This window comes from Niveispirillum sp. (assembly GCF_052437035.1).
Taxonomy (GTDB): Bacteria; Pseudomonadota; Alphaproteobacteria; order Azospirillales; family Azospirillaceae; genus Niveispirillum.
In genome coordinates this window covers 561165-675834 of the sequence record NZ_JBQVOH010000001.1, presented here as the reverse complement: position 1 = coordinate 675834, position 114670 = coordinate 561165, and the positions used below count along the sequence as shown (strand labels likewise).

The 114670-nt window shown below is 63.8% G+C and carries 109 protein-coding genes (2 of these 109 only partly in view); 45 read left to right on the top strand and 64 right to left on the bottom strand.

The window, feature by feature from the left end; all coding sequences use genetic code 11:
* From ACT6Q8_RS03265 to dnaE, 6 genes are all read right to left on the bottom strand, one after another.
* Window positions 1-1079, bottom strand: the 5' portion of a protein-coding gene (locus ACT6Q8_RS03265) for a hypothetical protein (protein ID WP_444732622.1). It extends 616 nt beyond the left edge of the window; only the first 1079 of its 1695 coding nucleotides appear in the window; its start codon is at window positions 1077-1079; the stop codon falls past the left edge of the window.
* Between the two features lie 267 nt (window positions 1080-1346).
* Window positions 1347-1970, bottom strand: a complete 624-nt coding sequence (locus tag ACT6Q8_RS03260) for a hypothetical protein (protein ID WP_444732621.1) — start codon at window positions 1968-1970, stop codon at window positions 1347-1349.
* Window positions 1971-2000: 30 nt separating this feature from the next.
* Window positions 2001-3590 carry a calcium-binding protein gene (locus tag ACT6Q8_RS03255; RefSeq protein WP_444732620.1) on the bottom strand — a complete coding sequence of 530 codons (1590 nt, stop codon included), beginning with the start codon at window positions 3588-3590 and terminating at the stop codon, window positions 2001-2003.
* A gap of 93 nt (window positions 3591-3683) precedes the next feature.
* Window positions 3684-5783, bottom strand: coding sequence for a calcium-binding protein (locus ACT6Q8_RS03250; RefSeq protein ID WP_444732619.1), 2100 nt, complete (start codon window positions 5781-5783; stop codon window positions 3684-3686).
* A gap of 134 nt (window positions 5784-5917) precedes the next feature.
* On the bottom strand, window positions 5918-7378 hold the full coding sequence (locus tag ACT6Q8_RS03245) for a calcium-binding protein (RefSeq protein WP_444732618.1): 1461 nt from the start codon (window positions 7376-7378) through the stop codon (window positions 5918-5920).
* A 2-nt stretch (window positions 7379-7380) separates the two neighbouring features.
* Entirely contained in the window at window positions 7381-10872 is a 3492-nt protein-coding gene (gene dnaE / locus ACT6Q8_RS03240) for a DNA polymerase III subunit alpha (RefSeq protein ID WP_054167186.1), read from the bottom strand.
* A 153-nt stretch (window positions 10873-11025) separates the two neighbouring features.
* Between dnaE and ACT6Q8_RS03235 the strand changes: the two genes are divergently transcribed.
* The 11 genes from ACT6Q8_RS03235 to ACT6Q8_RS03185 all read left to right on the top strand — a co-directional run bounded on the left by ACT6Q8_RS03235 (window position 11026) and on the right by ACT6Q8_RS03185 (window position 25962).
* Entirely contained in the window at window positions 11026-11859 is an 834-nt protein-coding gene (locus ACT6Q8_RS03235) for an MmyB family transcriptional regulator (protein WP_444732617.1), read from the top strand.
* A gap of 270 nt (window positions 11860-12129) precedes the next feature.
* Entirely contained in the window at window positions 12130-13785 is a 1656-nt protein-coding gene (gene fliF / locus ACT6Q8_RS03230; protein WP_054167529.1) for a flagellar basal-body MS-ring/collar protein FliF, read from the top strand.
* 12 nt (window positions 13786-13797) lie between these two features.
* The gene (locus ACT6Q8_RS03225) at window positions 13798-14541 is read left to right on the top strand and encodes a hypothetical protein (RefSeq protein WP_444732616.1); all 744 of its coding nucleotides are present in this window, start codon (window positions 13798-13800) and stop codon (window positions 14539-14541) included.
* A 39-nt stretch (window positions 14542-14580) separates the two neighbouring features.
* Window positions 14581-14910, top strand: coding sequence for a flagellar motor switch protein FliN (fliN, locus tag ACT6Q8_RS03220; RefSeq protein ID WP_444732615.1), 330 nt, complete (start codon window positions 14581-14583; stop codon window positions 14908-14910).
* 3 nt (window positions 14911-14913) lie between these two features.
* Entirely contained in the window at window positions 14914-15819 is a 906-nt protein-coding gene (locus ACT6Q8_RS03215; protein WP_444732614.1) for a motility protein A, read from the top strand.
* A 43-nt stretch (window positions 15820-15862) separates the two neighbouring features.
* Window positions 15863-17392: a sigma-54-dependent transcriptional regulator gene (locus ACT6Q8_RS03210; RefSeq protein ID WP_054167182.1), complete on the top strand. Its 1530-nt coding sequence runs from the start codon at window positions 15863-15865 to the stop codon at window positions 17390-17392.
* 54 nt (window positions 17393-17446) lie between these two features.
* Window positions 17447-19564, top strand: a complete 2118-nt coding sequence (gene flhA / locus ACT6Q8_RS03205; RefSeq protein WP_054167181.1) for a flagellar biosynthesis protein FlhA — start codon at window positions 17447-17449, stop codon at window positions 19562-19564.
* A 112-nt stretch (window positions 19565-19676) separates the two neighbouring features.
* Window positions 19677-20684: a GTPase gene (locus ACT6Q8_RS03200; RefSeq protein ID WP_444732613.1), complete on the top strand. Its 1008-nt coding sequence runs from the start codon at window positions 19677-19679 to the stop codon at window positions 20682-20684.
* Window positions 20681-21475 (top strand): MinD/ParA family protein, encoded by a 795-nt coding sequence (locus tag ACT6Q8_RS03195; protein ID WP_054167179.1) that lies wholly within the window; start codon window positions 20681-20683, stop codon window positions 21473-21475. The genes ACT6Q8_RS03200 and ACT6Q8_RS03195 overlap by 4 nt, the downstream gene beginning before the upstream one ends.
* Window positions 21476-21497: 22 nt before the next feature.
* Window positions 21498-24581: a hypothetical protein gene (locus ACT6Q8_RS03190; protein ID WP_444732612.1), complete on the top strand. Its 3084-nt coding sequence runs from the start codon at window positions 21498-21500 to the stop codon at window positions 24579-24581.
* An 88-nt stretch (window positions 24582-24669) separates the two neighbouring features.
* Complete coding sequence (locus ACT6Q8_RS03185; RefSeq protein ID WP_444732611.1) at window positions 24670-25962, top strand: DUF3422 family protein; 1293 nt, start codon at window positions 24670-24672, stop codon at window positions 25960-25962.
* Here the strand turns inward: ACT6Q8_RS03185 and ACT6Q8_RS03180 are convergent.
* On the bottom strand, window positions 25925-27163 hold the full coding sequence (locus tag ACT6Q8_RS03180) for a TIGR03862 family flavoprotein (protein ID WP_444732610.1): 1239 nt from the start codon (window positions 27161-27163) through the stop codon (window positions 25925-25927). The two genes, ACT6Q8_RS03185 and ACT6Q8_RS03180, sit on opposite strands and share 38 nt — an antisense overlap.
* A gap of 94 nt (window positions 27164-27257) precedes the next feature.
* The gene (locus tag ACT6Q8_RS03175; protein WP_054167173.1) at window positions 27258-27620 is read right to left on the bottom strand and encodes a methyl-accepting chemotaxis protein; all 363 of its coding nucleotides are present in this window, start codon (window positions 27618-27620) and stop codon (window positions 27258-27260) included.
* Window positions 27621-27837: 217 nt separating this feature from the next.
* Between ACT6Q8_RS03175 and ACT6Q8_RS03170 the strand changes: the two genes are divergently transcribed.
* Window positions 27838-28401 carry a DUF1993 domain-containing protein gene (locus ACT6Q8_RS03170; protein ID WP_444732609.1) on the top strand — a complete coding sequence of 188 codons (564 nt, stop codon included), beginning with the start codon at window positions 27838-27840 and terminating at the stop codon, window positions 28399-28401.
* A gap of 67 nt (window positions 28402-28468) precedes the next feature.
* On the opposite strand, the gene serA is transcribed toward ACT6Q8_RS03170, so the two are convergent.
* From serA to ACT6Q8_RS03125, 9 genes are all read right to left on the bottom strand, one after another.
* Window positions 28469-30049, bottom strand: a complete 1581-nt coding sequence (gene serA, locus ACT6Q8_RS03165; RefSeq protein WP_054167171.1) for a phosphoglycerate dehydrogenase — start codon at window positions 30047-30049, stop codon at window positions 28469-28471.
* 204 nt (window positions 30050-30253) lie between these two features.
* A complete protein-coding gene (locus ACT6Q8_RS03160; protein ID WP_444732608.1) occupies window positions 30254-31411 on the bottom strand; it encodes a phosphoserine transaminase in 1158 nt (385 codons plus the stop codon).
* A 258-nt stretch (window positions 31412-31669) separates the two neighbouring features.
* On the bottom strand, window positions 31670-33376 hold the full coding sequence (locus ACT6Q8_RS03155) for a hypothetical protein (protein WP_444732607.1): 1707 nt from the start codon (window positions 33374-33376) through the stop codon (window positions 31670-31672).
* Window positions 33377-33562: 186 nt separating this feature from the next.
* Window positions 33563-34000, bottom strand: coding sequence for a GNAT family N-acetyltransferase (locus tag ACT6Q8_RS03150; RefSeq protein ID WP_444732606.1), 438 nt, complete (start codon window positions 33998-34000; stop codon window positions 33563-33565).
* Window positions 34001-34012: 12 nt separating this feature from the next.
* Entirely contained in the window at window positions 34013-34657 is a 645-nt protein-coding gene (locus tag ACT6Q8_RS03145; protein WP_444732605.1) for a LysE family translocator, read from the bottom strand.
* Window positions 34657-35250, bottom strand: a complete 594-nt coding sequence (locus ACT6Q8_RS03140; RefSeq protein ID WP_444732604.1) for a DJ-1/PfpI family protein — start codon at window positions 35248-35250, stop codon at window positions 34657-34659. Before ACT6Q8_RS03140 ends, ACT6Q8_RS03145 begins: the two co-directional genes overlap by 1 nt.
* Window positions 35251-35279: 29 nt before the next feature.
* Window positions 35280-36068: a PhzF family phenazine biosynthesis protein gene (locus tag ACT6Q8_RS03135; protein WP_054167167.1), complete on the bottom strand. Its 789-nt coding sequence runs from the start codon at window positions 36066-36068 to the stop codon at window positions 35280-35282.
* A 23-nt stretch (window positions 36069-36091) separates the two neighbouring features.
* Entirely contained in the window at window positions 36092-37453 is a 1362-nt protein-coding gene (locus ACT6Q8_RS03130) for a pyridoxal phosphate-dependent decarboxylase family protein (RefSeq protein ID WP_444732603.1), read from the bottom strand.
* A 105-nt stretch (window positions 37454-37558) separates the two neighbouring features.
* On the bottom strand, window positions 37559-38161 hold the full coding sequence (locus tag ACT6Q8_RS03125) for a LysE family translocator (RefSeq protein WP_444732602.1): 603 nt from the start codon (window positions 38159-38161) through the stop codon (window positions 37559-37561).
* Window positions 38162-38438: 277 nt separating this feature from the next.
* Between ACT6Q8_RS03125 and ACT6Q8_RS03120 the strand changes: the two genes are divergently transcribed.
* The gene (locus ACT6Q8_RS03120) at window positions 38439-39860 is read left to right on the top strand and encodes an aminotransferase-like domain-containing protein (RefSeq protein WP_444732601.1); all 1422 of its coding nucleotides are present in this window, start codon (window positions 38439-38441) and stop codon (window positions 39858-39860) included.
* Between the two features lie 3 nt (window positions 39861-39863).
* Here ACT6Q8_RS03120 and ACT6Q8_RS03115 read toward each other — a convergent pair whose 3' ends face one another.
* The 7 genes from ACT6Q8_RS03115 to ACT6Q8_RS03085 form a co-directional block, all read right to left on the bottom strand.
* Window positions 39864-40628: a nucleotidyltransferase family protein gene (locus ACT6Q8_RS03115; protein WP_444732600.1), complete on the bottom strand. Its 765-nt coding sequence runs from the start codon at window positions 40626-40628 to the stop codon at window positions 39864-39866.
* Between the two features lie 5 nt (window positions 40629-40633).
* A complete protein-coding gene (locus ACT6Q8_RS03110) occupies window positions 40634-41788 on the bottom strand; it encodes a dATP pyrophosphohydrolase (protein ID WP_444732599.1) in 1155 nt (384 codons plus the stop codon).
* Complete coding sequence (locus ACT6Q8_RS03105; RefSeq protein WP_444732598.1) at window positions 41785-42567, bottom strand: sterol desaturase family protein; 783 nt, start codon at window positions 42565-42567, stop codon at window positions 41785-41787. Before ACT6Q8_RS03105 ends, ACT6Q8_RS03110 begins: the two co-directional genes overlap by 4 nt.
* 117 nt (window positions 42568-42684) lie before the next feature.
* Window positions 42685-43764 (bottom strand): LPS export ABC transporter permease LptG, encoded by a 1080-nt coding sequence (gene lptG, locus ACT6Q8_RS03100; protein ID WP_054167161.1) that lies wholly within the window; start codon window positions 43762-43764, stop codon window positions 42685-42687.
* Complete coding sequence (gene lptF / locus ACT6Q8_RS03095) at window positions 43761-45011, bottom strand: LPS export ABC transporter permease LptF (protein WP_444732597.1); 1251 nt, start codon at window positions 45009-45011, stop codon at window positions 43761-43763. Before lptF ends, lptG begins: the two co-directional genes overlap by 4 nt.
* Window positions 45008-45454 carry an HIT family protein gene (locus ACT6Q8_RS03090; protein WP_444732596.1) on the bottom strand — a complete coding sequence of 149 codons (447 nt, stop codon included), beginning with the start codon at window positions 45452-45454 and terminating at the stop codon, window positions 45008-45010. Before ACT6Q8_RS03090 ends, lptF begins: the two co-directional genes overlap by 4 nt.
* A 104-nt stretch (window positions 45455-45558) precedes the next feature.
* On the bottom strand, window positions 45559-46470 hold the full coding sequence (locus ACT6Q8_RS03085; protein ID WP_444732680.1) for a metallophosphoesterase family protein: 912 nt from the start codon (window positions 46468-46470) through the stop codon (window positions 45559-45561).
* A 95-nt stretch (window positions 46471-46565) separates the two neighbouring features.
* On the opposite strand from ACT6Q8_RS03085, the gene ACT6Q8_RS03080 reads away from it, so the two are divergent.
* Genes ACT6Q8_RS03080 through ACT6Q8_RS03060 form a run of 5 tightly spaced genes read left to right on the top strand, consistent with a single transcriptional unit; the run spans window position 46566 to window position 51045 of the window.
* Window positions 46566-47726 (top strand): CDP-alcohol phosphatidyltransferase family protein, encoded by a 1161-nt coding sequence (locus tag ACT6Q8_RS03080; protein WP_444732595.1) that lies wholly within the window; start codon window positions 46566-46568, stop codon window positions 47724-47726.
* Between the two features lie 6 nt (window positions 47727-47732).
* Complete coding sequence (locus ACT6Q8_RS03075; protein WP_444732594.1) at window positions 47733-48686, top strand: diacylglycerol/lipid kinase family protein; 954 nt, start codon at window positions 47733-47735, stop codon at window positions 48684-48686.
* Window positions 48683-49618 carry a hypothetical protein gene (locus tag ACT6Q8_RS03070; protein ID WP_444732593.1) on the top strand — a complete coding sequence of 312 codons (936 nt, stop codon included), beginning with the start codon at window positions 48683-48685 and terminating at the stop codon, window positions 49616-49618. Before ACT6Q8_RS03075 ends, ACT6Q8_RS03070 begins: the two co-directional genes overlap by 4 nt.
* On the top strand, window positions 49618-50232 hold the full coding sequence (locus tag ACT6Q8_RS03065) for a class I SAM-dependent methyltransferase (RefSeq protein WP_444732592.1): 615 nt from the start codon (window positions 49618-49620) through the stop codon (window positions 50230-50232). The genes ACT6Q8_RS03070 and ACT6Q8_RS03065 overlap by 1 nt, the downstream gene beginning before the upstream one ends.
* Before the next feature lie 57 nt (window positions 50233-50289).
* Window positions 50290-51045 carry a sulfite exporter TauE/SafE family protein gene (locus ACT6Q8_RS03060; RefSeq protein ID WP_444732591.1) on the top strand — a complete coding sequence of 252 codons (756 nt, stop codon included), beginning with the start codon at window positions 50290-50292 and terminating at the stop codon, window positions 51043-51045.
* A gap of 18 nt (window positions 51046-51063) precedes the next feature.
* On the opposite strand, the gene ACT6Q8_RS03055 is transcribed toward ACT6Q8_RS03060, so the two are convergent.
* Window positions 51064-51885: an MlaA family lipoprotein gene (locus tag ACT6Q8_RS03055; protein WP_082372145.1), complete on the bottom strand. Its 822-nt coding sequence runs from the start codon at window positions 51883-51885 to the stop codon at window positions 51064-51066.
* A 211-nt stretch (window positions 51886-52096) separates the two neighbouring features.
* Between ACT6Q8_RS03055 and ACT6Q8_RS03050 the strand changes: the two genes are divergently transcribed.
* From ACT6Q8_RS03050 to spt, 6 genes are all read left to right on the top strand, one after another.
* Entirely contained in the window at window positions 52097-53458 is a 1362-nt protein-coding gene (locus ACT6Q8_RS03050) for a lipopolysaccharide biosynthesis protein (protein WP_444732590.1), read from the top strand.
* Window positions 53455-54582, top strand: coding sequence for a hypothetical protein (locus ACT6Q8_RS03045; protein WP_444732589.1), 1128 nt, complete (start codon window positions 53455-53457; stop codon window positions 54580-54582). Before ACT6Q8_RS03050 ends, ACT6Q8_RS03045 begins: the two co-directional genes overlap by 4 nt.
* A gap of 175 nt (window positions 54583-54757) precedes the next feature.
* On the top strand, window positions 54758-56491 hold the full coding sequence (locus ACT6Q8_RS03040; protein WP_444732588.1) for a fatty acyl-AMP ligase: 1734 nt from the start codon (window positions 54758-54760) through the stop codon (window positions 56489-56491).
* A gap of 2 nt (window positions 56492-56493) precedes the next feature.
* Entirely contained in the window at window positions 56494-57438 is a 945-nt protein-coding gene (locus ACT6Q8_RS03035; protein WP_444732587.1) for an NAD-dependent epimerase/dehydratase family protein, read from the top strand.
* Between the two features lie 213 nt (window positions 57439-57651).
* Window positions 57652-57903, top strand: a complete 252-nt coding sequence (locus ACT6Q8_RS03030) for an acyl carrier protein (RefSeq protein ID WP_054167148.1) — start codon at window positions 57652-57654, stop codon at window positions 57901-57903.
* A 3-nt stretch (window positions 57904-57906) separates the two neighbouring features.
* Window positions 57907-59124 carry a serine palmitoyltransferase gene (spt, locus tag ACT6Q8_RS03025; protein ID WP_444732586.1) on the top strand — a complete coding sequence of 406 codons (1218 nt, stop codon included), beginning with the start codon at window positions 57907-57909 and terminating at the stop codon, window positions 59122-59124.
* Between the two features lie 57 nt (window positions 59125-59181).
* On the opposite strand, the gene ACT6Q8_RS03020 is transcribed toward spt, so the two are convergent.
* Window positions 59182-59862, bottom strand: coding sequence for an RluA family pseudouridine synthase (locus ACT6Q8_RS03020; RefSeq protein WP_444732585.1), 681 nt, complete (start codon window positions 59860-59862; stop codon window positions 59182-59184).
* Window positions 59863-60016: 154 nt separating this feature from the next.
* Here ACT6Q8_RS03020 and ACT6Q8_RS03015 point away from each other — a divergent pair, with 154 nt between their 5' ends.
* Together ACT6Q8_RS03015 and ACT6Q8_RS03010 are read left to right on the top strand one after the other, a co-directional pair.
* On the top strand, window positions 60017-60397 hold the full coding sequence (locus ACT6Q8_RS03015) for a hypothetical protein (protein ID WP_054167145.1): 381 nt from the start codon (window positions 60017-60019) through the stop codon (window positions 60395-60397).
* Between the two features lie 100 nt (window positions 60398-60497).
* A complete protein-coding gene (locus ACT6Q8_RS03010; RefSeq protein WP_444732584.1) occupies window positions 60498-62564 on the top strand; it encodes a TonB-dependent receptor family protein in 2067 nt (688 codons plus the stop codon).
* A gap of 241 nt (window positions 62565-62805) precedes the next feature.
* Here ACT6Q8_RS03010 and ACT6Q8_RS03005 read toward each other — a convergent pair whose 3' ends face one another.
* The 20 genes from ACT6Q8_RS03005 to fabI all read right to left on the bottom strand — a co-directional run bounded on the left by ACT6Q8_RS03005 (window position 62806) and on the right by fabI (window position 80580).
* Window positions 62806-63240: a DUF3293 domain-containing protein gene (locus ACT6Q8_RS03005; RefSeq protein ID WP_444732583.1), complete on the bottom strand. Its 435-nt coding sequence runs from the start codon at window positions 63238-63240 to the stop codon at window positions 62806-62808.
* The gene (gene thiD / locus ACT6Q8_RS03000) at window positions 63237-64037 is read right to left on the bottom strand and encodes a bifunctional hydroxymethylpyrimidine kinase/phosphomethylpyrimidine kinase (protein WP_054167524.1); all 801 of its coding nucleotides are present in this window, start codon (window positions 64035-64037) and stop codon (window positions 63237-63239) included. The genes ACT6Q8_RS03005 and thiD overlap by 4 nt, the downstream gene beginning before the upstream one ends.
* A gap of 5 nt (window positions 64038-64042) precedes the next feature.
* Window positions 64043-65413: a phosphoglucosamine mutase gene (glmM, locus tag ACT6Q8_RS02995; RefSeq protein WP_444732582.1), complete on the bottom strand. Its 1371-nt coding sequence runs from the start codon at window positions 65411-65413 to the stop codon at window positions 64043-64045.
* A gap of 61 nt (window positions 65414-65474) precedes the next feature.
* Entirely contained in the window at window positions 65475-66464 is a 990-nt protein-coding gene (gene folP / locus ACT6Q8_RS02990; protein ID WP_444732581.1) for a dihydropteroate synthase, read from the bottom strand.
* Between the two features lie 280 nt (window positions 66465-66744).
* Window positions 66745-68676, bottom strand: a complete 1932-nt coding sequence (gene ftsH, locus ACT6Q8_RS02985; protein WP_444732580.1) for an ATP-dependent zinc metalloprotease FtsH — start codon at window positions 68674-68676, stop codon at window positions 66745-66747.
* A gap of 55 nt (window positions 68677-68731) precedes the next feature.
* Window positions 68732-70039: a tRNA lysidine(34) synthetase TilS gene (gene tilS / locus ACT6Q8_RS02980; protein ID WP_444732579.1), complete on the bottom strand. Its 1308-nt coding sequence runs from the start codon at window positions 70037-70039 to the stop codon at window positions 68732-68734.
* A complete protein-coding gene (ybgF, locus tag ACT6Q8_RS02975; RefSeq protein WP_444732578.1) occupies window positions 70036-70977 on the bottom strand; it encodes a tol-pal system protein YbgF in 942 nt (313 codons plus the stop codon). The genes tilS and ybgF overlap by 4 nt, the downstream gene beginning before the upstream one ends.
* Before the next feature lie 175 nt (window positions 70978-71152).
* On the bottom strand, window positions 71153-71650 hold the full coding sequence (pal, locus tag ACT6Q8_RS02970; RefSeq protein WP_054167137.1) for a peptidoglycan-associated lipoprotein Pal: 498 nt from the start codon (window positions 71648-71650) through the stop codon (window positions 71153-71155).
* A gap of 153 nt (window positions 71651-71803) precedes the next feature.
* Complete coding sequence (gene tolB / locus ACT6Q8_RS02965) at window positions 71804-73168, bottom strand: Tol-Pal system beta propeller repeat protein TolB (RefSeq protein ID WP_054167136.1); 1365 nt, start codon at window positions 73166-73168, stop codon at window positions 71804-71806.
* Window positions 73168-74091 (bottom strand): hypothetical protein, encoded by a 924-nt coding sequence (locus tag ACT6Q8_RS02960; RefSeq protein ID WP_444732577.1) that lies wholly within the window; start codon window positions 74089-74091, stop codon window positions 73168-73170. The genes tolB and ACT6Q8_RS02960 overlap by 1 nt, the downstream gene beginning before the upstream one ends.
* A 19-nt stretch (window positions 74092-74110) precedes the next feature.
* On the bottom strand, window positions 74111-74578 hold the full coding sequence (locus tag ACT6Q8_RS02955) for an ExbD/TolR family protein (RefSeq protein ID WP_054167134.1): 468 nt from the start codon (window positions 74576-74578) through the stop codon (window positions 74111-74113).
* 1 nt (window position 74579) lies between these two features.
* Entirely contained in the window at window positions 74580-75314 is a 735-nt protein-coding gene (gene tolQ / locus ACT6Q8_RS02950; protein ID WP_054167133.1) for a protein TolQ, read from the bottom strand.
* 5 nt (window positions 75315-75319) lie between these two features.
* Window positions 75320-75814: a YbgC/FadM family acyl-CoA thioesterase gene (locus ACT6Q8_RS02945; protein WP_444732576.1), complete on the bottom strand. Its 495-nt coding sequence runs from the start codon at window positions 75812-75814 to the stop codon at window positions 75320-75322.
* Window positions 75807-76889 (bottom strand): Holliday junction branch migration DNA helicase RuvB, encoded by a 1083-nt coding sequence (gene ruvB / locus ACT6Q8_RS02940; RefSeq protein WP_054167523.1) that lies wholly within the window; start codon window positions 76887-76889, stop codon window positions 75807-75809. Before ruvB ends, ACT6Q8_RS02945 begins: the two co-directional genes overlap by 8 nt.
* Before the next feature lie 44 nt (window positions 76890-76933).
* Entirely contained in the window at window positions 76934-77551 is a 618-nt protein-coding gene (ruvA, locus tag ACT6Q8_RS02935; RefSeq protein ID WP_054167131.1) for a Holliday junction branch migration protein RuvA, read from the bottom strand.
* Window positions 77548-77985 (bottom strand): type II toxin-antitoxin system VapC family toxin, encoded by a 438-nt coding sequence (locus ACT6Q8_RS02930; RefSeq protein ID WP_444732575.1) that lies wholly within the window; start codon window positions 77983-77985, stop codon window positions 77548-77550. The genes ruvA and ACT6Q8_RS02930 overlap by 4 nt, the downstream gene beginning before the upstream one ends.
* Window positions 77963-78244: a type II toxin-antitoxin system VapB family antitoxin gene (locus ACT6Q8_RS02925; RefSeq protein ID WP_444732574.1), complete on the bottom strand. Its 282-nt coding sequence runs from the start codon at window positions 78242-78244 to the stop codon at window positions 77963-77965. Before ACT6Q8_RS02925 ends, ACT6Q8_RS02930 begins: the two co-directional genes overlap by 23 nt.
* Before the next feature lie 62 nt (window positions 78245-78306).
* Window positions 78307-78834 carry a crossover junction endodeoxyribonuclease RuvC gene (ruvC, locus tag ACT6Q8_RS02920; protein WP_082372141.1) on the bottom strand — a complete coding sequence of 176 codons (528 nt, stop codon included), beginning with the start codon at window positions 78832-78834 and terminating at the stop codon, window positions 78307-78309.
* Between the two features lie 141 nt (window positions 78835-78975).
* Window positions 78976-79728, bottom strand: coding sequence for a YebC/PmpR family DNA-binding transcriptional regulator (locus ACT6Q8_RS02915; RefSeq protein WP_054167127.1), 753 nt, complete (start codon window positions 79726-79728; stop codon window positions 78976-78978).
* 81 nt (window positions 79729-79809) lie between these two features.
* Window positions 79810-80580, bottom strand: coding sequence for an enoyl-ACP reductase FabI (gene fabI, locus ACT6Q8_RS02910; RefSeq protein ID WP_444732573.1), 771 nt, complete (start codon window positions 80578-80580; stop codon window positions 79810-79812).
* Window positions 80581-80800: 220 nt separating this feature from the next.
* Here fabI and ACT6Q8_RS02905 point away from each other — a divergent pair, with 220 nt between their 5' ends.
* Both ACT6Q8_RS02905 and ACT6Q8_RS02900 read left to right on the top strand, forming a co-directional pair.
* The gene (locus ACT6Q8_RS02905) at window positions 80801-81925 is read left to right on the top strand and encodes a hypothetical protein (protein ID WP_444732572.1); all 1125 of its coding nucleotides are present in this window, start codon (window positions 80801-80803) and stop codon (window positions 81923-81925) included.
* A gap of 9 nt (window positions 81926-81934) precedes the next feature.
* Window positions 81935-82153: a DUF2256 domain-containing protein gene (locus ACT6Q8_RS02900; RefSeq protein ID WP_444732571.1), complete on the top strand. Its 219-nt coding sequence runs from the start codon at window positions 81935-81937 to the stop codon at window positions 82151-82153.
* Here ACT6Q8_RS02900 and ftsY read toward each other — a convergent pair.
* The 5 genes from ftsY to ACT6Q8_RS02875 form a co-directional block, all read right to left on the bottom strand.
* Window positions 82125-83243 carry a signal recognition particle-docking protein FtsY gene (gene ftsY, locus ACT6Q8_RS02895; protein WP_444732570.1) on the bottom strand — a complete coding sequence of 373 codons (1119 nt, stop codon included), beginning with the start codon at window positions 83241-83243 and terminating at the stop codon, window positions 82125-82127. The genes ACT6Q8_RS02900 and ftsY overlap by 29 nt on opposite strands.
* Window positions 83243-84511: a tRNA (N(6)-L-threonylcarbamoyladenosine(37)-C(2))-methylthiotransferase MtaB gene (gene mtaB / locus ACT6Q8_RS02890; protein ID WP_054167521.1), complete on the bottom strand. Its 1269-nt coding sequence runs from the start codon at window positions 84509-84511 to the stop codon at window positions 83243-83245. The genes ftsY and mtaB overlap by 1 nt, the downstream gene beginning before the upstream one ends.
* Before the next feature lie 65 nt (window positions 84512-84576).
* Window positions 84577-85434, bottom strand: coding sequence for a diaminopimelate epimerase (gene dapF / locus ACT6Q8_RS02885; RefSeq protein ID WP_444732569.1), 858 nt, complete (start codon window positions 85432-85434; stop codon window positions 84577-84579).
* 69 nt (window positions 85435-85503) lie between these two features.
* Complete coding sequence (locus ACT6Q8_RS02880) at window positions 85504-86418, bottom strand: hypothetical protein (protein WP_444732568.1); 915 nt, start codon at window positions 86416-86418, stop codon at window positions 85504-85506.
* Window positions 86419-86440: 22 nt separating this feature from the next.
* Window positions 86441-87454: a class I SAM-dependent methyltransferase gene (locus ACT6Q8_RS02875; protein ID WP_444732567.1), complete on the bottom strand. Its 1014-nt coding sequence runs from the start codon at window positions 87452-87454 to the stop codon at window positions 86441-86443.
* 100 nt (window positions 87455-87554) lie between these two features.
* Between ACT6Q8_RS02875 and ACT6Q8_RS02870 the strand changes: the two genes are divergently transcribed.
* Window positions 87555-87992, top strand: coding sequence for a GtrA family protein (locus ACT6Q8_RS02870; RefSeq protein ID WP_444732566.1), 438 nt, complete (start codon window positions 87555-87557; stop codon window positions 87990-87992).
* A 111-nt stretch (window positions 87993-88103) separates the two neighbouring features.
* Window positions 88104-91118: a transglycosylase domain-containing protein gene (locus tag ACT6Q8_RS02865; RefSeq protein WP_444732565.1), complete on the top strand. Its 3015-nt coding sequence runs from the start codon at window positions 88104-88106 to the stop codon at window positions 91116-91118.
* A gap of 36 nt (window positions 91119-91154) precedes the next feature.
* Here the strand turns inward: ACT6Q8_RS02865 and ACT6Q8_RS02860 are convergent, their stop codons facing one another.
* Together ACT6Q8_RS02860 and ACT6Q8_RS02855 are read right to left on the bottom strand one after the other, a co-directional pair.
* Window positions 91155-91955, bottom strand: a complete 801-nt coding sequence (locus ACT6Q8_RS02860) for a glycosyltransferase family 10 domain-containing protein (RefSeq protein ID WP_156344501.1) — start codon at window positions 91953-91955, stop codon at window positions 91155-91157.
* A gap of 2 nt (window positions 91956-91957) precedes the next feature.
* A complete protein-coding gene (locus ACT6Q8_RS02855) occupies window positions 91958-92575 on the bottom strand; it encodes a hypothetical protein (protein WP_444732564.1) in 618 nt (205 codons plus the stop codon).
* 269 nt (window positions 92576-92844) lie between these two features.
* Here ACT6Q8_RS02855 and ACT6Q8_RS02850 point away from each other — a divergent pair, with 269 nt between their 5' ends.
* Entirely contained in the window at window positions 92845-93807 is a 963-nt protein-coding gene (locus tag ACT6Q8_RS02850; protein WP_444732563.1) for a ribonucleotide-diphosphate reductase subunit beta, read from the top strand.
* 139 nt (window positions 93808-93946) lie between these two features.
* Window positions 93947-95458: an AMP nucleosidase gene (locus tag ACT6Q8_RS02845; RefSeq protein ID WP_444732562.1), complete on the top strand. Its 1512-nt coding sequence runs from the start codon at window positions 93947-93949 to the stop codon at window positions 95456-95458.
* 187 nt (window positions 95459-95645) lie between these two features.
* Here ACT6Q8_RS02845 and ACT6Q8_RS02840 read toward each other — a convergent pair whose 3' ends face one another.
* Window positions 95646-96410 carry a TlyA family RNA methyltransferase gene (locus tag ACT6Q8_RS02840; protein ID WP_054167116.1) on the bottom strand — a complete coding sequence of 255 codons (765 nt, stop codon included), beginning with the start codon at window positions 96408-96410 and terminating at the stop codon, window positions 95646-95648.
* A 64-nt stretch (window positions 96411-96474) separates the two neighbouring features.
* Here ACT6Q8_RS02840 and ACT6Q8_RS02835 point away from each other — a divergent pair, with 64 nt between their 5' ends.
* Complete coding sequence (locus ACT6Q8_RS02835) at window positions 96475-96603, top strand: entericidin A/B family lipoprotein (RefSeq protein ID WP_082372187.1); 129 nt, start codon at window positions 96475-96477, stop codon at window positions 96601-96603.
* Window positions 96604-96609: 6 nt separating this feature from the next.
* Here ACT6Q8_RS02835 and ACT6Q8_RS02830 read toward each other — a convergent pair whose 3' ends face one another.
* The 4 genes from ACT6Q8_RS02830 to ACT6Q8_RS02815 all read right to left on the bottom strand — a co-directional run bounded on the left by ACT6Q8_RS02830 (window position 96610) and on the right by ACT6Q8_RS02815 (window position 99701).
* The gene (locus ACT6Q8_RS02830; protein ID WP_444732561.1) at window positions 96610-97320 is read right to left on the bottom strand and encodes a pseudouridine synthase; all 711 of its coding nucleotides are present in this window, start codon (window positions 97318-97320) and stop codon (window positions 96610-96612) included.
* A 73-nt stretch (window positions 97321-97393) separates the two neighbouring features.
* Window positions 97394-99070: an energy-dependent translational throttle protein EttA gene (gene ettA, locus ACT6Q8_RS02825; RefSeq protein ID WP_054167114.1), complete on the bottom strand. Its 1677-nt coding sequence runs from the start codon at window positions 99068-99070 to the stop codon at window positions 97394-97396.
* An 84-nt stretch (window positions 99071-99154) separates the two neighbouring features.
* Window positions 99155-99325 (bottom strand): type II toxin-antitoxin system VapC family toxin, encoded by a 171-nt coding sequence (locus ACT6Q8_RS02820; RefSeq protein WP_444732679.1) that lies wholly within the window; start codon window positions 99323-99325, stop codon window positions 99155-99157.
* A 55-nt stretch (window positions 99326-99380) separates the two neighbouring features.
* Window positions 99381-99701 (bottom strand): helix-turn-helix domain-containing protein, encoded by a 321-nt coding sequence (locus ACT6Q8_RS02815; RefSeq protein ID WP_444732560.1) that lies wholly within the window; start codon window positions 99699-99701, stop codon window positions 99381-99383.
* A 356-nt stretch (window positions 99702-100057) separates the two neighbouring features.
* On the opposite strand from ACT6Q8_RS02815, the gene ACT6Q8_RS02810 reads away from it, so the two are divergent.
* The 6 genes from ACT6Q8_RS02810 to ACT6Q8_RS02785 all read left to right on the top strand — a co-directional run bounded on the left by ACT6Q8_RS02810 (window position 100058) and on the right by ACT6Q8_RS02785 (window position 105784).
* Complete coding sequence (locus ACT6Q8_RS02810) at window positions 100058-100390, top strand: hypothetical protein (RefSeq protein ID WP_054167112.1); 333 nt, start codon at window positions 100058-100060, stop codon at window positions 100388-100390.
* A gap of 7 nt (window positions 100391-100397) precedes the next feature.
* Window positions 100398-100886 carry a hypothetical protein gene (locus ACT6Q8_RS02805; protein ID WP_054167111.1) on the top strand — a complete coding sequence of 163 codons (489 nt, stop codon included), beginning with the start codon at window positions 100398-100400 and terminating at the stop codon, window positions 100884-100886.
* Window positions 100887-101080: 194 nt separating this feature from the next.
* Window positions 101081-104365 carry a carbamoyl-phosphate synthase large subunit gene (carB, locus tag ACT6Q8_RS02800; RefSeq protein WP_054167110.1) on the top strand — a complete coding sequence of 1095 codons (3285 nt, stop codon included), beginning with the start codon at window positions 101081-101083 and terminating at the stop codon, window positions 104363-104365.
* Between the two features lie 82 nt (window positions 104366-104447).
* Complete coding sequence (gene greA / locus ACT6Q8_RS02795; RefSeq protein ID WP_054167109.1) at window positions 104448-104921, top strand: transcription elongation factor GreA; 474 nt, start codon at window positions 104448-104450, stop codon at window positions 104919-104921.
* A 256-nt stretch (window positions 104922-105177) separates the two neighbouring features.
* The gene (locus ACT6Q8_RS02790; protein ID WP_054167108.1) at window positions 105178-105465 is read left to right on the top strand and encodes a type II toxin-antitoxin system ParD family antitoxin; all 288 of its coding nucleotides are present in this window, start codon (window positions 105178-105180) and stop codon (window positions 105463-105465) included.
* The gene (locus tag ACT6Q8_RS02785; protein WP_444732559.1) at window positions 105458-105784 is read left to right on the top strand and encodes a type II toxin-antitoxin system RelE/ParE family toxin; all 327 of its coding nucleotides are present in this window, start codon (window positions 105458-105460) and stop codon (window positions 105782-105784) included. Before ACT6Q8_RS02790 ends, ACT6Q8_RS02785 begins: the two co-directional genes overlap by 8 nt.
* Here ACT6Q8_RS02785 and ftsE read toward each other — a convergent pair.
* Window positions 105781-106479, bottom strand: a complete 699-nt coding sequence (ftsE, locus tag ACT6Q8_RS02780) for a cell division ATP-binding protein FtsE (protein ID WP_054167106.1) — start codon at window positions 106477-106479, stop codon at window positions 105781-105783. The genes ACT6Q8_RS02785 and ftsE overlap by 4 nt on opposite strands.
* 175 nt (window positions 106480-106654) lie before the next feature.
* Window positions 106655-107503 carry a hypothetical protein gene (locus tag ACT6Q8_RS02775; RefSeq protein ID WP_054167105.1) on the bottom strand — a complete coding sequence of 283 codons (849 nt, stop codon included), beginning with the start codon at window positions 107501-107503 and terminating at the stop codon, window positions 106655-106657.
* A gap of 288 nt (window positions 107504-107791) precedes the next feature.
* Here ACT6Q8_RS02775 and ACT6Q8_RS02770 point away from each other — a divergent pair, with 288 nt between their 5' ends.
* Window positions 107792-108352, top strand: a complete 561-nt coding sequence (locus tag ACT6Q8_RS02770) for a hypothetical protein (RefSeq protein WP_444732558.1) — start codon at window positions 107792-107794, stop codon at window positions 108350-108352.
* 12 nt (window positions 108353-108364) lie between these two features.
* Complete coding sequence (locus ACT6Q8_RS02765; RefSeq protein ID WP_054167103.1) at window positions 108365-108721, top strand: hypothetical protein; 357 nt, start codon at window positions 108365-108367, stop codon at window positions 108719-108721.
* A 98-nt stretch (window positions 108722-108819) separates the two neighbouring features.
* On the opposite strand, the gene moaB is transcribed toward ACT6Q8_RS02765, so the two are convergent.
* Both moaB and ACT6Q8_RS02755 read right to left on the bottom strand, forming a co-directional pair.
* On the bottom strand, window positions 108820-109350 hold the full coding sequence (gene moaB / locus ACT6Q8_RS02760; RefSeq protein ID WP_054167102.1) for a molybdenum cofactor biosynthesis protein B: 531 nt from the start codon (window positions 109348-109350) through the stop codon (window positions 108820-108822).
* Between the two features lie 22 nt (window positions 109351-109372).
* Entirely contained in the window at window positions 109373-110296 is a 924-nt protein-coding gene (locus tag ACT6Q8_RS02755) for a 4-(cytidine 5'-diphospho)-2-C-methyl-D-erythritol kinase (RefSeq protein ID WP_054167101.1), read from the bottom strand.
* A gap of 166 nt (window positions 110297-110462) precedes the next feature.
* Between ACT6Q8_RS02755 and pepF the strand changes: the two genes are divergently transcribed.
* A complete protein-coding gene (gene pepF, locus ACT6Q8_RS02750; RefSeq protein WP_444732557.1) occupies window positions 110463-112382 on the top strand; it encodes an oligoendopeptidase F in 1920 nt (639 codons plus the stop codon).
* Window positions 112383-112427: 45 nt separating this feature from the next.
* On the opposite strand, the gene ACT6Q8_RS02745 is transcribed toward pepF, so the two are convergent.
* Together ACT6Q8_RS02745 and ACT6Q8_RS02740 are read right to left on the bottom strand one after the other, a co-directional pair.
* Window positions 112428-113030 carry a hypothetical protein gene (locus tag ACT6Q8_RS02745; protein ID WP_444732556.1) on the bottom strand — a complete coding sequence of 201 codons (603 nt, stop codon included), beginning with the start codon at window positions 113028-113030 and terminating at the stop codon, window positions 112428-112430.
* A 62-nt stretch (window positions 113031-113092) separates the two neighbouring features.
* Entirely contained in the window at window positions 113093-113533 is a 441-nt protein-coding gene (locus tag ACT6Q8_RS02740) for a YqaA family protein (RefSeq protein ID WP_444732555.1), read from the bottom strand.
* A gap of 126 nt (window positions 113534-113659) precedes the next feature.
* Between ACT6Q8_RS02740 and ACT6Q8_RS02735 the strand changes: the two genes are divergently transcribed.
* The 3 genes in view from ACT6Q8_RS02735 to xseA are tightly spaced (at most 40 nt apart) and all read left to right on the top strand, a layout consistent with a single transcriptional unit that may run on beyond the window.
* Window positions 113660-113866 carry a hypothetical protein gene (locus ACT6Q8_RS02735; RefSeq protein WP_054167097.1) on the top strand — a complete coding sequence of 69 codons (207 nt, stop codon included), beginning with the start codon at window positions 113660-113662 and terminating at the stop codon, window positions 113864-113866.
* Window positions 113811-114176: a type II toxin-antitoxin system RelE/ParE family toxin gene (locus ACT6Q8_RS02730; RefSeq protein ID WP_444732554.1), complete on the top strand. Its 366-nt coding sequence runs from the start codon at window positions 113811-113813 to the stop codon at window positions 114174-114176. The genes ACT6Q8_RS02735 and ACT6Q8_RS02730 overlap by 56 nt, the downstream gene beginning before the upstream one ends.
* A gap of 40 nt (window positions 114177-114216) precedes the next feature.
* Window positions 114217-114670: the 5' end (the start) of an exodeoxyribonuclease VII large subunit gene (xseA, locus tag ACT6Q8_RS02725; protein ID WP_444732553.1), read on the top strand. It continues 1136 nt past the right edge of the window; the window shows 454 of its 1590 coding nt (coding positions 1-454); it begins with the start codon at window positions 114217-114219; its stop codon lies beyond the right edge, outside the window.

Below are 114670 nucleotides of genomic sequence, written 5' to 3'. Positions count from 1 at the left end.
CCACTTGAAAACTGTCCGGCCTTCACGGCGGCGGCGACATCCGAATTATGTGACAGATACCAACTGTTATTGAAGGCCGCCCCCTCCTTACCGGTAAACACACTCGGAGCGTTCAGCAGGACCACGCGGTCGTCGAGCCGGAGCAGTTCAACCTGTTCCAGCCGATCACTCCCCTGGCCGCCATCGCGATTGTCGGTGACTGTGTAGATATCGCCAAGTGCCGCATTGATCGTGATATTGGCGAATTGCGCTGACATCACCGCCGTATCGGTACCGCGCCCACCTCGAATGATGTCATTCCCGCCTAATCCATTGAAGGTGCCATTGCCACGCGGATGGCTGCCGTCACCGGGCGCCAGAATCTCCGCCGCTGTCGTGCCGGTGAAGCTGGCTACAGTATCGCCCGTGAATGTGCGTTGGTTGACCGCATCACCGGAAGCACGCGCGAATCCATTGATCCGCCCGATGCCCGCCATATCCAGAATGATATCTGATCCGGCAGTCGTATCAGTGCCCACGTAATAGCGCAGCGTGCCATTGGTCTGCAGTTCGTAACTGATTTCCCCCAGCCCGAGTCCGACACCATCACCAGCACGAATAACGGTCGTATCCAGAGCCACACCATTGTCGGTGCGATAGAACTCCAACCGGTCACCGGACTGGATGTCCTGGATACTGACTTGTCCGGATCCTCCGACGCCGCCGAGGATGAATACATCGCTACCGGGACCGCCGACCAGGCTGTCGCCTCCCGCGCCGAACAAGCGGTCGGCACCATCACCGCCCAGAATGGAGTCAGCCCCCGCCCGGCCCGATATCTGGTCAGCAAGGTAGGTGCCTTGCAGATATTCAGCCTCCTCGCCGCCGACGATCACCAACGTGGCCAATGCCAACCCGGATGCATCAACACCGGATACGGTCACACCAGAAGGCATCTCCAAGGCCCGGCCATTCAAGGTGGCGGACGGCCGGCTGTTCGACAAGGTCACGAATAGCTGTCCAGCTTCAGAGCCGGTGATCGTGAGGATCGGCAGTTGGCCAGGAATCGCCGCAGGGCGCGTAGAAAAAACGATGGTCATGGCAGATTTCTCCAAACATTATGGTTTGGAGCATTGTTATCACTAGTTACAGCAAACGAATGAGTGTAAATAGTTGTAAGTATTTACCGCTATATATATGACTTTAGGTGCCATTTTAACATTTTGGTGATTTCACCAGAAATTCTTGTTATAATAATTTCATTAAGGGGGCAATTTATTTAGAATTGCCCCCATTTGATATTCTGGAGATACCTTATGGCTTAAGCAATCTGGTCTTATCACTATTCCGGGGTGCCCGCATCGTGATTAACGACGCAGGACAACCGTCGCCGTTGCAATGCCAAGGCCGAACAATATCAAAGACATTGCTGCGACCATCCAGAACATGGCCCGCAGGTCTCCAGTCGTGGCGGCTACCCGCGCTTGATACTCGGCGACCACCGGGTCATTGCTCCGAGCTGCCGGGATTTCATTCGCCAGCACCCTTTCCTGTTGCACAGCCCAGCTGTCAGCTGTCGATGCGCCGGACCGGACAGAGGCGATAACGGCGGCGAAACCATCAGCCAACGCCTCATGCGTGACGCGCAGACGGGTAGCTTTCTCCAGATCAACCGGCGACAGCGCTTGTTCCAGCTCAACAGCCATAGCGCGGAATTGCGGAACGCGCGCATCCAGCCGTCCACCGGTCTTCTCGCGGCTGTCGGCATCGAAAATCATCAGCAAGATATCGCGCTGCAGGGCCCGGCTGGTCGAGCGGATTTCCGCAGATGCGCTCAATACGCGCTGGTCACGCTCCAAAGCGTTCAACATCGGCCCTATGAACACAAATGCGGCAGCGGCGAGACCAGCGATAACCGGCAACAGGCCAGCCAGCGCCGCCGGCAAAATACGCCCGCGCGGCGTTTCAAGATCCCAGATGGGCTTGGTCATCAAAACAACTCCTGAACGTCAAACGTGGTTTCAGCCGATCCAGCCCTGATCGGCCGATGTGAAGATGCGCCCTTCGGCCAGCCCCCAACCCAGAAGATGGACCAGCGGGTTGACGCCCGCCGCCGCGATATCTGTGTGGCGTTCCAGATAGGCGCTGACATCAAAGGCCGCCGACGGGTCGCGCCCCTCGCGCCAGCCATAGGTCATGAAATGACCCATGGCCGTCATCCCGCCCGCCGCGACCACGGCGGAGACATCGGGATTCTGGGTCAGATACCAGTTGGTATCGAACAGGGCCGTGGTGCTGCGGCCTTCCTTTTGCCCGTAATATTGATAATGCTGCCAGCCGCTGGCGAAGACGCCCGCCGTCACCGCCGCCGCCACATCGGGATTGACGGCCAGATAGCCCTGTTCGCTGAAGCCCAGCGGCAGATTGGCGGAGACCGCCTGTTCCATCACTGTCAGCAGCAGGACGCGGTCGGACAGGTACATGAATTCAACATTGGCCAGTTCGCTGACCACCGGATCGCCCCAGGCCTTCACGCCCATCGCGACGGAGCCATTGACCATGCGCGCCAGATACAGCTGATCCAGGGTCGTATTGAGGCCCACCGCATCCACGCCCGACCCGCCATCCAGCAGGTCCGGCCCACCGCCGCCGACCAGACGGTCGTCACCAGCCCCACCGCGCAACGTGTCTCCATAGTCAGAGCCGACCAACAGGTCGTTGCCAGAGGTACCCGCCGGAATGTCGGTGGTGCGGTATCCGATACCCCAGCCGGTGGAGATGAAGCGCGACAGATCATAGTTGCCGGTCAGGGTGACGGAGGCATCAAAGCCGGCCTTGCTGTCCAGCCCCACATAGACACGCACGCCACCGGCAACCGCCTGCACATGCACCTGACCATCCAGAAGACCGGTGCCATTGCCCTGCGCGATGGCGCCGATGGCCTTTACCGCCAGATAAGGGCTGCCCGTGGGATAGGTCAGGAAGGTCAGCAGATCGCCCATGGCGAAATCGGTGACCGTATCCACCGTGTCGAATTCCTGTGCATGGAATTCAAACACGTCCTGGCCGCTGCCACCCGTCAGGATGTCGGCGCCCTTGCCCCCCATCAGGGTGTCATTGCCACCACCGCCGATCAGCGTGTCGGCGCCGTCACCCCCGAACATCACCTCCTGCCGCCAGGAGCCGGTGACATTGTCGCCAAAGGCCGAACCCTCGATCCAGGCCCGCTCGATCGAGCGCAGGATGTCGGTTCCCTGATCGCTGGTCAGGGTCGTGTCGCCAATGACGACCGGCGGTGCCGCCGCTGTCGTCGCCTGGATGCGGTGATAGAGAATGTCATCGCCATCGCCGCCATCCAGCGTGTCGTCACCGGCACCGCCTTCCAGCACATCGTCGCCGATCCCGCCCGACAGGAAGTCTGCCCCCGGCCCGCCATGCAGTTCATCGATGCCGGCACCGCCCAGCACACTGTCCTCACCGGCATCGGCATTGATGATGTCATCGCCGGCCCCGCCGTCGATGGTGTCATTGCCCGTGGTGCCGTTCAGGTTGTCGTTGAAGTTGCCGCCATTGATGACGGAGCCGGCCACTGCCGCCGCTAACACGCTCATCGCAATCCACCCGCGCCCGGAACGATGAGACGTTCCAGGTATTGCACCCCTGCACGCGCACCGTAGGAAACACGGGATGGAATGGCAAGCCTGTTAGCCCAACAGGGAGAGATCGGCCACGCTCGCGATGCGGCCTTCCGCCTGTCCCCAGCCCAGGAAATGCAGAAGCGGGTTCATACCCGCCGACGCGACATCGGCATTGCGGTCCAGATAGGCGCCGGTATCGAAATAGGCGGACGGGTCCCGCCCTTCCCGCCAGCCATAGAGCAGGTAATGGTCGATGGCGCTGGCCACCTTGCCCTGGGCCACGCCGGCGGCAACGTCGGGATTGCGGGCCAGATACCAGGTGGCATCGAAGAAGGCGTTGGGGCTGCGCCCCTCCGCGGCACCGAAGCGGGCGTAGTGCTCATAGCCATTGGCATATTCACCGCGTGACACCGACAGAGCGACATCGGGATTGGCGGAAAGATAGGCCGCATCATCGAACCCAAGCCGCAGCAGCGACTGGCTGGGATAGGCCAGCCGCCCCTCTGCCCTTCCATAGACCAGATAATGGTCGTAACCGCTGTCGAACCAGCCCTTGGCCACCGCGTCACGGATGTCGGGGTTGGCCGCGAGATAGGCGGATTCGCTGTAGGCCTTGCCCTGATTGTCCGACAGGGCGTTGGGCTGGCGTCCTTCGGCCTGACCATATCGGGCGTAGTGATCGGCACCGCTGCTGATCCAGCCGGCGGCCACAGCTTCGGCGATGTCGGTATTGCTGGACAGGTACCAGGCCTCATCCACGCGGGTCGAACCGATGGAGGAAAGCAGTTGCGGATCGGCCAGTTGCACCACCCGGTCGGACAGGATCAGAAGTTCGACATTGTAGAGCGTGTCGCCCCCCTGGCCATTGGCACGGCTGTCGAACACCTGGAAGGCGCCATTGCCCTGGTTCTGAATGGTGATATCGGCGAAGCTCGCCCCCATCACCACGGCCTGAACACCGGCACTTCCCTGGTAGAGATCATTGCCGGCCCCGCCACCGCGCATGACTGTGACGCCGGTGAAGTAATCAGCGTTGGCAGTGCCGTTATTGATGGAATAGCCGCTCAATTGCAGGATATGCGGTGTCTGAAAGTCAGTCCGGGCCAACCGCGCACCGGTGCCCAGACCGGCAAGGTCGATCGTGTAATCGGCGCCGGCGACATCATCCGCGCCGACATGCAGCCGCACAAGACCATTGCCTAAATCCTGGTACCGCACGGCACCCAGGCCAAGCCCGTCACCGTTGCCTGCCACATAGGAGGTAATGGCCAAGGTCCCGGCCCCGTCGGCACGCAGCAGCGACAGACGGTCATTCACCGTGAAATCCATGACCAGATTGGTGGAACCCGTCCCACCCACAGTGAACTGGTCACTTCCGGCCCCACCCCAGAGGGTGTTGTGGCCCGCGCCGCCGGCGATGACGTCATCCCCGCCACCGCCACGGATGACATCGTCACCCGCCCCGCCCGACAGGGTTTCGCGCCGGCTGCTGCCGGTGATCGTATCGTTGAAGGCAGCGCCCGTAAGATTGATCCGATCAATCGAGAACAGCCAATCCACCTCCTGCGTGCCCGCCCGGACATTCAGGGCGTCAATAGAGATGGAAAGACCTGCCGTGGCGTCGGCATAGCTGAAAACCGCCAGATCGTCGCCGGCACCGCCATTCAGCAGATCATTGCCCTTGCCCCCCGTCAGCGTATCCTCGCCCGCACCGCCATAAAGGCTGTCGGCACCGTCACCGCCATAGAGTTCGTCGGCCAGATTACCGCCCGTCAGGTGATCGGCCCCCGGACCGCCCCAAAGGCGGTTGACGGCCCCCGCCTCCCCGACGATCCGGTCATTGCCGGAGGTGGCGTAGGCATAGCGATAAATGGCATCGCCGATGACAATCCGCTCAACGCCCGTGGTGGTGATCAACCGGTCGGGCTGACCGAACACCTGGATGTCGACACCCAGAAGAAGGCCCGACGCATCGACACGCGAATTCAGGGCAAAGCCGCTGGCCGGCAGTTCAAGCGTATCCAGGCCCACCCCACCATCAATGACATCATCCCCACGGTCACCAGGGCGCAGGACATCATTGCCGTTCAATCCCACCAACGTGTCATTCCCAGACGTACCGGTCAGGGTGTCATCGCCGGCAGTTCCCTGTTGATTGGTGGACAAGGCCGCACTCCATAAAAGAAAGCCTGTTCACCAACTTTATAACTACTAACAATATTAAATCCTATCGCAACATAGGAGGTACGACCTTTGGCCGCCCAGCGTGCAGAAAACAGGATGACTGCTCCGTTTCGCGCCTACCCAAGCCACCCTGCATCCGCAGCATTGATGATCCGGTCCTCCGCCTGTCCCCAGGCGACGTAATGGACCAGCGGATTCATGCCGCCGGCCTTCACATCGTTGTAACGGTCCAGATAGGCGCTGGTATCAAAGGCAGAGGACGGATCACGCCCTTCACGCCAGCCATAGGCCATGAAATGGCTCAGCGCCGTCATGGTTCCCTGCGTAACGGCCGCCGCGACATCCGGGTTGCGCGCCAGATACCAGTCGATATCGAACAGGCTGCTGGTGGTCCGCACCTCGGCATAGCCATAGGCCTGAAAATGGGCCCAGCCGTTGGCGAAGCGGCCATCGGCAACGGCGGCGGCAACATCGGGATTGGCAGCCAGATACTGCGCCTCGTTGAAGCCCAGGGGCAGGCTGGTGCTGGGTGCCTCACCACCCACCGGGGTCAGCAGGACCACGCGGTCGGACAGGTACAGCAGTTCGACATTGGTCAGCCGGTCGGTGACGGTCAGGCCATTCTCCTGGGTGCTGATCAGGGCGCTGCCATCCGCCTGCCGCGTGATGGTGACATTGGCGAAGCTGGCCTTCAGACCGGCCGCATCGACGCCAGTGCCACCGTCCAACCGGTCCGACCCGGCACCACCCACCAGACTATCCTCCCCGGCATCGCCAGACAGGGTGTCGTCGAAAAGACCGCCGCGCAGCACATCATCATTGGCCGTGCCGTTCACGGTCCGCGCGGTTACCAAGCGCATCTGCCCGCTGGCCGATGCTTCGAAATCAGCAAGGGTCAAACTGCCGGACAGATCGACCGCCATGTCGAAACCCGCCGTGGCATCCTGCCCCACATAGACGCGGACCCCGCCCGTGATGGCCTGCACATGTGCCTGCCCCGCCAGAAGGCCGGACCCGCTGCCAACCGCGACACTGGTGATAGGCATGACAACGGTCTGGCCGCCGACATTATTGTGAAAGACCAGGACATCATCGGTCCCGAAATCGGTGATCAGATCATAACCGCCCGTGTCCGGCCCATAGAACCAGAACTGGTCCTGCCCCGCCCCACCGGTCAGCCGGTCCAGGTTGCCGCCGCCGATGATCGTATCGTTGCCACCGCCGCCACTGATCGTATCGGCCCCCGTGGACCCGTCGAGACGTTCGGGACGGTCACTGCCGGTGATCACATCGCTGAACCGGGTGCCGGTCAGGTTCACCTGCTCAATACTGGTCAGGGTATCGACTTCTCCACCCGTGACCGTGATCCGGTCGGTCGTGATGGCGATGGTCAAACCGTTATTGACGGTGGACAGGTGGTCGAAAACCACCACATCGTTGCCCGCCCCCCCGTCCAGCGTGTCATTGCCGGCCCCGCCATTCAGCGTGTCATCATCCGCCGTGCCGGCCAGACGGTCGGCATTGGCCGTGCCCGTGAAGGTCCGGCCTGGGGCCGCCTGGGGATTGGGGGTCGTCATGATCAAAGCTCCTGAACCTCGATAACACCGGGGATCGACTTGAACGCCCCCCGGCTGGCGGCATTGATGGAAACGGCACCCGGAATGGCGATTTCCACTTCGCGCAGGGCGTCCAGTTCCACGGCCAGCGTCACCTTGCCCCGGCCCGGCGGCAGGCGGCCCAGGGTGGTCTTGATGGCCGGAACGGCATTCACATCATCCAACAGGATGCGCAGGCCGGCGGCGCTCTTCGCGACCTCATCTTCCAGCGACAGAACGCCGTGGCAGGTCAGGCGCATTTCCTCGCCATTCTTCTGCGCATCGACCGACAGCAGCACCGCACGTCCGGCCTCCAGCATCTCCCGGCTCTGCGCCAGGGTTTCGGCAAACAGCGTGACCTCATAAACACCGGACGCGTCTGATAGCGTTACGAAAGCAAAACGGTTGCCGCTTTTGGCGGTTCGTTCCTGCTTGGCAACGACAATACCGGCCAGTTTGAAGCGGGTGGATTTCGCATCCCGCATCAGACGCGGCAGTTCGCTGAACTTCACCACCTTCATACGGGTCATGGCCGGCCCGAAACTGTCCAGCGGGTGGGCCGACAGGTAGAAGCCGATGGCCTCAAACTCATGCCGCAGCCGTTCCAGCGGGTCCCAGTCTGGCACCTTGGGCAGGTCCGGGGCCTTCATCGCCTCCGACCCGCCGAACAGGCTGGCCATGCCGCTTTCCCGCTGCTGCGCCTCTGCCTGGGCGTAGCGGACCACTGTTTCCAGGCCCGCGAAAAGCTGCTGTCGGTTGCGGTTCAAACTGTCAAAGGCACCGGCGCAGACCAGTTTTTCCAGCATGCGCTTGTTCAGCGCCGAACTGTCCACGCGCCGCGCGAAATCGAAAATGTCCTTGAAGGGACCGTTGGCGGCGCGTTCGCGCACGACCATTTCCATGGCCTGCTGGCCCACGCCCTTCACGGCGGCCAGGGCATAGCGCACGGCCCGGCTGCCATCGGCCAGCTTTTCCACGCGAAAGCGTGGCTCCGACGCGTTGACATCGGGCGGCAGCAGCCGGATGCCCAACCGAACCAGTTCCTGACGGAACTGGTTCAGCTTGTCGGTATTGCCCATATCATAGGTCATGGTGGCCGCCATGAACTCGACCGGGTAATTAGCCTTCATGAAGGCCGTCTGATAAGCGACCAGGGCATAGGCGGCGGCGTGCGACTTGTTGAAGCCGTAACCCGCGAACTTGTTCACCTGATCAAAGATCAGGCCCGACTGTTCCTCCGGCACGGCAAGCTTTTCCGCCGAACCGGCAATGAACTTGGCCCGTTCCTTCTCCATCTCCTCCTTGATCTTCTTACCCATGGCACGGCGCAGAAGATCAGCGCCGCCCAGTGAGTAACCGGCCAGGACCTGGGCGATCTGCATCACCTGTTCCTGATAGACCATGATGCCGAAGGTTTCCTCCAGAATGGGCTGGAGGGCCGGGTGCATGTAATCGGGTGCTTCCTGCTTGAACTTCACCTTGATGTATTTGGGGATATTGTCCATCGGGCCGGGACGGTACAGCGACACCAGCGCGATAATGTCCTCGATCCGGTTTGGCTTCATGCGGCGCAGAACGTCGCGCATGCCCGAACTTTCAAGCTGGAAGATACCGGCGCTCTCCGCCCGGCCCAGGATCGAATAGGATTTCTGATCCTCCATATCCAGGTCCAGCAGGTCCAGTTCCGGCCCCAGATCGCGGACATGGTCCACAGCGGTCTTCAACACTGTCAACGTCTTCAGACCCAGAAAGTCGAACTTCACCAGACCGGCCAGTTCCACATATTTCATGTTGAACTGGGTGACCGGCATGTCGGACCGCGGATCGCGGTACATGGGCACCAACTGATCCAGCGGTCGGTCACCGATCACCACGCCGGCAGCATGGGTGGAGGCGTGGCGATACAGCCCCTCAAGACGCAGCGCAATGGTCAGCAGACGGGCGACATTCTCATCCCCGCGCTTCATCTCCTGCAATTGCGGCTCGCCATCCAGCGCTTGCTGCAAGGTGACGGGATTGGCAGGGTTGTTGGGGATCAGTTTGCAGATACGGTCCACCTGACCATAGGGCATCTGCAAGGTGCGGCCCACGTCGCGCACCACGGCGCGGGCCTGGAGCTTACCGAAGGTGATGATCTGTCCGACCTTGTCGTACCCGTATTTCTGCTGCACATACTTGATCACCTCTTCACGGCGATCCTGGCAGAAATCGATGTCGAAGTCGGGCATCGACACGCGTTCAGGGTTCAAGAAGCGTTCGAACAGCAGGCCGTAGCGGATGGGATCAAGGTCGGTGATCAGCAGTGACCAGGCGACAAGGCTGCCGGCACCCGAACCACGCCCCGGCCCCACGGGAATGCCATTATCCTTGGCCCATTTGATGAAGTCCGACACGATGAGGAAGTAGCCGGGGAACTTCATCTTGATGATGGTTTCCAGCTCGAAATCCAGGCGCGCCCGGTACTCCTTCTCGATTTTTTCCTTCTCTTCCACACCCATGCCGCTGGTGAAGACATACTTGTTCAGGCGGTAGGTCAGGCCATCATGGGCCTGGGCGCGCAGTTCGTCCGGTTCCTCCCTGCCATTGGCGCTGGCAAAGGGCGGCAGGATTGGGTTCACCTTGCGAGGCATGTAGGCGCAGCGTCGGGCGATCACCACACTATTGTCGACCGCTTCCGGGATGTCGGCAAACAGCTCGCGCATCTCCTGCGGCGACTTGAAATAATGATGGGGGGAAACGCGGCGGCGCTCCTCCTGCATCACATAGGCGCCGTCGGCGATGCAGAGCAGCACGTCGTGCGCCTCATACATGGACGCGTCGGCGAAATAGGCATCGTTGGTGGCCACCAGCGGGATGTCATGCGCGTAGGCCAGATCGATCAGATCAGCCTCCACCTTATCCTCCGCCTGGGCCAGCGGCCCCTCCACATGGCGCATCAGCTCAATATAGAGCCGATCCGGGAACAGGGCCTTCAGCCGTTCCAGCAGGTCCAGCGCGTGCGGCTTCTGCCCGTCCAGCAGCAGACGATTCAAGCCGCCGCCCACCCCGCCCGTCAGGCAGATCAGGCCATCGGTCAGCCCCTCCATCTTCTCTAGCGAGACCTGCGGCAGCAGACCCGTTTCCGTCTCCATGAAGGCGACGGAAACCAGCCGCATCAGGTTGCGGTAGCCCTGTTCGCTCTGCACCAGCAGGACCAGTTGATCGGCACCGGGGCCCAGCACGCGGCCCGCCACCTTCTTCTGCGGCCCGAACGGGGTGACCCACACCTGACAGCCAATGATGGGCTGAATGCCATCGTCGGACGCTGCCATTGCAAATTCCAGCGCGCCGAACAGGTTGCCCGTGTCGGTGACCGCCACCGCCGGATAGCCGTGCTTCTTGCACAGCTTCACCAGTTCCTTGGTCTTGATCGCCCCTTCGGCCAGCGAATAGGCAGAATGGACACGCAGATGGATGAAACCGGGATCGGCGGACATGGGGCGGCAGGCTTCCGGCGGCGGGACAGGTGCCCGACCTTAGCGCGGATGGGTCGCGGATGGCGAGCCTGTCGGCGTTCATTACCTGTGATGTAATCGACAGGCCCTATAGCGCATGGGAAAAGGGCGGGGTCACGACCACACAGGTGCCCCATGTCCAGCCCCGCCCGCCAGCCCGCACCCCGCCGCCGCATCAACAATGCCGAGGCTTTCGGCCCGTTGCTGAAGCGCTGGCGCGCCTCGCGGGGGTTGAGCCAGCTGGATCTGGCGCTGAGCTGCAATACCAGCCAGCGGCATCTGTCCTTCCTGGAATCGGGGCGGTCGCGGCCCTCCCGCGGGATGGTGCTGCAACTGGCCACGGCCCTTTCGGTGCCGCTGCGTCACCAGAACGCCATGATGCTGGCCGCCGGCTTCGCCCCCGCCTGGGACAGTTCACCCCTGGACGCCCCGGAAATGGCACCAGTGAAGGCCGCCATCACCCATATGCTGGAAACGCAGTCACCCTTTCCCGCCGTCGTCGTGGACCGGCACTATAATCTGATTCAGGCCAATGCCGGGGCACAGCGCCTTCTGGGCTTCCTGGCCGGTCCGGCCATCGCCCAGATGCCCAATCCCAATCTTGTCCGTCTGCTGCTGTCGCCGGACTTGCAGGGCATGGTGGAAAACTGGGCCGAGGTCGCGGCCTGGATGATCCGCCGCATCAAGGCAGAAGCCTTGCTGGAGGACCCGGTGCAGGCCGTGGGCGCAGACCCGTTCGCCGATCTGCTGGCCGACCCCGCCCTGGCCGCGCTGGGCGCGCCATTTGAGGACGGGCTGCCGGATGCCCCGACCCTGTACACCCGCTTCCACAAGGATGGGGTGCGCCTGTCGCTATTCTCCATCATTGCCATGGTGGGCACGCCGCTGGATGCGGGGCTGCAGAACCTGCGGGTAGAACTGTTCTATCCGGCGGATGCCGCGACCAGGGAATGGTTCTCCCACCCCTGAAACGCCCCCATCCTGGCACCGCCCTTGCTTCTTTCCCGTCAAACCGGGACAGGGGCAGGGCTTTTTGCATTCCGCAAAGCCACCTGCATCTATCCCTCTTGTACATTGCACGAGGCGTGCTTTTCATGTCACAGTGCCAGCGAATCGGGCAAAAATTGCCCAGTTGACACCGCCTATCTTCACGATCCGGATGCAAAGCACCTCGTAAAGGCGGGAAAACGCTAGTATTTTGTGCCCCAAAGTGCCCTCGCCTGACAGGAGATGATCCACGTGGAGTCGTTTCTGCAAACCTTGCGGAATCTCGGCACCCTGCGCCTGGCGGGGATCGGGGCAGCCGTGCTTGTCACCATCGGCGCCATCGTCTTCTTCGCGGGGCAATGGTCGACACCGACCCTGTCGCTTCTGTACAGCGACCTGTCGCCCGCCGATGGCGGCGCCATCGTGCAGCAGCTGGAAGCACAGCAGATCCCGTACAAGGCGTCGCCCGACGGCACGCGGATCGAGGTGCCGGCCGAGCAGGTGGGCCGTCTGCGCATGATGATGGCGCAGCAGGGCATCCCCAGCGGCGGCAATGTCGGCAACGAGATTTTCAATCAGCCGGAAGGCCTGGGCACCACCGCCTTCCAGCAACAGATGCAGCAGCTGCGCGCCAAGGAAGGTGAGCTTGTCCGCTCCATCCAGACCTTGCAGCAGGTGCAGAATGCCCGCGTGCATCTGGTACTGCCCAAGCGTGAACTGTTCGCGCGGCAGGCACAGACGGCCACGGCCTCTGTCCTGCTGAAACTGCGCCCCGGCAAACCGCTGTCCAAGGAACAGGTCGCGGCCATTCAGCAGCTGGTGGCGACCGCTGTACCGCAGATGGAACCGGCCAACGTCTCCATCCTGGATGACAAGGGCAATCTGCTCTCGCGCGGCCTGCGCCCCAACACGCCGGAGGCCATGGCCGCCAGCGCGGAAGAACGGCGTCTGGCCCGCGAACGTGAGCTGACCCAGACCATCGAGGAATTGCTGGGTCGCTCCGTCGGTCAGGGCCGCGTGCAGGCGCAGGTTTCGGTCGAAATGGATTTCGACCGCATCACCACCAACAGCGAGGTCTATGATCCCGAAGGCCAGGTGGTGCGCGGCACGCAGTCGGTGACGGAGAACAGCGAAAGCACCAACCGCGACGGCGTCGATCCCGTCACCGTGGCCAACAACCTGCCTAACGCGGACGCCGCCAACAGCATCGCCGGTGCCAATTCGGAGAAGAAGAACCGATCCGAAGAGACGGTGAATTACGAGATTTCCAAGACCACCAAGGTGCATGAGCGTGAGACGGGTCAGGTCCGCCGCATGTCGGTCGCCGTGCTGGTGGATGGAAACTATACCACTGCCGAGGATGGCACCCGCACCTACACCCCGCGCAGCGACGCCGAACTGGCGCAGCTGCAACGGCTGGTGCAGTCGGCGGTCGGCGTCGATCCGTCACGCGGCGACAATGTCGAAGTGATCTCCATGCAGTTCTCGCGGCCGGAGGATGAACTGGCCGCCATGGAGGACACAATCTTCGGCATGCCGAAGGCTGACGTGATCCGCATTGCAGAAACGCTGATCCTGGCCATCGTCGCCATCCTGGTGATCCTTCTGGTGATCAAGCCCCTGGTCACCCGCGCGTTGGACCGGTCGCCGCAGCTGGATGAAGAGCCCGATCTTCTGTCCGATGGCAGCGGCGTGCCGCAACTGGCCGGCCCCGGTGGCGGTGCGCTGGCCCGCGAACTGGCCATGGAGGCGGCGCAGGCCAACGAGGAACTGGAGCAGATGATCGACATCAACCGTGTCGATGGCCGGGTCCGCGCCTCCTCGCTGCGTAAGGTGGGGGAGATTGTGGAAAAACACCCCGAAGAGGCTGTGTCGATCATCCGCAACTGGCTCTACACGGAAAATTGAGGCTTCTGAGGCATGGCAACCATTCAGAAGTTTCTGTTCGAAAAGGATTTCGAGGACGGGTTTGGGGGCGCGGCAAAGGCCGCTGCCCCGCCGCCCGAACCCGAACCCGAATTACCGCCTGCCCCACCACCCCCGCCGCCACCGCCCACCTTCAGCGTGGAGCAGCTGCAGCAGCAGGTGAAGATGGCCAAGGATCAGGCGCGCACCGCCGCCCTGGCCGAAGGTATCCAGCAGGGTCGGCAGCAGGCGGAGGTCGAGGCGCAGCAGGAACTGTCCAACGCCCTGCGCAGCGTGGAGAACAGCCTGAAGCAGCTTGTGACGGTGCAGAACGCGCAGGCACAGATGCGGCAGGAAAACACCGCCCGCATCGCGCTGGCCATCATGCGCAAGCTGTGGCCCGGCCTGGTGGAGCGGCAGGGTTTGGCCGAGATCGAAGTGGTGATCGCCGCCTTCATGGAAGAACTGGTGGAAGAACCAAAGCTGGTCTTCCGCGTCAATGAACGCTGGTTCGATGAATTGCGCGGACGTATCGACGACATGGCCCTTCGCCATGGCTTCGCCGGGCAGGTTACCGTCCTGGCCGACCCGAAGCTGAGCCAGATGGATGTGAAGGTGGATTGGGCCGCCGGCGGCGCGGAGCGCGAGGTCGGGCGGCTATGGACGGAGATCGAGCGTATTGCCGGCGACGTCCTGGCGGATTTCCCTGGTGGGCCGAAGGATGCGATCCTCGCACCTAAACGTGAGGTGACGCTGTGAGCATGCTGAACATCATAACCGGCGCGGATAGGGGCTGAGATGGCCGCCAAGGACGACATGTCGCTGAGCGATTTCGAGAATAACCGCGGCGGTGGCGGCGGGGAGTTGGAAGCGCTGCCCGTCGTCAAGGACCTGGAGTCCGTCTACGACATCCCGGTTCAGATTTCCGCGGTGCTGGGCAAGACCAACATGCAGGTAAGCACCCTGATGCGCCTGAACAAGGGTGCCGTGGTGGAACTGGACCGCAAAGTGGGTGAAGCCATCGACATCTATGTGAACAACCGGCTGGTGGCGCGCGGCGAAGTGGTGGTCGTGGAAGACCGGCTGGGCGTGACCATGACCGAAATCATCAAGACGGAGCGGGCGTAGCGCATGAGCGACCGCATCCCCAGCCGCAGCCGCACAACACCACCTGCACCGCCGCCGCAACCGGCAGCGGCGGCGGCACCCGCACCTGCCCCCATGCCGACGGCCAAGGTGCCGCCGCTGCCGCGCATGCGCCGGCGGCTGGACCTTGCGACCATCGTGGGCCTGTCGTCGGGCCTGCTGTTGGTGCTGGGCGCCCTGTTCATGGGTGGTGGCGGGTTGGGATCGTTCGTCGATGTGCCCTCCATCCTGATCGTGCTGGGCGGTACGGCGGCCGTCACCACCATTTCCTTCTCCCTGCCCGATATGAAGGCGGCGATGAAGGCCCTGTCCTCCGCCATGATCGCCAATACGCCCGACCCACGCGCGGCGGCGCAGACAGCCCTGTCATTGGCGGAATTCGCCCGGCGCAGCGGCCCTCTGGCGCTGCAGCCCCTGGCCAAAAGCACCAAGGCCTGGCCGGTCCTGTCCAAGGCGGTGGAACTGATCGCCGACGGTCTGCCGGCCGATGACGCCGAACGCATCCTGCGCACGGAGATCGAGGCCAACCTGTCACGCGCCCGCACCGCCTCCGCCGTGATGCGCCGCGCGGCAGAGGTAGCACCGGCCATGGGCCTGATCGGCACGCTGGTCGGTCTGGTGCAGATGCTGGGCAACCTGTCGGACCCGTCGACCGTTGGTCCCGCCATGGCCGTGGCGCTGATCACCACCTTTTACGGGGCCATCCTGGGTTCCATGGTTTTCTCGCCTCTTGCTGCCAAGATCGACCGCAATGCGGAACGTGAGGCGCTGGTCGACGGGCTTTACCTGCTGGCCGCCGGTTCGGTGGCGCGGCAGGAAAATCCCCGCCGGCTGGAGGTGATGATCAATACGGTGCTGCCGCCCGAACTGCGGCTGACCAATTATGAATGATTTCCGTTTGAACGACCGGACCGGTGAGTGAAAGGGTAGGACGATGCGTCTTCTGATCGTGGGAACACTCGAAGGCTATATCAGCGCCGCCGGCAAGATCGCCCTGCAAAAGGGGGCGAAGGTCGCGCATACCGATAGTATCGAGGGGGCGCTGAACGCCTTGCGCACCGGCCAGGGCGCCGATCTGGTGATGATCGACGTCAAGCTGGATGTGCGTATTCTGGTCGACGCCCTGAAGAATGAACGGTTCGCGGTTCCCGTCGTCGCCTGTGGCGTGGGTACCGATGCGCAGGCCGCCGTGAAGGCCATCCGGGCGGGTGCCAAGGAGTATATCCCCCTGCCCCCCGACGCGAACCTGATCGCCGCCGTGCTGGAGGCTGTGGCGGAGGAGAGCCACGCCATCGTCAGTCGCGACCCCGCCATGGCCGCCACCCTGTCGCTCGCCGATCAGATCGCGCCATCCGATGCCTCGGTCCTGATCACCGGCGAAAGCGGGACGGGTAAGGAGTTGATGGCCCGCTATCTGCACCGCAAGAGCCGGCGCTCGGGCGCACCCTTTGTCTCTGTCAACTGCGCCGCCATTCCGGAAAACCTGCTGGAAAGCGAGCTGTTCGGGCATGAGAAGGGTGCCTTCACGGGTGCCGTGGCGCGGCGCATCGGCAAGTTCGAAGAGGCCAATGGCGGCACCCTGCTGCTGGACGAAATTTCGGAAATGGACCTGCGCCTGCAGGCTAAGTTGCTGCGCGCCATTCAGGAACGGGTGATCGACCGTGTGGGCGGCAATACGCCTGTGAAGGTGGATATCCGCATCCTGGCTACCTCCAACCGTGACATGCTGTCGGAAGCCAAGGCCGGGCGGTTCCGCGAGGATTTGTATTTCCGCCTGAACGTGGTGGCCCTGCATCTGCCGCCGCTGCGCGACCGTCCACACGATATCGCCCTGTTGTGCCAGCATTTCGCGACGAAATATTCCGAGGCCAACGGCCTGCCGGAACGCACTGTCGGCCCGGCGGCCATGGCTCTGCTCCAGTCGCATCACTGGCGCGGCAATGTGCGTGAGCTGGAAAACACTATGCATCGCGCCGTCCTGCTGTCGCGCGGAACGGAGATCGGGACCGACGCCATCCTGTTGACGGGTGCCGATCCGACCTATGCGCCGACGCCTGCCCCGCAGCCAGCTGCCTATCAGCCGGCACCCCCGCCGCAGCCGGTGATGCCCGCCGCTGCCCGCGCGGCCAACAGCTATGGCAACGCGTCCATCTATTCGCCGCAGCCTTATGCGCCACAGCCCTATCCGCCGCCGGCCCCGGTCATTCCCGTGGCCGATGCCGGCAACAGCTTCCTGCCCGGCGGGTCGGCGACGCAGGCGCTGGTGGGGCGTACCGTGGCCGATGTCGAACGCGATCTGATCATCGATACGCTGAAACACACACTGGGCAACCGCACCCACGCCGCCAATATCCTTGGTATCTCCATCCGCACGCTGCGCAATAAGCTGAAGGAGTATAGCGAGGGTGGCTTGGCGGTGCCGCCACCGGCGGGCGGGGTGGAGGATGACCGGGCGGTGGGATGACCGCCACCGCCTGATCCCAACCGTCCCTGACACAGAGATTTAAGACCACCGCCCATGACCGACCAACCGCAGACGAATGTAGGCTCCGCCCAGGATGCTCTGCGCCTTATCGGCCAGTCGCTGAAACGCGGCGAGGTTGGGTTCGCGATTGCCATTCTGGCCATCGTGGTGGTCCTGATCATCCCCCTGCCCACCTTCCTTCTGGACGTGGGCCTGACCATTTCCTTTGCCTTCTCCGTCCTGATCCTGATGACGGTGCTGTCGATCCAGAAGCCCCTGGAGTTCAGCAGCTTTCCCACCATCCTGCTGGTCAGCACCATGTTGCGACTGGCGCTCAACCTAGCATCGACCCGCCTGATCTTGGGTCACGGGCATGAGGGGGTTGACGCCGCCGGCCACGTCATCGCGACGTTCGGCCAGTTCATCATGGGCGGCAATTTCATCATCGGCGTGACCGTGTTCGGCATCCTGATGCTGGTAAATTTCAGCGTCATCACAAAGGGTTCGGGCCGTATCGCCGAAGTGGCTGCCCGTTTCACCCTGGACGCCATGCCCGGCAAGCAGATGGCCATCGACGCCGACCTGTCCGCCGGCCTGATCGACGAGGCGACAGCGCGGGCGCGCCGCAAGGAACTGGAAGATGAAAGCCAGTTCTTCGGTTCGATGGACGGTGCGTCCAAGTTCGTGCGCGGCGATGCCGTGGCCGGTCTGGTCATCACCTTCCTGAACATCATCGTCGGCATGATCATCGGCGTCGCCCAGAAGGACATGGAGTTCCTGGAGGCGGGCCAGACCTATACGCTGCTGACGGTCGGCGACGGTCTGGTATCGCAGATTCCGGCCCTGCTGGTCTCGCTGGCCGCCGGTCTTATGGTGTCGAAGTCGGGTTCCACCGGCTCCACCGACAAGGCCGTATTCGGGCAACTGACCTTCTACCCCACGGCCCTGGGCCTGACGGCGGCCGTTGTGCTGGCCATCGGCCTGCTGCCCGGCATGCCGAAGATCCCGTTCGGCCTGCTGGCCATCGGTCTAGCCGCCGCCGCCTATTACCTGCCGAAAACCAAGATGATGCGCCAGGCGTTGGAAGCGGAGCAGGAGACGCAGGCCGCTGCGGCCGCCGCCCCCACCCCTGTCGCCGACGAACCCATCTCCACGGCCCTGGCTATCGACCTTGTCCGTCTGGAACTGGGCTATGGCCTGCTGTCGCTGATCAATTCAGAGATTGGGCACCGCCTGACGGATCAGATCAAGGGCCTGCGCCGGCAGCTGGCGGGTGAGATCGGCATTATCATGCCCGCCGTCCGTATCCAGGATAATTTGCAGCTGCCGCCCAACACCTACCTGATCCGCATCAAGGAGATTGAGGCGGGCCGGGGCGATGTGCGGCCCAACATGCTGTTGTGCATGGACCCGCGCGGCGACCGCATCGGCCTGCCGGGTGAGGCAACGACGGAGCCGACCTTCGGCCTGCCCGCCATGTGGATCGACGGGGCCTACCGTGAAGAGGCCTTGTTCAAGGGCTATACGGTTGTCGACCCGCCCACCGTCGTCACCACGCATCTGACCGAAATCATCAAGGACAATATGGCCGACCTGCTCTCCTACGCGGAGACGCAGAAGCTGTTGGACGAGATGGGCAAGGAACACCAGAAGCTGGTGGGCGATGTCGTCCCAACCCAGATCACCATCGGCGGCCTGCAGCGCGTGTTGCAGAACCTGCTGGGCGAGCGTGTGTCGGTGCGCGACCTGCCCACGATCTTGGAGGGTGTGGCGGAGGCGACGGCCTATACCCGCAACATGACCCAGATCACCGAACACGTGCGCGCCCGTCTGGCCCGCCAGATTTCGGACAGCAATACCAACGATCTGGGCTTCATCCCGTTGGTAACCCTGTCGCCGGAATGGGAACAGGCCTTCGCGGAAAGCATCGTGGGCGACGGGGACGAGCGGCAGCTGTCCATGGCACCGTCACGCCTGCAGCAATTCATCACCGCCGTGCGCCAGTCCTTCGAACGGTTCGCGATGCAGGGTGAGGCGCCGGTCCTACTGACCTCCCCGCTGATCAGGCCCTTCGTGCGCTCCATCATCGAACGCTTCCGTCCGGCCACGGTTGTGATGTCACAGAACGAGATCCATCCCAAGGCCAAGATCAAGACGTTGGGGCAGATATGATGGCGCGGACGAGACATATCCTCCACCGCCATAGGGTTTTCGCCGGAAAGGCTGCTATAGTGGCGTTTCATCGGATCAACAATGGCTGGAGGGCCGGGAAGGCGGGGTCGGCATGCGTCTGAAATCGTTCCATGCGCCATCCATGCAGGAAGCCATGCGGCTTGTCCGCGAGGTGCTGGGCGACGACGCCATCATCGTGGCCACCCGCGAGGAGGAAGGCGTCGGCGTCCGCGTAACCGCCGCCATTGAGGAAGATGAGGGCATGCTGGCGACCCACGCCCCGGTCGCCGCCCCCAATCCCCTGCGCTTTCTGGAACCGGAAGGCCCGGAACCCATTGATGTCGTCGCCGATGCCCTGCTGCGCCATGGTGTTCCGGCGGAACTGAATCAGCGGCTGGTCGATAGTCTGGAAGATTTCGATACGCGCGACCCCATGATGGCCATGGCCGCAGCATTGGACGCCGTCTTCAGCTTCCAACCCCTGCCCGATGGCAGGGCCCCCCGCCCCTTGATGCTAGTCGGCCCGCCGGGGGGTGGGAAAACTTTGACCGTCGCCAAGCTGTGCGCGCGCTGTGCCCTGCAGAAACGTCCCGTCGGGGTGATTTCGACCGACACGATCCGGGCGGGCGGCATTGAACAGCTGCAGGCCTTCACCCGCGTGCTGAAACTGCGCCTGATCACCGTGGAAGATCCGACGGCCCTGTCGGACGCGGTGGAAGTGTCACGGGGGATGGAGCAGGTGCTGGTCGACAGCGCCGGTCGCAACCCCTACAGCGCGCAGGATATGAAGGATCTGCGGGAATTCGTTACCGCCACGGATATGGAACCGGTGCTGGTAATGCCCGCCGGCCTTGATCCGGTGGAAGCGGTGGAGATCGCCAAGGCCTTCCGTGCCATCGGGGTCAGGCGCCTGCTGGCCACCCGCATGGACATGGCAAGGCGTTACGGAAGCCTGCTGGCCGCCGCGCACGAGGCTGGCCTGGCTTTTGCAGATGTGAGTGCGACGACAAAAGTTGCCGATGGGTTGACTGCCCTGACGCCGACAATTTTGGCCAAGATGATGATGCCGGAACTGCAAGCCGAACAGCGGCGAGCCAAGCAAACGGGGACCCACGCATGAACGACCTGTCCGCGATGATGGCCGCCTCCGCCAATGTTACCCCGCTGCGCCAGCGCAACATCCTGGCTGTCGCCAGCGGTAAGGGCGGGGTGGGCAAGACATTCTTCTCCATCAGCCTGACGCACGCGCTGAGCAAGCTGGGCCGCAAGACCCTGCTGTTCGACGGCGATCTGGGCCTCGCCAACGTCGATATCCAGCTGGGCCTGATGCCCAAGCGGGACCTGGGGCAGGTCATCGACGGCATGGTCACACTGGCCGGCTCCACAACACGTTATAATGAGGGTGGGTTCGACATCATTGCCGGCCGTTCCGGGTCCGGCAGCCTGGCCAATCTGCCCCCGGCAAAATTGACCCAGCTGCGCAATGATCTGACCGATCTTGCCCGGTCCTACGACAATATCGTCATCGACCTGGGCGCCGGTGTTGACCGCAATGTCCGCACCTTCACCGCCCCCGCCGGCATCTCGCTGGTGGTGACGACGGACGAGCCGACAAGCATCACCGACGCCTACGCCTTCCTGAAGCTGTCTTATCAGGCCAACCCCATGGCTGACCTGCGCATCGTGGTGAACATGGCGCAGACGCGGGCCGAGGGCGACAAGACGTATGAGACCCTGCTGGCCGCCTGCCGCAAATTCCTTGGCAAGTCGCCGCAACTGGCCGGCATCATCCGCCGTGACATGAAGGTGCGCGAAAGCATCAAGACGCAGACGCCGCTGCTGGTCCGTTCCCCCACCTCAGACGCAGCGCACGACATCATGGCGCTGGCACAGAAGCTGACGGCGGGTTGATCCATCGGGCGGGCCGGACCCCATGTCCGCCCCCCTTCCCCCCGCCCTGACAGGGGCCGGGACCACGACCGGTCCGGCACCATCCGGCCCCGGTCTGGTGCCGTTGGCCGATGTCATGATCCGTGCCTTGCCGGACAAGCTGGCAGGGCTTGACCGTGCGCTGGTGGTGTCCGGTCAGGTGGTGGCGCAGGAGGATGGCAAGGCCACCATCCGCACCGCCGCCGGTGATGTGTCGGTGGAAACGCCAACCCCACTGCCCACCGACCGCCCCGTCACCCTGCGCATCCCGCCGCAGGTGGCAGGAACCCCGCCCCGCGCCGCCGCCCTGGCCCCACCGCAGACACAGACGCCGACCCCGGCGGTAAATAATCCGGTCACGGATAAGGCCGCCGCACCGCAGACCACGGCCCCCACCCCGCCGGCCCAGCCCCTGCCGCAGATCCAGCCAGGGGCCACCATCGCCGCCATCGTCGTGGCCGCCACGCCGCGCGCACCATCCCCCCCGCCCCCCGTCAGCACCAGCAACGCCGCCAGCGGTGCAAATGCCGCCGCACCATCAGGACAGGTGCCGGCGCCCAGCGGCGGTGCGCCAACAGCGGAAACTATAAGCCCACCGGCCTCCGCGCCCGCACCCCAGACGCCCAACCCCAACACAGGCAGCGCGCCCAGCCCCGCGCCGACCCAGGGGCAGGCGCCGCTTCCCAGCTCGGCCTCCTTGCCGCCTCTGACCGCCCTGTTGGGTGATACGCCAGCGGTCGTGGCGAAGCCTGGTGTTGCCGCCCCGTCATCGCCGGAACCCACACCGGCACCGAGCGATACGCCGGACCAGCCCCCGGCACCCACAGCGGAAAGGCCGGCAACGCCACCCGCCCCGGACGCCGCGCGTCTGGCCCGTCTGGCGCGGTACAACATCCCCACCACCCCCTCATCCGGCCTGTTCTCCTTCCAGGACCTGGACAGCCCTTCATCGAAACAGCCGCCGGTGACGGAAGCGCGGCTGCGGTCGGCGGCACCGTCAGCCCCAGCGACCGCCCCGTCGACACAGCCGGCGGCGGGGACACCGATTCCAACGCCCAACCCCGCGCCAACGGGTGGCAGACGGCCCGCTGAACCTGCGGCTACCCCCTCCCGACCCGCCGCACCGGCCACACCCGGCGTTCCCCTGCCCGACCTGCCCGCCGCTGCGGGGGGGCAGGAATTGGCACGGGCACGGCAGCCATCGCCACCCCAGTCCCCCACAGCCCCCCCGACCGCGACCGTACCGGCAGGACCAACCCTCCCGCCGCTGCCCGGTTCAACGGCGCCCGTTCCAGAGACAGCAAAACCCGCCGATGGTCAGGCCCCGACAACTCCCGCCCCAACGAATAGCCCGGCCCCCGACAGTCCGGTCCCCGGCAAGGCCCCCTCGCCACCGCCGGTGCCGCCGCAGCCACCCGGAGCGAAATCGGAGACCAGCGAGATACCCCTGGCCCGCATCCGGGACGGACAGCCACCATCCCCCCCCACAGCCCCACCGACGGGGGAACAGACACGGCCACAGCCAACACCCGCCCAACCCGGCGCGCCACAGCCACAGGCGATACAGGTGGCACGGCTGCGTGATCCGCAACCGCCACCCCCACCGACCGCGCCGTCAACAGTCCCCACACCCAACGCACCACCGGCACCGGTGCCCGGCAGCCCGGCACAGCCGACAGCACCAACCGTACCTCCCGCCGGTACCGACATCCGCCCCGCCTCGCCGCCGATCCCTGGTCAGTCGGAACAGGCCCCTGCCCCGCCGGTGCAGGTGGCGCGGGCGCGTGATGCCCTGCCGCCATCGCCCCCGACAGCACCCCCAACAACACAGGCTGGCACACAGCCAAACGCGAAGCCGGCACCAGCGCCTCAGCCGTCCACAAGCCCGCCGGTTATGCCCGACAGTCCGGACCGCGCCGGCCCGTCCACGCCCGCCACCCCATCTCCCGGCAACAGTGTTGCTCGCCCGCCTGCCCCCACAATGCCCCAGACCGGCAGCGAGCCGGCACGTGCGGCACCGCCCACCGGCCTCGGTTCCGCACCGGAGGCTGAACCCGCGGTCCAGACCGCGCGTCTGCGCGGCGATGCATCAACCCCGGTGACCGCCCCACCCACCGTACCGTCAGCACCCCCACAGTCCCCCCGCCCGGCCCCCCTGCCCAATGGACAGCCGGTGCAACTGCGTATCCTGTCGGTGGATATGGCGGGGGCAAGCCCGGCAAGTCTGGACGACGCGCCGGCCAACAGTGTTACCGGCACCCTGGTTGGCAATACCAGCCAGGGGCAGCCTGTGGTGACGACACCGGCGGGGACCCTGGTTCTGCGGGCGCGTACCGATCTGCCGCCCGGCACCAACCTGACACTGGCCCTGGAAATTCCGCAGAACCGGGACATGGCGGGCATACTGCCCCCGCTTGACCCCGGCCAGGGCAGCGACTGGCCTGCCATGCGGGAGGTGATGTCGGCCCTGATGGCCGCCGATCCCGCCATGGCCCGCACCATCGCCGCCAATATCCTGCCACAGCCCAGCAAGCGCCTGACCACCAACCTGACCTTCTTCCTGTCGGCCCTGCGCGGTGGCGATGCGTCGGGCTGGCTGGGCGGGGAAGCGACGGAGATTCTGAAGGGCCGTGGCGGCGCCCGCTTGCTGGCCCAGTTGCGGGAGGATTTCCAGGCGGCGGCACGGCAGGCGGCCGAACCGACGCCCGATGGCTGGCGCGGCATGCCCATCCCGTTCGGCGTGCCGGAACAGGTGATGCGCGCGCAGCTGCATGTACGCAGCGCGACGGATCAGGAGGGAGAGGAGAAGCCGGCCGATGGCCGTGGCCCTGCCAAGCGCTTCCTTCTGGACCTGAATTTCAGCCGTCTTGGCCCCATGCAGCTGGATGGGCTGGTCTGGCCCGGTCGCTTCGACCTGATGATCCGCACCCAGACGCTGCTGTCGGCGGACCTGCGTCAATCCATCGGCACCATCTTCCGCGACAGTCTTGAAACGGTCGGTTACGCCGGCACCATCGGGTTTCAAACGGGGGCACATTTCTGGGCGCGTGTCCAATCGGCATCACGCGGTTCCGGAGTGCGGGCCTGACGGGCATTTTGCCAACATGTCTCATGGCGCACCGCCAACACCCGCGTCATAGTTAACCATAATCATAATAATGAGCCGGGGGAACTTCATGGCGATGGCACCGGATGGGCGCGACGGAAGGGATCATCCCCAACGCACGCAGCTGAATGACGAGTTGCACGCGCGTCCGCACATGCGGATCACGACCCCGGCGCGCGTCACCCATCTGGCCCATCTGACGGGGGAGCTGGGGGCTGATCACGCCCATCTGCTGGCGCTATGCCGCGATGTCGGCCTGCCGCTGCCGGGATCGGAGCTACGGCAGGTGCAGCTGCTGGTCGATGGCCGCGCCGTAAAATGGGAACGCCATACCGAATTCACCGCCGTCACCATCGCCGACATGGCACCGGGTGAGGCGGGGGAATGGTCGGCCCTGTCCCCGCGTCTGGCCGACTGGACCTCACGGCTGCCGGGGCCGCGTCTGGTGGCCTGCCATCTGCGGCTGGAGCCGGATGGGGACCCGCATCACACGCCCGACAGCCTGTCTGCCATCTTCCCACGCGGAGAGCTGCTGGGCAGCGAGGTGGCGGGCGGCGAGGCGCTGGTCTGGACCGATTTCCACCTGGGCAGCGATGGCCATACCCGCGTCCTGGTCCGCGACAAGGCCCTGTCAGCCAGCCATGCCGGCCGTGTGATCCAGCGTCTGCTGGAGATTGAGACTTACCGCATGACCGCGCTGCTGGGCCTGCCCCTGGCGCGGGAGGCGGGGCCTGAACTGGCCAGCCTGGAACAGCGTCTGGAAGGCATCGTGGCCCGCACCGCCCTGGGCGGCAATCTGGCGGAAGAACACGGGCTGCTGGATGCGCTGACCCGTCTGGCGGCGGAAGCAGAAGCCCTGTCGGTGCGCTGCCGCTACCGGTTCGGGGCCACGACCGCCTACGCCGAACTGGTCGAACGGCGGGTGGAGGAATTGCGGGAAGAACGGATACCCGGCCTGCAGCGCCTCGGCGTCTTCCTGGAACGCCGCTTCCGCCCAGCCGTCCGCACCTGTGAGGCGGTGGCCCGGCGTCAGGGCGAGCTGGCCGCCGGGATCAGCCGCGCCAGTTCGCTGCTGCGTACCCGTGTGGATGTGCAGCGGGCGGAACAGAATGCCGAAATCCTGAAAAGCTTGGAACACCGTGCCCGCACCCAGCTGCGTATCCAGGAAGCGGTCGAAGGCCTGTCCGTCTTCGCCATCTCCTACTACCTGCTGGGGCTGGTGAAGTACGTGGTGGATGGCCTGCCCACCATTGGCGGCCTGCCGCCCAAGGCGCTGATGACCGGCATTGCCGTGCCGACCATCGTCGCCGCTGTCTGGGTGGGGATCAAGCGCCTTCGCCGGGCAGTGTCGTCGGGGAAGTAAGGAACCGCTCCACCCCCCTGGCCGCCGCCACCGCCGTCGCATAACAGCCCTGGAGCAGGTATCCGCCCGTCGGCGCCTCCCAATCGAGCATCTCGCCACAGGCAAAGACGCCCGACAGTGCGGATAGCATCAGATTGCCATCCAGGGCCGACAGCTTGATGCCACCCGCACTGGAGATGGCCCGGTCCAGCCCCCGCTGTCCGGACAGGGTCACCGGAAGGGCCTTGACCAGTGCCGCCAGATTGGCGGTTCGACCCAGATCAACATCGCCCGCGAATTCCCGGATCAGCGCACCGGTGGGCGGCCCCAGGGTCAGGCCCTTGCGCAGCTTGTTGGCCAGACTGTCGGCGGGCGGGGTGCGTGCCAGCTTGTTCTGCACCTGCGGCCCCGTCAGGTCGGGCTTCAGGTCCAGATGCACCACCGCTTTGCCTTCCCGCTCAATCGCGTCGCGCAGCGGCGCCGACAGGGCGTAAAGCGCCCCACCTTCAAGCCCCGTGCGCGTGACGACCAGTTCACCAGGAACGGTTCGGTCCTTGAAGGTCAGGGCGATGCGCTTCAGCGGCTCACCCTCTGCCCGCTCCAGGAACCCGGCACTCCAGGCGACATCAAAGCCACTATTGGACGGGCGGAACGGGGCGAGCGGCACACCGCGCGCCGCCAGCAGCGCACTCCACCCACCATCCGATCCCAGCCGCGGCCAGCTGGCCCCACCCAGTGCCAGGATGGTGGCGGCGGCCTGGACCGTCTGCGGACCCGCCGGGGTGTCAAACGACACGGCCCCGTCATCGGCCCAACCGGTCCAGCGATGGCGCGTGAACAGCTTCACCCCCAGCCCGTCCAGCCGTTGCAGCCAGGCGCGCAGCAGGATGGAGGCCTTGAAGCTTTTCGGGAACACCCGGCCAGAGGAGCCGACAAACGTCTCCACTCCCAGCCCATGGCACCAGTCGCGCAGGTCGGTGGGCGTGAAGGCACGGATCAGCGGGTCCATGAACGGACGGGCAGCGCCATAGCGGGTGATGAACCGGTCCAGCGGTTCAGAATGGGTGATGTTCAGCCCCCCGCGCCCCGCCATCAGGAACTTGCGGGCCGGGCTGGGCATGGCGTCATGGATTTCCACGAGGTGGCCCGCACCTGCCAGGATTTCTGCCGCCATCAGACCCGCAGGGCCGGCGCCGATGATCAGGATGGGGCGGTTCGACATCAGTACGATCCTGAAACTTTACCTGGGAACATCATTCAAACGCAAAGGGCGGCGCCGTTGCCGGCACCGCCCTTTCCAATGTCACAACACGCGATCAGGCGTGGGTGATGGCGCGCTCGACCAGCTGGCCCAGATGCTGGGTACGCTTGGTCAGGCTCTGCAGCACGGCAGAGATTTCGGCCGTTGCGGCGGCGGTCTGGCCCGACAGGTTCTTCACTTCACCGGCCACGACCGCGAAGCCCTTGCCGGCTTCGCCCGCGCGGGCGGCTTCGATGGTGGCGTTCAGGGCCAGCAGGTTGGTCTGCTTGGCGATGGCGTCAATCTGCTGCGCCACCGTGCCGACCTTCTCAATTTCGGTCCGCAGGCCTTCCAACTCACGGCTGATTTCCTGCAAGGCGGAGGACACCTCGCTCTTGCCAGCGCCGGAGAGATTGCTCGATTCGCTGCCGTACTTCATCTGCAAAGGCCTTGCGTCTCAGGGGTTGTCCGATCAAGGGCCCGGGTCCACCGGGTCCGACAGACTACATAGCACAAACTGTCGAACACCATGGTTACGATTTTCCACCGAACACATCACTTTCGGATAGGAAGAAGAGTGCTGGCATCGACGGGATGGCGTGACACCGGTCCATGGGCGCTACAGTCCGGGGACGATCAACCGGACGAGAGATGAAATGTCATTGCATGAGCTTCTGGTGCCGACCTTCACGCAAATGCTGCGCGCCATAGGCGGCTGGCTGGACAAGGCGCAGGCCCATCAGGGGACGGATACCGACGCACTGCTGTCGAATCGGCTGGCACCTGACATGTATCCTCTGGCCGCCCAAATCCGCTTTGCCTGTTTCCAGGCGCAGGAACCGTTCTACCGTCTTCAGGGCGTCGCCTTGCCCGATACGCTGCTGGCCGTGCGTCAGCAGGGCTGGAACGCCAATGCCAATCCCGGCAACTGGGTCCAGGCGCGGGAATGCCTGTCGGCGGCGATCGGTTTCCTGACGGCACTGGAGCCAGGCGCATTGGACCGGCATGACGGGCGCACCATCGCCCTGGCCCTGCCTAACGGCATGGTCTTTGACATGTCACCTGAACAATATGCCCGGGACTGGTGCCTGCCGCAGTTCTATTTCCACCTGACAACGGCTTACACGATCCTGCGCCATCACGGCATTCCGCTGGGCAAGGCCGATTATGTCGCGCACATGCTGGCGTATCTGCGCCCACCCGGTGCGACACCGGCCTGACCGTTGCACATAAAGAAAAAGGGAGGGCCAATGCCCTCCCTTCTCTCCCGCTTGATCCCGGTCAGGATCAGGCGAAGGTCAGTTCTGTCGCACGCACCACGCTGGGCAGGGCGCGGATGGTGGCCAGCAGGGCGTCATCCACCTTCTGATCCACCGACACCAGACAGATGGCATTGGCGCCCGGTGCCGTGCGGCCCAGGTGGAAGGTGGCGATATTGACGCTGGCATTGCCGAGCGTGGTGCCCAGCTTGCCGATGAAGCCCGGCTTGTCCTCGTTACGGACGAACAGCATGAAGGGCGTGACCTCGGCTTCGATCGGCACTTCGTCGATTTCGACCAGACGGGGCTTGTCACCGCCGAACAGGGTGCCGGTGACGCTGTTGGTGCCCTTGTCGGTGGTGACGATGATGCGCACCAGGGTCTGGTAATCGCCGTCATTGGTGCGCTTGGTCTCGGCCACCTTGATGTCACGCTCCTTGGCGATGACGGGGGCGTTGACCATGTTCACCGATTCCATCAGCGGGCCCAGCAGGCCCTTCAGCACGATGGCCGTCAGCGGCTTGGTGTTCAGCGTCGCGGCCTGGCCTTCATATTCGATGGCGACGCCCTTCAGGCTGCCATCGATCAGTTGGCCCACGAAGCCGCCCAACTGTTCGGCCAGCTTCATATAGGGGCGCAGGCGCGGGGCCTCTTCCGCCGTGACGGACGGCATGTTCAGGGCATTGACGACAGCGCCATTCACCAGATAGTCGGCCAGCTGTTCGGCCACCTGCAGGGCAACGTTTTCCTGCGCTTCCGTCGTAGAGGCGCCCAGGTGCGGCGTGGCCACAACCTTTTCATTGCCGAACAGCGGGTGGGCCTTGGCCGGCTCTTCCGCGAACACGTCCAGGGCGGCACCGGCAACATGGCCGGCCTCGATGGCGGCCTGCAGGGCCTCTTCCACGATCAGGCCGCCACGCGCACAGTTGATGATGCGCACGCCCTTCTTGGTCTTGGCGAGCGCCTTGGCGTCCAGCACACCCTTGGTCGCCTCGGTCAGCGGCGTGTGCAGGGTGATGAAGTCAGCGCGCTTCAGCAGCTCTTCCAGTTCCACCTTCTCCACGCCGATTTCCGTGGCGCGTTCGGGCGACAGGAACGGGTCGAAGGCGATGACCTTCATCTTCAGGCCGATGGCGCGATCAGCGACGATGCCACCGATATTGCCGCAGCCGATGACGCCCAGCACCTTGCCGAACAGTTCCACGCCCATGAAGCGGTTCTTCTCCCACTTGCCGGCATGGGTGGAGGCATTGGCCGCCGGGATTTCACGGGCCAGCGCGAACATCATGGCGATGGCATGTTCGGCGGTGGTGATGGAATTGCCGAACGGCGTGTTCATCACGACGACGCCACGGGCCGTGGCGGCGGGGATGTCCACATTATCAACACCGATACCGGCGCGCCCGACAACCTTCAGGTTGGTGGCAGCGGCCAGGATATCCTTGGTCACCTTGGTGTTGGAACGGATGGCCAGACCATCATACTCACCGATGATGGCCTTCAACTCGTCGGGCTTCAGACCGACCTTGACGTCAACCTCAACGCCGCGCTCCTTGAAAATCTCTACGGCGCGGGGGGACAGGCTGTCGGAAATCAGAACCTTGGGCATGGGAGTGTCCTTCGCATGAAGATGCGGGATATATGGGGAAGCAGGGTCCCCTCACCCTCCCACCTGCGTTGCGGGCGGGCCCCTCCCTCTCCCACTTTCGTGGGCGAGGGGTGAAATCTGCCCCTCTACCGCCTGGCGGGAAAGGGAGGGGCCCATCGCTGCCAAGCAATGGGAGGGTGAGGGTCAACCCGTCAAATCAGGAAATCAGCCGGCCTTGACCGTGGCATAGGCCCAGTCGAGCCAGGGCAGCAGGGCCACGATGTCAGCGTTCTCGACAGTGGCGCCGCCCCAGATGCGGATGCCCGGCGGGGCATCGCGGTAGGAGCCGGCGTCCAGCGCCACGCCTTCCTTTTCCAGAAGGCTGGTCAGCTTCTTGGCGATCTCGGCCTGCGCCTCTGCCGGCTGTTCGGTCGCCCAGGGGTCGACAATCTTCAGGCAGATGGAGGTGCAGGAACGGCTGTCCACCGTGTCGGCCAGGAAATCGACCCAGTCGGTCTTGGCAACCCAGTCGGCCACGGCCTTCAGGTTACCTTCCGACCGGCCGATCAGCCCTTCCAGACCGCCCACCGACTTGGCCCAGTTCAGGCCGTCCAGCGCGTCTTCGACGGCGATCATTGATGGGGTGTTGATGGTCTCACCCTTGAAGATGCCTTCCGACAGCTTGCCATTGCTGGCCATGCGGAAAATCTTCGGCAGCGGCCAAGCCGGCTTGTAGTTCAGCAGCCGGTCAACGGCACGAGGGCTCAACGCGATCATGCCGTGCGCGGCTTCACCGCCCAGCACCTTCTGCCAGGACCAGGTGACGACATCCAGCTTGTCCCAGGGCAGGTCCATGGCGAACGCGGCAGACGTCGCGTCGCAGATGGTCAGGCCCTCGCGGTCGGCGGCAATCCAGTCGCCATTGGCGACGCGGACACCCGAGGTGGTGCCGTTCCAGGTGAAGACGACATCGCGGGAGAAATCGACGGCGGTGAGGTCGGGCAGCGCACCGTAACCGGCGACCATCTGACGGACATCGGTCAGCCGCAGCTGCTTGACGACGTCGGTGACCCAATCCTTACCAAAGGATTCCCAGGCCAGCATATCGACGCCACGGGCGCCCAGCAGCGACCACAGTGCCATTTCGACGGCACCGGTGTCGGAGGCGGGAACAATGCCCAGCCGGTAATCGGCGGGGATGCCCAGAATTTCCTTGGAGAGGGTAATCACCTGCTCCAGCTTGGCCTTGCCGGGCTTGGAGCGGTGCGAGCGGCCCGTCAGGGCGCCCTTGAGGGCTTCAATCGTCCAGCCGGGGCGCTTGGCGCAGGGACCCGACGAGAATTGCGGATTAGCGGGGCGATTGCCCGGCTTCGGCGCAGCCATTATGGCTATTCCTTCCAGAATAGTAGCACCCCGTTGGGGGGGTGTGACCCGCCGCCGAAGCTATGGACTTGGAAGGTGCCCGTCAATGGGGCATCGCTGCGCGTGGATCAGATTTCTGCTCTGCGGGGCACGCAGGGGAAAGATTATTACTTTTGATTTGTTCCGTCAGGCGCCGGGCGCCGCCATCCGGCGGCTTGGCTCACGCCGCATGTGCGGCGGACCGGCAGTCGCCGACCGGCAATGGTCAGGCGACGATTGCTACCCCATCGGCAGCAGCGACTTATCCACCAGCCCGGATTCCAGCATGGCATTGCACAGCTTGAAATAGGCGTCGCGGCGTTCGGTGGCGCCGGGGAACCGTTCCAGATAGTTCAGGATGAATTCCGGTCGCTTCAGCGCTTGGGTCAGTTGATCCGCCGCAAGCTGCCGCGCCCGCCCCTCCGGCAGGCCACCGCACAGGCGCACGATGGTCAGGATACGGTCGGCGAACGGCATACTCTGGTTCGCCAGGATTTCCGTGCGGATACTGTCGAAGATGGCACTGTCCAGGATTTCGGCCATTTCCCGCTTGGGCGCCGCCGGCATGCCCGACATCACGATGCGCCGGGCCATGGTGCCCAGCGTCTTGATCGCCTCCATCCGGTTGCCAACCTCGCGGATGAAATCCTCCGGCACGATCAGGCTGCGCAGGTACGTCGCGATCTTCGCCTTCGGCGCATCGCCCGGCGCGGTTTCGGCCAGTGACAGAACCGTTTCCGCCTTGGTCACCGCCCCCCGGATGGGGCCGATCAGTTCGGACATCGCCTCCGGCTGGATCAGACGGTCGGCGCGCTGGGCCAGCGCCTCCAGCACCTCCTCGTCCCTGCCAAGGGATGGCGCGTGCTGGCGCAGATAGGTGATGACCTCGACCGTGGCCTCCATCTCATCCCGGATACCCCGGTCGCTGCGCAGCGGCAGGCGGGAATGGAGATGACGCAACAGTCCCAGACGCAGTTCGGCCAGCGTGCGGGGCAGCACCCCTTCGGACAGCAGCATGGACAGGGCCTTCACGCCCGCCGGCTGTTCCCCCTGCCCTGCCCCCAGATTGCCGACATAGAGATCGACCGCATTCAGCACCAGTTCCAGGCGCGTCTTCTCCTGCCCCGCCAGTTCCTTCAGCGCCAGGGGAGACGCCAGGATTTCGGCGGCCAAGCTGTCCAGGACGCGCATTTCACGCAAGGACAGGTCCGGCGTGAACATCTGGAACAGCCGATCCAGCTTCTCCACCCAGCTTTTGGCATCGGCCAGATACGCCGCCACGGCGCGGTACAGCGCCCGCGACAGCCCTTCCGGCGGGCCTTTATAAGCGGAAACAACTTCCAGCAATCCGCCGGGGCCGATCTTGATCGGCGGGTTTCCCTTGGATTCCTTAACCAGCGCCGCCAGACCATTGTCGGCAATGTTCATTAGTTCCTTCATGCGCGACACGGCGGTCTGCTTGGTGCCGCGTACCTGTACCGAGGCCAGACGCTGCAACGCGCCCTGTACCGTCGTGCCCGCCTGATCCAGCACGCGGGCATGCACCTCGTAATTCAGGATCTCCAGCGGGGTCAGCCGTTTCTCATCCAGGAACTTCACGAAGAAGGTACGGAACATCTGGCGCTGGATATCGCCCATCAGGTCTTCAGGCTTATCGCACCAGGACGCGTCCCGGCCCGGATTGGCACGGGCCAGCGGGTCCACCTCCTGCACGCCATTGCGCAGACGTTTCACCATGGTCACGGTCGTGACGAACTCATGGTCCTTATAATCGGAACGGCGGACAAGGCGGATACCATCCACCTCATTGCGTTGAACCAGCATGGCAGCCGACGGCTCCAGCTGACGCAGGTCGGGCGACTCCCGCACCACCAGCCACAGGTCCGTGTGGAAACTGTGCAGTTCATAGACCGTCTGGACGGTACCGATGAGTTTCTGTTTGTCCACAGGCCAGGGCTCGATAAAACCATCTCGAACGCCGACCGTCAAACCAACGGGGCGGCGCCAGCGGACGGCAAGTCTGAAAGCCGGGCTATCTTGCTCAATTCTCCATCCGGGGTAAACAGAGGAATAACGGACGGGTTGGATAGACCGAAAGGCATAGGCGATTCGTACCACCTATGCGCGTATCCATCAGGCTTTTGCGGGCCGCCACATGGCCCTTCCCGGTTTATCAAGTGCTGCAAAGCCGAACTTTGCGTACAACCCGTGCGCGTCCGCCGTGAAAAGCAGGAATCGGCGCAAATCCGCCCATTCCGGACGGTTGACCACACTGTCCACCAGGAAGGTTCCAAGCCCCGCACCGCGCCGTTCCGGGTTCACCCAGACATCCGCCAGATAGGCGAAACTGGTGTGGTCGGTGATGACGCGGCAATAGCCGATTTGGAAACAATTGAAATCATAGAGGCCGATTGCCACCGAATGGCGTGCAGCCTTCTCGACTTTCGCGCGACTGATTCCCGGTGACCAGTAGCTAGATGCCAGGGCCGGATGGATGATATCGAAGTTCAGACGGGCCGGATCATTGCTGACGACATGCCCGTCGTCGCGGCGGATTTCCCAGATATCCATGACGCCCTTCCCTTACCGATTGATCGCCATATGGGCGGCAAGGCCGGCCAGGACCGATCCCATGACCATGCGCTGTGCCCGCGCCCAAACAGGCTGCCCTGCCAGAAATCGGGGGATGCCGCCGCCGATCAGGATGAAAATGGCGTTCACCGACAGGCTGATGCTGATCTGCACGGCCCCCAGTTCCAGGCCCTGCGCCAGGACAGAGCCGCGCGCCGGATCAATGAATTGCGGCAGCAGCGACAGGTACAGCATCGCCGCCTTGGGGTTCAGCAGGTTGGTGACCAGCCCCATCATGTAAAGCCGGCGGGGGCTGTCGGGCGGCAGATCGCGCACCTGAAACGGGGAATGCCCGCCGGGGCGCAGCGCGTTCCAGGCCAGCCAGGCCAGATAGGCGGCACCAGCCCAGCGGATGATGTCGAATGCCAGGGGCACGGCGGACAGAACCGCCGTCAGGCCCAAAACCGTCGCCATCAAGAAGACGACAAAGCCGGTTCCTACCCCCATGAGCGAGATCAGGCCGGCACCCCGTCCCTGACAGATGGAACGGGAGACGAGATAGGCCATGTTGGGGCCGGGCGTCAGCACCATGCCAAGACTGAGTGCCGCGAAACCGCCCAGAACGGGCAGTGGCACCGGCAGAAGCTCCGCTGCCATCACGCCGCCCCCTGGCTAGGATTGGGCGCCACCTCGGCCAGCACGGCGGCGGCCAGTTCCGGCCCCGCGAGCCGGGTCACGACCCAGCCGACCAGATCGGCATTGGCCAGACATCCGGCCGCCGTCGCGACCGGACCATCCACCACCAGACCGTCATTGACATAGGTCGCCCCCAGTTCCGCCAGCCGCGCGATGGCATCGGGTGCGGCATAGGTGGTGGCGCGGCGGCCGTGCAGATGGCCCAGCGCGCCCAGAATCAGCGACCCGCTGCATTGCGCCGTCAGCACCTGCCGGGCCGGGTCCAGACCCGCGAACCGTGCCAGATAAGCGGGATCGCGGTGCAGGGCGCGGGTGACAAAGCCGCTGGCGAACATCACGGCATTGGCATCCGCCGCTTCCTCCACCCGCCCATGCATGGCGATGGACAGGCCGGTGCGGGAGACATGCCGATCCGCCGTGCCCAGCAGACGCACATGCCATTCGGTCCCATCCTTGACCAGCCCGGCATGAACAGGCCGGTTGAACAGGTCCCAGGGCAGGAAGACATCAATGTCTGTGAAACCGTCGAAACAGATGATGGCGATGGTGGGCATGGGATGGCCGCCTTCAGCAGAACCGGGGATCAGACATGGATCGTGCCTTCCAGATAAAGGACGGCGCGGCCCGCGATATGGACGCGGTCACCCAGCAGGCGGCAATGCAGCGTACCGCCGCGCGCCGAAACCTGCCGCGCCTCCAGCACATCCTTGCCTAGCCGTTCCGCCCAATAGGGGATCAGGGTGCAATGGGCCGACCCCGTGACAGGGTCCTCCGGAATGCCATCCATGGGCGCGAAGAAGCGGGACACAAAATCCACGCCCGGCTCATCCCCTGGTGCGGTCACAATGACCATGCGCCCCACCCCGTTAAGCAGGGCGAAATCCGGGGACAGGGCACGGACCGTGGCCGCGTCCTTATAGACGACGAACCAGTCGCGGGCCGCCTGCACCAGCTCCGGCGACGGACCGCCAAGCCCGCGGATCAGGTCAGGATGGGCATCGATATCCTTCGGCGCGCGGGTCGGGAAATCCAACGTGTAAAGCCCATCGGTGATGATCACGCGCAGGTCCCCCGCCACCTTGGTGCGGAACCGGATCTCGCTGATATCGGGATCGATGAAGGTCCTGATGACGAAGGCCGAGGCCAGGGTGGCATGACCGCACAGGTCGATCTCGTTGGCCGGCGTGAACCAGCGCACGAACCATCCCTCTCCATCGCGCAGGATGAAGGCCGTTTCGGCCAGATTATTCTCCGCCGCGATGGATTGCATGACGGCGTCGGGCAGCCAGCTTTCCAGCGGCACCACGGCGGCGGGATTGCCCCCGAACAGTGTGTCGGTGAAGGCATCGACCTGATAGAGCGGCAGGCGCATGATCAGTTCCTCAAAGGTCAGACTTAGACAGTTTCGCGCAACCGGGCCAGAACGGCGATAGCGTGATCAATTTCCGCCTCGCCCGTGCGCCAGCTGGAGACGGACAGGCGGGCGGCGGGACGCCCGCGCCAGACGGTGGGACCGAACCAGATCTCGCCCGACGCCTCCGCCGCCTTGCGGATGCGGGTCAGATGGGCGCCATCGTCAGTATCGCCCGCCACCCGGATCAGCACCTGGTTAAGGACGACGCGGTTCAGCACCTCGAACCCCGTGGCGCGCAGCCCGTCGGCCAGGCGGCGGGCGAAGGCGCGGTGGCGGTCCACCATCTCCGCAATGCCCTCCACCCCCAGGGTGCGCAGGGCCGCCCAGATGGGAATGCCCCGCGCCCGGCGGGAGAATTCCAGCGTCAGGTTTTTCTGCGAAAACGGATCGGCGGCGGCATAGGCCGCGTCGCTGTTCATGGCGGTGGCCAGGGCGTGACCATCGCGGCAGATGGCGATGGCGCCATCATAGGGGGTGTTCAGCCATTTATGGCCATCGGTGGTCCAACTGTCCGCCCCTTCCACCCCGGCGGTCAGGCGCATGGCATCCGATGACAGCCGCGCCCACAGGCCGAAGGCGCCATCGACATGCACCCAGGCACCGGCGGCCCGCGCCGCCCGGATCAGGGGGATGAAGGGATCGAATTCGCCCATATTCACCTCGCCGGCCTGCAAGCACAGGATCGTGCTGTCATCCAGGGGCGGCAGACGGTCAGGATCAATCCGGCCGAATTCATCGGTGGGCGCGATGATCAGGTTATCCAGGCCAAAGCCCAGAACCCGCAGCGCCTTGCGCACCGTGATATGCACCGTCTCCGACACAACCACGCGGATGGGCGGCGACCCGGCCAGACCCTGACGGTCAAAGTCCCAGCCCTTGCGTGTCAGCAGTGACCGGCGCGCCGCCGCCAGACAGGCCAGACCACAGGCGGTTGCCGACGTGCCGAAACCCACCGCCGCCTCACGCGGCAGATCCAGCGCCTCCAGCAGCCAGTCGCCTGCCTGCCGTTCCAGCACAGCCGACACCGGTGAATTGTCATAGGAAGAGGCGCACTGGTCCCAGGCCAGCATCAGCCGTTCCGCCGCCGCAGCAACCGGCAGTGCTGCACCGATGACGAAGCCGAAATAGCGCGGACCATTGCTGGTCACGGTCGCCGGGCCGCCGACGCCATCAAGCAGGGACAGCGTTTCCTCGGCTGGACGACCCCGGTAGGGCAGCGGCTCGGCGAATACCGACAAGGCGTTCAGCGCTGCTTGGTCGGGAAAGACCCGCCGACCCGCCACGCCACCCAGATAAGCGGTGGCGCGGTTGTCTGCATCGCGGATCAAGGAAAGTTCGTCCATGATTGTCCCTGTCGCACGGGAAACGTCACCCGCAGGCGACACAATCAACAGGTACAATCAGGACAATAGACACTCAATGACGATATTGTATCCATAACAAGATCGTCAAACCAGAAGCAACAAGGCGCTGGCCGCCGTGGCAAGCCCCAGGGCACCGTTGAACAGCCGCAGACGGCGGTCATCCCGCAACCAACGGCCCATGGCCTGACCGAACAGGACCCAGACAAGGGTCCAGGGCATGCCCACCACCAGGAACATGCCCGTGACGGTCAGGATGCTGCCCACCTCGCCCAGTACCGGCATGCGGTAGATGGCATGGACAGAAAGGGCCATGGCCAGACCCTTGGGATTGATGAACTGAAATGCCGCCGCCTGCAGGAAGGTCAGGGGTGCGGCGCGTGATCCCGCCTCAGGACGGCCCGCCGTGCCGATCTTCCATGACAGGTACAGCATATAGGCCACCCCGGCATATTTCAGGATCGGTTCCAATATCGGCACGGCGCGCATCAGCGCCTCCCCGCCAATGCCGGCCAGCAGCAGCAGGGAACCGAAGCCGGCGACAATGCCCAGTATATTCGGCACCGTGCGGCGCACGCCAAAGGTAGCGCCGCTGGCGGCCAGGATCATGTTGTTGGGGCCCGGTGTGACGGAGGTGGCGACGCAATAGCCCGCCAGGGCCAACAGGGTTTCGTTCAGGCTGTTTTCCATCACGCACCCTCCATGTATGGGTGACAATCACCATTGTCACCCTTGCTTTGCGTGAATTGTCACCCTGTATCGCAGAATTGCTGGGTTGATCACGCTGTCTCTTCTGGATATTTTGAGGACAATCAGGCGTCAATGTGCGGATTGTTCCTGGCACCCATGCGACAAAGGGGGACAATTTCCGCCATGACGAGGATATGCCCGGTGAAACCGGGTGCTCCTGACGCCTGAAACCGATGATCGGCCATGGTCACCGGGATCTGGATTGAGGATGCGTGCCATGAATCAGCCCGCCACCGTCCGCTGGCAGCCCGCCATCGCCCATCGTCCGGGCCCGCTTTACCGCGCCATCGCGGCGGCCCTGGCAGAGGATATTGCCAACGGTACCCTGCCGCCCGGCACCCGCCTGCCCACCCACCGTGATCTGGCCTGGGACCTGAAGGTCACTGTCGGCACCATCACGCGGGCCTATCAGGAGGCCGAGCGTCAGGGCCTGATCGGAGGTGAGGTCGGGCGCGGCACCTTCGTGCGCGACCCCCGCCGCCTGACAGAGCCGGTGGCGGACACGGGCGGCACCTTGATGGAGATGAATGTCGGCCTGATCGACCTGTCGGTGAACGCCACGGCCCTGTGGCCCGACGCTGGTGCCCTGACGGCGGCGACGCAGGCGGTGGCACAACGGCCCGATCTGGTGGCCCTCATGTCCTATCAGACGCCGCTGGGCCATCCGCGCCTGCGCGCCGCCATTGCCGACTGGCTGGCGGACAGCGCCAACATGCATGTCGCCCCCGAACAGGTGCTGCTGGCCGTCGGCGGCCAGGGGGCCATGCTGACGGCCCTGTCCGCCGTCACGCGGCCGGGCGATACGCTGCTGGTGGAACAGTTGACCTATACCGGATTGCGGGCGGTGGCGCTGCATCTGGGGCTACGGCTGGTGCCTGTGGCCATGGATGCCCACGGCCTGCTGCCCGACGCCGTGGAACAGGCCGCCCGCACCCATGGTGCCCACGCGCTCTACTGCATGCCGACATTGCAGAACCCGACCACAGCCACCCTGTCCCTGGAACGCCGTCGCGCGCTGGTCGATATGGCGCGGCGCATCGGGTTGATGATCATTGAGGATGATGTCTATGGCTTCCTGAAGCAGCCGGCACCGCCGACCCTGTACAGTCTGGGTCCGGACGTGACGCTCTATATCAGCAGCCTGTCCAAGTCACTGTTCCCCGGTCTGCGCACGGGCTATGTGGTGGGGCCGCGCCCGCTGTTCGACCGACTGGCCACCATCCTGCGCGCCACCGTCCTGGCCCCGGCCCATCTGGGTGTCGTGGTCGCGGCGGAACTGATCGACAGTGGGGAGGCGGTTCGCATCGCGCATCGCCGCCGCGCCCTGGTGGCTGAACGACAGGCCCTGGCCCGGTCGGTGCTGTCGGGTATGGATCTTTCCGCCTCCGACCCGGCGGTCACCCATCTCTGGCTGCCCCTGCCGGAAAGCGTGCGGCGGGAAGAACTGGTGCGCGGCGCTCTGGAACGCGGGGTGAAGATCACGTCTGCCGACGGTTTCAGCCCCGGCAAGGGCGAGGTGCAGAATGCGGTGCGCATCTGCCTGCTGGGCGTGGACCATGCCAGCCAGTTGGAAAAGGGCCTGTCCGTGGTGGAAAGCCTGATCAGCAATCCCGTCGCCACCAGTGCAGCCTGGGTGTGATCCTCACACCGACAGCAGCCGTTCTGCCAGTTCCACATCCGCCGCCTTGTCCACATCGACGGCGGCCAGACCGAAGGGCATTTCCACCACCCCTGCCCTGGCCCCCGTGATCCGGCCAAGACGGGCCAGGGCGGCGGTCAGGGTCAAGCGACCCAGCAAGAAGCGCAGGATCGACAGTGGGCCAAGCAGGCGGATCATGCGCAGCGGATGCTTGCGCTGGGCCTCCACCTGCCGCCATGTGCGGGCCACACCGGCGGCGGCGGGCGTGCGGAAAGCGAACATGTTGCAGCCGGAGAAGGCCCCGTCGGCAAAGCGCAGATAGGTGCGCTTCGTCTCCGGCACCGCCGCCTGGATCACGCTGTCACGCGCCAGACCGACGCAGACATCGGTCCCGTCCGGCAGATGCGTCAGGAAATGATCCACCCATTCCGGGCGCAACAGCGGATGATCTGCGGTCGTCACGAACAAGGGCGTGCCCAGCGTCTCCAGCGCTGCCGACACGCTGCGACTGGGGCTGCCTTCCGCCGGCAGCAACGCAATGCGCCCGCCGGCCAGCAATAAGCCCAGCTCCGGGTGCTGTTCCACCAGTTCGGGCCGCTCAATGGCGATATGGATCATGCCGACGCAAGGCGATGCGGTCAGCGCACGCACCACACGCACCAGCATGGGCACACCGGCGATGGGGGCAAAGGCCTTGTGGCTGACGCCCATCAGCTTTGCCACCGGATCCTCCGGTCCCCGCGATCCCGCCAGAACCAGGGTCGTCATGCCCGTCACAACGCGCGCTCATACAGGCGGTAGGTCTTGTAGCGATCCGACCCGATGGCCTCAATCATGCGGCGCATGGGTCGATTGTCTTCCAGAATCCAGGACAGCTCGATCCACTCATAGCCCAGCTTGCGTGCTTCCAGGCGCATACGGTCGACCACTAGGAAGGGCAGAATGGCCTGTAGCCAGCCACCAACGTCGCGCCGCACCCCCATCAGGGGAACACGCGCCGTCTTCACACCCGCCACCTTCAACCGCCACAGCATCTTGAAGATGCCGAACGGGAACAGCTTGCCACCAAGGTCTGCAATGGCCTCGTTCAAGTTCGGCAGGCAAACACCAAAGGCCACCGGCTTGCCATCCACTTCGGCAATCCAGGCCAGCTTGGGATTGATCAGCAGCTTCAGCGACTTCGCCATCTGCTTGGTCTCGGCCTCCGACAGCGGCACGAAACCCCAGTTGCCGGACCAGGCATTGTTGAAGATGCTGGTGACGTGGCCCAGATCTTCCTCATAACGCTTCATATCCAGCATGCGCAGCGTCAGATTGGACGGCAGGGGCCGGTCGATCATCTGACGAACCGCCGAGGGCATGTCGCGTTCGATGTCGTAGAGATAGGCGTAGACATCCTTGGCCTTGACCAGTCCTGCCCCTTCGATCCGGGGGCCCAGATAGGCGCGGTCATGGCCCATCATCAGCATGGGTGGCCGGTCCCAGCCATTGACCAGCAGGCCCGTTTCCTCATTGATCGACAGATTGAAGGGCCCGACCATGCGCACCATGCCACGGGCACGCAGCCAGTCCGCCGCCGCCGCAAACAGGGCGTCGACCACCGCCTGATCATCCTCTGCCGCCAGCAGGCCGAAATGGCCCATTGCATCCTTGCGAATTTCAAGGCCTGCGCGGTCTATCTGCGCCGAAATGCGGCCCACCACCCGGTCCCCCCGCAGGGCCAGGAAGTACATGACATCGGCATGAAGGAAATAGGGATTGGTCTTGGGCGACAGGGTTTCCTGCCGCTCCATAAACAAGGGAGGAACCCAGTTGGGGTCGCCCTGATGCAACCGGTATGGCAGGGCGATGAAGCGGTCCACACCCTTGGAACCGGGTTCCACCTGTTCGATACGGATGCCGGCGTCCCCGCCCTGGCCGCCGCTCAAGATGCAGCCTTCACGCCATCGCTGTTGCCCGATGCAGGCGGACGCGGCGGCCGGTCGCGCGGCGGCGACCCGGTCAGTTCCATGACCCAGGGATAGCGCCCGGCCTCTTCCACATCATAGCCCAGGTTGAACACGGTCGGGCTGCGCGGCTTCTGTTTCGCCTCGCGGTAGAAGGTGCCCAGCAGCATGTCGGGACCATAGGAGATGATGCCGTAATTGCCATCCTCATTATGGAAATGGTGATACAGGTGCAGCTGCTTGATCCGCGCCACCCAGTTCCAGGTCGGCTTGTAGTTCAGGTGCTGGATGCAGTGGAAGAATTCATAGATGCAGGTGGTGAACAGGCCCGTGGCCAGCGCCGTTGCCGCCGCCGCCTTGCCATCGATCAGGTAACCGACAGGCACCGTCACCAGGGCGATGGTGGGCAGGGTGTTGGCGAGGCTGCCGAACAGCACTTCCAGCTTGTGCGGGTCCTGGTGATGGTCGAAATGGATGCGCTTCCACAGCGCCGCCGACCATTTCATGCGGTACAGCCAGCGGCCATGCAGGATGAAGCGGTGGATCAGGTACCAGGCCATCGGATAGATGAAGGTCGCGACCAGCACGGTCAGCGCCATCAGGCCCCAATTCTCCGTCCAGATCACCGCCAGCACGGCAGAGGCGAGCGCCAGGGCCGCATAGGCCTGGATGGCCGGATATGTGGAATAGGCAAACGCCAATTCCCGCAGGTTCATCTTGCCGAGGTCATAGCTGCGGCCGCGCCAGGCATCGCCCCACATGCCCCTACCCTTTCCCAAATCATCGAACAGGCCATCCGGCCCATTAACCGTGGCGTCAAATTAGGCCCCGAAGGACCGGTCTTCAAGGGCGATGCCGCAATGCGACACCGTACCGCCCTATCCTTCCACATAGACCATGATGGCCCCGCCAATGGCGGCAAACAGGACCAGCGGTGACCAGACCGCCATCACCGGCGGCAAGGCACCCGCCTGCCCCATGGAGCTTAGAATGCCAGAGGATAGCAGGAAAATCAGGCCGATGACGGTGCCCAATGCCAGACTGCCCATGGCCCCACCGCGCCGGCGCATGCCGTGCGCAACGGGTGCCGCCAGCAGCAGCATGACCAGCGACGCCAGCGGTGCCGCATAGGTGGAATGCAGGCGCGTAGCATAGTAGGTGGGGCTTTCGCCGCCAGCCCAGCTACCCCGCACGATGCGCAGCAGCCGGTTGAAGGGGATATTCTCCGGCGGCTTGCGCAGGTCGATCATATTGTTGGGCGACAGGTCCACATCCCAGCGGAGCTTGTCATCCTGCGTCACGCGCAGCGGCTCCCCGATCTCGGTCCGGACCACGCCTGACAATTGCCAACCATCGCGGCCATGGTCACCGCTAACCGCCGACATCAGGCCCGTCGCCTTGCCGTCCGCATCGCGGGTAACCATCTCCATCTCATAGATATGCTTGCCATCATCGGAAATACTGCCGATCCGCACGACATGATCGCCCAGCCGGAACCAGACCGGCTTCACCGGGTCATCATCCTTCTTTTCCGACGGCAGTTCCGTCGCCGTCCACCAGCTGACGAAGGCGCGTTCGCAGCGCGGGGCCACCTGATCGGCCATGATGAAATGGGCGATGGAAATGACCAAGGCCGCCGGCAGCAGCGCGCCCATGATCTGGTATGGCGTCATGCCGACCGACCGCATGGCCACGATCTCGTTCGTGGAGGCAAAGGTCCATAGGGTGGACAGCGAGCCGATCAGCACGGCCAACGGCACCACCCGCTCCATCACCATGGGCAGGCGGATCATCGTGTAATAGGCCAGACCGCCGCCGCCCAGCCCACGCTCCAGAACCGTCGACGCGGCATCCAGCAGGTCAAGCAGTTGCAACAGCGCCGACAGCGCGAACAGAACCGACAGAACGCGGACCAGGAAAGTGCGGGTCAGATAACGGGTGATGGTGCTGCGGTTCATGGCTTGGCCCCCCCCGCCTTCTTCTTTCGGCGCTTGAACAGGCGACCGATGAAGCCCGTGACATTGTCGATGACATCGAACATCGCCGCGAACGGGTTCTCGCCCGGCCGCACATCGGCGCGGTGGAACAACCAGGCGCACAGCAGGCAGAACAGGCCAAACGGCACCCAGATGCCGATGCTGGGCGGCAGACGCCCGACATCACCCAGGCTTTCACCCAACTGTATCAGATGATGGTAGATGATCAGGATCAGGGTCGCCAACGCGATCCCCTGCCCACGCCGCGCCCGCTTCGCCGCCATGCCCATCGGCACGGCCAGCAATGGCAGCAGCGGCAATGACAGTGACCGGGCCAGCCGCGCATGCAGTTCCGACCGCACCTTGTTAAAGGGCAGGATCGATTGCGGGTCGTGCATTTCCGACCATAGCTCATGCAAGGTCAGTTCACGCTCGCTGCCGCCACGTTCGCGGAAAGGTTCGGTGACCAGCCGGAACGGCTTGTCCAGGGTCATTTCCCCGAACTCCATCACCTGCCGACGGCCATCGGGAAGCACGCGCACCTGCACCCCATCATGCAGGGTGACCAGCACCCGCTGCCGATCGGGTGTGGCAGCCAGGGCGCCGGTGACAGCCGTGGTCACCCACTTCTCACCATTGTCGCGGTCCTGCTGCACAAACACCTTTTCCAATCGGCGCCCGGTCGGGTCCACCATATCGGCGGAGATGGTCACACCCTCGCCGGCATCGACAAAGGTGGCCTGCGGAACGGTGGCATCCCAGGCCGCATTGACCACCATGTGATAAATGGCGCTGTAGCCATAACGGCCATAGGGCTGGAGATAGCCGAACAGGATGATGGAAAACACCATCAGCGCCACGCCCAGCCCCAGGAAGGACCGGGCGATGCGTGGCACCGACAGACCCGCCGACTGCAACGCGTCCAGTTCATTATCCTCCCCCATCCGGGCGACAATGATGAACATGGAGATGAAGAACGCCGCCGGCAGGGCCAAACCCAGATAATGCGGCACCAGATTGGCGACCAGCCGGATGACCATGTCGAACGGCCCGCCATGATTGGCCAGCAGATCGAACAGCCGCAGCAGCCGCTCCATCAGCAGCGCCACCAGCACGACCAGGAGCGACGCGAACAAGGGCTTCAGCGTTTCGGTCAGGATATAGCGGTCAATCAGCCGCGTGGAGTGAAGCTTGTATTGCCGTTCTGACGGCAGCGGCGAGCCGTTCACGTCACATCCACCCACAATGCCTTCAGATCGGCAGTCAGCGCCGCCAGCATATCGGCATCCGGCGCCACCGCCTGGCCCAGCGCCGGGGGACCGGGCCAGCCGGCATCGGGGAAGCTGACGCCGCGATAGTCCCGCGCGCCTTCATACCGGGGGATCACGTGGAAATGCACGTCGGGGTCCACCATCATCAACATCAGGTAATTGATCTTCTGATAGGCGGTGAACCGGGTCAGCACCGTCTCCACCCGCGCCACCACTTCCTGCAGCCCTGCGAACGCAGCCGGCGTCAACTGCGCGAAGGCGGTGGCCGGTTCCTTGCAGACTAGAACAAGGGAGCCAAGGGCCGGTTGCTGCGGCCGTACCTGCACCGACCACAGGGCCGTCTCCGCCACGACGCTGGCCGGATAGCCGAATTTCAGCATGGTGGCATTGGGCTGGGTCATGGGGTGTGGCACTCTGGAGGACAAAAGAGACAGGCACTTTAGTGCGGAACAGAGGGGACCGGAACCACCATTATCCGGTGACAGGACCGTATCCGCCCACAAGCCTACAACGTGGCAGGCAGCCGAAGCATCCAGCCGCCCAGCGCCGTTATCGGCCCATCGCGCCGTTCCACGCCCCGAACCTCCACCTGCACCCGCCAGTGCGAACCGTCTGTGTCCACCGTCACAAGGTGCCAGCGGGCGGGCATGTCATGGCGATAGCCGATGGCAGATGCCGATGGCACCGTCAGACTGGGGATCGGGCCCTTGGGTCCCCTGATCATCGACAGGTTGGCGACATGGGCATGGCCATGCAGCAGCATCTCCGCCCCCGTGCGCGACAGGAGGTCGCGCAGTTCCCGCCGGTCGGTCAGGCCCTTGCGCCCCGATACCACCCCATCGACCACGGGATGATGCACCATAAGTACCCGGAACAGCCCGCGCCGCCCGGCATCGGCCAGCATATCGCCAAGCCGTTCCAACTGCTCCCGCCCCAAGGACCCTTGTGCCAGCAGCGGCTTGGTCGGCACACCTGAATTGGCCCCGATAAAGGCAACGGACCCACGCTGCCGCAGATAGGGGAAAGCCACCTCCCCCTGACCATCACCCATCATGTAATCCGCCCACAGGCCCAGACCATCGGCGAAGGGCACATGCACCATGGCGTCATGGTTGCCGGGGACATAGGACACATCCCGCCCATCCCCCAGGGTCCGCAGCCAGACGGCCCCGCGCTGGAACTCCCCGGCCAGGGAGATGTTGGCGATGTCGCCCGTCACGGCCCAATGGTCCACGCCCTGGGCCCTGATATCGGCGACGATGGCGGACAGCATGGCAGGCGTATGGGCGTGGCGGCGTTTACGCTGCCATGATTGATAGGACAATGTGCGCTTGGATAGCCATTCCAGCCCCTTCGGACGGTCGGGTTCCAGCGGCAGATGCGGATCGGACAGGTGGGCGAAGCGGAAGGGCTGCATGAAAGCCAAGCTACAATGCCTTACAGGCGATAGGCAAAGCCCGCGTCTGGGAGTATGTAGACCATCAACAAACCAACCTGATCATGGTTCACGCCTTGTCCGCCGACAATCACGCCGCTGAAACCACCCCGCCCATGGCCGCCACCATCGGCGACAATCCCGTTCGCCTGTGGGGCATGAGTTCCGCCGAACGCCTGCGCCGCCAATGCGTGCGCAATGGCGTGACGGAGGTCCGGGCCTGGGACGGGCTGGATCATGGCCGTTCACAGCTGCTGCTGCGCACCGACTGGGTGTTTGACGAAGTGCTGGTGCGTGATCTGGCCAAACGGCCCGGCACCATCCTGGTGGACAGCCGCAATCAGGAACCGGTGGCCGCCCATGTGGCCGCCGAGGATGCCGCCGAAGTGGCGGAGATGCTGAACAGCAGCCGAATCGTTCCCGCTAATCTGGCCGCCCGGCTGCGCGTGCTGGTGCCGGATGACCTGTCCTCTTCCTACAATCACGCGCTGCGCAAGCGGGAGACGCCGTTCCTGCTGCGCCTGACGCCCGAAGCCCTGCCCAAGATCGAACAGCGCATGTTCGCCGGCAGCTATAAGGGCGTCACTGACGTCATCACCAAATATGTCTGGCCGCTGCCGGCTCGGCACGTGACCAAGCTATGCGCCGTGCTGGGCCTGTCGCCCAACATGGTGACGGGCATCGGTGCCGTCCTGATGCTGCTGGCGCTCTGGCTGTTTGCGGAGGGACATTACCTGCCCGGTCTTGCCGCCGGCTGGGTCATGACCTTCCTGGACACGGTCGATGGCAAGCTGGCGCGCGTGACGCTGACCAGCAGCAAGTGGGGCAACATCTTCGACCATGGCATTGATCTGGTCCACCCGCCCTTCTGGTGGTGGGCCTGGGTCGCGGGCCTGTCGGCGGCGGGCTTCACCATGCCGGGGGGCGAGATCTTCGCCCTGATCGTCATCTGGGCCGGCTATGTGTCGCAGCGTTTGCAGGAAGGTTATTTCATCAAGCGCTTCAAGATCGACATGCACACCTGGCGCCCGTTCGACAGCTTCTTCCGGCTGATCACGGCGCGGCGCAACCCCAATCTGGTGATCCTGACGCTGGCCACCCTACTGGGCCGCCCGGATATCGGCATGGCACTGGTGGTCTTCTGGATCGCGGCCTGCTTCGGCGTGCATATGGCGCAAATCGTTCAGGCCGAACAGGCGTCCAAGAAGGGCCCCATCACCTCCTACCTGTCCGCCTGATCCATCATGGCGCGTCCGGGTCTTATCCGTAATCCGTTCAGCCACCGGAACAAGGCGGGGGCCGGTGATTTGCCGGCGGATGCCGCGCGCCTGTTCGGCAGCCATGTGGCATCGCCTGACACGCCGGAAAAGCTGGTGCAGGCCCTGCGCGGCTTTGCCGATGGCGGGGTGGATATCATCACGGTGGATGGTGGTGACGGGACCGTGCGGGAGGTGCTGACCGCCCTGCCCCACGCATATGGCGATGCAAGCCCGGCGCTGGCGATCCTGGCGGCAGGCAAGACCAACCTGATCGCCGCCGATGTCGGCACCCACGGCTATGGCCCTCGCGGGTTGGCCGGACTGGTGCGGGCAGCGCACGAGGGGACGCTGGGCACCCGCACCACGCAGCGGCCCATCCTGTCGCTGCACTGGCCCGACGGGGAACATGGGCCGGTGCGCGGCATGTTCATGGGGGCCGGCGCCTTCACGCGTGGCACCGACCTTGCCAATGCCGCCATCCACAAGGCCGGCTTCACCCAGGAAATTGCTGTGGTGCTGACCATGGCCGGTGTTCTGGGCCGGGCGCTGATCGGCAATGACAGCCATGGCTGGCTGGCGGGTGAGCCTTTCACGGCAACGGTCGATGACAGCCCGGCGTTGGACGGCAACCGCTTCCTGTTCCTGGCGACGACGCTCGACAAGCTGATCATGGGGCTGTGGCCCTTCTGGGATCATGGCACGCGTCCCCTGCGCTATCTGGATGTGGCGGCCAGTCCACCCGGCCTGCTGGGTGCCTTGCCGCGCCTGATGACGGGGCGGCCCAGCGCCGGCATGCGCAACGCGGGTGCCTATCGGTCGGGCGGGGCGGAACGGATCGAACTGCACCTGACCCGCCCCCTGATCATGGATGGGGAGACGTATCCCGCCGGTCGTGTCATCCTGTCGGCCCATGACAGCATCACCTTTGTTCAGCCGTGACCGACCCGCTTTCCACCCTGATTGACCAGGAATGGGACCTGCCCCTGCCCGCACCCGCCGCCGCCCTGGTGGCGGCGCTGGTGGCGCATGGCGGGGACAATGTCGCTTCGGTGCTGTTCTACGGCTCCAACCTGCGCACGGGCGATGTCGAGGGGCTGCTGGATTTCTATGTGCTGGTCGATAGTCTGACGGGCTGGCGCGACAGCCGCCCTTTGGCCGCCGCCACCCGCCTGCTGCCGCCCAGCGTGGAATATTGGGAGGTGCCGTGGCAGGGCCACACCTTGCGGGCCAAGGTGGCCGTGATGGGTATTGACCAGTTCGTGCGCAGCACCCGTTTTGACGGCCTGGACACCACCATCTGGGCGCGGTTCACCCAGCCGGTGATGCTGGCCCATGCCCGCGATGCAGCCGCCCGCCGGCAGGTTCGTACCGCCGTGGCCCAGGCGGTCACGACCGCCACCCGCTGGGCCGCCTTGCTGGGTCCCACGGAGGGGACTGCACGCGATTACTGGGAGGCGCTGTTCAAGGCCACCTACAGCGCCGAACTGCGCGTGGAGAAGGCGTCACGGGGCGTCAGCATCGTGGACCATGCCGCCGACCGCTACACGGCCCTGCTGCCCCCCGCCTGGGCATCGGCACGGGTCCCGTTTGAGGAACGACCCGATGGTCGCCTGCACCCGCTTCTGTCCCCGACTGAACGGGCAAGGGCGGCCAGTGCCTGGGCCTGGCGCGGACGGTTCGGCAAGGTGCTGAACATTGCCCGGCTGGTGAAGGCCGCCTTCACCTTCACCGGTGGGGTCGATTACCTGCTGTGGAAGCTGCACCGTCATTCCGGCGTGCGCCTGGAACTGACGCCATGGCAGCGGCGCCACCCCATCCTGTCGGCCCCTGGCATCCTGTGGAAGCTGAAGCGGATGGGGGTCATCCGCTGATGGGGCGGGCAGCGAACCCCACGCTCGCCCATTACAGCGCGCATGCCGCGCATTATGCCAGTCACTTGGCCGATCATGACAGCGCCGGTGCAAGGCAACGGTTCCTGACGACTATCGACTGCCAGGCGCCCGCCATTCTGGACCTGGGATGCGGCGCCGGGCGGGACCTTGCCGGCTTCCGGGAAGCAGGCGCCCTGGCAATCGGGGCCGACGGCAGCCCGGCCCTGGCCGCTATCGCCGCACAACAGACGGGCTGTACGGTGCATGTGCTGGACCTGTTGTCTGCCGATCGCGCGCCATGGATGGATCATTCGTTCGACGGGATATGGGCCCATCATCTGTTCTTCCACCTGCCGGACATCGCCCTTGCGCATGTTCTGCACCGGGTGGGGAACTGGCTGCGACCCGGCGGTGTTTTCTATGCCTGCGATCCCACCGGCGATGGCATGGAAGGCTTGGCCACCGATGGCCGCTATCTGGCCTTTCGCCGCCCGCAAAGCTGGAAAGCGGCGGTGAAGGAGGCTGGGTTCACCCTGCTGGCCGATTGGCGCCGGCCCGAAGGATTACCCCGTCACCGGCAGGAATGGCTGGCCACCCTGTGGCGCCGGCTTTGACCCGACCGGATTTTTCCCGCACAACGGGCGCCCAGGCCGCCATTCGGAAGGACACCGATGATCGAAGACATCCTGCTTTTCATCGCTGTCGGCTTTGCCGCCCAGATGGTGGACGGGGCCATCGGCATGGCCTATGGCGTGACGGCCAGCAGCGTCATGATGTCGATGGGCGTGCCCCCGGCCACGGCCAGCGCCAGCGTGCATGTGGCGGAAATGTTCACGACCGGCGCCTCCGGCTTTGCCCATTGGCGGCGCAAGAATGTCCGCCTTGATCTTGTCTGGCGGCTGGCACTTCCCGGCATGCTGGGCGGCGCAGTGGGCGCCTATGTGCTATCGGGGATTGATGGCGATGTCATCCGGCCCGTGGTGGCAGTCTATCTTCTGGCCATGGGTGGCCTGATCCTGTGGAAGGCATTGCACCCGCCACCGCCGCATGAGCTATCAACGCGCAAGGTCGCGGGCCTGGGGCTTGGCGGCGGCTTCCTGGATGCAATCGGCGGCGGTGGCTGGGGTCCAATGGTGGCCAGCACCCTGATCGGCGGCGGCACACAGCCACGCTATGCCATCGGCTCCACCAATTTGGCTGAATTCTTCGTCACAATGACGGTGTCCTTCACCTTCATCTTCACCATCGGGCTGGAGCTTTGGCCCGCCATCCTGGGCCTGATCATCGGCGGCGTCATCGCCGCACCCTTTGCGGCGATGGTGACGCAGAAATTGCCCGACAAGCCCATGATGATCCTCGTTGCCGTGGTCATCATGCTGCTCAGCCTGCGCAATCTGGTCGATGTCGTGCAGAAATGGCTGGCCTGACGGCCAGCCATTGAACACTCACTCGTAGTCGGGAATATCCGGCATCTGCTCCACATCGGGCTTACCATCGCGAATCCAGCCGTCGCGCCGCTGACGGTAGAGCGAGCGCATGGAGGCGTAATAGTCGAAGCTGTTGCGCTTCACATCGTCCAGCGCCTCGATATATTCGGCCCGCGTATCCAGCGCCGTCAGGGTGCCACGGGTCAGGGTGATCCAGTCCTGGTCGGTATTGCTGGCATAGTTCGATACCGGATCGGCGAAATACTCGCCCACAAAACCGGTCGCATCGCGCACCGATGACGGCCCCAGCAGCGGCAGCACCAGATATGGCCCCTCCGGAATGCCCCAGACGGCCAGCGTCTGATCCAGGCTTTCATATTCGTAGGGCATGCCATGGTCGGCAGCCACATCAACCAGGCCACCCAGGCCGATGGTCGTGTTAATGGTGAAGCGGCGCAGCACATCACCCGCCCCATGCCAGTCGCCCTGCAGCAACTGGTTCGTCAGATCCAGCGGGGAGCGCAGATTGCGCAGGACATTGCGCACGCCCTTCTGTACCGGCGTCGGCAGGACCGTGCGGTAGACCTTCGCCGCCGGGCGGATGATCACGACATCCAGCCCCTCATTGACCCAGAAGATGGCCCGGTTCACCGGCTCCAGCGGGTCATTCACATCCTCGGCGGGACCGGCGGCGACCAGGGCCGCATTATCCACGTTCAGCGCGGGCGACGGCGCCGCCGCATTATCCTGCGCCGCAACCGGCACAGCCGTAACAGCAAGGGCCAGCGCGGTGGCCAGCGCGGTGCGGTGCAGCAGATGGGTGGCGGACAAACGCGACATGGGCAGGGCCTCAACAGCAACGGATATTCGGCGGGCGGCGCGCGAACCTTGTTCATGTAGGCCGCATCCGTCCCCCGTAAAGTGATCACAGTCACAGGACAGGGCGCCATTGCCAACGCTGCAATTCGTCTATCCCGTCATGCATGGCCTATGCGGATGGGCGGCCTGCTGCTAAATGGGCAGGGCATACCCATTTCAGACAGCTCGACACGTGGCCCGTAAGACGTTCCGTTCTCCCCTCAAATCCTGGTTTGGCGATGACCGCCTGCGCCGTCTGTTCGCCAATGCCGGCATCCTGCTGGGCGGCAAGACGGTCAACGCCATTGCCGGCCTGGCAGGTCTGGCCATCGCGGCACGCGCGCTGGGCGTGGAACAGTTCGGCATCCTGGTCCTGATCCACACTTTCACCCAGACCATTGGTGAGATCGCGAAATTCCAGAGCTGGCAGGCCGTCCTGCGCTATGGCACGCCGGCCCTGAATGAAGGGCGGATCGGCGATTTCCAGCGTCTGCTGCGATTCACAGCACATCTGGACGGGTGGAGTGCCATCGCCGGCACATTCCTGTCGGTGGCCGTTGCCTGGGCGTTGGGGGCATCCTTCGGCTGGCCGGCAGACCTGATGCCGGCGGCGCTGATCTATGTCACCTCGGTTCTGTTCATGGTGCAGGCCACGCCCACGGGCATCCTGCGGCTGATCGACCGGTTCGACATCCTGTCGGTGCAAAGCACGCTGGGCGCCATCATCCGCATGGTGGGCGGCGGCATCGCCTGGATCATGGGCGGCGGCATTGTAGCCTTCCTAGTGGCTTGGTACGTCGCCACCGCCGTCGCCGGCATCTATCTGATCGCCAAGGGCTGGTCAGAACTGCGCAAGCGCGGCCTGCTGGACGGGTATAGCTGGCGCGGCGATGGCAAGCCGATGAGCCATGGATTCGACGGGGTGTGGAGCTTCGTCTGGTCCACCAACCTCTCCTCCACCCTGGAACTGGCCTATACCCATATTGGCACGCTGGCCGTCGGCTGGATGCTGGGCCCGCGCGACGCCGCCCTGTTCCGCATCGCCCGGCAACTGGGGGAGGCCCTGGCCAAGCCGGCCAAGCTGCTGATCCCCGCCATCTACCCGGAACTGTCGCGCATGATCGAGGCGCGGCAGTTCGGGGAGATGCGGTCCCTGATCCAGCGTTCGGCCCTGCTTGCCGGGGCCGGCGCCATGCTGGCGCTGGTCATCTGCTGGTTCATCGGGGAAGTCGGCCTGCGCCTGATCGTGGGGGAGGAGTTCGTACCCGCCTGGCCCGTCATGATGTGGCTGGTGGCCGCCGCCGTGGTCGGCATCTGGTCCTTCCCGCTGGAACCCGTCATGGTTTCGGCGGGTGAGGCGCACAAGGCACTGATGGTGCGCATCTGGACCACGACGCTCTATATCCCGATCCTTCTGGCCTGCATCCACTGGTTTGGCTTGATTGGCGCCGGCTGGGCCCGCATGTTCTCTGCCATCCTGGTGCTTGTCGCGTTTCTGGTGCCCGTGGTGCGCTGGTTCCGGCAGCGTATGGCGGAGGAGCGGAACAAGGTATGAGGATCGGGTTTCTCTACAACAGTCAGAGCCACCAGATCCTGCATTCCCTGCCCATGGCCCTGGAACTGTCCATCCTGCGCCCGGACTGGCAGGTGGACATCCTGGCCCCCGGCCAAGGCCACCTGGATTATGTCCAGCAATTCATCCCGCTTTATCCCGGTGCCAAGGTCAGCCTGCGCCTGATGCCGCAGCCGCTGGGCATTCGCCTCTACCGGCGTTTTCGCGCCTTGCCGGTACCGCCCAAGGCGTGGTCGCTGTTCCATAACCGCCGGATGCTGAATACCTATGACGCGCTGGTGTCGACGGACAAAACCAGCCTCTTGCTGCGCCGGTTCGGCGTCAGGCGGCCCAAATTCATCAATACCGAACATGGCGCCGGTGATCGGGACGTCACCTTTGACCCCCGCGTCGCCAAGTTCGACTTCAACCTGATCCCCAGCCCGAAAAGTGCGCAACGCCTGGTGGAAGCCGGATATCTGACGGCAAACCGCTATGCGGTTTCCGCCTACACGAAGTTCGACGCGGTAAACCGGCTGGCGGGCGGACGCCCCCCCCTGTTCGCCAATGGCCGGCCCACCATCCTCTACAACCCGCATTTCTCCACAACGCTGGGGTCCTGGCCACGCTTTGGCATGATGATTCTGGAGATCATGGCCCGCCAGGACCGCTACAACCTGATTTTCGCACCCCATATGCGGCTGTTCGACCCGGTGACGCCGGGCAAGCTGGCGGCGTTTGAGCGATTCAGGGGGCTGGATCATATCCGCATTGATCTTGGCAGCGATGCCAGTTGCGACATGACCTACACAATGGCAGCAGACCTCTATCTCGGGGATGTTAGCAGCCAGGTCTATGAGTTCCTGTGCAAACCGCGTCCATGCGTGTTCCTGAACGCCCATGCCGTCGCTTGGCGGGACAACGCCAATTACCGGTTCTGGACCTTCGGGCCTGTGCTGGACACGGCTGATGATCTGCTGATGCATCTGGACGATGCCATCGCCAGCCACCCGCAATGGCGGGCCGTTCAGGAACAGGCCTTTGCCGCGAATTTCGACCTGTCGGTGAATAATCCAGGGCGGCATAACGCGACGCTGCTGGCGGAATGGCTGTCCCGCTCCATTTGACAGGTGGCAAGGGTGCCCCTACATCCGCGCTGATTGCCCGAAACCTCCCGCTCTGGTATGAGCCGGCATGGACGGACTTCCCTATGTTGGGGGTACGCTTTTGCCGTTGCGCGCAGTGAACGGCATTCAATCCTCTGGTTCGGGCCCCGCGCCCCCTTGTTCGGAACAGTACGCCATGGTCAGCCCCACCCCTTCCAAGCATGCGCTCGCCTCCCGCTTGGCTGATTTTGCCACGGTGCCGGAAGCGATTGAATACGCGTCGCGCGGGGAGACCGGCCTGAATTTCTACTCCGGCAAGGGTGAACTGACGGAGGCGCTGCCCTACGCGCAGATGTATGAACAGGGCGTGTCGCTGGCCCGCAAGATGCTGGCCAAGGGGCTGGTGAAGGGCGACCGCGTCGCCATCATCGCTGAAAGCGATGGCGACTTCATGCGCGCCTTCACGGCGTGCCAGTTTGCGGGCCTTGTCCCCGCCCCCTTGCCCCTGCCGGCGGCGTTCGGTGGCAAGGACGCCTATATTGAGCATATTCGCCGCATGATGCAGGGGGCCGATGCCGCCGCCGTCCTGTCGCCCGCCTCGCTGGCCGACTGGGTGAAGGCCGCCGCCGATGGCCTGAACATGAAGGCTGTGGGCACGCTTGCCGTGTTCGATGATGTCGACGGGGCGGGGATTGAGTTGCCGACCGTTGGCCCCGACGATCTCTGTTACCTGCAATTCTCGTCGGGCAGCACGCGTTTCCCCCTGGGCGTGGCCGTGACGCAGCGTGCCCTGATGGCCAATGCCTATGCCATCACCCATCATGGCTTGAAGATCACGGCGGCTGACCGCTGCGTTTCCTGGCTGCCGCTCTATCACGATATGGGGCTGGTCGGGTTCCTGCTGACCCCGCTGGTCTGTCAGGTTTCCATCGACTATCTGCCGACCCGTGAATTTGCCCGCCGTCCGCTGCTATGGCTGAACCTGATCACCCGCAATGGCGGTACTCTGTCCTACAGCCCCAGCTTCGGGTACGAGCTTGCGGCACGGCGCGCGGAGACGGCCTCGACCGAAGGGATCGACCTGTCCACCTGGCGCGGGGCCGGCATCGGCGGCGACATGGTGCGTCCGCGCGTGCTACGCAAGTTTGCGGAAACCTTTGCCCCGCGTGGGTTCAACGCCGGCGCCCTGGTCCCCTCCTACGGCATGGCAGAGGCATCGCTGGCCCTGTCCTTCGCACCGCTGGGTGTCGGACTGGTCACCGACCGTGTTGATCTCGACCGGCTGGAAGGCGACGCGGTCGCCGTACCGCCGGGTCCGCAGACGGAGCGCGAGCGTGAATTCGTGCTGAACGGCCCCGTCTTGCCAGGCCACGCCATTGAGGTGCGCGATCCTGATGGCAAGCTGCTGGGCGAAAAGCAGGTGGGCCGCCTGTTCGCCCGCGGCCCGTCACTCATGCGCGATTATTTCAACCGACCGGAGGAAACGGCGGCAGTGCTGTCCGCCGATGGCTGGCTTGATACGGGTGACCTTGGCTATCTCTGCGATGGGCAGATCGTCATCACGGGCCGGGCCAAGGATTTGATCCTGGTCAATGGCCGCAATATCTGGCCGCAGGATCTGGAATGGTCCGCCGAACATTCCATCGACAGCTTGCGCAGCGGCGACGTCGTTGCCTTCTCTGTCGATGGGGATGGCGGAGAGCAGGTGGTGGTGCTGGTGCAGTGCCGCCCGACGCAGGACGAAGCCCGCGCCGCCCTGGCAGCGCAGGTGCAGGGCGTGCTGCGTGCCGCCCATGGGCTGGAGGTGAAGGTGGTGCTGGTACCCACCCACTCCCTGCCCCAGACCTCTTCGGGCAAGCTGTCACGCACCAAGGCCCGGCAGATGCTGCTGGCCGGTGAGTTCGGCGCCAACGCCCTACTGTCCGCCTGATTATGAAGGTCGCCGCCATAACGGGTGGCACCGGCTTTCTGGGCCGCTATATCGTGGCGGCCCTGCACCGCGCCGGCTTTGCCGTCCGTATGCTGGTGCGTCAGGACCCGGTGCATCCGCTGCTGGCCGATGTCTGGCCCGAACTGGTGCTGGGCGATCTACGCGATGATGCGGCCCTGGCCAGACTTGTCACGGGTGCCGATGTCGTCATCCATGGCGCCGGCCTGATCAAGGCCAAAGACCGGGCGCAGTTCTTCGCCGTGAATGAGGGCGGTTCGGCTTCCATCGGTCGCGCCGTCGCCACCCACGCGCCCCGCGCCCGACTGCTGCTGATCTCCAGCCAGGCCGCGACCCAGCCGCACCTGTCTCATTATGCCGCCAGCAAGCGGGCGGGAGAGGTAGCGGCACTGGCGGCCTATGGCGGCGCCGACTGGTGCATTATCCGCCCGCCCGCCATCTATGGCCCCTGGGACCGCGAAACCCTGTCGCTGTTCAAGGCCGCCGCCGGGCCTGTTGTGCCTGTGCTGGGCGGGTCGGAAGCGAGGCTGGCCATGGTGCAGGTCGCGGATGCCGCCGACGCCATCGCCGCCCTGGCCAAACCCGGCGGACCGCAGGGACAGGAATATGCCCTGTGTGACGGGGTGACCGCCGGCTATGACTGGGCAACGCTGCTGGATTGCGCGGCGGATGCGGTGGGCCATCGCGCGGCCCGTGTCCGGGTCCCTGTCCCGCTCCTGCGGGCCATCGGATTGGCCGGCAGTCTCACCGCCGCCATGACCGGCAAGCCGGTCATGTTGACCCTGCCCAAGACGCGGGAAATCACCCATCCCGACTGGTCTGTCGCGTCGCAGCAAATGCCGCCTGAATCGCTGTGGAAACCCCGCATCGGGCTGCACGAAGGGTTTGCGGGTGCGGCAAAATGGTATCGGGAGCATCGCTGGATATAGCGATTTGAACAAAGTTCGCTGCAAACTGTTGCGAAATTACCCTGCGCTGTGTCATCTGTCACAGGTGTTCCATGCGTTTTGTGGTTTGCTCTTGCATCCTTTGGCGTTGCAATTACCTTACCGGAAAGTGACGCTTTTTAGGATTGAGGTCGGGGGGCACCGACCTATTTGCCACTGCAACAACCTAGTCTGACAGATTTCCGGGGCGCTTTAATGACTACCGACGTCAACGACATCGTCGAAACCATCATCGCCGCCCTGGTCAAGACCTTGCCAACGCCGGTCACCGTTACGACGGAGACCAGCATCACGCGTGATCTCGGCCTGGATAGCCTGGCCGTCATGGATTTCGTGATGGTGCTCGAGGATAAGTTCGATGTCTCGATCCCGATGGAACGGATCGCGGAAGTCGAAACCATCGGCGACCTGGCTAGGACCATATCGGAACTCCGGGGGCACGCCTGAGAAATGACGATCCTTGCCAAGTACACCAAGCTCCGCGAGCATTATCACCGCATTGCCGGCGCCGGCCGTGACCCGTTCACGGTAAAGTTCGACGCCATGCTCTCCCCCACGGAGGGCATGCTGAACGGTCGCCGCACGATCCTGCTCGGCACCAACAACTATTTGGGCCTGACCTTCGACCAGAGCTGCATCGACAAAGGTGTCGAGGCGCTTAAGTCGTTTGGCACGGGCACCACCGGCTCACGCATCGCTAATGGCAGCTACGACGGCCATGCGGCGCTGGAACGGGAACTGGCAAAGTTCTATGGCCGCGAAAACTGCATGGTCTTCACGACCGGCTATCAGGCGAACCTGGGCATCATCTCCACCCTGGTGGGCAAGGATGACCTGCTGTTCCTGGATAGCGACAGCCATGCCAGCATCTATGACGCAGCCAAGATGACCCCGGCCCAGGTCATCCGCTTCCGTCACAACGACCCGGAAGACCTGAACAAGCGTCTGCGCCGCGTCGCCGATCATCCCGGCAACAAGCTGGTGGTGGTCGAAGGCATCTATTCGATGCTGGGTGACGTTGCCCCGCTGAAGGAATTCGCCCAGGTCAAGCGCGAGAATGGCGTCTACCTGCTGGTGGATGAGGCCCATTCCATGGGCGTGCTGGGTGATACGGGCCGTGGTCTGGCGCAGGAAGTGGGCGTTGAGGATGATGTCGATTTCATCGTCGGCACCTTCTCCAAAAGCCTGGGCGCCGTCGGCGGCTTCTGCGTCTCCGACCTGCCGGACTTTGACGTGCTGCGGGTCGCCTGCCGTCCGTACATGTTCACGGCCTCTCTGCCGCCGTCGGTCATCGCCACCTGCCTGCGCTCGCTGGAGCGGATGCAGGAAGAGCCGGGCCTGCGCACCAAGCTGATGGCCAATTCCAAGCGCCTGTATGAAGGCCTGCGGAACAAGGGCTTCCAGGTCGGTCCCGACGTGAACCCGATCGTGGCGGTTTCACTGCCCTCGATCGAGCTGGCGATCACCTTCTGGAACCGTCTGCTGGAAGAGGGTCTGTATCTGAACCTCGCCCTGCCGCCGGCCACGCCCAACAGCCAGTCGCTGCTGCGCACCAGCGTCAGCGCCGCCCACACGACCAAGCAGATCGATACCGCGATCGAGCTCTTCGGCAAGGTGGCCCGTCAGTTGAACGTGCAGCCGGCCCTGGTTCAGACCGCCGCCGAGTAAAGCTCTGCCTCTGTCGATAATGAAAAGCCCCGCAGGATCATCCCTGCGGGGCTTTTTCTATGCCCACCCGATGGCGGCCAGGGTTTCGGCCATATGCAGCGGGGGCGGCGCGGTCGCAGTGATCTCCCCCGCCCCGTCCAATGACGGAAAGCGGATAGACCGGGCCAGCAGGTGCAGCGGCACCGGCGGTGGCATCTCCGCCCCATAGATGCGGTCCCCCAGGATCGGCATGGCCATATAGGCGCAATGGGCGCGCAGCTGATGCATCCGCCCCGTCCGGGGATAAAGTTCCATATGCGACAGGCCGTCGGACTGTCCCAGCCGCTTCCAGCGGGTCAGGGCGGGCTTTGCCGTCACATCCACCACCATCTTGGACGTGCCGGGCACCCGGACCTTGCCCAGCGGCAGGTCGATCACCCCTTCCACCACCTTCGGCCCACCCATCGTGACCGCCCAATAGGTCTTCCGGACCCGACCGTCCAGGAACATGGCGCCCAGCCGCGCCGCCGCCTCCACATCGCGGGCAAGGACCAGGCAACCCGCCGTCTCCTTGTCCAGCCGATGGGCAAGACGCGGCGGCTCCGGTCGGTCCCCCTGGATCAAGGGCAGGTACAGCTCCAGATGGTCGGTGCATTTGGTCCCGTAATGGACCTGCAGCCCATAGGGCTTGTTCAGGATGATAACGCGCTCATCCTCGTACAGCACCCGTTCGCGCATTTCCTGCGCTGTGTAAGACATTCGCCCGCTCCGTCCTTCGCCGCCCTGTCATAGCGTGCTGTCGCGTCGCAGGCCACATGCCTTGACAGAAGGCCCGCCTGCGCGCATTTCAGCGCGCATGTGGGGATGGGATTTACAATCAGCCATACAGGGCATCGGTCGTATCGGGCGGACAATGGCCGCCTGGACCCTGTTCTGCGCCCTGCTGCTGCGGGCCATGCTGCCCCCTGGCTATATGCCCGACCTGTCGGCCTTGGGCGAGGGCGGCCTGCCGCTGGTCATCTGTACGGGTGCTGTACAGGATGTAACGCTGCTGCTGGATGCTGACGGCAAGCCGGTGAAGACAAGCGATATGCCGGCGCCCAGCGACGTCCCCTGCCTGTTCGCCCTGCTGGCCGCCCTGCCGGTGCCGTTGCTGCTGGCCTTGTCGCTGCTGGTGCCGCTCTGGCCCCGGCAGACCATCCTGTGGCGCCCCTCACCCGGCTGCACGCAATGGCCGGCCTATCTGCGCCTTCCGGGCGATACCCCGCCCCGCGCCCCACCCGCCTTCATCTGATCGCCAAATCCTGAACCGGTCGCGCCCGTCGCGGCCCCAGAAGATTTGCGCCTGGCCATCCCATGAGCGGCGCCGGGCCGATGATGAAGGAAGTTTCCCTATGTCGCGTTCGTTCCTGCTGGCCGGCGCCTGCCTGCCCGCCCTGTGCCTGTCCCTGCCCGCCGCTGCCGAGATGGCCGCCGACCCCGCCAGCGTGGTGGAAGTGATCGGCCAGCGTCAGGGCAGCGCCACCGCCCCGTCCGTTGACGAAGCCCGCAAACAGATCAATAAGGTCGCCGGCGGCGTCGATCTGGTCACGGCGGAGGAGTTTCGTGACAAGTATGCCCTGAACCTGAAGGACATGCTGTCCGGCACGCCCGGCGTCTATGCCCAGCAGCGCTTTGCTGAAGAAGTCCGCATCTCCATCCGCGGGTCCGGATTGTCGCGCAGTTTCCATATGCGCGGCCTGTCGCTGCTGATCGACGGGGTGCCCGTCAATCTGGCCGATGGCAGCACCGATTTCCAGGAAATCGACCCCCGCCAGGCCCGCTATGTAGAGGTGTTCAAAGGTGGCAATGCCCTGCGTTACGGTGCTGCCAGCCTGGGTGGGGCCATCAATATCATGACGCCCACGGGCCGCACGGCCAGCAGTGCCAACAGTATCGCCATCGATGGCGGCAGCTTCGGCACCATCCGCCTGGCCGGAACGGCGTCCGCCGCCGGTGAGACGCTGGACGGCTATGTCAGTGTCAATGGCATCCGGTCCGACGGCTATCGCCAGCAGACGGCACAGCAGACAGCGCGGCTGGCCGGCAATGTCGGCATCAAACTGACCGACAGCGCCGAAACCCGCTTCTACCTGTCCGCCAACCATATACAGCAGGAAGTGCCCGGCACGGTCAGCCGCGCCTCGGCCCTGGATACCCCGCGTCTGGCCCCGGCCATCAATAACCAGAATGACTATGCCCGCGACATCAACTCCGTCCGCCTGTCCAACCGGACCAGCATCCTTCTAGGAGATGAGGCGCAGCTGGATGTCGGCGGCTTCCTGAATGTGAAGTCGCTGTTCCATCCCATCTTCCAGGTGGTGGACCAGGACAGCCAGGATGTTGGCAGCTTCATCCGCTATACCGATGTCGGCCAGATCGGCGGTCTGCGGCACGAGCTGGTGGTGGGGCTGCAGGGCCGCTACGGCCATGTCAACGCGCTTCAATATGTGAATGTACGCGGCAGCCGGGGGGCAAAGACCGCCGATGGCGACCAGTATGCCCAACAGGCCGAAGCCTACGCGGAAAGCCGCACCTCGCTGACGCCGGACCTGACCCTGGTCGCCGGCCTGCAATGGATGGCGGCCAAGCGGGAGCTGGATAACAACCTGAACGCCACCCAGGACGCCGACAAGAGCTTCCATGCCCTGAACCCCAAGCTGGGCCTGCTTTATCAGCTAGATGGCGGCACCCAGCTTTATGCCAATGTCTCCCGCGCGGAGGAGGCGCCCACCTTCTCCGAACTGGTGCAGGCGCCGGTGCCGCGCTTTGTGCCGCTGGCGTCGCAGAAGGCCTGGACAGCGGAGGTCGGAACACGCGGGCAGTCGGGCATCTTCGCCTGGGATATCGGTCTGTACCGGTCCTGGCTGCGGGGTGAGTATCTGCAATTCACCGTCAATCCCACCATCCCCGCCGGTACCTTCAATGCCGACAAGACCATCCATCAGGGGATCGAGGCCGGGCTGGACGTGACCATCGCGGACAAGCTGTTCGCGTCGGACGCTGGCAGCGTGGTGTTCAGCCAGACCTACATGCTGAACGATTTCTACTTTGACGGCGACGCGCAGTTCGGTGGCAATGATCTGGCCGGCGTGCCGCGTCACCTCTATCAGGGCGGCCTGATCATCAAGAATGGCGATACCTGGCAGGTCGGGGCCAATGTTGAATGGGCACCGGAAGGGGCCTGGATCGACTATGCCAACAGCCTGAAGGCGCCCGGCTACGACGTCTGGTCCGTCAATGGCAGCGTGCAGCTGGCCAAGGGTCTGCGCGTCTATGCCGAGGCGCGGAACATCTTCAAGACCCGCTATATCTCGTCCATCAGCACCATCGCCAATGCGCGGGCGACGGGCGCCAACCTCAATGTCTATTATCCCGGTGAAGGGCGTTCGCTCTATGCCGGCCTGAAGGCGGAGTTCTGAGCGATCCGGCGGTGAAGGGGTGCCCTGCATTCAGAGATGAAGACAGGGTCGCTCCGAACCGCCGGACCCGCCCCCCGTGCAACAGGATGAAACAGAAAACACACCTGCGTTTCACCGGTGCCGCCTTTTGATGCGCGACAACCGGCTGCTTCAGCAGCGGCAAGACACAGGTGTGGCGTTGATGGAAGGACAGTAGCAGAACAGGGCCGGAAAGTCAGCAATGCCGGCCCTGCACGCGCCCTTACCCCAACGCCAGCCGGGTGAACAACAATTGTGCCGGCTGGCCCTGCCCCTGCCAGACGATGGCATATTGGCCCAGCATTTCCGCCAGTTGCAGTGCATCGAACGGGGCCAGATCAAAGATCGCCACACCCTTCTCCACGGGCCAATCCTTGGACGCGGGGCGCAGCTCCGCTGGCAGATAATCCAGATCCTCATCCTCCAGGATGTCGATCAGGCGGGCATGGGCGGCGTCATTGGCGGCCTGGGCGGCCGGCTTGCTTTTCGGGTTCCAGGCGGTGACGAACACGATCTCTGCCGCCCCGCGATTTTCCAGCAGGCTGTCGACCTCCTTGCCGTCCGCCATGATGCGGGCTGTGGCGGTTCGCTTGCCGTCCAGCGCGACGTAACTGGTCTGCTGATACGCGCTCAGAAGCTTGGGATCAAAGCCGCTCATGCGAAATCCCCAACGGTATGGGCATGGTTCAGGGGGCCGTGACCATGGCCGAAGCCCGGCGCGGTACGGATGGCAATATCGACATAGCGGCGGGCGCGGGCCACGGCATCCGCCACCGACAGGCCCTGTGCCAGACCCGTGGCGATGGCGGAAGACAGGGTACAGCCTGTACCGTGCGTATGCCGCGTTTCCACCCGTTCGCCGGTGAAGGCCTGCTCCCCATCACGGGTAACCAGAAGGTCGGTCAGGACCGGCCCGTCCATATGCCCGCCCTTCATCAACACGGCCTTGGCGCCATAGTTCAGCAACGCATGCCCGGCGCGGCGCATGTCATCGACGGTGCGGATGTCGATGCCGGTCATGGCCTCGGCCTCCGGCACATTGGGCGTGACAATGGCGGCCAGTGGCAGCAGGCGGCGGATCAGGGCACCGGTGGCGCTTTCATCCAGCAACCGGTGCCCGCCCTTGGCGACCATCACCGGGTCCGCGACAAGGGCCACGCCGGGCGCCGCATGGGCCAGCGTATCGGCCACGGCATTGATGATATCTGCCGTCGCCAGCATGCCGATCTTCACGGCATCGGCCCCGATATCGGCCAGGACCAGGCGCATCTGCTGTACCAGGAAATCAATGGGCACGGGCAGAACGCCATGGACGCCGTTGGTGTCCTGCGCCGTCAGGGCCGTGATCGCCGTCATGGCATAGCCATTGAGCGCCGTCACCGTCTTGATATCGGCCTGGATACCGGCCCCACCGCCCGAATCCGACCCGGCAATGATCAGAACGCGTCCGCGCATCTTCTTCACTCCGCCGCCACGGCCTGGGTCACCTGTCGCACCGCGTCGCAGATATCATCGACAACGCGGGTCACCAGGGCATCATCCTCCCCTTCCGCCATGACGCGGATCAGGGGTTCGGTGCCCGATTTGCGGATCAGGACACGGCCAACGCCTGCCAGCTTTTCCTCACCCGCCTTGATGGCGGCCTGCACGCTGTCGGCGTCCAGGGGGCGGATGCCAGTGCTGGCATCGTAGCGGACATTCTTCAGCAGCTGCGGCAGTGGCTGGAACACGCGCAGCACATCGGACGCGGGCCGCCCCGATTGCCGGATGCAGGCCAGCACCTGCAACGCCGCCAGCAAGCCATCACCTGTGGTGGCGAAGTCCGACAGGACGACATGGCCCGACTGTTCACCGCCGACATTGAAGCCATGCTCACGCATATGTTCCACGACATAGCGGTCGCCCACCGATGTGCGCGCCAGGGTCAGACCAAGTTTTTTCAGGTGCAGTTCCATGCCGATATTGGACATGACGGTGGCGACCACACCACCGCCGCGCAGCCGCCCACTCTCGGCCCAGCTCTGGCCGATCAGGGCCATGATCTGGTCGCCGTCGATCTGCGTACCTGTCTCATCCGCCAGGATCAGGCGGTCGGCGTCACCATCCAGGGCGATACCCAGATCTGCCTTATGCTCCACCACGGCGGCGCGCATGGCGGCGGGGCTGGTGGCCCCGCACTTGTCATTGATGTTGAAACCGTTGGGCTGGTTGAACAGGGTGACCACCTCCGCCCCCAGTTCATACAGCACGCGCGGCGCCACCTTGTAGGCGGCGCCATGGGCGCAATCGATGACGATCTTCATACCGTCCAGACGAAGGCCCCGCGGGAAGCTGCTCTTGACCACTTCGATATAGCGGCCAAAGGCGTCTTCCATGCGCTGCGCCCGGCCCAGGTCGCGCGGGCCGGCCAGATCGGGCGCGAAAGGCAGCGCCATGCGCGCCTCAATCTCCGCCTCGAACTCGTCCGACAGTTTGTAGCCATCGGGGCCGAACAGCTTGATGCCATTATCCTGGAACGGGTTATGGCTGGCCGACAGCATGACGCCCAGATCGGCGCGCATGGACCGGGTCAGCATGGCCACCGCCGGCGTGGGCAGCGGACCCACCAGGATGACATCCATGCCCATGGAGATGAAACCCGCCGTCAGGGCCGGTTCCAGCATATAGCCCGACAGGCGCGTATCCTTGGCGATCACCACCGTGTGGCGATGATCCCCGCGCCGGAAATGCAGAGCGGCAGCCATGGCGGCCTTCAGCGCCGTCTCCGCCGTCATCGGCTCGGTATTGGCGGTACCGCGGATGCCATCCGTGCCGAACAATTTACGCGACATGTGTCAGTTCCCAGGAATGCCGGCAGGAGGGCCGGTGGATCGGAATGTTACGCAACCTATATCACGCCGATTGCAGGGCCTGCCACACGGCGACCGCCTGCACCGTTGCGGCCACGTCATGCACGCGCAGGATATGCGCACCCTGCCCCAGCGTATGCAGCGCCGTGGCGATGGAGCCAGCCACCCGGTCCTTGGGCGCCTCCCCTTTTGACAGGGAAGCGATGAAGCGTTTGCGGCTGACCCCGATCAGGAGAGGGCAGCCCAGCCCGTGCAGGGCGGCGGTGCGGGCCAGAAGGTCGACATTATGGCCCAGATCCTTGCCGAATCCGATACCGGGGTCGATGGCGATCCGGTCCCGCGCGATGCCCGCCGCCACCGCCGCGTCGATGCGGGCGGACAGCCAGTCGAACACCTCTGCCGTGACATCACCGTAGCGGGGTGCCACCTGCATGGTCTGCGGCTCCCCCTTGATGTGCATCAGGACGACGGGAAGGCCCGTTGCGGCGGCAACGGAAAGGCTGTCCGGGTCGCCGGAAAGGGCCGTGACATCATTGATGATCCGCGCCCCCGCCACTGACGCCGCCTTCATCACGGCGGCGTGGCGGGTGTCGATGGAGATCACGGCCCCTTCCGCCGCCAGCGCCCGGATGACGGGCACAACCCGCGCAATCTCCGTCTCCACCGGCACCGGTTCCGCCCCTGGTCGGGTCGACTCGCCACCGATATCCAGGATATCAGCCCCCTCGTCCAGCAGCCGGCGGCCATGGGCGATGGCGGCATCGGCCTGGGCATGGTCACCACCGTCGGAGAAGCTGTCGGGCGTGACATTGACGATACCCATGATGACAGGCCGCGACAGGTCGAAACCGGCCCAGGGGGCGCGGGGAGCGGTCAGGGGATGGTCGGGGGGCAGTGCGGTGGCGGGGATGAGGCCGGCTGGCGTCTCGACCAGCGTAAAGGCCAACGGACCGCCGGCCAGTGGACGGGCCTGTCCGGCAGCAATGGCGGTGCGGGCGGCGGGGCCGGAGAGGATGGCCAGGGGGCGGTGCATGAGACGGGCTCTTGATTATGGGGTGCTTTTCGGTCCAGTCGGCACTCCCTCACCCTCCCATCGGCTGACGCCGACAGGCCCCTCCCGCTCCCACTTTCGTGGGCGAGGGTAAAAGTTTTGCCCCTCACCCGCTTGCGGGAGCGGGAGGGGCCCAAGCCATCAGGCTTGGGAGGGTGAGGGAGCAACCTCCGAACCGATGAAAACCTACCGCTTGCGAAAACAACAAACCCCCGACGCTCATCACGCCGGGGGTCTGCTCACTCAACCTATAACCGCCCGCTTAAACGCCGGGCTGCGGCTCCGGCTCGATCCCGTCCTTGCCCGACGTGGGAACCGAGGCGCGGCGACCGCTGGAGGACTTGGGCGGCTCCGGGGCCTGCGGGCGCGGGGCCGGCGGATCGGTACGGACCACCTGCTCACCGCGCAGGATGGCCTTCACCTCTTCACCCGACAGCGTCTCAAACTCCAGCAGCGCTTCCGACACCTTGTGCAGATCGTCCAGACGCTCCGTCAGCAGCTTGCGGGCCATGCTTTCGCCCTGCTCGATCAGGCGGCGGATTTCCTCGTCGATCAGCTGTGCGGTGGCTTCCGACACGTTCTGCTGCTGCGCCACCGAATGACCCAGGAAAACCTCCTGTTCATTGGCGTTATAGCGCACGCGGCCCAGCTTGTCGGACATGCCATACTCGGCCACCATGGCGCGGGCCCAGCGGGTGGCCTGCTGAATGTCGCTCGAAGCGCCGGTGGTCACGTTTTCCGCCCCGAAGATGATCTCCTCGGCCACGCGGCCACCGAACAGCACCGCCAGACGCGATTCCATCTCACGCTTGGTGTAGTTGGTGCGGTCGCGTTCCGGCAGGTTCATGGTCACGCCCAGGGCGCGGCCACGGGGAATGATGGTGACCTTGTGCAGCGGGTCATATTCCGGGACCCAAAGCGAGACCAGGGCATGGCCCGCCTCGTGATAGGCGGTCAGCTTCTTTTCCTTCTCCGACATAACCATGGAGCGGCGTTCCGCACCCATCATGACCTTGTCCTTGGCGGACTCGAAATCAGCCATGCCGACCACACGCTTGCCGGCACGGGCCGCCAGCAGCGCCGCCTCGTTCACCAGATTGGCAAGGTCAGCACCAGAGAAACCGGGGGTACCACGAGCGATCACCTTCGGGTCCACATCAGGCGCCAGCGGCACCTTGCGCATATGGACCTTCACGATCTTCTCGCGGCCCAGCACGTCAGGGTTGGGCACCACGACCTGACGGTCGAAGCGACCGGGACGCAGCAGGGCCGGGTCCAGAACGTCAGGGCGGTTGGTTGCGGCGATCAGGATCACGCCCTCATTCGCCTCAAACCCATCCATCTCGACCAGCAGCTGGTTCAGCGTCTGCTCACGCTCATCATTGCCGCCGCCCAGGCCGGCGCCACGATGGCGGCCCACGGCGTCGATTTCGTCGATGAAGATGATGCAGGGCGCGTTCTTCTTGCCCTGTTCGAACATGTCGCGGACACGGGACGCACCGACGCCCACGAACATTTCCACGAAGTCGGAACCGGAGATGGTGAAGAAGGGCACATTGGCCTCACCCGCGACGGCACGGGCCGTCAGGGTCTTACCCGTACCCGGCGGGCCGACCAGCAGCACGCCCTTGGGGATCTTGCCGCCCAGGCGCTGGAACTTCTGCGGGTCCTTCAGGAAGTCGACGACCTCCTCCAGTTCCTGCTTGGCCTCATCAATGCCGGCGACATCGTCAAAGGTGACGCGGCCCACCTTCTCGGTCAGCAGGCGGGCGCGGGACTTGCCAAAGCCCATGGCCTTGCCGCCGCCGCCCTGCATCTGGCGCATGAAAAACACCCAGACGCCGATCAGCAGCAGCATCGGGAACCAGGACAGCAGGATGGACAGGAGCGAGGGGCCCGTATCCTCCGCCACGACCGACACGCGCACATTCTTGTCAACCAGACGGTCGGCCACGTTGGAACCGGGCGGGGCCGTCACGGAGAAGCTGCGATTGTCATTGGTGGTGGCGGTGATCTGGTCACCCTTGATCGTGACGGACGTCACCGATCCGCGCGACACCTCGGCCAGCAGGTCGCTATAGGCCATGCCGGACTGCGACGAGCGGGTGGAGGAAGTCTGGAACAGGTTGAACAGGGCGATCAACAACACCCCGATCACCAGCCACAGCGCCAGATTCTTACCGAAATTATTCACAGCCCTGACCTTTCATCGACCGCACCCCCAGGCGGGCCTGGGGGAACTCCTTCCATTAGATAATGTCATCTATGGCGGTGACAACAGCGAACCGCGCGGGAACTGCCGGAACCGATACTAATGGCACCATATGCACCCCCGGATCGGGGATGTCGGGAGCCGTCCACGCCATTGGCGGTATGGCCAATGGCCGATCCCCATCCGTGACAACCGGCAGGGTCCAGCGGACTGCCGCAGGCAGATCGGACCGGGCCAGACGGGGACTTTGTGCAACAGCCCTGCGCCACAATGCCTCATCCAGGGCCCGGACGGTGTACTGCCCAAACGCTTCGGACCAAAGGCGGAATCGGCCATCCCAGACCACGGAGGGACCGCCGCCCTGCAACGCCACGGGACCTTGAAGGTTCCTTGTCTCCCGGACCAGACGCCAGCCGCCGGTGATGGGGGTGAGCTGACAGCCGGCCAGCGTGCGACCCTTGTCCGGCTCTGCACGCAGCCCGGCCACCAGATCGGCCACGGCGGCAGGTGCCGGCGGGTACGGTGCCCCGCCAACGGCGCGCAGCAGGGTTGCGGCCAGACCTTGGGCCATCCGCCTCTCCTGCTGGAACAGCGCATGATCCAGGATCACCCAGCCTTCGGGCTGAAACCGGGCATAGAGCGCCAGCAGGTGGGCTATTTCGGCATCCTCCCTGGCTCGGATGGCAGCAGCAGCGGCAACTGCTTGCATGTCGCCCTGCCCCACCGACTCCGACAAGCGCAGCCGGGCGCGCGCAAAGGCAGGATTGCGGTTGGACGGATCTTCGACCCAGGTCTGGCCCGCCGCCACGCATGTTGCGACCAACCGGTCCTTGGCGACAGGCAGAAGCGGGCGGATCAGGCGCGCCCGCTCCATCTCCCGGATGGCGGGCATGCCCGCCAAACCCTGCGGGCCACTGGACCGGTCGGCGCGCAGCCGGTGGGTTTCCGCCTGATCATCGGCATGATGGGCCAAGGCCAGATGCAAGATGCCCGCATCCGCCGCGGCATCAGCCAGAAGGCGCAAGCGAGCGTGCCGGGCACCGGCCTGAACGCCCGTCACCGGCTTTGGTCCATCCCAGGACAGGATACGGTGGGGGATACCCCGCTGCGCCATCCAGGCCGCAACCTGTTCGGCCTCAGACCGGCTGTCGGGGCGCAACCCATGATCGACGGTGAGGGTGAGAAGTGTGCCCCCCCGAGCAGCCACCCAGGGTGCCAGAAGCAGGGCCAGTGCCATGCTGTCGGCACCGCCGGAAACACCTGCCGCAATATTGGGGGCCGACTCGAACGGCCCCAGGGCCTGCATCAGCCGGTCGAAGGTGACCGGCCCGATGGGACCGCTCACTTGCATTTCAGACGGTTCTTCTCCGCCTCAGCCCGGCGCAGGATGGTCTGCGGTGCCGTCGCCTTATAGGTCCGGTTCAGTTCCGTGAGAGCGGCGCAGGCATCCTCATTCGCCTTCATGGCCGAAAGGGAAAGTGACAGCTTCAGCAGGCTGTCCGGCGCCTTGGTGCTCTTGGGATATTTCTGATAGCCCTCGGCAAAGGCAACAGCCGCTTCCTTGTACTTGCCACGCACATAGAAGGATTCGCCCAGCCAATACTGGGCATTGCTGGCCAGCGGGCTGGCGCTGTTCGCCTCGATGAAGCGGGTGAAGGCCAGCTCCGCCTTGTCATACTCGGCCTGACGCAGCAGGTTGAAGGCGAAGTCGTACTGTTCCTGCGCCGACCCGTTGGGCAGGTTGAACCCGCCCGCCGCCGGTGCGGCGTTGCTGTTGGCAGCAGCAGGCTTGCCCGTGGAATGGGCGGCGGGCGCTGTCGGCTCTGCGGCAGGAACCGCCTCGCCCGCCGACGGTGCGGCTCCGGCGCTCAAGCCACCGCCCTGCCCCTGTTCCAGACGGCTCAGCCGGAATTCAATATCCTGCTGCATCTTGGCCAGCTGCTCGCGCAGCTGTGCCACCTGGAAGCCCGCTTCCTCATAACGGCCCGTCAGGGTCTGCATCTCCGATTCCAGGCGCTGCAAGCGCACCTCAAAGTCGGCGGCGACATTTCCGGTCATCGTAGGGGTCGCCCCACCGCTGGCGGGCGGGCGGGCGCCGCCACGGTAAACCTCGCGGCTTAGCGTCTGCAGCTCGTTCTCCAGCCGTTGCAGCCGGTTCGCCATATCCCGCGTGTCGGACTGGCCCGAAGCCGGCAAAGTGCCCAACACCGCCGCGACGGCGATGGCGGCCAGCGTCAGGCGGCGGCGGGGATACGGGTTCTGGGAACGCAGATGTCGGATCATCGGGACCAACGGTTGGCGAGGATTGCGATGGGCGCGACCCTACCGCGAAGGCCCGCACGGCGAAAGTGTCCACAGGCGGTAAGGCAGTAATAAGGCGTGCAAAAGAAAACGCCGCCCGGTTTCCCGGACGGCGTTTCCTTCAGGCTGTCGACTAGACCTTGGCGGTCGTGCCGGATCAGTTGATCACGGTCACGCCACGGCGGTTCTGCGTCCAAGCGGCTTCGTTGGAACCAACGACCTGCGGACGCTCCTTGCCGTAGGAGATGGTCTGAACGCGAGCAGCTTCGACGCCCATGGCGGTCAGGTAGTTCTTGACCGAATTGGCACGACGCTCACCCAGAGCCAGGTTGTATTCGCGGGTGCCGCGCTCGTCAGCGTGACCTTCGATGGTGATGGTCACGGACTTGTAGGTCTTCAGCCAGTTGGCCTGACGATCCAGGGTAGCGGTCGCTTCCGGGGTCAGGTCGAACTTGTCGAAACCGAAGAACACGCGGTCGCCGACATTGACGATGAAGTCTTCAGCCGAACCCGGGACCGGGCCCGAGGGCTTGGCCGGAGCGGCCGGAGCGGCGACGGTGCCGCCGGTGGTGGCCTGAGCCGTCTGTTCCGGCTTGGAGGAGCAGGCAGTGGCCAGAACGGCAACCGCGACGAGGCTGAGCATCTTGAAGCGCATTTGAGAGACCCCCTAGGTGGAAATCGAGTTAAGGATAAGTGCGTGTTTGCCCCACGGAACCGCGTAAACCACAGCCAGACGCCGCATTGAAGCGATCTTCAGGCCCGGCGGATTTGAGCGCTGTTCTTGCGTTGCGAAAATAGGGTGACGCACTCACGGAATCAAGGGCGACCATGCAGGGTCGGAAGCATCGGTGGGCGTTAAGACCTGCCGTTCATTAAACCCTGTCAAGTCGATTGAGTATAGCTTGGCTTGGCGCTGTTTGCCTCCCTGTCCAGAAGGCCTTTCCTTGAAGAACATTAGCACTCGGCCATTTGGAGCCCAGGTAGGCCCTTCGACATGGTAGGCCTCTGTCAGAAGTCGCTCACCCGTACCATCCGGCCGAATGACGCCGATATAGAACTTATCCCCCGCAAGTCGGGTGAAGGCGATGAGATCGCCACGGGGAGACCAGACGGGAGTACCGTAACGGCCCTGGCCGAAAGTAATGCGCTTCACATCACTGCCATCGGCATTCATCGTATACAGCTGCTGCGTACCACCACGGTCGCTTTCGAACACGACTTTACTGCCATCGGGCGCAAAAGACGGCGAAGTGTCGATGCCAGGATGGTTCGTCAACTGCGTCTGGCGACGGGTGCGCAGGTCCAAAGTGTAGATGTCGGAATTGCCGGACGTGGCCAGCGACATGATCACCTTATTACCATCGGGCGAGAAACGCGGCGCGAAAGTCATGCCCGGAAAATCACCCAGCACCTCCTGGCGGCCTGTATCAATATTGAACAGATACACCCGAGGCCTGTTGTTGAAGTAGCTCAGATATGTGATTTCCTGGGTACTGGGCGAGAAGCGCGGGGTCAGAACCAGGGTACGGCCATCGGTCAGGAAACGGTGGTTCTCACCATCCTGGTCCATGATCGCCAGGCGCTTGACGCGCTGCAACGCAGGGCCTGACTCGGCAATATAGACGATGCGCGTATCGAAGTAGCCTTCCTCACCCGTGACGCGCTTATAGATCGCATCCGAAATGATGTGGGCGACTCGCCGCCAGCCATCGGCCTGGACGGTATAGGCCAGACCGGTGACCTGCTGACCCGCCGTGACGTCGAACAGCCGGAACTCGATCCGGGTACGGCCATCGGGCGACTGGCTGACGGTACCCGTCACCAGACCCTGCGCCTGGATCAGGCGCCAGTCGGCAAAGCGGACACCGACCTTCAGACTGTCGGGCGTCTGCACGAACTTGGCCGGTTCCAGCGGGCGGAACAGACCGGACCGTTCCAGATTGGCCGAAATGACGCCGGCAATGTTCTGCCCGATCTGGGTGGCGTTGGGGTTGTCACCGGCGAAATTGGTGATCGCGATGGGAATCGGCTGCGGATTGCCTGACGTGATGTCGATCTCAAGTTCGGCGCGGGCGGGAGCGGCGAAGCCTGCGGCCAGCACCATCGCCACCACGGCAACGAAGCGACCTACGACCCGCCAGCCGCCCGTGGAGAATAGAGCGTTGGCTTGCATCAGAACATATCCTTCGGGCTGAACTTCATCAGGATGGACCCTTTGTCCCCGTACTTGTCGCGCGGGATGTTCAACGTATTACATCCAGGCAAAAGCGGCGCCCGTAAGGCGGATTCCACAAAAGCCCGGAAATGCGGGTCGGTATTGGGATTACCCGTGCCCGAGACATACTGCACATTTGTGACGCGCAGGTTGCTGTCGAACAAGACCCGGATTTCCGCCTGCATGTTTTCCACGCCCTTTGCCCCCACCGGCACGTTCCAGCAGTTGCGGATCTGACGGCGCAGCGCGTCCTCCTCGCTGATGCTCAAACGCTCACCCGTCTTGGCGGCCAGCGGCTGCGGCGGCTCGGACGAGGTTTCCTTGGGCGGCTCCTTGGAAGGCGGGCTGTCGGTCTTCAGCTTGGCAACGTTCTTCAGAACACTGTCCAGCGTCTTCTCCAGCGGCTTGGGCTTCGGCTCCTCTTTCTTGGGCTTGGGCTCTTCCTTCTTCGGTTCGGGCGGCTTCGGCTTGGGTTCCTCCTTCTTGGGAGGTTCCGGCTTCGGCTCTTCCTTCTTCGGCGGCTCGGGCTTGGGCTCCGGTTTGGGTTCGGGCTTCGGCTCGGGCTCGGGCGGATTCTCGGCCACCTGTTTGGGCGGTTCCGGCACCTTCACTTCCGGCGGCGGCGGGGGGGGTTCCTTGGCCTGCTGCGGCGGTGGGGGCGGTTCCGGCTTTGGCGGCGTCGGCTTGGGCGGCGGGGGTAGTGGCTTGGGGTTCGGCTCGGCCAGCTTGGCGATGGTCATGGGGCCGACCTCCACCACCTCGACCGGCACCTCCTGAAGCTGGATCACCTCCCGCTTCTTGATCAGGTGCGGCAGTCCGATGAGCGCCAGAATGATCAGCGCCAGGTGCAGGATGCCGGAAAGGATCAGGGTGGTCCGCATGATGCGTTGATTTCCACCCTTACCGTGCGCCGCGACCGTCGGATTCGATGACCAGCTTGGCCTCCGACAGGCCGGCGCGGCGCGCCTCGCTCAACACATCCACGATGCTGGCATACGTGGCCTCGCGGTCGCCACGCACCAGAACCTTGCGGTCGGGCGTCTGCTCCGCGACGATGGCCAGACGCGGGGCCAGTTCGGCCAGCGCGAAAATCTCATTATCAAAGACTTTCTTGTCCTTGAACGAGATGCGGCCATCTGCGGTGACGGTCACCCACAACGGGTCCTCTTCCGATTTCAGCGCCTGGGCCGCCCCCTTGGGCAGATTGACGGGAATACCGGCGGTCAGCAGCGGCGCCGCCACCATGAACACGATCAGCAGCACCAGCATGACGTCCACGAAGGGCGTCACATTGATGTCCGACATGGCGGCGCGGCGGCCACGCCGCCGCCCGCGCCCGGACTGCTTGCCAGGAAGGCTCGCCCCCATTTCAGCCCCGCTCTTCCAGATGACGCTGCAGGATCGCGGAGAATTCTGTCACAAATGAGTCGAGCCGGTCGCCGAAACGCCCGATCTCCGAGGAAAAGTAGTTATAGGCCAGCACGGCGGGGATGGCAGCGACCAGACCGATGGCGGTGGCGAACAAAGCCTCCGCGATGCCCGGCGCCACGACCGCCAGCGAGGTATTCTGCTGGGCCGCGATATTGGTGAAGGCACCCATGATGCCCCACACCGTACCGAACAGGCCGACGAACGGGCCGGCGGAACCGACCGAGGCCAGCACCGTCATGTAGCGTTCGGTGTCCGCCATCTCGCGCCCCACCGTCACCGACATGACGCGTTCCATGCGCTGCATCAGGTTGGCGCGCATGGCGCCCGACGCGGACAGGCCGCGTTCATTGGCATGACGCCATTCGCGCATGCCGGCGGCGAACACGGCGGAGAAGGGATCAGCCGGGGCTTGCGCCACCTGATCATAGAGCTGATCCAGAGAGCCGCCGGACCAGAACTGTTCCTCGAAATCGGCGGCGGCGGCCTTCATGCGGCGCAGCTTGGTGGCCTTGTTGAAGATGATGGCCCAGGTCCAGACCGACGCCGCCAGCAGACCCAGCATCACCAGCTTCACAACGATATCGGCCTGCAAGAACAGGCCGAGCGCCGACATGTCATGGACCGGCGCGACATCACCGCCGAGGGCGGCGGCTTGCAGAAGGGTGGGAAACATCGGGTTCAGTCCTGACCTTTTGACAAAATATTGACCATCACCGACCGCAAGGCGGCCGGCAGGCGGACGGGCCGCCCCTGCGTATTGATGCACGCCAGACGCAGGCCCAGGCGGACCAGCGGTGCCGGTCCCGTCGAAGCCTCTACCCCGCCCCAGGCCAAGCCCGAAGCGCGGCGCACATCCTGTTCGATATCCAATGTCGCGGCGCCGATATCGGCAATTCGCGAGACGACTTCAAGCGCGTCATCAAGACGGGCGGGTTGCCGAAAATCGATTTCGCAATGCCGTACCGTCAAGGCCACACCCATTTGCGCCACCATGGCGGCATGCGGAAAGCCTGAAAGGCGCAGCATCTCATTGCGCGCCCGTTCCGCAAAGCGCAGGTAATTGGCGTGATAGACGATGCCGCCGGCGTCTGTATCCTCATAATAGACGCGGGTCGGGAAGACATGGCTTGTCCCCTCCCACCAGCCGACCGGCGGCATCCTCGCGTCAGGCATCATCATCCCCGTCAAACAGGTCGCCGACCGGCGCACTGCCCTTCCCCACCGTTGGCATGCCGCCCAGCAAATCCAGCTGCCGCACCGGCGTGGCCGGCACCGGCAGACCCAGATAGCGGTAGCCCGTGTCGGTCAACATGCGCCCGCGCGGTGTGCGCTGCAACAACCCTTGTTGGATCAGATATGGTTCGATGGTTTCTTCCAACACGTCACGCTGTTCACCCAGCGCTGCGCCCAGCGTCTCCACCCCCACCGGCCCACCGCCATAATGGTCGGCAATGCACGTGAGATAGCGGCGATCCATGGCGTCAAAGCCCAGCCGATCAACCTCCAACCGGGTCAGCGCCCGGTCGGCGGCCTTGGCATCCACCACCTCCAGCCCCTGCACACCGCAGATGTCGCGCACCCGGCGCAGCAGGCGGCCCGCGACACGCGGTGTGCCGCGCGACCGGCGGGCCACTTCCAGCGCGCCCTCGTCCGTCATCTCCACGCCCAGGATGCGGGCACCCCGGCTAACGATCAGCTGCAATTCCTCCGGTTCATAGAATTGCATGCGCAGCGGGATACCGAACCGCTCCCGCAGCGGGCGGGTGATCAGGCCGGACCGCGTGGTGGCGCCGACAAGGGTGAAGGGCGGCAGGTCGATACGCACGCTGCGCGCCGCCGGGCCTTCACCGATGATCAGGTCCAGCTGGAAATCCTCCATCGCGGGATAGAGGATTTCCTCCACCGCCGGCGACAGTCGGTGGATTTCATCGATGAACAGCACGTCATGCGGCTGAAGATTGGTCAGCAGGGCCGCCAGATCGCCCGCCCGCGCGATGACAGGGCCGGAGGTGGCGCGGAACCCGACATTCAGTTCCTTGGCCACAATCTGAGCCAGCGTGGTCTTGCCCAGACCTGGCGGCCCAAACAGCAGCACATGGTCCAGCGCCTCACCCCGGCCTTTGGCGGCCTGGATGAACAAGGACAGGTTCTCGCGCACCTGTTTCTGGCCGATGAACTCGCCCAACGACAAGGGGCGGATGGAATTCTCGGTGCTGGCGTCACCGCCGATCCGGTCCTGTTCCACCATGCGTTCCGGTTTTGGGGGGGCCGCCTCCGGCTTGGGCTTGCGGCTCACTGGCTCAGTTCCTTCAGGCCGGCCCGGATCAGAGCGGAGACATCGGCCTCACCGCCAAGGCTCTGGGCAGCCTTGTTCACGGCGGTGAACGCCTCGATCCGCTTATATCCAAGATTGACCAGCGCCGACACCGCATCCCCAACTGCCGTACTGACGGCGGGTTGTGCCGCCGTGCCTTGAACCTGTGTGGCCGCCACCGGGCTGGTGGCGAGTGTCGCCACCTTATCCTTCAATTCGTTCAAAATTCGGGCAGCCAGTTTCGGCCCCACCCCATCAGCCTCACACAGCGTCGTCTTATCCTGGGCGGCAATGGCGGAGGTCAGGCGGTCGGGCGCCAGCACCGACAGGATGTTCAGCGCCACACGCGCGCCCACCCCCTGTACGGTCGTCAACAGCCGGAACCAGTCGCGTTCATTGATATCGGCGAAGCCGTACAGCGCCATCTTGTCTTCCGACACCCACATTTCGGTATGGACCGACACGGCATTGCCGGTACTGCCCAGCCGGCGCAGGGTGCGGGTGGAGGCGGAGATCAGATAACCGACCCCGTTCACATCGATGATGGCCCAGTCCAGGCCCGTGCTGTCCAGCAGTCCGGACAATTTCGCGATCATTGGCTAACTCCTGCCTCGGGCACCAGCAGGGGCAGCGCCGCGATGATATCGGTATGGATGAAATCCTTGCCCTTGAACAGCAGGGGGGCGCTGGCCGAACGGGACAGGGCGTAAGAGGCACAGTCACCATAATTCAGCTGAGCCTTGTGGCCCGAACCTCGACCGAAGCGACCATAGGCAGTGAACGCGACCACAGCCTGCTCATCATCAAACGGCAGTAGCTGCGTTCCCGTCTCTTCCAGGAACGCGTCGAATTCCCATACCTTCGACATGTTGAAACGACGCAGCAAAACAGAGCGGCATTCGAATGCCGTCAAGGCTGACATCAGCAACCCTCGTGCGCGGCGGATAGCACTGAGATGCAGAGAAGCATCCACCTCCCCACACAGAATCGCATAGATGGCCGACGTATCAATGGCGATCCGCGTTGTCATCGCGCAGTCCTTCCATAACGTCGTAGCCGAGGATTTCATCTTCGGTCAGATCATGGATCTGCGGGATGGCCTGGGCACGCGCCACGATCGCTTCCACCCGCGCCCAGCGGGCCTCATCCATGCGACGCGACTGCCGCCCCACGCGCTCCAGTCGCTCACGCACAGCTTGGTGCACGGCCTCTGTCAGGCTCTCACCGGTCAGTTCGGCCAATTGCCGGACGTCACGTTCCGTATCGGGGGATTTGATGTTGAGCGCCATGGGATGGGCCTTTCTTCCTGCTGGGGAAGAATTCTACACCATATGAACAAAACGGCAACGTCTTACCGCCTAATCCCCAGGATGGCGTTGTCCACCTTGCGTCGCGTCTGGGCATGGTGGGCGTGGCAGATGGCGACGGCCAGCGCGTCGGCGGCATCCGCGGTGGAGCGTTGAAAGCCCGGCAGCAGCATCTTAACCATATGCTGCACCTGCACCTTGTCGGCATGGCCGGTGCCGACCACGGATTTCTTCACGGCCATGGGCAGATACTGCTCCACCGGCAGCCCGGCCTTGGCGGCACTGAACAGGGCGATGCCGCGCGCCATGCCCAGTTTCAGGGTGGAGGACGGGTTGACGTTGGACAGCGTCTCTTCCACCGCCGCCTCGTCCGGCTGCCATTGTTCGATGACGGTGGCAATGCCTTCATGCAGCTCCAGCAGTCGCTTGGCCAGATCATCGCCGCTGTCAGTATGGATGGTGCCGTCGGCCACATGGCTCAACCGGTTGCCGGCCACGTCAATGACGCCCCAGCCCAGATGGCGAAGACCGGGATCCAGCCCCAGGATACGCACGGGTGCTTGTCCCGGCATCGTTACACCATCCCCTCAAACGCCGGCCCCTCAAACGCCGGGCGCCGCCATCCGGCGGCTTGGGCTTGACAGCACCATGGGGTGCGGGGCCGATGGTCATCGGCCTGCAGGGGCCATGGTGAATGGCCCCTACCATGGCGATCAGCCCAGCTTTTCCAGCAGTTCGGCCGGAATGTCGAAATTGCCCAGGACTGTCTGGACATCGTCATTATCTTCCAGCACGTCCAACAGCTTCAGCAGCGTCTGGGCCGTGTCCTCCGCCGTCACCGGCAGCAGGTTCAGCGGCGTCCAGGTCAGTTTCGCACTTTCCGGTGCCCCGAACTTGGCCTCCAGCGCATCGCGCACCTCGCCCAGCGTATCGGTGCCGGTGATGATGGAATGGCCATGTTCGTCGGACTGCACATCCTCGGCCCCCGCCTCGATGGCGGCTTCCAGCATGTCATCTGCCGACGCCACGCTGGCCGGATATGTGACCTGCCCGATGCGGTTGAACATGAACGACACCGAATTGGTTTCGCCCAGCGAGCCACCATGCTTGGTGAAGGCGGAGCGCACTTCCGATGCGGTGCGATTGCGGTTGTCGGTCAGCGCCTCGACGATCAGGGCGATGCCGCCGGGGCCATAGCCCTCGTACCGCACCTCGTCATAGTTGGTGTCGTCGGCGCTGCCCGGAATGCCCATCTTGATGGCCCGGTCGATACGGTCCTTGGGCAGGTTCTGGGCGCGGCCCGCCTGGATGGCGGCGCGCAGGCGCGGGTTCATGGCCGGGTCGGGCAGGCCCGACTTCGCCGCGACGGTGATTTCGCGCGCCAGCTTGTTGAAAATCTTCGACCGCTTGGCGTCCTGCGCGCCCTTGCGATGCATGATGTTCTTGAATTGGCTATGACCGGCCATGGGGAACGCCTTGCTGTATCGTTTTGATATATGGGCTGAAACTGGCGGTTAGATAGCATATCCAGCGCGGTTTGGGCACCCCTACCCGACGATGGAATAGCCGCCATCGATATATTCGATCCCACCGGTCACGGCACGCGCCGCATCCGACGCCAAAAAGGCGGCGTAGGCGCCCACATCCTCGATCGTCACCTGATTGCGCATCGGCGCCCGCTCGGCGGCGCGGGACAGCAATTCATCAAACCGGTCGATGCCGCTGGCAGCCCGTGTCTTCAGCGGGCCGGGCGACAGGCTGTGCACCCGGATGCCCTGCGGCCCCAGTTCCGCTGCCAGATAGCGCGTCACCGCCTCCAGCGCTGCCTTCACCGGCCCCATCAGATTGTAATGCTCCACGACCTTTTCAGAGCCATAGAAGCTGACATTCATCAGACAGCCGCCATCCTTCATCAGCGGTTCGGCAAGCTTGGCCATGCGGATGAAGGAATGGACCGACACGTCCATGGCCATCAGGAACCCGTCGCGGCTGCTGTCCACCACCCGTGCATGCAGATCCTCACGCGGGGCGAAGGCGATGGAATGCAACAGGAAATCCAGCTTGCCCCATTCCGCCTCGATCTTCTCGAACACGGCCTCCAACTGCCCCGGCTCCCGCACATCGCAGGGCAGGAACAGCGCGGCATTCAGTTCGTCGGACAATGGCCGCACATGTGGCGCCGCCTTTTCGTTCAGGTAGGTGATGGCCAGATCGGCCCCCTGCGCCCGAAACGCCTTGGCGCAGCCATAGGCGATGGAGGCGCCATTGGCGATGCCCACCACCAGTCCACGCTTGCCGGAAAGATCGAACAGAGCCATCACGCACCCTCATCCCGCATTGCACCAAAGCCAAGGGTGCGGTGGAACCGGTCCCCGATCAACCCCATATGGCGTTGCATTACAGGGTGGCACCCGGCCTTGTAACTGACCTGTATCAAGGTGGAACCCCGACGGGTCGGGGCCGGTGGACCTTGGCCGGCAACGATAATCCGCCGATCATCAACAGTCCGCTCGATGCCCCGGAAGGCAGGAAGTCCCAATGTTTGCCCGTATCCTGATCCAAGCCGCCCTGTTGCTGACCCTGTGTGGCCCGGCATGGGCGGGTGCTGAGCTGCAAACGGGTGCAGAGATAAGGCTGATCGCTCCGGTCACCGACGATCTGGTGGCGGCGGGGCGTTCCGTGTCCGTCGATGCGCCGGTGGCCGGCGACGTCGTCGCGGCGGGTCTCGACCTTCGTGTTACAGCACCTGTGTCGGGCGATGCGCTGCTGGCCGGCTTCGATCTTGCAGTCAAGGGCCCGGTGGAGGGCGATCTGGCCGCAATGGCGTTCGACCTGTCGGTGACGTCCGACGTGGCGGGTGACGCCCTGCTGAATGCGGCGGAACTGACCATCGGCCCCACAGCCCACATTGCGGGTGACCTGATCGCTAATGGCACCGAGGTGACCCTTTCGGGGTGGGTGGACGGCGACGCCCATCTGACCGGCGACCGGGTCATCGTGACGGGCCGGGTGGCGGGCGATCTGGAGGTGACATCCGGCATGCTGGAACTGCGCCCCGGTGCGGCGATTGAGGGGGACCTGCGCCATAACGGCCCCATGGCGGTGGAGGTTCCGGCGGGGGTGGAGGTCGGTGGCACCGTACGCCACCATTATCAATCCGCCCCGGACGAAGGCCCCACCATTCTGGGCAGTCTGGGCAAGGCGCTGGCCCTGTTCCTGCTCGGCGTCGGGTTGCTCTGGCTGCTGCCGGGTCCGGTGCTGCGGGCGGCGGATGCCATGCCGCGCCATCCCCTGCGTCACCTGCTGCTGGGTGCAGCCATCCTGCTGCTGTCGCCCCTGCTGCTGGGCCTGCTGATGGTCAGCGTGATCGGCATCCCGCTGGGCGTGCTGATGCTGGGCCTGTGGCTGCTGGCCCTGCCCGTTGGCATTGTCATCACCGGCTTTGCCCTGGCGGTGAAGATCAGGCGGCGGCACATGGGGATGGAACGGGAGACGGCGGCACCGCTGCTGCGCCGCTACGCCCTGGCCGCCCTCATCATGGCCGCCCTGCCCCTGGTTCCGGTTGCGGGCCTTTGCGCCTTGACCCTGATCGCCGCCATCGGCATCGGTGCGCTGGCGGAAAATCTGCGCCATGGACGGCGCGGGGGGCTGGCGGTCGGTTAGAGGCGCGCCATGTCAAGGGCGACAGCGCCTGACAGGACCATCATGCATCACAAGACCAACCTGCCGACCAAGACCTGCATCCAATGCGGTCGGCCCTTCACCTGGCGGCGCAAATGGGCGCGCGATTGGGAGCAGGTGAAATATTGTTCCGATGCCTGCCGGCGCGGCAAGGTGCCGGACCGGACTGGCGGTACCACCGTTACTCCAGCCCGACCAGGGCGCGGGTAAAGCCCCGCGCCTCAAACGGGCGCAAATCGTAGACGCCCTCACCCACGCCGATGGCATGGACCGGCAGCTTGAACCGTTCCGCCAGGGCCACCAGCACGCCGCCGCGCGCCGACCCGTCCAGCTTGGTCAGGACAAGGCCATTGATGGACACCATGTCCTTGAACACTTCGATCTGGCTATGCGCGTTCTGGCCCGTGGTGGCGTCCAGCGTCAGCAGGGTGGTGTGCGGGGCCTCGGGGTTCAGCTTCTTGATGACGCGCACGATTTTGCGCAACTCTTCCATCAAACCGGCCTTGTTCTGCAACCGGCCCGCCGTATCGATCAGCAGGACATCGGCGCCCGCCTTGGTCGCCTGTTCCACGGCGTCATAGGCCAGGCCCGCCGCATCCGCGCCTGTATCGCGGGACACGACGGGACAGCCCGTGCGTTCACCCCAGACCTTCAACTGTGCCACAGCGGCGGCACGGAACGTGTCACCGGCGGCCAGCCAGACATTCTTGCCCTCATCGCGAAACTGGCGAGCCAGCTTGCCGATGGTGGTGGTCTTGCCGGTGCCGTTGACACCGACCAGCAGGATGATATGCGGCTTCTTCGACGGATCAATGACCAGCGGCTGGGCCACCGGCTCCACAATCTTCTGCAATTCGGTGGCGAGGTAATCCTTCACCTCTTCCGCCGAAACTTCCTTGCCGAACCGCGTCTTGGCCAAACCTGCCGTGAGACGGGCCGCTGTGACGGGGCCTAAGTCAGCGCGGATCAGCAGTTCTTCCAGCTCCTCCAGCGCCTCATCATCCAGCTTCTTCTTGGTGAAGATGCCGGTAATGCCCTCGGTCAGGCGGCTGGTGGATTTGGACAGACCATCCTTCAGACGGGAGAACCAGCTTTTCTTCTCCGGCTGGTCTTCCAGTTCCGGGATCACCTCAACCGCCGGGGCCGGCACGGGCACCGGTTCAGCCTCGACAATGGCCGGCGCCTCCACGGCTTCCACCGGCTCTACAACTGCGACCTGCTCCACCATGGGTGCCGGCGCGGGGGCCGGTTGCGGGGCCGGGGCTTCCGGGGTCGGCTTCTTCTTGAACCAGTTCAGCATCAGTCGAGGACTCGCGCGGTCAGTTGGGTTCCGGCCACGCCGGTAATGGTACAGCGGATGATCGTTCCGGGTTCATAATGATCGGGAAGCGCCACTTCGGCAAAGCCCTCATTGCGGCCCAGCCCCTTGCGTTCGATCAATACGTTAGCGGAATGACCCACCTGTGACGCCAGATAACGGGCCACCTGTGCGTCGCCTGCGGCGCGCAGACGGGCCGCACGTTCCTTGCGCACTGGTCCCGGAACCTGCGGCATCTTGGCGGCGGGCGTGCCGGGACGGGGGCTGTAGGGGAAGACGTGCAGCCAGGTCAGGCCGCATTGTTCCACGATATTCAGGCTGTTCTGGAACATCTCTTCGGTTTCGGTGGGGAAGCCGGCGATGATGTCGGCACCGAAAACCATATCGGGACGCAAAGCCCGCGCCTTTTCGGCAAAGGCGATGGCATCGCCCCGCAGATGGCGGCGCTTCATGCGCTTCAAGATCATGTCGTCGCCGGCCTGAAGCGACAGATGCAGATGCGGCATCAGGCGCGGTTCGTCGGCCACCAGACGCCAGAGATCATCATCCATTTCCACGGCATCCAGCGACGACAGGCGCAGGCGCGGCAGATCGGGCACCAGCGCCAGCAGGCGGCGCACCATCTGTCCCAGCGAGGGCTTGCCCGGCAGGTCGGCGCCATAGGAGGTGACGTCCACCCCGGTCAGCACGACCTCATTATAGCCGCTTTCCACCAGGGCGCGGACCTGATTGACGATCTCCCCCATCGGGACCGACCGGGAATTGCCACGGCCATAGGGGATGATGCAGAAGGTGCAGCGATGGTCGCAGCCATTCTGCACCTGCACGAAGGCCCGCGCCCGCCCCTCCATCCCCTGGATCAGGTGGCCGGCGGTTTCCTTCACGCTCATGATGTCGTTGACGACCACGCGTTCGGCCTGACCCGTGCCGAACTCGGCCCAGGGGGCGGCGGTCAGCTTGGCGTCATTGCCCAGCACATGGTCAACCTCGCCCATGGCGGCGAACTTCTCCGGGCTGACCTGGGCGGCGCAGCCGGTGACGATGATCTTCGATCCCGGCCGTTCGCGGCGCAGGCGGCGAATGGTCTGCCGCGCCTGCCGCTCAGCCTCCGCCGTCACGGCACAGGTATTGACGATGACGACATCATCCAGCCCGGCCTGTCGCGCATGCGTGCGCATAACTTCGGACTCATATGCATTGAGCCGGCAACCGAACGTAACCAGCGTCGGCTCCCCCGGCCCGCCGGTCACTTCCGGCGGGCCGCCCTCGCCGCTTTCATGCACATGCTCGGCCTCGGCCAGACTGGTATCGACGCTCACAGCGTCTCTCCAAGCAGTTCGGGGCCCAGCAATTCCGGTCCCAAGGTCCCGGCAAAGGAGGTGGCGACAGGCCCCGTCATCAGGACATGGCCATCGTCCCGCCATTCGATATTCAGGATACCGCCATCCAGCGTGACGGCGACGCGGCGACCCTGGACCAGACCCCGGCGGATGGCGGCCACGCCGACGGCGCAGGCCCCCGAACCACAGGCATCGGTAATCCCGGCCCCACGCTCCCAGACGCGCATGCGCACCGACGCGGGGCCGGTGATGCTCACCACCTCTATATTGGCGCGGTCAGGAAAAAAGGGATGGCGTTCCAGTTGCGGACCCCATTGGGTCAGGTCCACCGCCTCTGCATCCGGCACGAAATGCACCGCATGCGGATTGCCCATATTGACGCCGACACCGTCAGACAGCGGACCGGCGGACGCCGGCAGGTGCAGGGTGTCGCACGCTTCCGCCACCGGGATCTGTTGCCAGTCCAGCCGCGCCGGCCCCATATCGACCGTAACGGTGCCGTCGGCATGCAGCCAGCAGCGCAGCAGACCGGAAATGGTCTGGATCACCAGCTCATCCCGGCCCAGGCCCTTGCCCACCAGCGAGGCGACGCAGCGCGTGGCGTTGCCACAGGCCCCTGCCTCGCTGCCATCGGGGTTCAGGATACGCATGAAAATGTCGGCAGCCCGATCCTGCGGCGGTTCGATCAGGATCAACTGATCAAACCCCACGCCACGACGGCGGTCACCAATGGCGCGCGCGTGTGCCGCCGTCAGGGGGACAGGCCGGGTGCGGGCGTCGATGACCACAAAGTCATTGCCAAGCCCGTGCATCTTCAAAAACGGTATCGTCATGACGCCTTATATAAGCCCCACAGCCCAAGGCGTAAACGGCGGTGCGGACGGGGCGGGAATGCACGGGCCTCACGGCGGTGCACTGCCGTCGGCGGACCTATGGCAGGAAATGCCGAGTCCCAACAAAATATTCGCCTTAAACGGCGCGATGAAGGCCGTAAGTAGCGCCGTCATCTCATTCCAACTACTTAGCGGTCCTGAACGCTTCTGACTTTTGCCCTCACCCTTGTCGTTCCAGACAATATCCGGGCTGTACGCGTGCATGTTCGCGTCATGAACCATCAGACGACATTCCATCTCTCGCTGGAGGACGGCCCAACGGTCGCTGTCGGCGAGAGAAAGTTTCCCGTCCGATAAGGACAGCTTAGCATGAAGAGGAGCGCTGGGTTTCTCCCAAATCGACTCAAGTTTGGGCATAGCTTCGATCTGCAATGCAAGATGATCATCGGTGAAGCGAACCTGGAGTTTCCAATAGGATTGGGAGACGATGGAACCCTCCCAAGGCAGTCCGGCATCGCGCAAAATGGCATCAATTCTATAGGCGTAGAGCAAATTACCGTTAAGATTGAAAATCAGAACCTTATCTGCTTTTTCTTTGCTGTCGAACCATAGGGTGGCCAACAGGTTATCACCTGAACTCATCAGCCACTCAGCTTTGGGAATTCCTACCGGCAACGGTTTGGTCCAAAGGACACCCCATGTGCCATTATCGTTCTTAGATGCGAACTCGCCGATGAAAACCCAGCGTTCTTGAGGGCAAGCGGACATGTATTGCTGCTCGCCTACCGGGCGTTGCGGAACGTACGGCGCGTCTAGCGGAAGCGGCCAAGCATTGTCCCGGCATATCTCGGTAACTGTGAAACGACTGCGACCATCAGCCGATTGCAAGAGTTGAGGGGGGTGGATGACCTCGGCGATGATCGTGGCGCTGACGGAGGGAAACTGCAACATCACCAGCAAGCAGGCTGTCAGGACCTTCGTCACCCCTCGCATAGCTCAATCCCCCCTACCGCTTCCCCTCAATCACCTTGAACCCATCCGCCTCCGCCACGGTCCGGCGGGACTTAAAGTGCTTGTCCACCACCGCCTCATAGGGCAGGTGCTTGTTGGCGACCAGCAGCATGGTACCGCCACTGCCCAGCGCTTCCGCGGCACGGGTGATGAACTGGCTGCCCAGGGTCACGTCGGTGGCTTTACCGGTGTGAAACGGCGGGTTGGTGATGACCCAGTCGAACCGGCCACGCGGCAGGCCCGCCGTCACATCGGCCCAATGGTATTTCAGGACCGTGCCACCGGCCAGCGGCGCCACATTGACGGCGGCAGCGGCCAGGGATGCTGCATCCGCCTCATACAGATCCAGCCCCGTGATCCGCCCCGGTGCGGCGCGCAGCAGTTCCGCCGACAGGTAGCCCCAACCGGCCCCCAGATCGGCTACGCGACCCCGGATGGCACCCGGAAACTGTGCCGCCAGCAGACGCGACCCGATATCGATCTTGTTCCAGCCATGCATGCCGGGACCTGCGGTGAAGCCCGTGGCGGCCACGGGGCGCACAGCCGCGCCCGCCCGCCAACCAGCCAGAACCGCTGGCGCCTCGCCGGCACCTTTGCGCCACCAGAAGACGCGGGCATGGTATTTGGACAGGCTTTCCACCTCCCCAAACGCCTCCTTCACCGCCTTCATCAGGCTGGTGACGCCCGTATCATTATCGCCCGAACAGACCAGCAGGCCACCAACGGGCAGCGCGTCCCAGGCCTGAGCGATGCTGGCCAGGCTTTCGGCCTTATGCTTGGTCATCAGGCACAGGCCCGCCTGATAATCGCCATCGGCCAGGGTCTGCACGACGCGGAACCCGGCCTGGGTCAGCGCCTCATGCGCGGGCTTGAACCCCGTGACACAGGTCAGGGCGCGCAGACCGGGCGGCAGCTCGGCATCGGCCTGTACATTCAGGATGAAGCCCGACACCGGCAAGGGCAGCATGCCGGCGGCGAACGGGTGGTGGAGGGCTTTGGCGATGGACATGGCCGAACGCGTAACCCATCCGCCCGCCGGTGTCGAGTGGCGTGACCGCACGCCCGAAACCGTGTAGCAAAGGTCCACTTCATCAACGCCGCCGGCCATCATGACGCAGCAGACATCCCGCCAGTTCGCCACCTTCGCCCTGATCGGTGTCGGCGGCCTGTTTGTCGATATGGCATCGCTGGCCGTAGCCCTGCATCTGCTGGGCCTCGACCCCTATGGCGGGCGCGTCTTCTCCTACCTGATGGCGGCGACGTTTACCTGGTACATGAACCGTCAATTCACCTTCACGGGCGTCAGCCGGCGCGGGGCCATCCGGCAATGGGCGCGGTTCCTGGCGGCCAATGCTGTGGGGGCCGTGGTGAATTACGGCGTCTATGTGCTGGTGCTGAAGGTCGGCCCCTGGGTCATCGCCGCTATCGACCTGTGGCCAGACCTGCTGACGGCCCTGCTGCCCTATGCCGGGGTGGCAGCGGGCAGCGTTTCGGGGCTGGTTTTCAACTTTGTCTTGTCCAAGAAACTGGTCTTCCGCAACGCCTGATGTGACCGGGCACGTCCATAAGACAGAGGGCGCAAGCCACCGGTGGCGGACCCGTTCGCGCCCATGCTATGCATGCTTCAATAACAAGGGGTTCGGGGAGCTTTTTCACGCATGCCATCGGCACGGTTCTATCGCTGGATGACCTGGGGCATGACCCTGGCGCTGGCAACCGGTGCCGGTGCCGCGCTGTGGCAGGAAAGCCGTACCTCCGCCCTTCAGTCAGAAGTGCTGGCCCGGTATGGGCGTGACCTGACTTGGCGCGTGGAACCCGGCCCAAATCCCGATATCCGCTTTCCGGGCCAGGGCCCCTATGATGCCCGCTTGGGCTATGCCGCCATTCCCGGCTTCGTGGAACGGCTGATCGCCGCCGATTACCGCGTGGATTTGCAGGCAAGGCCCAGCCCGCAACTGCGCGACTACATGGATTTCGGCGGCTTTGCGCCCTATGCGGAGAAGACGTCCGGCGGCCTGTCCATCCGCGATCAGATGGGCAATCCCCTGTTCGACGCGCGTTATCCCGAACGCATCTATGCCGGGTTTAACGAGGTGCCGAAGCTGGTGGCCGACACGCTGCTGTTCATTGAGAACCGGGAGTTGCTGGACACCACATATCCCAACCGCAATCCGGCGGTGGAATGGGACCGGTTCGGTCTGGCCGTCATCAATATCCCCCTGAAATTCATCGACCCGGATAGCCCGCGCGCCGGCGGCTCCACGCTTGCCACCCAGATCGAGAAGTACCGCCACTCGCCGGAGGGGCGAACGGGCAGCGGGGTGGAAAAGCTGCGGCAGATGATGTCGGCCTCTGTCCGCGCCTATAAGGGGGGGACGGATACCACGCGGGTGCGCCATCAGATCCTGGTGGATTACCTGAACTCCACCCCGCTTTCCGCCCGCCCCGGCGTGGGGGAGGTCAATGGGCTGGGGGATGGTCTCTGGGCCTGGTACGGCACCGACTTCACCATCGCCAACCGCATCCTGCGCGGCCATCCCCGGACCGAGGAGGATTTGCAGGTCCAGGCCGTTGTCTACAAACAGGTGTTGAGCCTGCTGCTGGCCCAACGCCGGCCATCGGCCTATCTGGGGGCCAATGGCCGCAAGGCGTTGAATGATCTGGCGAATGCCCACCTGACCCTGCTGGAGCGCGCCGGCGTCATCGCCGCGCCCCTGGCCGATGCCGCCCGCTTCTTCCCCCTGCGGTTCAAGGAAGCGCCGCCCGACATCCCCGAACCCAGCTTTGTGGAGCAGAAGGCCACCAACGCCATCCGCGCCCGGCTGCTGGGCATGTTGGGTGTGCCCAGCCTTTATGCGCTGGACCGGCTGGACCTTGCCGTCGACACCACCCTGGACCAGCCGACACAGGCGCGGGTGACAGAGACGCTGAAGAAACTGGCCGACCCGGCACAGGCGGCGGCCTTAGGTCTGGTCGGTGACCGGCTGCTGAACAATGCCGACCCGGCCCGCATCGTCTATTCCGTCACCCTGTTCGAACGCACCGCAGAGGCGAACCTGGTCCGGGTGCAGGTCGACACGCTGCCCCAGCCGCTGGATCTGAATGAGGGGGCCAAGCTCGACCTTGGCTCCACGGCCAAGCTGCGTACGCTGGTCACCTATCTCGAAATCATCTCCCGGCTGCATGCCCGCTACATCACGCGGGAAAGCTATGAGTTGGAGGCGGCAGCGCTGGAGGCGCCCGACCGGCTGACGCAATGGGTGCTGCGTACCATGGCGGCCAACCCCAGCATCGGCATCGCCCCCCTGCTGGACCTTGCCATGGAGCGGGAATATTCGGCCAGCCCCGCCGAACGCTTCTTCACGGGCGGCGGCCTGCACAGTTTCGGGAATTTCGACGACAAGGATGATGGCAAGGTCATCACCGTGTCAGAGGCGTTCCGCCATTCCGTCAACCTTGTCTTCATCCGCATGATGCGGGACATCGTGAACCATTACATCGCCGAGGGGCCGGACAGCCGCGACGATTTGATGGATGATCCCCGCCACCCGGCCCGCCGCACCTATCTGGCGCAGTTCGCGGATCAGGAGGGTAGCGCCTACCTGAACAAGTTCTGGACCGACTATAAGGGGCTGGAGCCCGAAGCGGCCCTGGACAAGCTGGCCAAGCGTATCCGGGCCACGCCGGACCGGCTGTCGGTCATTTTCCGCTCCGCCCTGCCCAATGCCACGGCAGAGGATCTGGGCGTCTTCCTGAACCGGCATATGCCCGCCGGCGGCCCGCCGGAGGCACAGGTGAAGGCGCTGTTTGACCGCTATAACCCCGACAATTGGTCGCTGAACGACCGGGGCTATATTGTGGGCGTGCATCCGCTGGAACTGTGGCTGGTCGGCTATCTTCAGGACAGCCGGCAGGCACAGCGCGGGGAGATGCTGAAAGACAGCAGCGTGCCGCGCCAGGAAAGCTATAAATGGCTGTTCACCTCCCGCTCCAAACAGGCGCAGGATACGCGCATCGGCATCGTGCTGGAGGAAGAGGCGTTCAACCGCATTCATGAGGAATGGACGCGCCTTGGCTACCCATTCGGCAGCCTGATCGCCAGCTACGCCACCTCCATCGGCAGTTCGGCCGACCGGCCCGGTGCACTCGCCGAACTGATGGGCATCATCCTGAATGACGGTGTGCGCCTGCCCACCTTGCGCGTGGGCCGCCTGCATTTTGCGACCGGCACGCCGTATGAGACCAGCTTTGTGCCGGCCAAGCTGCTGGACGGGGCAGAGCAGGTGATGGAACCGTCGGTCGCCCGCGTCGTGCGCCGCCACCTGCGCGATATCGTGGATAATGGCACCGCGCGCCGTGTGAAGGGCGCCTTCACCGCTGCCGACGGCGCCGAAATGCCCATCGGTGGCAAGACGGGCACGGGCGACCATCGTTTCGAACGCTATGGCCCCGGTGGGGTTGTCCTGGAAAGCCGTGTGGTCAACCGCACCGCCACCTTCGTCTTCTATATCGGCGACCGCTTTTTCGGCGTGATCACGGCACATGTGCATGGGCCGGAAGCGGCGGAGTACCGCTTCACCTCCGCCCTACCCTCACAGTTGCTGAAGATACTGGCCCCCGCGCTGAACCCGCTGCTGAACGCCGATACTCAGACGGCGGAGCGGGGACGGTAGCGGTCGACACGTTCAAGATCTGAGAGTAGGGGCCGGCTACTTTTGACGATGACGCCAAGCCTCAAGAATGAGGCTTCGGCACGCCGGCAGATAGGCGAAATACTTCTGAGCCCGCCTACTATTTTCAGCCATGCTTTCAAGGCGGTTCCAATAGTCGGAAATGGTCAACCGATTTAAAACCTCCGTTATATTATCGCCCGGCGAAATCAATATCATTCCATCAACATCGAAGTAATCACCGATATTTGGACATCCCATATAGATAGGAATGGTATAAGTCGCAAAACAGTCCATTAATTTTTCAGAAAAATAATGCTCATCAAATGCATTTTCGATAGCAATGTGAAACATAGATTCGAACAAAACGTTCTTGGTATCGTCAGGCAGAAGCGGATAAGGGACCCGGTCATCCATAGCGTATTGACGGCCTTTGTAAACGCGCAGGGGTATTGTAGAACCCAGCGACAAATCATTCAGAAGATTGATGCGCTCCGCATACCCAATGCGCTTCGGTCGATTGCTTCCAATGCTGAATAGAAAGCTTGCAGAGAATTCCTTTCTGGAGGGAGTCTTCGTTGCATAGAGACACCCAAATGGCCTAAGGACACAATTTGGAAATACGCTGTAACGGGGATGGTAAGCAATTATAAGGTCAAAGTACTGATATATTTTTGACAACTCATCGACACTAACAAGAAACTCCAATGGCTCACTATTGATCAGCAACACCTTGTAATTATCATTTACTTCTAGCCGCACCGGGCGGCACCAATGTACTTCACATGGAAATGGCAGATTTATGCGCAGCCAGTGAACACCAAAATTCTCCACTAACATGATCAATCCTGACTGCTGTGAGCTGTAGCTGTTTGGCCACCTGATATAGAAGCCGCGCCGCCGGCTGCCCACGCATAAACCCAGGCTGGAGGTACCGCGACCAATACATTGCGACGCAAATCATCATCAAGCATCTGAAAATAATAAAGCGGACAAATATCCAGCAATGCATCGATCACCTCAGAAACCAGCAACCGCCCCCGATCACCTCCGACACCGCTCACGATAACAATAGGATGAAATATATTGTCGCTGAACCAGCGCCGGACAACCTGAATTTCATCCACCAACCCATGATGAATATCTGCAGAAGAGCCCATATCACAATCTGGCTCTTTATTGATCAAGTGAACAGTCACAGATTTATTTTGCGAATTCTCGCAAGCCTGGTTTAACGCCGCGACGGCAGAACCACCATACAGCATGATTCTAGTCGCTGATGGCTGACGCTCCAATTCAATCCTGACCGCATTGTAAACGTCAGAATGTCGCGCTGGAGAAGGCTCAATTCTATAGATCTCTTGAAATCCCGATCGCAGGGCATCGGGAACAAGGCACATTGAGGAATGCCCCATCTCAATTAAAATATCGTAGACAAAGTCATCAATTTTAAATTTCATCGGCGCAGGCTCCCTGAATCCGACCAATTGGCGTAAAAACCGGCCTAAAATGCATGCAGTGAAGCTTTCACAAGCTATCCAAATCGACCAGACCGTCAAGCAATTACACAGCCTACGGCGGCAGCCAACTCTGCCAACGGGCATCGTCGACGCACCCCACCCTTTCGACCATCCCCTTTATCCACATCATTCACAGCCAAAGACCCCTTCCCCCCGCCGCCCATTGTGCTAGCTTACGGCATCCACCCCCTACATCTAGTGTTGGTGCCATGTCCTTGCTGACGCCGAACCCGGTTTACAAGCCTTTCCGCTATCCATGGGCCTATGAGGCCTGGCTGACGCAGCAGCGAATCCATTGGCTGCCGGAGGAAGTGCCGCTGGCCGATGACGTCAAAGACTGGCGCAACAACCTGTCGGACGGCGAGCGGAACCTGCTGACGCAGATTTTCCGATTCTTCACCCAGGCCGATGTCGAGGTGAACAATTGCTACATGCGGCATTATAGCCGCGTGTTCCAGCCGACCGAGGTCTGCATGATGCTGGCCGCTTTCTCCGCTATGGAGACGGTGCATATCGCAGCCTACAGCCACCTGCTTGACACAATCGGCATGCCCGAGGTCGAGTATTCGGCGTTCCTTCATTACAAGGCGATGAAGGACAAGTACGACTACATGCACGAGTTCAATGTCGACAGTAAAAAGGACATCGCCAAGACGCTGGCGGTGTTCGGCGCCTTCACCGAAGGCCTGCAGCTGTTCGCCAGCTTCGCCATCCTTATGAACTTCCCACGCTTCGGGAAGATGAAGGGCATGGGACAGATCGTCACCTGGTCGGTGCGCGATGAAAGCCTGCATACGCAGTCCATCATCCAGCTGTTCAAGACCTTCATTTCCGAAAACCCCGAGGTCTGGGACGAGGAGTTCCAGCGCGAGCTGTATGTCGCCTGCGAAACCATCGTGCATCATGAGGACGCCTTCATCGATCTGGCGTTCGAGATGGGTGCAGTGAAGGGCATGGAAGGCGAGGATGTGAAGAAGTACATCCGCTACATCGCCGACCGCCGTCTGGCACAGCTGGGCCTGCAGCCCATCTATAAGACCGAAAAGAACCCCCTGCCCTGGATGGATGCCATCCTGAACGGCGTGGAACACACCAACTTCTTCGAAAACCGCGCCACCGAATATTCCAAGGCCGCCACCAAGGGCAGCTGGGAAGAAGCGTTCGGCGACTAAGTTTTCTGGCTGATGCAGGGCCCGGTACAGCGGCAAAAATGCCGCGCCGGGCCCTTAACATGTCTGCCTGCAAAATGCCCCTTCCCAAGCCCCCCTGGCTTGGCGCATAAAGAAGTGCAAACTCATAGGAGCTTGCACAGTGATTTCATCCAACAATTCGACCCTTGATCTGCCGGTGGAAAGCTTCACCGACGCTGATGGCGCATATGCCCGTGTCCGGGCGCTTTATGATCAGGCCGTCGATTTTCTGCGTGACCGGTTTTCTGCTTTTGCCCGTGGCGAGGATTTGGGCGGGCGTGTGCGCGCCTGCTACCCCTTCATTCAGATCCGCATCGACAGCGAACCCCGCATCGACAGCCGCCTGGCCTATGGCTTCGTCCATGGCATGGGCACCTTCCGCACCACCGTCACGCGCCCCGACCTGTTCGACCATTACCTTCACCATCAGTTCTCGCTGCTGGTGAAGAATCACGGTGTGCCGCTGGAAGTGGGGATCAGCGAGACGCCGATCCCGATACAGTTCGCCTATCCCGAGGGCATGCATGTCGAAGGCGACCTGACGCCGGAGCGGCTGTACCAGTTGCGCGACTATTTCGACCTGCCCGATCTGATCTACATGGATGACAGCATCGTCAACGGCACGCACATCACCCCGCCGGGTGCCCCGCGTCCGCTGGCCCTGTTCACGGCGCCGCGCGTGGATTACAGCCTGCACCGGCTGAAGCACTACACCGCGACCAAGCCCGACCATTTCCAGAACTACGTCCTGTTTACGAACTATCAGTTCTACATTGATGAGTTCGTGCGCCGTGGGCTGGAGATCATGGAACCGTCGGACGACCCGGCCACCCAGGCCTATCGCCGCCAGTACGAAGCCTTCATTGAGCCAGGCGACCACATCACCTGGAACCAGGCCGTCTATCCGGGTAAGGAGCCGCAGGGCCAGAAGGTCGCCCGCCTGCCGCAGATGCCAGCATATCACCTGAAGCGCAAGGACGGCAATGGCATCACCATCGTCAATATCGGCGTCGGCCCATCCAACGCCAAGACGATCAGCGACCATATTGCCGTCTTGCGCCCGCATGTCTGGCTGATGCTGGGCCATTGCGCGGGCCTGCGCGACACCCAGAAGCTGGGCGATTATGCTCTGGCCCATGGCTATGTGCGTGACGACAAGGTGCTGGATGCCGACCTGCCAACCTGGGTCCCCGTCCCGGCGCTTGCCGAAGTGCAGGTGGCGCTGGAGGACGCGGTGGAGGAAGTGACCGGCCTGAAGGGCTGGGAGCTGAAGTCGATTATGCGCACGGGCACCGTTGCCACCATCGACAACCGCAACTGGGAACTGCGCGACCATAGCGAGCCGGTGCAGCGGTTCAGCCAGTCGCGCGCCATCGCGCTGGACATGGAATCGGCAACGGTCGCCGCCAACGGCTTCCGCTTCCGCGTGCCCTACGGCACCTTGCTGTGCGTGTCGGACAAGCCGCTGCATGGCGAGATCAAGTTACCCGGCATGGCCAACCATTTCTACCGCGCGCGTGTAGACCAGCATCTGGCCATCGGCATGCGCGCCATGGAAATGATGCGCGACACGGGCCTGGAACGGCTGCACAGCCGCAAGCTGCGCAGCTTTGCGGAAGCGGCGTTTCAGTAACACGGGGCACGGATGGTGCTACCCTCACCCTTCCATTGGCTAACGCCAACGGGCGCCTCTCTCTCCCGCAAGCGGTAGAGGGGCGAAATTGAAGCCCCTCGCCCACGACAGTGGGAGAGGGAGGGGCCCGAACGTGTCAGCGTTTGGGAGGGTGAGGGGACCACGCAGGGTGAGGGTGCGTCCTTCCTTACCCCTCCCGGCGTCCCCCGATCAGGAACTCCTTATTCCCCTCCGGCCCCGTGATCGGGCTTTCAACTACGCCCAGCACGGTCCAGCCCGCCTGCCCCGCCAGCCAGCCTTGGATACGGTCGCAGACCTCCTGGTGCAGTTCCGGCTCCCGCACCACCCCGCCCTTGCCCACGCGGCCTTTGCCCACCTCAAACTGCGGCTTGATCAGGGCGACGAGGTAAGCGCCGGGCTTGGTCAGGGCCATGGCGGCGGGCAGCACGGTTTCCAGGCCGATGAAGCTGGCGTCACAGACCACGATATCGACGGGATCGGGGATGATCTCCGCCGTCAGGTGGCGGGCGTTGGTTTTCTCCAGCACCACCACCCGTTCATCCTCCCGGATTTTCCAGGCCAGCTGCCCATGCCCGACATCGACGGCATAGACCTTGGCCGCCCCCCGCGTCAGCAGCACATCGGTGAAGCCGCCGGTAGAAGCCCCCACATCAATGCCGACAAAGCCGGTGGGATCGATCCCGAAATTGTCCAGCCCCTTCACCAGCTTCAGCCCACCCCGGCTGACCCAGGGATGGTCCTGGCCCTTTACCAGCAGCAACTGGCTTTCCGGCACGGTATCGCCAGCCTTGTCGATGCGGCGGGTGTCGGCATAGACCAGACCGGCCAGGATAAGGGCCTGGGCCTTGGACCGGCTTTCGGCCAAGCCACGATCGACCAAAGCCTGATCCACTCTGACTTTCGGCTCTTTAACTTTTGGCGGCTTGGACATGGGAACCCGCTTTTGCGATAATGGGGTAACCGGGATAGATAGTCCCAGAACCATGGATAAGACAATGAAACGCGCCCTGATCCTCACCACCCTCGCCCTGGCCGCCCTGTCGCTTTCCGCCTGCAATACCGTTGAAGGCGTGGGCAAGGACATCAAGAGCGCCGGTAAGGCCATCGAGAAGGGCGCGCAGTAAGGGGTGTCAGGAAGGGGCGGCGGCAAAGACGGACGCGACCTCGCCCGCGTCCAGCAGCCGCCATTCCCCCTCCGCCAGATCGCCCAGCGTCAGCCCACCGATGGAGACGCGGTGCAGCGTCTCCACATGGTTGCCGACCGCCGCGAACATGCGGCGGATCTGGTGATAGCGCCCTTCCTGGATGGTCAGGCGCGCCCGCTTCTCACCCAGCACGTCCAGCGTGGCCGGCAGAAGCGGCGTCTTCTCCGATTTCAGCATCAGCGTGCCGGATGCGAACACCGCCGCTTCCTCCCCCGTCAGGGAGCGGGCCAGTTCCGCCTCATAGACCTTGGGCACATTGGCCTTGGGCGAGATGATGCGGTGGAGCAACTGGCCATCATCGGTCAGCAGCAGCAGACCCGTCGTATCGCGGTCCAACCGCCCTACCGGCGCGATGATCGGGTTGCGATATTCAAACCGCTCGGGCAGCAGCTCATACACTACCCGACCCGGATCGCTGGTCGAGCACGTATAGCCCGACGGCTTGTGCAGCATCAGCACCGACCCCTGGGGCGGGTCCAGTTCCTCACCATCGATACGGATATCAGCATGCTCGACCTTGTCCCCATCGGACAGGGGGCTGCCATCGGCCCGCGTGACGCGGCCCTCCTTCAGCAGCATCTTCACGTCGCGCTGGCTGCCATAACCCAGATTGGCGATCAGGCGGACAATGCGCATCGATAGAACCTCTTTGAATGAACAAGGGCCGGGGATTACTCCCCGGCCCCAGAACAACGCTATGCGCCGGTGATCAGCGTTCCAGCGGCTTGTACTTGATGCGGTGCGGCTGGTCGGCCTCTGCACCCAGGCGGCGGCGCTTATCGGCTTCATAATCCGCGTAGTTGCCCTCGAACCAGACGACCTGGCTGTCGCCCTCGAACGCCAGGATGTGCGTGGCCAGACGGTCCAGGAACCAGCGATCGTGCGAGATGACCACGGCGCAGCCGGGGAACGTCGTCAACGCCTCTTCCAGCGCACGCAGGGTTTCAACGTCCAGATCGTTGGTCGGTTCGTCAAGCAGCAGAACGTTGGCGCCGGACTTCAGCATCTTGGCCAGATGCACGCGGTTGCGCTCACCACCCGACAGCTGGCCCAGCTTCTTCTGCTGATCCGGCCCACGGAAGTTGAAAGCGCTGACATAGGCGCGGGACGGCATGGACTTCTTGCCCAACTCGATCACGTCCAGACCGCCGGAGATTTCCTCCCAGACGTTCTTCTTGTCATCCAGGCTATCGCGGCTCTGGTCCACATAACCCAGCTGCACCGTCTCGCCCACGCGGAAATTGCCGCCATCGGGCTTTTCCGCGCCGGTGATCATGCGGAACAGGGTGGTCTTACCGGCACCGTTGGGGCCGATGATGCCGACAATCCCACCGGGCGGCAGGCGGAAGGACAGATCGTCGATCAGCAGCCGGTCGCCAAAGCCCTTGCGCAGGTTCTCGGCCTCGATAACGACATTGCCCAGGCGCGGCGGCGTGGGAATGACGATGCGGGTTTCGCCGATGGCTTCCTTCTGGTTGGCGGATGCCAGCAATTCTTCATAGGCCTGGATACGGGCCTTGGACTTGGCCTGACGGGCCTTCGGAGAAGCGCGCACCCATTCCAGTTCCTGGGCCAGCTGCTTCTGCTTGGCACCCTCTTCGCGGCCTTCCTGTTCCAAACGCTTCTGCTTCTGCTCCAGCCAGGCGGAATAATTGCCCTCATACGGGATGCCCGAGCCGCGATCCAGTTCCAGGATCCAGCCGGTGACGGCATCCAGGAAGTAACGGTCGTGGGTGACCATGACGACGGTGCCGGGATAATCGGCCAGGAAGCGCTGCAGCCAGGCCACGCTCTCGGCGTCCAGATGGTTGGTCGGTTCGTCCAGCAGCAGCATGTCGGGCTTGGACAGCAGCAGCTTGCACAGCGCCACGCGGCGCTTCTCACCGCCCGACAGCTTGCTCACGTCGGCATCGCCGGCGGGGCAGCGCAGCGCGTCCATGGCGATTTCAACGGTGCGGTCCAGGTCCCAGGCGTCGGCCGCGTCGATCTTTTCCTGCAAATCGGCCTGTTCGGCCATCAGCGCATCGAAATCGGCGTCGGGATCGGCCATGGCCTCCGACACTTCGTTGAACCGGTCCAGCAGCGCCTTGGTGGGGCCAACGCCTTCCATGACATTGTCCCAGACATTCTTGGCCGGGTTCAGCTGCGGCTCCTGCGGCAGGTACCCGACCTTCACGCCTTCGGCGGACCAGGCCTCGCCATTATAATCCTTGTCCAGACCCGCCATGATCTTCAGCAGGGTCGACTTACCCGAGCCGTTCACACCCAGCACGCCGATCTTGGCGCCGGGATAGAAGGACAGCCAGATATTCTCGAATACCTTCTTGCCGCCGGGATAGACCTTGGTCACACCCTTCATCACATAGACATATTGATACGCGGCCATGGGGGCATCCTTCAGATAAGCGTCTGCAAAAGGTTTGCGGGCCTTGTACCGCAGCAGGGCGCGGGGTGCAATCGGGGGGTGGGGTTAGAAGAGCGGCACGGAGAGGGAGCGGGCGGCCGCGATGATCTCCTTGTCAAAGGTGGCCAGTGGCAGGCCACGGTCCAGCGCCAGGGCCAGATAGGAGGCGTCGTATACAGTCAGCCGGTGCTTGGCCGCCAAGTCCGCCACCGACTGCCATGCATTGGGTTCCGTCAGCAGATCATAGTCGCGTCAGCAGTGATCTACTCGCAGGTAATGATCCATACGGAGGTCACACCACCGAAATCAGTGGCGTTGGGGCCGCATCGGAGGTTGGCTTGACCACGATATCCACCGCACAGCCCAACCGCACCAGCATGCGCAACAGCCGTTCCACCGAGATATCCCGAAACTGACCGCACAGCAGGCGGGAGATATCAGGTTGGCTGACGCCCACTCGCTGGGCGGCGTCGGCTTGGGTTAGGCCCTGATCCTTCAAGACCGATGCAAGCCGGGCAACAAGCTGGGCTTTCAACAGGTGGCTCTCTGGGTCGGGCATACCCAGGTCGGCGAAGACATTACCGGTGCGTTGGTCGATAGAGTTGGCGGTCATGTCCTGGCCCTCCGGTGGGGCGGAGGCTGAGTTTAGAACGGTCTAAAGACCATCTTCGTCATCCCGGCGACAAGCCGGGACCCAGGGTCACAAGCCCGACCTGTCCACCTGCTTTCCAGCGGGGAAATCCCACGCGTGGAGCATGTGGCCCCTGGGTCCCGGCCTACGCCGGGATGACGAAGGAGGGGGCGATTGCGGTCGGTGCGGTCCGCACCAGCGGCCTGCGTCCACCATGTTGCAACCACCATCCCCACCCAACCACCCTTCCCCACCGCCTATCCCAATTCCCCCACGCCAAACCCGCCAAAATCCTGTAACATACCCTACCGAAGCCACGCCCCCGGGGAGCCAGCACAATGGGCATGTTCGACTTCCTGAAGGTGGATGTCGTTGAAAAGGTGAAGGTGCAGAAATACACCGCGCATCTGAATATCGACGGCAAGGAGCTGACGGTCGCGAATCTGGGTGTCAATTCGGTGACGGTTTCCGGGGCCAAGCTGAAGGTCGGGCAGTCGGTTACGTTCGATCTGAACCTGAAGGACCCCAAGCAGAACCTGAAGCTGAAGGGTGCGGGCACCGTTGCCACGGTGGACAAGAAGGCTGGCACCAAGATCAATTTCACCAGCCTGCCGGAAGAGAGCAAGAAGGCCGTGGCGCTGTTCCTGGCCCGGTTCGCCATCACACGCTGATCCAGACATGATCCGCCCTGCCCTTCCCCTGCTGGCCCTGGCCGGCTGCCTTACTATTGCGGCACTGCCCGGCACTGCGCTGGCTGACCGGCCCGCACCAGCGCAGGCGGACAAGGTCAATGGATTCGGCAAGCTGCCCTGGCAGAGCTGGATTGATCCGGCCATCGCCCGCCCCCGGCCCGCGCCGCAACGGCGCGACCGCATCGTCTATTCCTTCAACGCCCCCTCGCGCGGGCTGATGAAGGCTGATCTGGAACTGTCACGGCTGTGCCGGCAGGGGCGGTTCAACCAGCTGGTCAATCTGCATTACCGCGCCTTCGGGCCGGAGGAACGGCCCTTCGGCGTTGCCTATGGCCGCATGGCCGTGAACCTGTTCGATCCGACACGCCGGCGGGACGAGGCGCTGGTCTATTTCTTCAAGGGCCAGGAAAGCACCAACTGCACCGTCTTCACGGCGCGGCAGGCGGACCTTCAGCGCTTTTATATCGGGCCGTAAGGGTGCCCGCGTTGCGGTGGTTTCTGCGTCCCGCCTGACGCATCCCAGCGCCCCAAGCTGGGCACTTCAATTTGGGGGCCGACCCCTCTATATAGGCGCCTCAGCCGGGCGCCCCCCGCACCCATTGTGGAGCGGGGGGCGTTTTGCCGCGACCATATCGCCCTTCCCGCCCGAAAAAGACGGTCCGACTGATCATGCCGAAACGCACCGACATCAAATCCATCTGCATCATCGGCGCGGGTCCGATCATTATCGGACAGGCCTGCGAATTCGACTATTCCGGCGTTCAGGCCTGTAAGGCGCTGAAGGAGGAAGGATACCGGGTCATCCTGGTAAACTCCAACCCGGCCACCATCATGACCGATCCGGGTCTGGCCGACGCCACCTATATCGAGCCGATCACCCCCGCCGTCGTCGCCAAGATCCTGGAAAAGGAGCGGCCCGACGCGTTGCTGCCCACCATGGGCGGGCAGACGGCGCTGAACACTGCACTGGCCCTGTTCCATAATGGCACGCTGGAGCGCCTGGGCATCGAGATGATCGGTGCCAAGGCCGATGTCATCGAAAAGGCCGAAGACCGCCTGAAGTTCCGCGACGCCATGGACAAGATCGGGCTGGAAAGCCCGCGGTCGCGCGTGGTCAAGAATTTTGACGAGGCGCTGGACGCGCTGGCCGTTGTCGGCCTGCCCGCCATTATCCGCCCGTCCTTCACGCTGGCCGGTACCGGCGGCGGCATCGCCTTCAACCGGGCGGAGTTCGAGGACATCGTGCGCGGCGGCCTGCGCGCCAGCCCGGTGAACGAGGTCCTGATCGAGGAATCGGTCCTGGGCTGGAAAGAATATGAGATGGAGGTTGTCCGCGACAGCAAGGACAACTGCATCATCATCTGTTCCATTGAGAATATCGACGCCATGGGCGTGCATACGGGCGACAGCATGACGGTCGCCCCGGCCCTGACGCTGACCGACAAAGAATACCAGATCATGCGCAATGCCAGCCTGACGGTGCTGCGCGAGATCGGTGTGGATACGGGCGGGTCGAACGTGCAGTTCGGCATCCATCCCGACACGGGCCGCATGGTCGTGATCGAGATGAACCCCCGCGTCTCGCGCTCCTCCGCGCTGGCGTCCAAGGCCACCGGCTTCCCCATCGCCAAGATCGCCGCCAAGCTGGCCGTCGGTTACACGCTGGATGAGCTGGACAACGACATTACCGGCTCCACGCCCGCCAGCTTTGAGCCGACGATTGATTATGTCGTCACCAAGATCCCGCGCTTTGCGTTCGAGAAGTTCCCCGGCGCCGACAACACCCTGACGACCAGCATGAAGTCGGTGGGTGAGGTCATGGCCATTGGCCGTACCTTTGCCGAGAGCATGCAAAAGGCGCTGCGCGGTCTGGAAACCGGCCTGAACGGCTTTGACGAGATCGACCTGCGCGATGCCAATGGCAATGTCGACCAGGGTCGCCTGCGCCATATGCTGAGCCGTCCGACGCCGGAACGTCTGCTGATCGTGGCCCAGGCCATGCGCCATGGCTGGACCGTTGAGCAGATTTACGAAGAGTGCAAGTACGACCCCTGGTTCATGCGCCAGATCGAAGCCATCGTGCAGGAAGAGGCGGCGATCAAGGCTACCGGCCTGTCGGGCATCGACGCCCAGTACATGGCCCGCATCAAATCCATGGGGTTCAGCGACGCGCGCCTGGCCACCCTGCTGGACCAGCCGGAGGCCGCCGTTGCCGCCCATCGCCGCGCCATGAACGTGCGCCCGGTGTTCAAGCGCATCGACACCTGTGCCGCCGAATTCGCCAGCGACACGCCCTATATGTACTCCACCTATGAAGGCAACGGTCTGGAGCCGGCGGAGTGCGAGGCAGACCCGACGGACAAGAAAAAGGTGGTCATCCTGGGCGGCGGTCCCAACCGCATCGGCCAGGGCATTGAGTTCGACTATTGCTGTGTCCATGCCGTCTATGCGCTGCAGGAAGCGGGCTATGAGACGATCATGGTCAACTGCAACCCGGAAACGGTTTCCACCGACTATGACACCGCCGACCGTCTGTATTTCGAGCCGCTGACCGCCGAAGACGTGATCGAGCTGGTGGAGAAGGAAAAGCAGAACGGCGAGGTTGTCGGCCTGATCGTGCAGTTCGGCGGCCAGACGCCGCTGAAGCTGGCCAAGGCGTTGGAGCAGGCGGGTCTCCCCATCCTGGGCACCACGCCGGACGCCATCGACCTTGCCGAGGACCGCGAACGGTTCCAGCAACTGCTGCACAAGCTGGAACTGCGCCAGCCGGCCAACGGCCTGGCTCGTTCGCTGGAAGAAGCCGTTGCGGTGGCCGAGAAGATCGGCTTCCCCGTCGTTATCCGCCCGTCCTATGTGCTGGGTGGCCGCGCCATGGAGATCGTCCATGATATGGCCGGCCTGCATCGCTACATCGCCACCGCCGTGAAGGTGTCGGGCAACAACCCGGTGCTGATCGACAGCTATCTCCAGAACGCCATCGAGGTGGATGTGGACGCCGTGGCCGATGCCGACGGCGAGGTCTATGTCGCCGGCATCATGGAGCATATCGAGGAAGCGGGTATCCATTCCGGCGACAGCGCCTGCGCCCTTCCCCCCTATACCCTGTCCAAGCCCGTCATCGACGAGTTGACGGTGCAGGCGGTGAAGCTGGCCAAGGGCCTGAACGTCGTTGGCCTGATGAACATCCAGTTCGCGGTCAAGCAGAGCGCGGACGGGTCGGGCATCGGCGGTTACGACATCTACATCCTGGAAGTGAACCCGCGCGCCAGCCGGACCGTGCCCTTCGTGGCCAAGGCCACCGGCACGGCCATCGCCAAGATCGCGGCCCGTGTGATGGCCGGCGAAAAGCTGAGCCAGTTCAAGCTGTCCGGCCCCTTCCCGCCGCACACGGCGGTCAAGGAAGCCGTGTTCCCGTTCAACCGTTTCCCCGGTGTGGACATCCTGCTGGGGCCGGAAATGCGCTCCACGGGCGAGGTGATGGGCCTGGATAAGAACTTTGGCTTGGCCTTCGCCAAGAGCCAGATGGGGGCCGGTGTCACCCTGCCCAAGGAAGGCACCGTCTTCATCTCCGTCCGCGAGGGTGACAAGCCCTCCATGGTGCCGGTGGCCGCCAAGCTGCTGGAAATGGGCTTCAAGGTGATCGCGACGCGCGGTACCGCCAAGCATCTGGCCGATAACGGCGTCAAGGTCGCCGCCATCAACAAGGTGGTCGAAGGCCAGCCGCACATTGTCGATGCCATGATCAATGGCGATGTGCAGCTGATCTTCAACACGACCGAAGGGTCGCAGGCGGTTTCCGACAGCTTCAGCTTGCGCCGCGCCGCGCTGACCAATAACATCCCGTACTACACCACGGTGGCTGGAGCCGAGGCGGCAGTTGAAGCCATCTCGGCGTTGAAGGTCGGCGGTCTGGACGTGGCCCCGCTCCAGTCTTACTTGAGCGGCTCTTACTAAGGACGGTTTGGTCGGTCGGGGCGGGAAGCCGCCCCGTCGGGCTTATTTTGTTTCTGGGCTACCTTTACTGGGATAGGGCACGATGGAAAAAGTTCCCATGACGGCTCGGGGGTACAACCGGCTGCAGGATGAGTTGAAGCATCTGAAGAGCGTTGAGCGGCCCGCCGTGATCAAAGCCATCGCGGAAGCCCGCGAGCATGGCGACCTGTCGGAAAATGCCGAGTACCATGCCGCGCGCGAGAAGCAGTCCTTCATCGAAGGCCGCGTGATGGAGCTGGAAGATAAGATCAGCCGCGCCGAAGTGATCGAGCCTACCAAGCTGTCCGGCAATGCCGTGAAGTTCGGGGCCACTATCACGCTGGCGGATGAGGACACCGATGAAGAGGTGACCTATCAGATCGTCGGCCAGGATGAGAGCGACATCAAGCAGAGCCTGATCTCTATCACCAGCCCGCTGGCCCGCGCCCTGATCGGCAAGTCGGTCGGCGACAGTGTGGAAGTGACCACGCCCGGCGGCTCCAAGAGCTATGAGATCGTGGGCATCGCCTTCAAGTAGGGCCGTTTCCAAGGTTTCCGTATCAAAGCATCGAACCCGCCCGGCCCCGCCGTGGCGGGTTTGGCTTTTTGGGGGATGTGTGGTTGCCGGACAGAAAATCGCAGGTCAGGTCGAGCGCTGCGCGCGAGCCCTAACAACAGCCTGTTCTGTTAGGACGAGGCTTCGCTTCGACCTGATCTACGGTGCTAACGGATCGTGGTTAACCCGGTATGATTAAGTAATACTTCATGTCATAGTGGTAGGTGGAGGTGCCATAATGCAGAACGTTGAACGGATGAGCATCACGCTGCCCTCAGACATGGTCAGCCAGATCCGCGCCCAGGTCGAGGAAGGTCGCTACGCGTCCAACAGCGAGGTGATCCGGGATGCCCTGCGGCTATGGCAAGAGCGCGAAGCACAGCGCCTTGAACGAATCGCTAGCGTCCGCGCCCGCATCGCAGAGGCTGATTCTGATCCGCGTCCCTCCGTAACAGACGCCGATATCGAGCAGCATTTCAGGGATCGCCTTGCCCGCTCCCTGAATGGCCGGGCGGACCATGCCTGATCTTGTCTATCGCCCAGCAGCGCTAGCTGATCTGGACGCGATTTACGATCATATCGCGGCTGACAATCCGCGAAGGGCTTTCGCTTATGTCCAGGACATCCGAGAGCGTTGTAGGCTCTTGGAAACCCATCCGCGCCTTGGCCCTGCACGCGAGGACCTTGGGATCGGTGTGCGGATTTATACGACGCTCCAACGCGTCATGGTGGCGTATAGGATCAGCGAAAACTCGATTTCTATTGTCAGGGTATTTTACGGCGACAGGGACTACGCCGCCCTGATGCGCGCGCAAGATGACGCTGAACCATCAGATACAGCCTAAACCGGCTCCTCCAGCCCCTCGCCCGGCTTCAGCCACCAGGACGCTTCGGCCAGTTTGCCCTCGAACAGTTCCAGCATCGGGCGCTTGATCTTGTCGATCAGGGGCCAGTCGTGGGTGGCGACGATGACGGTCGTGCCCTGCTTGTTCAGTTCGATGAACAGCCGCATGATCTTCATCGACATGTCGCGGTCGATGTTGCCGGTCGGCTCGTCCGCCACGATCAGGGACGGGCTGGTGATGACGGCGCGGGCAATGGCGATCAGCTGCTTCTGACCGCCCGACAGGGTGGCCGGCAGCGCGCCCATCTTGTCGGACAGGCCAACCCATTCCATCAGTTCCGTGACGGCTTCCTTGATGTGCTTTTCGCCATGGCCGGCGATGCGCAGCGGCAGGGCGACATTGTCATAGGCGCTCATATGGTCCAGCAGGCGGAAATCCTGAAAGACCACGCCGATACGGCGGCGCAGTTCATGCAGCCGGTCGCGCGGCACCTTGGACAAAGGCTCCCCGAACAGGGTGATCAGGCCGCGTGAGGGGCGTTCGGAGAGGTAGAGCAGCTTCAGCAGGCTGGATTTGCCGGCACCGGTGGGGCCGGTCAGGAACTGAAAGGAACCGGGGGCGAGTTCGAAACTGAGGTCGCGCAGCACCTCCGGCCCATTGCCGTAGCGCAACCCGACATTTTCGAAACGGACCAAACCCCGATCCTCCGTCTATAAATCGGCCCTGCCCCCCTTGCGGGAGCAGGGCCATACCTTGTTACCGGCGCTTCTTCTTGTGCCGTCCCGCCGGATGCACCGGGCGCCTTGGCGGCGCCGGTACAGGAGGTGGCGGGGGCGGCGGTGAAGCCTGTGGCGCCGGGCCCGGTTCCTTTCAGGAACAGCCGGCGCCGACTGCCTCCACACCGCTATCCAGATGGCCGCTGTCGCGCACCGGCACCAGACCCACCTTCTCAAACGACGACAGCGTCTCTTCGGCCCAGCTCTTCAGGTCGGTCAGGCCGCCATGGCCGGTCCAGACATCAATGCCGAAGCGCTTTTCCAAATCGACCTCGGTCATCTTCAGCGCTTCGCGGACGGAGATCAGTTCGCGTTCCAGCAAGGTCCAGATGTCGCTTTCGCAGCGCTTCATGGTGACGATATGCACGCCCATGCCCTGATAGGCCTTCAGGCGCTTGAAGTTCGGGTCGTTCTCATAGGCACCGAAGCCGCCCGAGACCTCGTTCAGCACGACATAGCGGCGGCCAATGGGCATCCACTCATTCTTGTCGAAGCTGTACTGGATCAGGCCGCGCGCATCCTCAATGGCCTGGCTTTCGGCCTTGGTGGTCACCACCAGATCGATGGGGGGCGAGTTGCGGCGGCGCAGCAGGGAACCGGCGTTACGCGCCTCGGCCCAGGCGAACAGCTCTGCCGCGACATTGGCGCCCACGTCGATGATATAGCCGCCTTCCAGAACGGTGCGGCCAAACTCATCCCAATACTTGATGGCGAGGTTCGGGTCGGTGGAGCTTTTGACCTTGGTCAGGTCTTCGCCGATGCCCAGCTCCTTCACGTTGCGGAACAGGCGACCAAACTTGGAGCGCTGGTTCAGGCTGTCGCTGTCCGCGGCCGCCAGCTTGACAGGCACGCCCTTCTGCTCGTGCTGCAGCACCAGCATCTGGGCCGTCAGGGTCTTGCCCTGCCCACCCGTCTTCGCCATCGAGATGAAGGTCCGCGTCATGCCAATTCTCTCCTGCGCCCAGCCTTGAATATTCGGGTGCGACAAGGGTACGGCCATGCCATGGCCGCCGCCAATGTCGCAGCGGCGGAATCGTTACCCGTTTTCCCCGTCACCTTCAATGCCGCCGGGCCATTAGTCCGTGATTTTAGATGAATTTCATCATTGGGTGCATTCGCCGGGATGCGGCCTTTGCGTGTGTTGATGTGATAGTTCCTAATCTTTTATCGTGTATTGGTCATCATACCTGATAGGATCACCCCGAATATCACCCGAGGGGGAGATGCCACCGTGATCGTTCCCATCCACAACCGGCGCCTGTCCCTGGCGCCCGTCCTGGCCCGCCTGCGCCTTCTGTTCGCCTTGCTGTTCCTGGGTGGCGCGCTGGCCGGCTGTACGGCGCAGCTGGCCCCCCCCTATGACGCGTCGATTGCCAATGGCGTCGCCAGCCTGAACCAGCAGGCCATGCTGCTCTATGCGCAGGTGGCGGGCGGTGTCCCGGCCTCCAGCTTCGCGCAGCGCCAGGGCACCTATACGCAGTTGATCGGGCAGGCCAACGCGCTGGCCAATCTGGCCCAGGCGCGGCCCGACCCCACCACCCTGCCGAAATTCCTGGAGTCGAAGGTCAAGGAATGGACCAAAATCCAAACCCTGGCCACGCCCACGGGCGACATACTGACCAAAATCGGGGTTCAGTTCACGACGATGCAGCAGGCCGACCAGTCAGGCGGGATCAGCAGTCTGGAGGCCCAGGCCTTCCAGCAGCAGTTCAGCATCGATATCCAGCAGGCCCTGACCTATGAGAACGCCCTGGCGCGCGGCGTGCCGCAGCCGCCCGCGTCCGAGCCGTAAGGAGAGACGGACATGACCATCACGCCCATCAACGTCCCCGACCTGATCAACCAGATCAAGACACAGGCCACCGCCATCCTGGGCCAGAATATCGAGACGGCGCAGGGTTTCTCCCAACAACAGCTGGCGGCCATGGCACAGCAGGCGGAAACCATCGCCGGCGGCATCGCATCGGGTGAAATCCGCCCGTCCCTGCAGCAGTTCTTCCTGGATCAGTTGAAGCAGAGCGCCCAGAATTTTGTGCGCGTGCTTGTCGGCCTGTCACTGGTGACGGCAGAGCAGCTGTGGAACGGGGTAGTCGGGACCCTGTGGGGCGCCCTGTCGGGCGCCACCGGCCTGCATTTCACCCCGCCCGCCTGGGGGCAGTGAGAAATCCGAATCCATGCCCTGTCGCATGCGCTTCGCTTGTGCGACCTACGAAAATGATTAGACGTAGGTCGCATAAGCGAAGCGCATGCGACACACTCTCACTTCTCCTGCAACCGGGGCATCAGTTCGACTAGGTTGCAGGGGCGGTGGCGGTTATCCAACTGGTATTTGAGGATCAGGTCCCAACCATCGCGACAGGCGCTGGGGCTGCCCGGCAGGGCGAACAGGTAGGTGCCCTTGGCCACCCCGCCCGTGGCGCGGCTTTGCAGGGCCGAGGTGCCGATCTTCTGATAGGAGAGCATGCGGAACATCTCCCCAAAGCCGTTGATCGTCTTTTCGAACACGCTTTCGAAGGCTTCCGGCGTCACATCGCGGCCCGTCAGACCGGTGCCGCCCGTGGAAATGACGACATCAATGGCCGGATCATCGATCCAGACGCGCAGCTGATCTACGATGGCGCGGACATCGTCGCGCACGATGGCGCGGGCGGCCAGCACATGGCCGTCACTGGTCAGCCGTTCCACCAGCGTATCGCCGGATTTGTCATCCGACAGGCCACGCGTGTCAGACACGGTCAGCACCGCGATATTCACGGCCAGGAAACGGCGGGACAGATCAATTCGGGACATGGTTCCTCTACTCCTGAAAAACTTACGGCCAGTCGAGAAGGGTGACCCCTTCCAATACTTCCAGCCCCGACAAATCATTCAGCAGGGCCGCCGGCTGCACCCACCAGCCGGGACGAATCCCGCCGATCAGTTCAGCCGCCGCCACGGCATGGTCGAAATCGACATAAAGCCCGAAACAGGTGGCCCCGCTGCCCGACATGCGCGACAAGAGGCATCCCGCCGTCGAATCGAGGGCTGCCAGCACTTGGGTGATGACGGGGCTCAACCGCGCGGCGGGCGGGGTCAGGTCATTGCGCCGCCCCTCCTTCAGCAGGGCCGCCAGTTCACGGACATCCGTAAAGGATGTGGTCAGCCGGGCGGGTTCTGAAAAGGCCCCATCGCGTGCTTCGAATACGGCGGGCGTCGGCATGGAGACGCCGGGATTGACCAGAACGACCCAGCAATCTTCCGGCAAGTCGGGGGCGGGCGACAGGTCGGTGCCCGTGCCCGCGAAATAGCTGGTCCGCGACCCGACGCAGACGGGCACGTCCGCCCCCAGCTTCGCCGCCAGTTCCGTGACCGCCGGATGGTTCAGCGGCACATCCCACAGGGCGCACAGCGCGCGCAAGGTGGCCGCCGCATCCGCTGACCCGCCGCCAATCCCCGATGCCAGCGGCAGGTTCTTGGTCAGCTTCACCGTCACATGCGGCTTGCGGCCCAGCGCCTCTGCCAGCCGGAACACGGCCTTGGTTACCAGATTGCTTTCCGTATCCTCCATCAGCAGGGGCAGCGAATGCGGCCCGTGCAGTTGCAGGCTGAAATAGGGGGTGCTTTCCACCTCCACCAGATCATGGGCGCTGGCGAAGGCCACCAGACTGTCCAGCAGGTGATAGCCGTCTTCCCGCCGGCCCAGCACATGCAGATACAGGTTCAACTTGGCAGCGGCATAGGCACGGATGGCGGTCATGGGGCGGCGTCCGAAGGTTGCGGCCGTTGCATTCTGGCAGAGGCCGCGAAATGAAACCACCCCGTTACAATTTTCCGCCGGGCGGGTCGGCAGGCACATCTTATAAAGGTCTGCACAAATGGCCGGCGCATGGTCGCGACACGGCCCCCGAACGGACAGGGACAGCATGACACAGTATCATCACCGCCCGCATTTCGCCCGCCGCCTGCTGGGTGCATCCGCCATCGCACTGGCCGCCGCCCTGGCGCCGCTCGCCAGCGCCGCCGCACAGCAGCCCGCCCCGGCCAGCGCCGAGGCGCCGGCCAAGACCGACCCGCGCTATGTCTGGGACCTGACGCCGATCTTCAAGGATGACGCATCCTGGGACGCGGCGCGCAAGCAGGCGCTGGCCGACCTGCCCTCGCTGGACACGCTGAAAGGTACGCTGGGCAAGGATGCCACCACCCTGCGCGCCGCCATGGACCGCATGTCCAAGGTCGGGCACGATGTGGAACGCGTGCTGGTCTATGCCTACCTGCAATATTCCACCGACACCCGGAACAATGAGTATCAGGAACGCTGGAGCCTGGCGCAGGCCCTGTCGGCGCAGGCGCAGGCCGCCACCGCCTGGGTCTCGCCCGAGGTGCAAGGGGTGGGTGCCGACAAGATCGCCAGCTTCATCAAGGCCGATACCGGCCTCACCAAGCATGCCTTCCGCCTGAACGATATCCTGCGCCTGAAGGCCCATACCCTGACGCCGGAAACCGAAGCGGCCCTGGCGGCCCTGGGCCCCGTTCTGGGATCGGCCAGCAACACCTATTCCGCGCTGGCCAATGCCGATATCGACTGGCCGGAGATCACCCTGCCCGATGGCACCAAGCGCAAGGTGAACCAGTCCGCCTACCAGTCGCTGCGCCAGAATGAAGACCGGGCCGTCCGCAAGCTGGTGTTCGACACGTTCTGGACCAAGTTCGGCCAGTACACGACCACCATGGGCAACACGCTGGGTGCGGCCGTGCAGACCGGCACCATCGATGCCAAGCTGCGCGGTTACCCGACCGCCGTCGCCGCATCACTGGCCAATAACGATATCCCGGAAGCTGTCTACCGCACCCTGGTGGCAGAGGCGAACAAGGGCCTGCCCACCCTGCACCGCTATTTCAAGCTGCGGCAGAAGATGCTGAAGCTGCCGGATCTGTATTATTACGACATCTATCCGTCACTGATCAGCCTGGACAAGAAGTTCACGCTGGACGAATCGCGGACGCTGACCCTGGCCGCCGTCAAGCCGCTGGGCAAGGAATATGGTGACATGCTGGCGGCCCTGACGGCCAAGCGGACCATGCATGTCTATCCGTCGGAGGGGAAGGACAGCGGCGCCTATCACTGGGGCAGCTATGGGCTGGATCCGTATATCTTCCTGAACCATCAGGACGATTATAACTCCATGTCGACCTATGCCCATGAATGGGGCCATGGCATGCATTCGGCCCTGGCGTCGAAGACCCAGCCCTATGAGCTGGCCAATTACTCCTTGTTCATGGCGGAAATCGCGTCGACCACGAACGAGATGCTGCTGACCGACTATCTGGTGACAAAGGCCAAGACCAAGGAAGAGAAGCTGTTCTATCTGGGCCAGTCGCTGGAAGGACTGCGCGGCACCTTCTTCCGCCAGACCATGTTCGCGGAGTTTGAACTGGCCACCCATGATGCCGTGGAACGGGGCGAGGCGCTGTCCGGGTCGAAGATGAAGGACATCTATTGCGGCCTGTTGAAGAAGTATCATGGCGACGCCGAAGGCGTGATGAAGATCGATGAGAAATATTGCGCGGAATGGGCCTTCATCCCGCATTTCTATCGTCCCTTCTATGTGTTCCAGTACGCGACCTCCATCTCTGCCGGCACCTATTTCGCCGAACAGATTTCCAAGGGCGGTGCCAAGGCGCGGGACAATTACCTGAACGTGCTGAAGGCCGGTGGGTCGGAATATCCCTATCCGCTTTTGAAGAAGGCAGGCCTGGATATGGCAACCGCCGCCCCCTATCAGGCCCTGGTGCGCCGCATGGACGCCACCATCGACCAGATGGAAAAGCTGCTGGCTCAGTAAGGTGAAGGCGGGGTGGGTGTGCATTCACCTGCCCCGCCACACGCGCTATTGTTCCTTCGACTGGCGGAGATCACCGCGAAGAACCTTCAGCGTCACGCCCGTCAATGTGACTGTGGGTTGTTGGGCGGCGTCATCGCCGACCGGCACGAAGGTGAAGGCGATTTCATTTCCAGGCCCGGCTTTGAGAATGCGTTTGACACGGTCGGTCACCTCAAAGATCGGGCTTTGCGCGGTCTTCTTCGCCTCAATGACACCGACCAGGCTACTGGCGTCGGGCTTGGCGCCAACGGCCAGACCCATATGGACTTCAACGCGCGGCAATACCCCTGTGTTGGGACCCGTCAATGTCACATTCTTGACCGCAAGCTGAACAGTACCTTTCACCTCTTCAATGCTTTGCAGAAGCTGCAGGCGGTCCTGCACGGTAACAAGGACGACGCGCGCAGGTACCGAGAACGCGGTATCGGTCAGGTCCAGCGTCATCAACACGGTCGGGTCGAAGGCGGGGGGTGGAAGAGGGGCGGACGTCTGGACGACGGTCGTCTTGGCGGGCGTGTGGGTCACTTCGACCTTGGCGTCACAAGCAACCAGACCCAACGCCAACAGCACAAACACTGCTGAAGGCACAATACGGTGCTGATCCATCATTGTCGCCTCTACATACAATAAGTGCAAATCATCGTAGCTTTTGCAACGCCATCGGCCAACTCCTATCCCAGCACACCCATTGTCACGCCGGCCAGAACGACATAACGCAATGCCTTGCCCAGCGTCACCAGCGGCAGGAAGACGCTTAATTTCACGCCCAGCGTCCCCGCCGCGACGGTGAGCGGATCGCCGATCACCGGCACCCAAGAGAACAGAAGCGTCCAGGCGCCATAGCGGGCGAATACCCCCTCCGCCCGCGCCAGCTGCGCCGCCGTCACGGGAAACCAGCGCCGGCCCACGAACCGACGCAGCCAGCGGCCCAGCATCCAGTTGATCAGGGACCCCAGCACATTGCCCAGGGTGGCCACCACCACCAGCGCCCAGGCTGGCCGCGTCCCATCGGCCAGCAGCGCCACCAACGCCAGCTCCGACCCGCCCGGCAACAAGGTCGCCGCCGCCATGGACAGGAAGAACAGGCTCCAATAGGCGGGATCGGTGAGCATGTAGCCTTGGGCGACGGGTTGCCGGGGCTTTGTTCTATCGGTCAGGGGGGACGCTGCCAATGCGGCATTGCTTGCCGAGATCGGGCGGTCACGTTAGGCTAACGTCGCAAATGCAGGTGAATTGGAATGCCCCGGTATAGCGTTCTCGACCGCAATCTATCCGCAAGTATCCAGGCCGCCCTTGATGAGGGTGACCGGACCGGACCTGTGCCCGTCAGTGACGTGCGCGCCATCCTGACGGCGCTGGAGCAGGAATGGGAAGCGGAGGCTCTGGTCAATGCCAGGGTTGACCGGCTGTCCCATCTGGATACGCCACCTGCTCGCAAAGGCTGATCAAGACAGCGCTTTACCTTCCAATCTCCTGCCCCAGGCGCTTCGCGATCTGGTTTTGATACTGCGATCAAGTGCCAGGGCGTTCGGGCCCATCGTGGCGAGACGGAGCTTGGCCCGCCTTACGCGCCGTTGCAGAGCGATAGCTGAGGGAACGGAAGCCGGCCATATCCGGCACGATGTATCGGCGGACCGACCGGTTCGGTTCATCAATGAACCCCCGTGGGTCATCATGTTTGACCCTCGCACGCGATTGGTTATCAGAATTCTGCATCAGCATCGGGATATCGCGACCATCATGCGTCGCCACTAGACTGGCATCCAAGCCCCCATCCCCCTATCATGCCGGCATCATGAGCGATTTCCTGTCCGATCCCGCCCCCGCCCGCCCTGGCACCAATCTGCCCGAACAGACGGTCAGCGATCTGGCCCGTTCCGTGAAGCGGACCGTGGAGGATGCGTTCGGCTATGTCCGGGTGCGGGGTGAGATCAGCCAGCCCAAGCGCCATTCGTCCGGCCATCTTTACCTGCGTCTGAAGGATGACGCGGCGGTGATTGAGGCTGTGTGCTGGAAGGGCACGATGGCGCGCCTGTCGGTGCGCCCCGAAGAAGGGATGGAGGTGGTCTGCACGGGCAAACTGACCACCTACCCCGGCCGCAGCCAGTATCAGTTGGTCATCGACAGCATGGAGCTGGCGGGCGAAGGCGCGCTGCTGAAGATGCTGGAGGAGCGTAAGAAGCGGCTGGCCGCCGAGGGGCTGTTCAATCCCGAGCGCAAGAAGCCCTTGCCCTTCCTGCCGCAGGTGA

Bases quoted from the DNA above. Each gene is read 5' to 3' on its own strand.
- ACT6Q8_RS02830 (WP_444732561.1), bottom strand. From the start codon at position 97,320: ATGCGCATTGTCCGCCTGATCGCCAATCTGGGTTATGGCAGCCAGCGC.
- ACT6Q8_RS02810 (WP_054167112.1), top strand. From the start codon at position 100,058: ATGGGCATGTTCGACTTCCTGAAGGTGGATGTCGTTGAAAAGGTGAAG.
- pepF (WP_444732557.1), top strand. From the start codon at position 110,463: ATGACACAGTATCATCACCGCCCGCATTTCGCCCGCCGCCTGCTGGGT.
- ACT6Q8_RS02815 (WP_444732560.1), bottom strand. From the start codon at position 99,701: ATGACCGCCAACTCTATCGACCAACGCACCGGTAATGTCTTCGCCGAC.
- ACT6Q8_RS03255 (WP_444732620.1), bottom strand. From the start codon at position 3,590: ATGAGCGTGTTAGCGGCGGCAGTGGCCGGCTCCGTCATCAATGGCGGC.
- ACT6Q8_RS03045 (WP_444732589.1), top strand. From the start codon at position 53,455: ATGAGGATCGGGTTTCTCTACAACAGTCAGAGCCACCAGATCCTGCAT.
- ACT6Q8_RS03060 (WP_444732591.1), top strand. From the start codon at position 50,290: ATGATCGAAGACATCCTGCTTTTCATCGCTGTCGGCTTTGCCGCCCAG.
- ACT6Q8_RS03145 (WP_444732605.1), bottom strand. From the start codon at position 34,657: ATGGCAGCGGAGCTTCTGCCGGTGCCACTGCCCGTTCTGGGCGGTTTC.
- ACT6Q8_RS02905 (WP_444732572.1), top strand. From the start codon at position 80,801: ATGTTTGCCCGTATCCTGATCCAAGCCGCCCTGTTGCTGACCCTGTGT.
- ACT6Q8_RS02900 (WP_444732571.1), top strand. From the start codon at position 81,935: ATGTCAAGGGCGACAGCGCCTGACAGGACCATCATGCATCACAAGACC.
- ACT6Q8_RS03065 (WP_444732592.1), top strand. From the start codon at position 49,618: ATGGGGCGGGCAGCGAACCCCACGCTCGCCCATTACAGCGCGCATGCC.
- ACT6Q8_RS02930 (WP_444732575.1), bottom strand. From the start codon at position 77,985: ATGACAACGCGGATCGCCATTGATACGTCGGCCATCTATGCGATTCTG.
- ACT6Q8_RS03055 (WP_082372145.1), bottom strand. From the start codon at position 51,885: ATGTCGCGTTTGTCCGCCACCCATCTGCTGCACCGCACCGCGCTGGCC.
- ACT6Q8_RS03150 (WP_444732606.1), bottom strand. From the start codon at position 34,000: ATGGATATCTGGGAAATCCGCCGCGACGACGGGCATGTCGTCAGCAAT.
- ACT6Q8_RS02785 (WP_444732559.1), top strand. From the start codon at position 105,458: ATGCCTGATCTTGTCTATCGCCCAGCAGCGCTAGCTGATCTGGACGCG.
- dnaE (WP_054167186.1), bottom strand. From the start codon at position 10,872: ATGTCCGCCGATCCCGGTTTCATCCATCTGCGTGTCCATTCTGCCTAT.
- greA (WP_054167109.1), top strand. From the start codon at position 104,448: ATGGAAAAAGTTCCCATGACGGCTCGGGGGTACAACCGGCTGCAGGAT.
- tolQ (WP_054167133.1), bottom strand. From the start codon at position 75,314: ATGTTTCCCACCCTTCTGCAAGCCGCCGCCCTCGGCGGTGATGTCGCG.
- ACT6Q8_RS02805 (WP_054167111.1), top strand. From the start codon at position 100,398: ATGATCCGCCCTGCCCTTCCCCTGCTGGCCCTGGCCGGCTGCCTTACT.
- fabI (WP_444732573.1), bottom strand. From the start codon at position 80,580: ATGGCTCTGTTCGATCTTTCCGGCAAGCGTGGACTGGTGGTGGGCATC.
- ACT6Q8_RS02955 (WP_054167134.1), bottom strand. From the start codon at position 74,578: ATGGGGGCGAGCCTTCCTGGCAAGCAGTCCGGGCGCGGGCGGCGGCGT.
- ACT6Q8_RS03075 (WP_444732594.1), top strand. From the start codon at position 47,733: ATGGCGCGTCCGGGTCTTATCCGTAATCCGTTCAGCCACCGGAACAAG.
- ACT6Q8_RS02740 (WP_444732555.1), bottom strand. From the start codon at position 113,533: ATGCTCACCGATCCCGCCTATTGGAGCCTGTTCTTCCTGTCCATGGCG.
- ybgF (WP_444732578.1), bottom strand. From the start codon at position 70,977: ATGATCCGACATCTGCGTTCCCAGAACCCGTATCCCCGCCGCCGCCTG.
- ACT6Q8_RS03260 (WP_444732621.1), bottom strand. From the start codon at position 1,970: ATGACCAAGCCCATCTGGGATCTTGAAACGCCGCGCGGGCGTATTTTG.
- ACT6Q8_RS03020 (WP_444732585.1), bottom strand. From the start codon at position 59,862: ATGTCTTACACAGCGCAGGAAATGCGCGAACGGGTGCTGTACGAGGAT.
- ACT6Q8_RS03015 (WP_054167145.1), top strand. From the start codon at position 60,017: ATGGCCGCCTGGACCCTGTTCTGCGCCCTGCTGCTGCGGGCCATGCTG.
- ruvC (WP_082372141.1), bottom strand. From the start codon at position 78,834: ATGCCGGGACAAGCACCCGTGCGTATCCTGGGGCTGGATCCCGGTCTT.
- ACT6Q8_RS02840 (WP_054167116.1), bottom strand. From the start codon at position 96,410: ATGTCCAAGCCGCCAAAAGTTAAAGAGCCGAAAGTCAGAGTGGATCAG.
- ACT6Q8_RS03010 (WP_444732584.1), top strand. From the start codon at position 60,498: ATGTCGCGTTCGTTCCTGCTGGCCGGCGCCTGCCTGCCCGCCCTGTGC.
- ACT6Q8_RS03160 (WP_444732608.1), bottom strand. From the start codon at position 31,411: ATGGCTGCGCCGAAGCCGGGCAATCGCCCCGCTAATCCGCAATTCTCG.
- ACT6Q8_RS03130 (WP_444732603.1), bottom strand. From the start codon at position 37,453: ATGGACGAACTTTCCTTGATCCGCGATGCAGACAACCGCGCCACCGCT.
- ACT6Q8_RS03125 (WP_444732602.1), bottom strand. From the start codon at position 38,161: ATGGAAAACAGCCTGAACGAAACCCTGTTGGCCCTGGCGGGCTATTGC.
- spt (WP_444732586.1), top strand. From the start codon at position 57,907: ATGACGATCCTTGCCAAGTACACCAAGCTCCGCGAGCATTATCACCGC.
- lptG (WP_054167161.1), bottom strand. From the start codon at position 43,764: ATGAACCGCAGCACCATCACCCGTTATCTGACCCGCACTTTCCTGGTC.
- carB (WP_054167110.1), top strand. From the start codon at position 101,081: ATGCCGAAACGCACCGACATCAAATCCATCTGCATCATCGGCGCGGGT.
- serA (WP_054167171.1), bottom strand. From the start codon at position 30,049: ATGCCCAAGGTTCTGATTTCCGACAGCCTGTCCCCCCGCGCCGTAGAG.
- ACT6Q8_RS03210 (WP_054167182.1), top strand. From the start codon at position 15,863: ATGCGTCTTCTGATCGTGGGAACACTCGAAGGCTATATCAGCGCCGCC.
- ACT6Q8_RS03040 (WP_444732588.1), top strand. From the start codon at position 54,758: ATGGTCAGCCCCACCCCTTCCAAGCATGCGCTCGCCTCCCGCTTGGCT.
- ACT6Q8_RS03225 (WP_444732616.1), top strand. From the start codon at position 13,798: ATGGCAACCATTCAGAAGTTTCTGTTCGAAAAGGATTTCGAGGACGGG.
- glmM (WP_444732582.1), bottom strand. From the start codon at position 65,413: ATGTCGCGTAAATTGTTCGGCACGGATGGCATCCGCGGTACCGCCAAT.
- ACT6Q8_RS03195 (WP_054167179.1), top strand. From the start codon at position 20,681: ATGAACGACCTGTCCGCGATGATGGCCGCCTCCGCCAATGTTACCCCG.
- ACT6Q8_RS02755 (WP_054167101.1), bottom strand. From the start codon at position 110,296: ATGACCGCCATCCGTGCCTATGCCGCTGCCAAGTTGAACCTGTATCTG.
- folP (WP_444732581.1), bottom strand. From the start codon at position 66,464: ATGCACCGCCCCCTGGCCATCCTCTCCGGCCCCGCCGCCCGCACCGCC.
- ettA (WP_054167114.1), bottom strand. From the start codon at position 99,070: ATGGCCGCGTATCAATATGTCTATGTGATGAAGGGTGTGACCAAGGTC.
- dapF (WP_444732569.1), bottom strand. From the start codon at position 85,434: ATGACGATACCGTTTTTGAAGATGCACGGGCTTGGCAATGACTTTGTG.
- ACT6Q8_RS03115 (WP_444732600.1), bottom strand. From the start codon at position 40,628: ATGACGACCCTGGTTCTGGCGGGATCGCGGGGACCGGAGGATCCGGTG.
- ACT6Q8_RS02855 (WP_444732564.1), bottom strand. From the start codon at position 92,575: ATGAAATTTAAAATTGATGACTTTGTCTACGATATTTTAATTGAGATG.
- thiD (WP_054167524.1), bottom strand. From the start codon at position 64,037: ATGCGCGGACGCGTTCTGATCATTGCCGGGTCGGATTCGGGCGGTGGG.
- ACT6Q8_RS02860 (WP_156344501.1), bottom strand. From the start codon at position 91,955: ATGTTAGTGGAGAATTTTGGTGTTCACTGGCTGCGCATAAATCTGCCA.
- ACT6Q8_RS02745 (WP_444732556.1), bottom strand. From the start codon at position 113,030: ATGATGGATCAGCACCGTATTGTGCCTTCAGCAGTGTTTGTGCTGTTG.
- ACT6Q8_RS02925 (WP_444732574.1), bottom strand. From the start codon at position 78,244: ATGGCGCTCAACATCAAATCCCCCGATACGGAACGTGACGTCCGGCAA.
- ACT6Q8_RS02960 (WP_444732577.1), bottom strand. From the start codon at position 74,091: ATGCGGACCACCCTGATCCTTTCCGGCATCCTGCACCTGGCGCTGATC.
- ACT6Q8_RS03175 (WP_054167173.1), bottom strand. From the start codon at position 27,620: ATGAAGTACGGCAGCGAATCGAGCAATCTCTCCGGCGCTGGCAAGAGC.
- ACT6Q8_RS03105 (WP_444732598.1), bottom strand. From the start codon at position 42,567: ATGTGGGGCGATGCCTGGCGCGGCCGCAGCTATGACCTCGGCAAGATG.
- ACT6Q8_RS02730 (WP_444732554.1), top strand. From the start codon at position 113,811: ATGCCAGGGTTGACCGGCTGTCCCATCTGGATACGCCACCTGCTCGCA.
- ACT6Q8_RS02765 (WP_054167103.1), top strand. From the start codon at position 108,365: ATGACCATCACGCCCATCAACGTCCCCGACCTGATCAACCAGATCAAG.
- ACT6Q8_RS03090 (WP_444732596.1), bottom strand. From the start codon at position 45,454: ATGACCCAGCCCAATGCCACCATGCTGAAATTCGGCTATCCGGCCAGC.
- ACT6Q8_RS02945 (WP_444732576.1), bottom strand. From the start codon at position 75,814: ATGCCTGACGCGAGGATGCCGCCGGTCGGCTGGTGGGAGGGGACAAGC.
- ACT6Q8_RS03120 (WP_444732601.1), top strand. From the start codon at position 38,439: ATGAATCAGCCCGCCACCGTCCGCTGGCAGCCCGCCATCGCCCATCGT.
- ACT6Q8_RS02735 (WP_054167097.1), top strand. From the start codon at position 113,660: ATGCCCCGGTATAGCGTTCTCGACCGCAATCTATCCGCAAGTATCCAG.
- ACT6Q8_RS02875 (WP_444732567.1), bottom strand. From the start codon at position 87,454: ATGTCCATCGCCAAAGCCCTCCACCACCCGTTCGCCGCCGGCATGCTG.
- ACT6Q8_RS02790 (WP_054167108.1), top strand. From the start codon at position 105,178: ATGCAGAACGTTGAACGGATGAGCATCACGCTGCCCTCAGACATGGTC.
- ACT6Q8_RS03085 (WP_444732680.1), bottom strand. From the start codon at position 46,470: ATGCAGCCCTTCCGCTTCGCCCACCTGTCCGATCCGCATCTGCCGCTG.
- pal (WP_054167137.1), bottom strand. From the start codon at position 71,650: ATGCGCTTCAAGATGCTCAGCCTCGTCGCGGTTGCCGTTCTGGCCACT.
- flhA (WP_054167181.1), top strand. From the start codon at position 17,447: ATGACCGACCAACCGCAGACGAATGTAGGCTCCGCCCAGGATGCTCTG.
- fliN (WP_444732615.1), top strand. From the start codon at position 14,581: ATGGCCGCCAAGGACGACATGTCGCTGAGCGATTTCGAGAATAACCGC.
- ACT6Q8_RS03200 (WP_444732613.1), top strand. From the start codon at position 19,677: ATGCGTCTGAAATCGTTCCATGCGCCATCCATGCAGGAAGCCATGCGG.
- ACT6Q8_RS03235 (WP_444732617.1), top strand. From the start codon at position 11,026: ATGTCCAGCCCCGCCCGCCAGCCCGCACCCCGCCGCCGCATCAACAAT.
- moaB (WP_054167102.1), bottom strand. From the start codon at position 109,350: ATGTCCCGAATTGATCTGTCCCGCCGTTTCCTGGCCGTGAATATCGCG.
- ACT6Q8_RS02865 (WP_444732565.1), top strand. From the start codon at position 88,104: ATGCCATCGGCACGGTTCTATCGCTGGATGACCTGGGGCATGACCCTG.
- ACT6Q8_RS02775 (WP_054167105.1), bottom strand. From the start codon at position 107,503: ATGACGCGGACCTTCATCTCGATGGCGAAGACGGGTGGGCAGGGCAAG.
- ruvB (WP_054167523.1), bottom strand. From the start codon at position 76,889: ATGGTGGAACAGGACCGGATCGGCGGTGACGCCAGCACCGAGAATTCC.
- ACT6Q8_RS03245 (WP_444732618.1), bottom strand. From the start codon at position 7,378: ATGACGACCCCCAATCCCCAGGCGGCCCCAGGCCGGACCTTCACGGGC.
- ACT6Q8_RS02870 (WP_444732566.1), top strand. From the start codon at position 87,555: ATGACGCAGCAGACATCCCGCCAGTTCGCCACCTTCGCCCTGATCGGT.
- ACT6Q8_RS03180 (WP_444732610.1), bottom strand. From the start codon at position 27,163: ATGTCGAACCGCCCCATCCTGATCATCGGCGCCGGCCCTGCGGGTCTG.
- ACT6Q8_RS03030 (WP_054167148.1), top strand. From the start codon at position 57,652: ATGACTACCGACGTCAACGACATCGTCGAAACCATCATCGCCGCCCTG.
- ACT6Q8_RS02915 (WP_054167127.1), bottom strand. From the start codon at position 79,728: ATGGCCGGTCATAGCCAATTCAAGAACATCATGCATCGCAAGGGCGCG.
- ACT6Q8_RS03035 (WP_444732587.1), top strand. From the start codon at position 56,494: ATGAAGGTCGCCGCCATAACGGGTGGCACCGGCTTTCTGGGCCGCTAT.
- ruvA (WP_054167131.1), bottom strand. From the start codon at position 77,551: ATGATCGCGAAATTGTCCGGACTGCTGGACAGCACGGGCCTGGACTGG.
- ACT6Q8_RS03140 (WP_444732604.1), bottom strand. From the start codon at position 35,250: ATGCCCACCATCGCCATCATCTGTTTCGACGGTTTCACAGACATTGAT.
- ACT6Q8_RS02835 (WP_082372187.1), top strand. From the start codon at position 96,475: ATGAAACGCGCCCTGATCCTCACCACCCTCGCCCTGGCCGCCCTGTCG.
- ACT6Q8_RS02850 (WP_444732563.1), top strand. From the start codon at position 92,845: ATGTCCTTGCTGACGCCGAACCCGGTTTACAAGCCTTTCCGCTATCCA.
- ACT6Q8_RS03135 (WP_054167167.1), bottom strand. From the start codon at position 36,068: ATGCGCCTGCCGCTCTATCAGGTCGATGCCTTCACCGACACACTGTTC.
- ACT6Q8_RS03170 (WP_444732609.1), top strand. From the start codon at position 27,838: ATGTCATTGCATGAGCTTCTGGTGCCGACCTTCACGCAAATGCTGCGC.
- ACT6Q8_RS03005 (WP_444732583.1), bottom strand. From the start codon at position 63,240: ATGAGCGGCTTTGATCCCAAGCTTCTGAGCGCGTATCAGCAGACCAGT.
- ACT6Q8_RS03190 (WP_444732612.1), top strand. From the start codon at position 21,498: ATGTCCGCCCCCCTTCCCCCCGCCCTGACAGGGGCCGGGACCACGACC.
- ACT6Q8_RS03215 (WP_444732614.1), top strand. From the start codon at position 14,914: ATGAGCGACCGCATCCCCAGCCGCAGCCGCACAACACCACCTGCACCG.
- ACT6Q8_RS03185 (WP_444732611.1), top strand. From the start codon at position 24,670: ATGGCGATGGCACCGGATGGGCGCGACGGAAGGGATCATCCCCAACGC.
- tolB (WP_054167136.1), bottom strand. From the start codon at position 73,168: ATGCAAGCCAACGCTCTATTCTCCACGGGCGGCTGGCGGGTCGTAGGT.
- ftsY (WP_444732570.1), bottom strand. From the start codon at position 83,243: ATGCTGAACTGGTTCAAGAAGAAGCCGACCCCGGAAGCCCCGGCCCCG.